Consider the following 109,387-nt stretch of genomic DNA (forward strand, 5'->3'; position numbering starts at 1 on the left):
GGCGACAAGCTGGCGCGCGGTGCGGCCTTTGCCAAAGTGCGCGGCGCAGCCCAGCCTTTCCTGCATTTCGAGGTGCGCAAGGGCATGGATGCCGTCGATCCGATGGCCTATTTGCAGTAACGCATGTAGGGTGGGTGAAACCCACCATTGCGGGGCGATGCGGTGGGTTTGCACCCACCCTACCCCTGCTAAAATAAAGCGCGAAGGGCCGCATGCGCTGCGGGTGGGCGCGCGACGGCTGTTTCCCTTGATTTATGGTTCAACCCCGAAAAACGTCACGCTTCTGTGCAACGTTGCAAACGCGCACGCCCGGGGGGCGGCGTGCGCGGCCCGGCTGGTCGCCGGGCGGGACGGGTGATCGACCTATCCCGCTCAATCATAGTGCAATTCCGAAGCCTTCCCCCGAAAAACCCAATAACTCAGCACCGTATAGCCAATAATCATCGGCAGCACGAAAACGGCCCCCATCAGGATGATCCACAGGCTTTCGGGCGCGGATGCCGCCTCCCAGATGGTCAGCCTTTCCGGCACGACATAGGGCCAGAACGAATAGGCCAGCCCGAAAAAGCCCAACACGAACAGGCTCGATGCCCCCAGAAACGGCACGATATCCAAGCTATGATCCGCCCTCGGCATCCGCCGCAGAAAGACCCACAGCGAAAGGAACAGTGCCGCTGTCATCAGCGGAATAGGCAGCAACCCGATGATGTTTGGAAAGCTGAACCAGCGCACAAAGATGCGGTCCGACACCATGGGCGTCACAGCTGAAATGAACACCATCCCCAGCCCCGTAAACACCAACGCCCGTTTCGCCCAAGCCACCGCCCGCGCCTGCAAATCCCCTTCTGTCTTGGCAATCAGCCAGCAGGCCCCCACCAAGACATAAGCCGCGGCCAGCCCCAGCGCCGACAGCAGGGCAAAACCCTGCGCCTCCCACGCGGTGCGGAAACCCAGGACATAGCGCCCCAGCATGTAACCTTGGGTCAGCGCGGAAAGGGTTGACCCAAAGATGAACGCCCGGTCCCACCATTTCTGATGCGGCGGCCGCGCCTTGACCCGGAATTCAAACGCCACGCCACGCAGCGTCAGCCCCAGCAACATCAGCGCGACGGGCAGATAAAGCGCCGTCAGAACCATGCCATGCGCCATCGGAAAGGCCACCAGCAAAAGCCCAATCCCCAGCACTAGCCAGGTCTCATTCGCATCCCAGAACGGCCCGATGCTGGCGACCATCCGGTCGCGGTCGGGCCGTTCAACCCGCGCCATCAGCATCCCCACGCCCAGATCATAACCGTCAAGGATCACATACAGCAGGATCGCCAAGCCCATCAGCCCGGCAAAGATCACGGGCAGGGTTGCTGCGTCAAACATGGGTCACCTCCTGTGCCACATCGGCATTCGGCCGCGTCGCTTGGCTAACAGGGTCATCAATCACCTGCGCCGCCTTGTCGCCCTTGCCCGCCAGATGGAACAACACCGTTACATAGGCCACGATCAGCGCCACATAGGTCGCCAGATACAGCGCAAGGGTCGTCCCGATCATGCCCGCCGCGACATCCGACGCCGCCTGTTTTGTCGTCAGAATGCCCGTCACTAGCCAAGGTTGGCGTCCAATCTCTGTCACATACCAACCCGCCAGCGTTGCCACCCAACCGGAAAAGGTCATCCCCACCAGCCCCCGCGTCAGCCAGACCCCCGGCATCCCCCGCCGCCAGATCATAAAAGCCGTGGCCCAAGACACGGCCAGCATCAGCATGCCCATGCCCACCATCACGCGGAACCCATAGAACACCGGCTTCACCGGCGGATGCAGCACCGTCTCATCCGCCGCCACAAAATCGTTCAACCCCGGCACCACCCCATCCGCATGATGCGTCAGGATCAGGCTCGCCCCATTCGGCACCGCGATTTCATAGTCATTCCGACGCTCCGCCTCATTCGGCACGGCGAACAAAACCAAGGGCACATTCCCCTGCGTCTCCCAATTCGCCTCCATCGCGGCCACTTTCGCGGGCTGATGCTCCAGCGTGTTCAACCCGTGCATATCCCCCACGAAAATCTGCACCGGGATCAGCCCCGTCGCCAGAAACACCCCGGTTCGCAAGGCGTGGCGCACATCATCCCCCCGCTGCCCCTTCAGCCAGCGATAGGCCGACAGCCCCGCCACCAGAAAGGCCGCCGTCAGGCCCGAGGCGAGCAGCATATGTATCAGCCGGTACGGCATCGACGGGTTGAACAGAATCGCCGCCCAATCGGTCGCATGGGCCACGCCATCCCGCATCTCGAACCCCACAGGCGTATGCATCCAGGAATTCAACGCAATGATCCAAAAGGCCGACATCGTCGTCCCAAACGCCACCAGAAATGTTGCCCCCGTATGCACCCATCCCGGCACACGGCGAAAGCCGAACAGCATGATCCCCAGAAACGTCGCCTCCAGGAAAAACGCCGTCAGCACCTCATAGGCCAGCAGCGGCCCCGCGATATTGCCCACGGTTTCCATGAACCCCGGCCAGTTCGTCCCGAACTGAAAGCTCATCGTGATGCCCGACACGACCCCCAGCGCAAAGGACAGCGCAAAGACCTTCACGAAAAAGAAATAGGCCTTCATCCAGGCCGCATCCCCCGTCCGCAAAAACCGCCATTTGAAAAACAGCAGCACCCAGCCCAGGGCGATGGTGATCGTCGGGAACAGGATGTGAAAAGAGATATTGGCCCCGAACTGAATCCGGGCCAGCGTCAGCGCGTCCATCTATTTACCCTTCATCAGACTGCCCGGAAGGCTCACGATCTTGTCCTTGAAATCCAAGACCTTCACCACCTTGGACCCCAGCGAAAGCAGCTGGATCAGTCGTTCGGTTTCCAGCTTTTGCACATCCGCATACCAACCCGTCATCAGCTCGATCAGCTCATGCATCTCGCGCATCCGGTCTTGCGCATGCCGCTCCGGTTCCGATTCCGGCGATTGCATCAGCAATTCCCGCAGCATCGTCAGCGTCGGATCAATTTCCCGCTTTTTCCGCTCATCCACCAAGGTCCGCACGATCGCATAAATGTCATCCGGCGTACCGTAGAACTCGCGCCTGTCGCCTTGAATGTTATGCGGGCGCAAAAGGTTCCAGGAATGCAGTTCCTTTAACCCCATCGAGACATTCGACCGCGAAATCCCTAGCCGTTCCACGATATCGTCTGCACAAAGCGGGCGGTCTGACACGAACAAAACGGCATAGATTTGCCCCACCGTTCGGTTGATGCCCCAGCGGCTGCCCATTTCACCGAAATGAAGAACGAAGGATTCGCAAAGCGGCGGCAGGTTCATGGTCTTTTCCGATTCTTGAATTTTCAGTATTTGTTGAAAATTCGGAACAGGAAGTCAAAACACAGACCTGTGACCCGAGGCGCGTTCCCCTCCCCCCTGTGGGGAGGGGGTAGGGGTGGGGGGCGTTTACGGATGGGGGGCGTCCGAGGAAACTCGCGCCAAATAGTCCCTCAACCCCCGCCCCGGTTCATCCGGAAAGGTTTCGCCCGTTTCCACCAGAGTCAAAATCCGATCCACCCGAAACGCCCGAAAATCCCCTCGCGCCTCGCAGAACGCCGCCAAGGTCCAGACCTTTCCCCAGAACTCCAACTGCAAGGGCCGCACATCCCGATGGGTTTCGCGCCCTTCCATATCCAGATAGCGGATCGACAGACGTTCTTTCACCCTTATCGCCCGCCGCAGCAGCGGCAGATGTGGCGCGGCCCGCTGGCTTTCGCCGGGGCTAAAGACGAACAATTCGTCCATCGCCGGATCACCCGTGACAGGCGCAGGCATCACCGCCGTGATCTTGGCCGCCAAACCCCGCGCCCCCCGTGCCAGCGAAGGGTCCGCCCCCTCGGCCACCAGCCGCACCCCCAGACGCAAAGCCTCCATCTCATCCGGTGTCAGGATCATCGGCGGCAGCGTGATCGGCGCGCGCAGGATATAGCCCACACCCCGCTCCCCCTCCACTGGCATGCCCGAGGCCATCAGCGTCGCCATATCCCGCCAGACGGTGCGCACCGACACCTCCAGCCGCTCCGCCAGTTCGGTCGCCCGGTGCAGACGCCCGTCCCGCAGGATCTGGATCAGTTCAAAAAGGCGGTCAGTGCGGCGCATGGGCAAACCCTGCCCCTGCGCCGCAACGCCGTCAATCGCCCATCTGCCAGCGGATGGGCAGATGCTCCATCTGCACGCTGGCTGGGTCAATCATCGCCATAAAGGGCGCAAAGGCGGCTTCCGCCATCACCTGCTCGGCCCCCCTCTGCGCGGCGTCCAGCGAGGACCATTCCACCATGTCCAGCCAGCCGCCCTTGCCATCGCTGACCAAACGCCGCGACACAAAGCCCGCTTGCGCGGCAAGCAGCCCCTCGGTCCCCTTCGCGGCCGCCAGAAACACGCCCTCGTCATGGCCCGCCACCAGTCGGAACCGCACCAGCTCCAGCACGCCGCCCGGGGCACCGCCCCCGTTCCCCGCCATGGCATCGGCCGGGGCCATCAACAGCATCGACCCCAGAATCGCTTTCAATATCGTCATCTCGTGTCCTTTCCATGATGAACACGGCGGCGAATAGCACCCCACAACTGACAACAGTCTGTCAGTAGCCTTCAATCCTCCTCGCTTTTCCCCCGGCAGGCCATTGGCCCCAACCCACCCTGCCCCTACACTCCACCCCAAGGGGCCAATCCGGCCCAAACTGGCAAAGGGGAATGAAAATGCAGATGGGTCCGTGGCAAATTCTGCTGATCGCCGTCGTTGTGCTGGTCCTGTTCGGACGCGGCAAGATCAGCAATATGATGGGCGAAATGGGCAAAGGCATCAGCGCCTTCAAAAAGGGCATCAAGGACAGCACGGACGAGGCCGAGGCGGCCAAGATCGAAACGGCGCGCGACGTGACGCCCACGACCGAGAACAAAGACAAAGTCTGAAACCCGGAAGGCTGGGCCCATGTTTGATATCGGCTGGACCGAACTGGTCCTGATCGGGATTGTCGCGCTGATCGTGATCGGCCCGAAAGACCTGCCCGACCTGTTCCGCACCCTTGGCCGTTTTACGGGCAAGATGCGTGGTATGGCGCGCGACTTTCAACGTGCGATGGATACCGCCGCGGATGAGGCGGGCGTCAAAGATGTGGCCAAAGACCTGAAAGCCGCTGCCAATCCGGCATCGACCGGCTTGAACAAGCTGAAAGATGCAGCGACCAAGTTTGAAAACTGGGATCCGCTGAAACCGGGGCCAGGGCCGACAAAAACGCCTGCCCCCGCAACCTCCGCCCCCGTGGCCGCCGCCGACATTCCGGTGCCCGAGGTGCCAGCTCCGCCAGCCGCCCCCACGATCCACCGTCAAGGCATCGCCGCTGCCGCCGCCGAAAAGCAGCGCGCCGAAAAAGCCGCCGCTGAGGCCAAGCCTGCGCCGAAACCGCGCAAGCCCAAGGCGGAAACGCCTGCCACACCCAGCGCCGATGTCAAACCCAAGGCCCCGCGAAAACCCCGAACCCCCAAAACACCCGAGGGTGAGGCATGAAAATCGAAGACATCGACGACAGCTCGGCCCCCCTGATCGAACATCTGGCCGAACTGCGCACCCGCATCATCTATGCCGTGCTGGCCTTCATGGCCTGTTTCGTCATTGGCTATATCTACGCCACGCCTATCTTTGACATCCTGTCGAAACCCATGTGCGAGGCTTTGGCGAAACGTGATCAGGCCTGCCAGCTGGTGCTGATCAAGCCGCAAGAGGGTTTCTTCGTCGCCATCCGCATTTCGATGTGGGGCGGCTTTATGCTCGCCTTCCCGATCATCGCCTTCCAACTCTGGCGCTTTGTCGCCCCCGGTCTTTACCGTTCGGAAAAAGCCGCCTTCCTGCCCTTCCTTTTGGCCTCGCCGATCATGTTCATCGCGGGGGCCGCCTTTGCCTATTTCGTGATCCTGCCCTTCGCCTTTGACTTCTTCCTGTCCTTCCAGTCGGTGGCCGACGGCAGCGAAACCGCCCCGGCAGGCGTCGTCTTCCAAGGTTCGATGGAGGAATATCTTTCCGTCACCATGCAATTCGTGCTGGCCTTCGGCCTGTGCTTCCAGATGCCTGTCCTCCTGACCCTCATGGGTCGCGCCGGGATCATTTCGGCCGCAGGCCTGCGTTCGGTGCGCAAATATGCAGTGGTCGCCATCCTGACCATTGCGGCCATTGTGACGCCACCCGACATCATGTCGCAGATGATCCTGTTTGCCGCCATCTATCCGCTGTTCGAAATCTCGATCCTCCTCATCGCCCGGTTTGAACGCCAACGCGGCGATGTCGAAGACGAAGAAGAGCTTGAGGCATGACCGACCCCTTGGAACGGATCGCGGCGGCGCTGGAACGGATCAGCCCGCCCCCCGCGCCCGCCCCCGATTTTTCGGGGGCTTCGGCCTTTGTCTGGCAGACAAACCCCGACCATCTGCAACCCGTGCCCGGCGTGGCGCGGGTCGATCTGTCGCTGCTCATCGGCATCAACCGCGCCCGTGACACGCTTTTGGACAACACCCGCCACTTTGCCCAAGGCCTGCCTGCCAACAACGCCCTGCTTTGGGGCGCGCGCGGCATGGGGAAATCTTCGCTGGTCAAGGCCATCCATGCCCAGATCCTGTCCGAAGGCCTGCCGCTGAAAATCGTCGAGCTTTCACGCGAAGACCTGCCCACCGTCCACCGCCTGCTCGCCCATCTCCGCGACGCCCCGGCGCGCTTCATCCTGTTCTGCGATGACCTGTCCTTTTCCCATGATGATCAGCATTATAAATCGCTGAAAGCCGTCTTGGACGGCGGCATCGAAGGCCGCCCCGACAATGTCATCCTCTACGCCACGTCGAACCGCCGGCATCTCATGCCCCGCGACATGATCGAGAATGAACGCCAGACCGCCATCAGCCCTTCGGAAGCGACCGAGGAAAAGGTGTCGCTGTCCGACCGTTTCGGCCTATGGCTCGGCTTCCATCCCTGCACCCAGGACGAATATCTCGACATGATCCGCGGCTATTGCGCTGCCCATGGCCTTCGCATCGCCGAAGACCAACTTCGCGCTGAGGCCATCGAATGGCAGGCCACCCGTGGCTCTCGTTCCGGCCGCGTCGCTTGGCAGTTCTTCTGCGATCTTGCCGCCCGCCACGGCGTCAGGCTTTAGCCCGCCGGAAACTCAGCCAGGAAACACGAAACAGCGGTCCCGACGCATCATCAGCCAAAGCACCGTTCCCGGCTTTGGCAGAAACACCCCCGGCACGCTGGCCGTCAGATGCTGCCCTTCAAAATCCATCGCGAATTCCACCAGGCTCTCCCGCCCCAGATAGCGCGACCGCACCACCGTGCCCCGCGCGGGTGTCCCCTCCAGCGGAGTCGGCGCAGGGCCCCGCCCCCCCCGGTCTAGGTCGATCTTCAGATGCTGGGGCCGGATCACAATCTCTACCCCCGCCCCATCCGCATGGCCCGGCGTCAGAAAGCTGCCAAAGGGCGTTTCCGTCAAAGCCCCCCGCGACACGCCTTTGATCACATTGATATCGCTGAAAAACGCCGCCGCCGCGCGGTCCACCGGCGCGTTATAGACGTTGTAGGGCGCCCCCTGCTGCACGATCCGACCCGCCCGCATCAGCGCAATCTCGTCGCCCACGCGCATCGCCTCTTCCGGCTCATGCGTCACCAACAGAACCGCCGTCCCCTCGGCCCGCAAAAGCGCAATCGTCTCGTCCCTGATCCCGTCCCGCAGCCGGTTGTCCAAGCCCGAGAAAGGCTCGTCCATCAGCATCACCCGCGGCTTCGGGGCCAAGGCCCGCGCCAAGGCCACCCGCTGCTGCTCCCCGCCGCTCAACTGATGCGGCCGCTTTTCGCCATAGCCCGACAGGTTCACCCGCTCCAGCAGGCTGCCGACCCGCGAGGCCACCACCGCCTTATCGCCTTTCAGCCCAAAGCCCACGTTCTGCGCCACCGACAAATGCGGAAACAGCGCGAAATCCTGAAACATCAGACCAATGCTGCGCCGCTCGGGCGCCAGGCCCGCAGGCCCATCCTGCACCAGCGCCCCATCCAGCCAGATCTGCCCCGCATCGGCGCTCTCGATCCCGGCGATCATCCGCAAGGTCGTTGACTTGCCGCAACCGGACGGCCCCAGCAGGCAAGTCACCTGGCCCGCTGCAATCTGCAACGCCACATCATCCACCACCGGCCTGCCGCCGAAGGCACGCGTCAGACCGTTTACACGCAAAAGGGGTTCGGGTGTTTCAGGCAAGGTCGGTTCCGTTGAATGCACCTGCGCATGGCCCTAACAGCGCCGCCCAGGTATCACAAGGCTCAGAGCAGAAAGTCATCTGCCGTCAAGGCCCCTTTGCCGTTCAGCACGATCCGCATCTCGGCGGTCTGATCCGCATCCAGATTCAACTCTACCCAGCGTTCCCCGGACTTGTTCACCACCCGCACCTGGCCTGCGGCCGTAAAGGCCTTGGCGCCAATAAAGCGAAAAGCGTCATCCGCCCCTCCAGCCCGCGCATCCAGCGACGACAGATCGATCAGATCCAAACCCGCCCGAAAATCGGTGATCCGGTCGCGTGCCGTCTTGCCCGTCCCTGTGCTTCCGGCCTCGAACAGGAACACATCCACCCCAGCACCGCCCGTCAATAGGTCTGCGCCCGCCCCGCCGCGAATCTCGTCACCCGACGCTGTTGCCCGGATGGTGTCATTCCCAGCGCCACCGTCAATCAGTCCGGTGATGCGCCCGGTCCGGCTGTCCAACCAATCATCGCCCCCGGCCAACCGGACCTGACCCGACAAGAGCCCGCTGTTGGTCACCCGATCCGCCCCCTCTGAAAGATGAAGTGCCGCCGTCGCCCCCCGGATCGTGCCGCTGTTTTGTAAGATCAGCCCCGCCATCGGAAAGCTATCAGCAAAGATCCCGGCAAATTCGGCCGACACGATCAGACCACGATTGATCACGGTATTCTCGGCCCCTTGAACGGCCGAATGGGTCACGCCAGCATTGGCCTGTGCATAGATCGTGCCGTCATTCTCCAGTCGGTTGCCGCCCTGATCCAGCGCAATCGCGCCACCGTTGGTGGCCCCATCGTTCGACGTTGTGATCACCACCGCGCCTTTGGCGATGGCGATTTCATTCGACTGGCCGTTGACCACAATCGCCCGCGCACTGACGCTGCGCACAGCACCCTCGATCTGCACAAAGACATTGCTGACCGTGGTGGAAGAGCTCCCCAAGGAAAGCGCGACTTCTGAAAATTGCGGGGTGTTGTTTTCAATCACACCCGTGGGCGCCAAGATCAAAGCCTGACCGCCCACCGTAACCGTGACAGCCGTATTCACACCATCCAGCCACATGATCTACCATTCCTTTGCCTGTTTAATGTTCCTGACAATTCAAAGTGTCGCGTTCGTGGCCCCGCCGTCCAGCAGGATGTTCTGGCCCACAATGAACCCGCCATGCTGGCTACACAAAAAGGCGCACATCGCCCCGAACTCTGCCGCCGTGCCATAGCGGCGCGCCGGAATCCCCGCCGCCCGCCGTGCGCGGGCCTCGTCCATCGTGATTCCTTCCGCCCGGATCACCCCTTGATCCAGCGCCGTGGCGCGGTCGGTGTCATGAATGCCCGGCAGAAGGTTGTTGATCGTCACCCCAAACGGCGCCACCTGCCGCGACGTGCCCGCGACATAGCCCGTCAGCCCCGCCCGCGCCGTGTTCGACAGGCCCAGTTGCGGGATGGGCGCCTTCACCGCCTGACTGGTGATGTTGATCACCCGCCCCCAGCCCCGATCACACATCCCCGGCAACAGCGCCGTCATCAGCGCAATCGGCGTCAGCATATTCGCCTTGATTGCCCCCATGAAGTCCGCCTCGCCCCAGTCCTTCCAATGCCCCGGCGGGGGCCCCCCCGCATTCGTCACCAAAATATCGAACGGCCCCAAGGCCAGCACCGCTGCCCGCCCCTCGTCGCTGGTGATGTCCGCCGCCACCTCCTCGACCGTCACCCCGAACTCCGCCCGAATAGCCTCCGCCGCCAGGCCCAAGGCCCCCGCCCCCCGCGCGTTCAGCACCAGATCCACCCCCGCCTCCGCCAAGGCCCTTGCACAGCCCAGCCCCAACCCCTTTGACGCCCCACAAACCAGCGCCCTTTTGCCACGAATACCCAGATCCATCCGTCTCTCCTATGTTGCCCCCAACCTAACGGCACGGCCGAGGTTGACCAATCCCCTCGCCGCACCGTAAATCATCCCAGATGCTGAGATTTTTCCGATGACCGAACCACTGCCCCCACTCCAATCCTGCCAAGTCTTTCTGGCCGAGGATATTTTCGTCACTCAAGGCGTCAATGCTGGTGATGGCCTGGGCCTACCCCATCAGATCTGTCTCGGCGATCAGTATGAGATCGACACCGCCAGCAAACCCCACACTCTCACCCTTCGCTCAGGCCAAAACCAACCCACGGTCGAAAAAGATTCCATGTTGGGCGTTTTTGGGGAACCAATTACAATCCTTGCGTGTTACACACTTATGGATGACGAAGCCTATCAACTTGAACTCCTCCTCCTCACGGTGGGCGGCAAGCTCTGTGCCTTGCCGCTTTCGCCGATGACCATTGCAACCCCCTACACCCTTCTCCGCAGCGAAGAAGCTCCAGCCACCAAACGTCTCTCGGATGCCCTCTGCCTCTCGTTCGGCCGTGGCACCCGCATTCTGCTGGCCTCTGGCGATCAGCGCCCCATCGAATCCCTCGAACCCGGCGACCTTGTCCTGACCCGCGACCACGGCCCCCAACCCCTCCGCTGGAGGGGCCAGACCACCACCCGCGCCATTGGGGCCTTCGCCCCCGTCATCATCGCCGCCGAAACCCTTGGCAATGCCGGCGACCTGATCGTCAGCCAACAGCACCGCATGTTTGTCTACCACCGCGAAGGCCGCTTTGATCAGGCTGAACTTCTGGTCCAGGCCCGCCATCTGGTGAACGGCGACACCATCTTTCTGCGCGAAGGCGGCTTTGTCGATTATTTCGCCCTCGTCTTCGACGCCCATGAAATCATCTATGCCGAAGGCATCCCCGTCGAATCCCTTCTGGTTACCGAGGCGACCCCGTCCCGCCTTCCCCCCGAACTGCAAGACCGCTTTCCTGCCCTTCGCCAATCCCCCCACACCGGCCTTGAAATCACCGCCGAAGCCGCTCTGCGCCTGCGCCGCCGAAACCGGCAATAGACGCCGCGTTCCGCATCGGCTAAACGCCCCCCATGCTGGACAATCGCCCCACCCTCCCGCCCGAAATCGCCCGCCGCCGGACCTTTGCGATCATCTCGCACCCCGACGCCGGCAAGACCACGCTCACCGAAAAATTCCTCCTGTTCGGCGGCGCGATCCAGATGGCCGGTCAGGTCCGCGCCAAGGGCGAGGCCCGCCGCACCCGATCCGACTTTATGAAGATGGAACAGGAACGCGGCATTTCCGTCTCCGCCTCGGCCATGTCCTTCGACTTCCGCCATTACCGCTTTAACCTTGTCGATACCCCCGGCCACAGCGACTTTTCCGAGGATACCTACCGCACCCTCACCGCCGTCGATGCCGCCATCATGGTCATCGACGGCGCCAAGGGCGTTGAATCCCAGACCCAGAAACTGTTCGAGGTCTGCCGCCTGCGCGATCTGCCCATCCTGACCTTCTGCAACAAGATGGACCGCGAATCCCGCGACACTTTTGATATTATTGACGAGATCCAGCAGAACCTTGCCATCGACGTGACCCCCGCAAGCTGGCCCATCGGCATGGGCCGCGATTTCATCGGCGCTTATGACCTGTTGCACGACCGCCTTGAAATCATGGACCGCGCCGACCGCAACAAGGTGGCGGAATCGATCAAAATCGACGGTCTGGATGACCCACGTCTTGCCGACCATGTGCCCGCCGACCTCCTCGCCAAATTCCGCGAAGAGATTGAAATGGCCCGCGAACTCCTTCCCGCCTTCAACCGCCAGTCGGTGCTAGAGGGGCATATGACCCCCATCTGGTTCGGCTCCGCCATCAATTCCTTTGGCGTCAAAGAGTTGATGGACGGCATGGGTGAATACGGCCCCGAACCGCAGATCCAGAAATCCGCCGATCGTGGCATTTCGCCAGAAGAACCCGCCGTAACCGGCTTTGTCTTCAAGGTTCAGGCCAATATGGACCCGAAACACCGCGACCGCGTGGCCTTTGTGCGCCTTGCGTCCGGCCATTTTGAACGCGGCATGAAACTGCTGCATGTGCGTTCGAAAAAGATCATGGCCGTCGCCAACCCGGTGATGTTCCTCGCCGCCGACCGCGAACTGGCCGAAGAGGCTTGGGCCGGCGACATCATCGGCATCCCGAACCACGGCCAGTTGCGCATTGGCGACGCCCTGACCGAAGGCGAAGCTTTGCGCTTTACCGGCATCCCCTCCTTTGCGCCGGAACTGTTGAATGGCGTCCGCGCGCTGGACCCGATGAAGGCGAAACATCTGGAAAAAGCCCTGATGCAATTCGCCGAAGAAGGGGCGGCCAAGGTCTTTAAACCCATGATCGGCTCGGGGTTTATCGTCGGCGTCGTCGGCCAGTTGCAGTTTGAGGTTCTGGCCAGCCGCATCGAACAGGAATACTCGTTACCCGTCCGCTTCGAACCCTCCCAATTCACCTCCGCCCGCTGGGTGTCGGGCCCCAAGGCCGAGGTGGAGCGGTTTGTGAACGTGAACAAGGGCCATGTGGCGACCGACAACGACGGCGACATGGTTTTCCTGACGCGCCTGAAATGGGACATCGACCGGGTGGAACGGGATTACCCGGAGCTGAAGCTGACGGCGACGAAGGAGATGATGGTGTGAGGGTCGGGCGGATCATCCTGACGCTGATCAGCCTCTATCTGATCAGCTTCCTTGTGATCCGCATGGCTTGGGCCGAGGTCTGGGCGCAGGATGGCAAAATCTATGTGATCCTTCCCGAAAGCCCACTGGCCCTATATTATGCCTTTCGGCCACTCTCCATGCTGGATGAAAGCCTGACCGGTATGGGCACGCATATCGGCCCGCACCAATAATCAATGTAGGGTGGGTGAAAACCCACCATTTTTACAACAGCAATGATATGCGCGACGGTGGGTTACCACCCACCCTACAAAAATTTCACCTGTAGGGTGCGCATTCATGGCGCACCTTTTTGCCTAGAAGGTGCGCCATAAATGCACACCCTACGCCGATTCACTCTGCTTTCGGCAAGATCGAACTTAAAAAGCCGTCCCAGTCATTCGGTTCTGGATGCCCCTTGGCGTAAATTTGTTGTTGCTCAACCGACAAAGCCCGGTACCAGTTCAGAAAATCCATTATATAATCCTCGCCGGGTCCCATGCGCCATCCCATACTGGCACGGGGGATGTCGGGCCGATATTGCCAAGGCGGCAACATCGGGTCGCTGTAGGACGCTCTTCGCTTCCTATTTTCCTCGTCGAGCCACTTGCCTAGATCTTCCTTGATATCGTCGGGGATAGGTTCAGTTCTATTGCGTCCACTTTTAACGAAATCCGCAAGACGATCCATAGGGTTGCTCTTTTCAGTCAACTCGGTCTCCAAAGCGATCGCGCTTGCCGCCGTCAAAAATCCGAAAAGCACCCATCCGCATAGTTTTACCAGTCTTATCATTTAACCGTTCCGCGTCTTACTGTCGGACGTTGCTTAGGATGCGTCAATGCTCCACACAAACCCCACTCTCATCGCATTCCACCAAACCCATATCCTGATACCCTTTCTCCGCCTGACATCCCGCCAGCAGCATCAGAACAACCATCCATTTCTTCATGACAAGGCTCCTTGTCCGCAAATGACCGGGCCAGCCTAACATGCCTGCCCCTCAAAACAACCTTGACGCGCAGCGCACCACAAACCCCTTGCGCCCCACTGCGTTTCCCGCCACAAACCCTGAACGCAACAAGAACAAACGCGGTCGGCCGGATGCTCGCACACACTGTTTATCCCACCGAACGCCCCACACCAAAACCGCGCAACACTTCGCAATAAACCACCAAAATCAAATCCTTACACCACTTTTCACGCGTGAAATCCGAAAAATGACCCTCCCCCTCCACGAACTCGCAGCCCTTGGAACCGCCACTTGCTGGGCCACCACGGGCCTGATCGCGGCCGAGGGGATCCGCGTCCTTGGGGCCTTTCGATTCAACCTGATCCGCCAGCTTTTCGTGGCCCTCCTCCTCGCGGCTGCCGTCACCCTGACCGACGGCTGGTCGGGCCTGACCCTCTCTCAAACCGCCATCCTCTCCCTCTCCGGAATCCTCGGGATCCTCCTCGGCGACACCCTGAATTTCGCCGCCGTCGCCCGCATCGGCCCGCGCCGGACGGGGGCAATTTTTGCCCTGAACGCCCCCATGGCCGCCATCCTTGGCTGGGCCTTTCTGGGCGAGAAATTGCCACTGCAAGCCAGCCTCGGCATCGCCGTGACCGCCCTCGGCGTGGCCGTCGCCATCCTCGGCCGCCCCCGCGCCAACGCCCATCGATTGGAGGCGATGAACGGCACCCTTCTGACCGGCCTCGCCCTCGGCCTCGGCGCCGCCCTCGGCCAAGCGGCAGGCACCCTGATCGCCCGCCCTGTGATGACGACCGGGATGGACCCCTACCTTGCGTCCCTGTTCCGGGTCGGGGCCTCGGGCGCGCTGATGGCCGTCCTCACCGCCACCCCCTTCGCCCCGAAACCACCCCTGCCCATGACCCGCGCGGCCCTCGGTTTCACCTTGCTGACGGCCTTCATCGGGCTGGGGCTGGGCATGACCCTGTTTCTTTACGCGCTGAAAGGCAGCCAGACCGGCATCATCGCCACCCTTTCGGCGACCTCGCCGGTGATCATCCTGCCGCTCCTCTGGCTCCGCACCGGCCAACGCCCAACGGCCACAAGCGCCCTTGGCGGGGCGCTGGCGGTTGCGGGGTTGGCCCTGATTTTCCTGCGTTAAATCTTCTGCGCCGTCGTCGCGCTGCGGACCTGCGCCAACCCATCGCGCAGGCCAGCCTTCCAGCCCTCAGCCGCGCCTATCCGGGCGGTCTTGCGAAATTCGTCGCGGGCCAGCATCCCGCCCGCCAGCAAGATCAGCCCAGCCCCGACAACGACATTCAGCCCCGTCGCCTCATGAAAGACGACATAGCCCAGAATGACCATCCAGACGAATTGCAGGTTCAGGATCTGCAACGACAGCCAGGTCGGGATCAGCCGCGCCACGATGACCATGATCCACCGCCCGGCAAAGACCAGCAGGGCATAAAGCGCGACCAGAGCGAAATCTGCGCCCCCCATCGTCTGCCATTCAAAGGGCAGCCACAGGCCCATGACCACCGCCATCGCCGACTGGGGCAGAAAGACCTGCGCCAAGGAATGGGTCTGATGCCGCCCGATGTGCCGCGACAGAACGACCGACAGCGTGCCCGCAAAAGCCCCCAGCAGGGCAAAGGCATGGCCCGCGAGATCGGGCGTCGTGCCATGGGCGAACAGGAATCCCATGCCCAGCAGCCCCAGCCCCAAGATCGCCCAGACCCGCAGCCCAACCTTTTCCCCCAAGATCGGCCCGGACAGCGCCGCAGCCAGCAGGGGCATGATGCCGATGAACAGGAATACCTCAGAAAACGGGAGCCGCACGAAGGCATTGTAGAAACCGATCGCCGCCAGAACCGTCGCCAGCGCCCGCAGCGCCATCGCCCAAGGCGCGCCTGTCCGGCTGACCCGATCAAACCCGCCGCGCCCATTGGCCAGCAGCGTCAACCCCATCGACATCAGCGCCGCGATGAACAGAATCTGCGGGGCGGCATAGCCAGTCGCCACTGCCTTGAGCGCCGCATCGGCCCCGGAGGCCGAAAGCGTGGCCAGAACCATCAAGGCCACCCCGGCGACAACCGCCCGATCCTTCCGCTGCTCTGACTTCATCCTGCCATCACCCTGCCCGCCCGCGCGAAAGCGGCAAAAAATGCCTCAAACCCCTGATCCGCCGCCTCGGCTTGCAGGACGATATCGCGCGAAGGCGCGGTCAGCGCCCCCGTGACGATATCCCGCATCCTGTCCCAGTCGGCAGCACGGGTGTCGCCCAAGCCCAAAAGGCAGGTCGACAATTCGCGCAACGGCAAAGCCGCAGGTCGTTCACCCCGAACGGTCAGCGTCTTGCCCGGCCCCAGATCGGGCAGACGGTCACGAAAAGCCGGATGCCCGGCCCGCCCAAGGAACCAATTGCAAACAAGAAGGCAGTGTAGATCATCTGATGCAACCATACCGTGTTTCGCCTCAAAAGCGAATCCTTTCGCAGCGTCAACGATAAAGTTCAGCCAGATTTCCGGGGGATTCTGCCCTGCATGGGCCAGACATAGGCAGATTTCCGCCAACAGGTCGGCATTCTGCTCCAACCAAGCCAAGGTTCCGGCATGGCGCAGACTTGCCACCGCCGCCTTAGACAGGTGGGGATTCTGCCGCCCCTGGTCCGACAGATAGAACACCAGATGGGTCAGCTCATAGGCCGCCTTGCGGTTCGGAATGGCAAAGGTCGCGCCGCGTTCCATGAACCGACGCAGGCGATCATTCATCGCCGGATCGGCGGGCAATTCCAGCCCCGCACGCTGCATGAGCCAACCCGCCTCGGCCCGGTTGGCATCGGACAGCTCCGATTGCGGCCAGCCCTGATCCAGAACCCATTCCGCCATGCGCACAGCCCGCGCCCGCGGCATCAGGTCCAAGGCCGCCGCCGAGAGGGCAATGGCCAGAAAGAACCGATAGTATTGCGGAAAGAACGCCAGCCTGCGCGGCAAATCGTCCAGCACGGGGGCCAGTGCCGCCTGCAAGGCGGGCGAGGCCTTGGCCCCGGTTTCCTCCATCACGGACAGGATTTCAGCGCATTCCTTCAGCCAATAGACCGAATCCTGCGGCCAGCGGTTGTTGACGATGGCGAGAACCAAAGCCTCATCGGGCCGGGGACGGGCCAGACGACCCGCCGGAAAGGCGATAACCTGCGACATGGGGGAAAACCGGGAATAAGAGGTCAGGCAGGGCGCGGGTCATCCCCGCGCCCCCGCTTGGATCAGGCGACCTTGCGCGCCGCTTCGGTAACGGCCCCCAGATCGGCACCCTGCACGGCGCAGGAGGGCGACAGGGCAACGCCCAAGCCGAGCGACAGGTCATCGCCCAGATCAATGCCGCAGGACGGCGACAGGGCCACATCGGTGCCATCGAACATCGAGGTCACGGCGCAAGACGGCGACAGAGCCACACCTTCACCGGTGATCAGCGCATCGCCCATGGTGACAGCGCAAGACGGCGACAAAGCCACGTCTTCACCCGTAACCGCACAGGAGGGCGACAGCGCAACACCTTCGCCGGTGATCAACGCGTCGCCGGCCTTGATGCCGACCGAGGGCGACAGGGCGACATCTTCGCCCGTCACGGCGCAGGACGGCGACAGGGCCAGACCTTCGCCCGACGACATCACATCCCCCGCGCTGACACCGCACGACGGCGACAGAGCAAGACCTTCACCGGACTCGATTTGCTTTGCGAACATTCAGGAACACTCCTTTGCAAGAACCATGTCCTGACGCTAGCAGGGTCGAATTGCCCTTCAACGCTAGTAATTTACCATATCCACAACTAAAGCGTGTTATCCCCACCAGCACAACTTATACGCTCATACCCTCAAACTTATGCCTGCAAGTTGTTAACCATCTGTGGATTGATGTGGCGGGCGATGCCGCCTAGTTTGCTGCGAAAGCGGGAGAGATGCCGATGAAAGTGGCGACGTTCAACATCAATGGCATCAAGGCGCGAATCGAGGTGCTGCGGCGCTGGCTGGAAAAGGCGCAGCCGGACGTGGTGGTCTTGCAGGAAATCAAATCGGTCGACGAAGGCTTTCCCCGAGAGTTATTCGAGGAGATGGGCTTTCATGTGGAAACGCATGGGCAGAAAGGGTTCAACGGCGTGGCGATCCTGTCGCGCGTGGCGCTGGAGGATGTGACGCGGGGCCTGCCGGGGGACGCAGGCGACGAACAGGCGCGGTGGATCGAGGCGACAGTGATGGGGGCAAAGCGGGCGGTGCGGGTCTGCGGCTTGTATCTGCCGAACGGCAATCCGGCCCCGGGGCCCAAGTTCGACTATAAACTGGCCTGGATGGAACGGATGGAAGCGCGGGCGCGGGAATTGCTGGCGGGCGAAGAGCCAGTGGTGATGGCAGGGGACTATAACGTGATCCCGATGGCGGAGGACGCGGCCAAGCCAGAGGCATGGCGCGAGGATGCGCTGTTCCGGCCGGAAAGCCGGGCCGCCTTCCGGCGGATCGTCAATCTGGGCTTCACCGAAGCGTTCCGGGCGCGGGTGCAGGGGTCGGGGCATTATTCGTTCTGGGATTTTCAGGCGGGCGCATGGGAGCGGAACAACGGCATCCGGATCGACCATTTGCTGCTGTCACCGCAGGCGGCAGATCTTTTGTCGGACGTTGTGATCGACAAAGAGGAACGGGGCCGCGAAAAACCGTCGGATCATGTGCCGGTCTGGGTGGAACTGGATGCTTGATGCGGATGGGTTGATCGCAAGGCTGGGCTTGCAGCCACATCCCGAAGGGGGCTGGTATCGGCAGACTTGGGTGGATGACACGGCCAACGGGCGGCCGCATGGCACCTGCATCTATTTCTTGCTGAAGGCCGGGGAACGCAGCCACTGGCACCGGGTCGATGCGGCAGAGATCTGGCATTTCTATGCAGGGGCGCCTTTGGTGCTGTCGATAGCCGCCAGTGACAAAGGGCCAAGGGTCGATCATCGGCTGGGGGCCGACCTTTCGACTGGCGCGATTCCGCAGATCATCGTGCCAAAGGGCTATTGGCAGGCGGCGCGGACGACGGGGGACTACACGCTGGCCGGCTGCACCGTCAGCCCCGGTTTTCGGTTCGAGGGGTTTGAGCTGGCGGCACCGGGGTTTGATATTCCGGGATAAGGCCGCCTTAGGCCTATCGACAAAGCACGCCATGGTTGTTAGCGCTGCGCTTTGTGCTGTTCATGGGACATTCGTGCAGATGCGTCTCTTTGCCACCTCTTTTGCCGCAGTCCTTGTGCTTCTCGCCGCCTTGAGGATCATGGGCGAGGTTATGCAAGTCTTTCCGGCCACCCCCTTGCCGACCTATGAACACATCGAATTCCGTTGGGCCATTGTCGCGCCGGATCAGGCGACGGACGACAGTATTTTGACGGTCGTCCTGTCCAACCGAAAGCGCCACGACTTGGAAAATGTCAAACCACCGCCAGCATATCAGGCTTTGGACGTGCTTTGCGTATCTTTGGCAAAGTTGGTTCCTAACCCGAAGATACCAAAGGGGATGTATCCGGACATCTCGGTCGCCATCAGTCCCGATGAGCTATGCCCTCGCGTCGGACGGACCTCGGTCAGTTCGCTTTATCATCCGTAAGATTGACGCGGAATTGTAGCCCGCACATTACACCTCTGGTCCCTTTTCGCTGGGCACGCTACCATCTCCCCATGACCCGAAGCACCCAAAACCGTGACACCCCGCAGGGCTTTGCCTATGCGCTGACCGCCTATCTGCTGTGGGGGTTCCTGCCCTTCTATATGAAGGCCATGGCGCATTTGCCGACGCTCGAGGTGCTGGCCCATCGCGTGATTTGGTCGGTGCCCATCGCGGGGCTGGTCCTGTGGTGGACAGGGCGAACGCGCGATCTACGGGCGGCGCTGACGACGCCGCGGATGCTGGCTATGGGCATGGTCACGGCTGGGCTGATCTCGGTCAACTGGGGGATCTATGTCTGGGCGGTGCAGTCGGGGCATGCCTTGGACGCCGCCTTGGGCTATTACATCAACCCCTTGTTCAGCGTCTTTCTGGGGGCGGTCCTGCTGGGTGAAAAGCTGGATCGCTGGCAATTGGCGGCGATTGCCCTGGCCGTGGCGGCGGTGGGGGTGCTGACATGGGAGGCAGGGCGTCTGCCGCTGGTGGCGCTGGGACTGACCTTGACCTGGGGCGCCTACGCCTATTTCAAGAAGATGCTGCCCATCGGGCCGAACCAGGGCTTTATGTTAGAGGTGACAATCCTGCTGCCCTTTGCCTTGGGCTTTGTCGCATGGCAGGTTTCGCGTGGGGAAAGCCATTTTGCGGGGGGTTGGGCCGATACGGCGCTGCTTCTGGGCTGCGGACTGGTGACGGCGGTGCCCTTGATGGTCTATGCCAACGGCGCAAAGCTGCTGCGACTGTCAACGATCGGCATCCTGCAATATATCGCGCCGACGATGATCTTCCTGACCGCCGTCTTCCTGTTCGGCGAACCCTTCGGTCGGGCGCAGGCCATTGCCTTTCCGATGATCTGGGCGGCGCTGGCGATCTATACCTTTGCCCTGATCCGCCAGTCGCGCGGGCGCTAGGCTCAGGCCAGTCCCGCCAGCCCCGCCACCAGCGCGTCGAACACGGCGCGACAGGCGGCGTTTTGGCGCAAGTCTTCGTGCATGACGGCCCAGACCGGTAAGTCGATACGGATGGTGTCGGGCAGGACTTGTTCCAGCCCAAAGGCGAGTTGCACCTGACAGATGCCAAGGCCGAAACCGGCCCGCAGCGCGGCCAGTTGCACCAAGGGATGATCCACCCGCAGGGCAAAGCTTTCGCGCGTCAGGGCGGGGATTTCGGCCAGCATCCGCCGCAGGGCCGGGGTCCAGCGGTCATAGCCGATCAGGTCATGGTCGGCCAAATCCTTTGGCGTCTGAGGATGCCCCCGCCGCGCCAGATAATCGGGATGGGCGAACAGACCCAGCCGCACCGAACCCAAACGCCGCGCGATCAGGGCCTGTTGTTCCGGTGCTGTCATGCGCAGGGCGATGTCTGAATCGCGGCGCAACAGGTCTTCGACATGATCCGTGGCCACAATTTCCAGCGTGATCTGGGGATATTGCTGGCGAATGTCCCGCAGCAGCGCTGGCAGGCGTTCGGCGGCGAAAACCTCGCTGGCACTGATCCGCACCACCCCCGCCGCGCCCTTTTGCCCCGCGCCTTCGGCGGCGCGTTCAAAGGCCAAGGCGGCGGCTTCGATGGCTTGGGCGGCGGGCCGTAGGGCAAGGCCTGCCTCGGTGGGCGAAAGGCCGGAAGGGCCGCGCAAGAAAAGGCCCAGACCCAGCACCTGTTCCAACTGGTCGATGTGGCGGGCCAGGGTTGGTTGCGTCAGGCCCAGATCACGTGCGGCCCCAGAAAGCGAGCCATGGGTCATGACCGCCAGATAGCTGCGATAAAGGTTCCAGTCTTGGTTCATCTATTTCTGTATAGCAGACAAACGAACTATCGCAATTTCCTTGATGTCTGCCCTACCCCATCTTGCGGGCATAGGCAGAAGGAGATGGCGATGGAAAAGACAGCCTTGGTTTTGGGCGCCACCGGCGGGATCGGTGGCGAAGTGGCACGGGGATTGTTGTCACGCGACTGGCAGGTGCGGGCTTTGCACCGTCAGGCGGATCAGATGCAGGGCCGGGACGGTTTGGATTGGCATCGCGGCGATGCAATGAATGCCGGGGATGTGGCAAGGGCCGCGCGCGGGGTGGCGCTGATCGTTCATGCGGTGAACCCGCCGGGATACAAGAACTGGGCGGGAACGGTTCTGCCGATGCTGGACAACACGATGGCCGCAGCACGGGAAAACGGTGCGCAGATTCTGTTGCCGGGGACGGTCTATAACTATGCACCGCAAGCGGGTCTGGTGACGGAAACGACGCCCCAGCGCCCGATCAGCCGCAAGGGGGCGATCCGCGTGTCGCTGGAACAGCGGTTGAAGGATTCGGGCCTTCCGGTTCTGGTGGTGCGGGCGGGAGACTACTTTGGCCCAAAGGCGGGCAACACTTGGTTCGCCCAAGGGCTGATCAAACCCGGCGCGCCCCTGAAATCGGTGACGCGTTTGGCGGCAAAAGGCGTCGGGCATCAATGGGCCTATCTGCCGGATGTGGCCGAAACGATGATCCGGCTGGTGGAGATGGGGCCAAAGGCGGGGTTTCACAGCTATCACATGGAGGGGCATTGGGACGCTGACGGGATGCAGATGATCGGGTCGATCCGCCGCGCGATGGGCCACCCCTTGCCAATGAAAGCCTTTCCTTGGTGGGCGATCCGGCTGGGTCAGCCCTTTGTGGGCATGTTCCGGGAATTGGCGGAGATGCGTTACCTTTGGCAAGGGGCACTGCGGATGGACAATGCGAAACTGCGCGGAGCCTTGGGGGAAGAACCCCATACGCCGCTGGATCAGGCGATTTTCACGACGCTGAAAAGCCTAGGTTGCCTTGGGCAAACTGATCTGACCGCCTGAAAGGGGCCGGATCACCCCGGTCGTGGTGGGGCCAGATGTCGCCATCCCGCGCGCAACGCGGACGGCGAGATAGGCAAAAGCCTGTGCTTCCAGCATGTCGCCATTCAGCCCCTCGCTTTCGACGGGGGCGACGGCAAAGGGCAAAGCTTGTTCCAAGGCGGCCATCATCGTCGCATTGTGCCTTCCCCCGCCCGCGACCAGCAGGCGCGTGATCGCAACGGGGAAACTCTCGGCCCCCCGGCGGACCGCAGCGGCGGCAGCGGCGGTCAAGGTGGCAGCGGCATCGGCATCGTTCAGATGGGCCACGGCGGAGAGGAGCCCGTGAAAATCGTTGCGGTCCAAGGATTTCGGTGGCGGTTTGAAGAAATAGGGATGGTCCAGATAGCGGGCCAGAACGCCGCCATCCACCTGCCCCTTCGCCGCCAAGGCCCCTCCGGCGTCCTGCGCCTGACCCTGCCGTTCCATCATCAGATCATTGATCGGCGCATTCGCGGGGCCGGTATCGAAAGCCAGACAGGCCTTCTCGGGGTCTACTATCCTTGGATCAACCCAAGTAACATTGCCCACACCGCCCAGGTTCAGAAAGGCCAAAGGTTGATCCGCCTCCATCCAGCGGGCGCAGGCGTGATGGAAGAAAGGCACCAAGGGCGCGCCCTGCCCCCCGGCCGCCACATCCGCCGTCCTGAAATCCCAGACCACGGGCAGTCCCAAATCACGGGCCAAGGCCGCGCCATCGCCAGCCTGATGCGTGCCGCGCCCACCCGGATCATGGGCCAGGGTTTGCCCATGAAAGCCCACAAGTTCGACACCCCGAAAGCGTTCCAGCAATTCCAGATGCGCGGTTTCCACCACGCGGGCGGCGGCGCGCACCGCATCACTGCCCGGCCAATGACCCAAGGCGGCTCGCAGGGTCGCCTGCTCCGCCGCCGCATAGGGCCGATAGGCGGTATCGCCGAATTCCAGCACATCCCGCCCGTCGGTCAGCAGCATGGCGGCATCGACTCCGTCCAACGAGGTGCCCGACATCGCCCCCAAAGCCCAAACTGGCCCGTCTTTCATGCCCTTCCCCTGCCCTGCCCTTGCCGCTATATCGTTGCCCGGTAACGAAAGGCGCTGCAATGACCTATCATCCCAAATCCGATTTCCTGAATGTCGTGATGGAACGCGGCTTTCTGGCCGATTGCACCGATCTGCAATCGCTGGATGCCGCCTTGGTCAAGGGGGTCGTGCCCGCCTATATCGGCTATGACGCGACAGCGGCGTCCCTGCATGTCGGCCATCTGCTGAACATCATGCTGCTGCGCTGGCTGCAAAAGACCGGGCACAAGCCGATCACCCTAATGGGCGGCGGGACGACCAAGGTCGGCGATCCGTCCTTCCGCGCCGATGAGCGCCCCTTGCTGTCGGGCGATCAGATCAACGCGAATATCGCGGGGATGAAGCAGGTTTTCGGGCGGTACTTGTCCTATGGCGATGCTCCGGGCGCTGCGCTGATGCTGAACAATGCCGAATGGCTGGACAGCCTGAATTACCTCGATTTCCTGCGCGACATCGGGCGGCATTTTTCGATCAACCGGATGTTAAGCTTTGAAAGCGTCAAGTCGCGGCTGGATCGGGAACAATCGCTGTCGTTCCTAGAATTCAACTATATGATCTTGCAAGCCTATGATTTCCTTGAAATCCATCGCCGTCATGGCTGCCTGTTGCAGATGGGCGGGTCGGATCAGTGGGGGAACATCATCAACGGGATCGACCTGACCCGCCGCATTGCGGATCATGAGATTTTCGGGCTGACCACCCCGCTGCTGACCACCAGCGACGGGCGAAAGATGGGCAAATCGCAGGGAGGGGCCGTCTGGCTGCGCGGCGACATGCTGTCACCCTATGAATTCTGGCAGTTCTGGCGGAACACGACCGATGCCGATGTGGGGCGGTTCCTGAAACTTTATACCGACCTGCCGGTCGAGGAATGCGAACGGCTGGGGGCTTTGGGAGGATCCGAGATCAACGCCGCGAAAATCGTACTGGCGAACGCGGTGACCGGGCTTTTGCACGGGGCCGACGCGGCTGCGGCAGCGGAAGCCACAGCGCGGGAGGTGTTCGAAAAGGGCGGCGTGGGCGAGGATCTGCCGCGCGTGACCCTGACGGTCGCCGATGTCGCCGATGGCATCAGCCTTGCACAGCTTTTCGTGCGGGCAGGACTGACGGCGTCTGGGAAAGAGGCGAAACGCCTGATCACCGAAGGCGGGGCGCGGGTGAACGATGAGGTGGCGACGGATGCGGGTCAAGTGATCCGCGCCAGCGCGTTGGCCGAACCGATGAAACTGACGGCGGGCCGGAAACGCCACGCGTTGGTGGTGTTGGGCTAAGCGATCAGGCTTGCGGCCTGTGTTTCAGGCCGCAAGCCCCGGCACGCCCGCTGGCTGCGGTTTTGGGAAGGGGCGGAAAGTCATCGCCACCAGGAAAGCCGCCAGACCGAACACCGCGCAGGTGATATACATCGCGCCATAGCCCCCGGTCTGGTCAAAGATCCAGCCGCCCATGATCGGCCCGGTGGCCATGCCCAAACTGCCCGCCATGCCGATGCCGCCCATGATCGTGCCCATCATCTTCATCGGGAAATTCTCGCGCGCCAGAACGTTATAAAGCGGCATGATGCCGGCGTAGATAAAGCCAAAGATGGCCGCGACGATGTAAAAGGTCATCAGGTCGCGCGCAAAGTAATAGCCCATGACGCCAATGGCCTGTGCCAGCAGACCCAGTGACAGGATACGCTTGGCCCCGAAACGGTCGCCCAGCAGGCCAAAGCCCAAGCGCCCGCCCATGCCAGCGATGCCTTCGACGGAATAGATCGACACGGCGGCCAGAGTGGTCAGGCCGCAGATCTCGGCATAGCTGACGGTGTGAAAGATCGGCCCCGAATGGGTGGCGCAACAGAAGAAATTGGTCAGAACCAGAACAAGGAAGGGGGCCGAGGTGACCGCTTGCCGCAGGGTCATGCGGGCGTCGGGTTCGTCGGGCATCGCGCCAGAGGCGGGGCCATCCGCCGCAATCGGCGGCGGGCGCAGAAAGGCGGTGGTGGGGATGGTGCAGACGGCGACGATCACCGCCAATATGGTCAGCACCATCCGCCAGTCGTAATATTCGGTCAAAGTCGCGGCGAGGGGCGACATGGTGACCGGGGCCAGACCGATCCCGGCCGAGACGAGCGAGACCGCCAAGGCGCGCCGGGTGATAAACCAGCCGGTGACATTGGCCATCATCGGCGCAAAGAAGGCCGGCATCGTGCCGCCGACCAACAGGCCAAAAACCAGTTGAAACAGGGCCAGCGAAGGGGCAAGGCTGACCAGCCAAAGGCTGGCCGAAAACAGGCAGGCCCCCGCCAACACGACCCGACGCGCCCCAAAGCGGTCGGAAAGCGCGCCCCACAGCATCGAAGTTCCGGCCATTGCCAGAAAAGCCAAAGTCATCGCCGCCGATACCCCAGCGCGTGACCAGCCGGTGGCTTCGGTGATGGGGGTCAGCAGGACAGGCAGCGAAAACATGGCCCCCATGGCGACGCAGCCCATAAAGCCGCCCGCCGCGACCACGACCCAGCGATAGGTTGGTTCCTTGACCATGATCCGCCTCCCGTGCCCGCGTCAGGCCGTGCCCGCATCGTCCTGTCAGAAGCAATTGATATCGATCCGCGCGGGGCAAGCAACATTTACCTCCGTCGGCTTGGTGATGGGAAAGACGGCCCAGCCATGGAGGCCAGGTGGACGAGGCCGACCCCGCTGATGTCCGTCCGTGACCGAGGCATCCCCAAAAGAAAACGGGGGCCAAAGCCCCCGCCGTTTATTCCTGAACCGTGACCTTAGACATCACATCGGGCCCCTCGACCTCGCCATCGGGACCTGCGCCGCGTTTCACCTGATCCAGCACATCCATGCCCGAGATCACCCGGCCAACCACCGTATATTGGCCGTCAAGAAACGTGCCCGGCGCAAACATGATGAAAAATTGACTGTTGGCGCTGTTGGGATCGGCGGAACGGGCCATACCGACCACACCCCGGTCAAAACTGACCGACGAAAATTCCGCCGGAAGGTCTGGCTTGTCAGAGCCGCCCGTTCCCGCCCGCGCCATATCGGCGTTGCCGACCTTGCCATATTGCACGTCGCCCGTCTGCGCCATGAACCCGTCGATCACGCGATGGAACACCACATTGTCATAGGCACCTTCCTTGGCCAGGGTGGTGATCTGCGACACATGCGCCGGGGCGACATCAGGCAAAAGGTCAATGACGATCTGGCCATTGGCGGTGCCTGCCACATCAATGATCAGGTTCGGGCCGGGGCCATCCTCGGCCTCTTGCGCGAAAACGGGCGTGGCGGTCAGGGCGATGCTGAGGGCCAGTTTGCGGATCATGGTCAGTCCTTTCAGACGAAAATTTCTGGCGCTGTTGTTCCGCGCTTTTGGGCCAAGGTCAACGCCTTGGGCTTCACTTGCGCGGGATCATGCCCCGCGCTTGGTTCCCGACCAACGATAGCCATTTTGGGGGTCATCATGCGGATCTGGCAGACTATAGTCATACCAGCTTCCCTCAAAACCCTTGAAATCGTCAGAAAATCGCAGGACCAGCGCCCCGCTGCCATAGGCATCTTGCCAAGTGCAGCGCAGAATGGGGGCGGCCAAGGCGCAATCGGTCAGCTTGCCACGCGCCGGGCTGCCCATATCGTCGTAGACATAATTGCCGTTGATCGCCCCGTTGGGCCGCACCTTGAGAACCGTCTTGCCAGGGGAATCGCTGCCCGCCGACCAGATGATCCCCTGATATTCGCCGGCCAAACGCGGATCGGCCAAGGCCGTCCCTGTTGAAATGGCCAAAACCAAAAGTGCAAGCCGCATGGTATCCCCCCAAATTGAAACAGGCGGCAGGCTATCATGACCTGCCGCCCGGTAAAGTCGGGTATCCCAGACCTGTCAGGCCAGGTCCGCCGCAACGCGGACGGTGATCATCCGGTCAGGGTTGGCCGGCGGCTCGCCCCGGGTGATCTTGTCGACGAATTCCATGCCCGAGATGACCTGACCGTAAACTGTGTACTGGCCATTCAGGAAGTCATTGTCCTTGAAGTTGATGAAGAACTGGCTGTTGGCGCTGTTCGGGTTCGACGAACGCGCGGCCCCCAGCGAGCCACGGGCATGGGGCGTGCGGCTGAATTCGGCCGGCAGATCGGGCATGTCGGAACCACCCGTGCCCGCGCGGCGCAGGTTGAAATCCTTTTCCATATTGCCGTTTTCCACATCGCCGGTCTGGGCCATAAAGCCGTCGATCACGCGGTGAAAACACACGTTGTCATACGCCTTGGCGCGGGCCAGGGCCTTCATGCGTTCCACATGTTTGGGGGCGATGTCTGCCAGCAAAGCGATGACCACTTCGCCGTCTTTCAGCGTCATGATGATGGTGTTTTCCGGGTCTTTGATATCGGCCATGGGCTGATCCTTTCCTTGATTGGCGGTGAACCTAGTCTGCAAGGGACGCAAGGGAAAGGCCAAAGGTTGACGGAGGCTTCCGAACGGGCCAGAACCCAAGCGAAACCGACATCGCGCAGCGGAGGCGAATATGGGCTGGAAGACACTGGACGACATCGACCTGAAGGGAAAGACGGTCCTGCTGCGTGTGGACATCAACGTGCCGATGGAAGGCGGCGTGGTGACGGATGCCACGCGGATCGAAAAGATCGTGCCGACGGTGAAGGATGTTCTGGCGAAAGGTGGCAAGCCGGTGCTGCTGGCGCATTTCGATCGGCCCAAGGGCAAGGTGGTGCCAGAAATGAGCCTTGGGCATGTTCGGGGCGCGGTAGAGGCGGCTTTGGGTTGCAAGGTGGTGTTCGGGGCTGATTGCGTGGGCGACGTGGCTGCGGCGGCGATTGCTTCGGCGGGGCCGGGGGATGTTGTGCTGTTGGAAAACACGCGGTTCCAGCCGGGTGAGGAAAAGAATGATGTTGAGTTGGCCAAGGCTATGGCGGCCTTGGGTGATGTGTTCGTGAACGACGCCTTTTCGGCGGCGCACCGGGCGCATGCCTCGACCGAGGGTCTGGCGCATCTGCTGCCCGCTGCGGCGGGGCGGTTGATGGAGGCCGAGCTGAAGGCGCTGGAAGCGGCGCTTGGAAATCCGGTGCGGCCCGTGGTTGCGGTGGTCGGCGGGGCGAAGGTTTCGACCAAGCTGGATCTGCTGGGGAACCTTGTGGGCAAGGTGGATCATCTGGTGATCGGGGGGGGGATGGCGAACACCTTCCTTGTGGCGCAAGGGGTTGAGGTTGGCAAATCCCTAGCCGAACGCGATATGGCGGCGACGGCGCTGGACATTCTGGCCAAGGCGAAAGCGGCGGGCTGTGTGATCCATCTGCCGGTGGATGTGGTGGTGGCGCGGGAATTCAAGGCGGGGGCGGCGAATGAAACCGTGGCCGCGGGCGATTGCCCGGCGGATGCGATGATCCTGGATGCGGGGCTTGCCACCGTGGCGGAACTGACGAAGGTGTTTGAAGGGGCGAAGACGCTGATCTGGAACGGGCCTTTGGGCGCGTTTGAGATTGAGCCCTTCAATGCCGCGACGAATGCGGCGGCACGGGCGGCGGCTGGTCTGACGAAGGCCGGAAAGCTGGTGTCGGTGGCGGGTGGTGGCGATACCGTCGCGGCGCTTAATCAAGCGGGGGCAGCCGAGGATTTCACCTTTATCTCGACCGCTGGGGGGGCCTTCCTGGAATGGATGGAGGGCAAGGAATTGCCCGGCGTCGCGGCGCTGCATCAGGCCTGATAGCACTATTTTCGCAGGCCAAGGCCCGGGCAGGATTGAAACCCTGCCCGGGCCTTTCCATGTCTGGCGGAAGTATATCAACCAAGGAAAGCGCCGATGATCATCACGACGACCAACACTGTCGAAGGCAAAACCATCACCGCCTATCATGGGCTGGTGGCGGGCGAGACGATCATGGGGGCGAATGTGTTCAAGGATCTGTTCGCCGGCATCCGCAACATCGTGGGCGGGCGGTCGGGCACCTATGAACAGGTGTTCAAGGATGCGCGGGCGCAGGCCTTGTCGGAAATGGAATCGGGGGCGCGGGCCTTGGGGGCCAATGCGGTGGTGGGTGTGTCGATCAACTATGGGGCCATCGGGGCCAGCGACGGGATGCTGATGGTTTCGGCCACCGGCACCGCGGTGACTTTGGGATAATTTTCGAAGACCACAAAGGCCGGGCGTGAACCCGGCCTTTGTGATGCGGTCACACAAAGGGCCATTCGAAATGGTCCGCCGTCAATTCGGCTTTGGACACATCCAACAGCCGGATCGCGCTGATCACACCATTCGCGCCTTTCAGGCGGATCAACGTATCACTGCCCTGCGCCACGATCTCGAATCCATCGTCCAGCCCCTTGTCGCGATGGGCCCATGTGATGCCCGAGAACATCGTCAGTTCTACCTTGTCGTGCTTGGCCCCATCCGTCTGGAAATCCCGCACAACACAGACCCCGGGATCGGCGACCTCGGGCTGCATCCCCGCGTTCCACAGGATGAAATAGTCGGCCCCGCTGCCACCTGTGGCGGTATCGCCGCCCGAGACATAAAGCCGATCACTGCCCGCCCCGCCAAAGACGACATCGGCCCCCTTGCCACCACGCAGGTTGTCGTTGCCATCCATGCCTTTCAACGTGTCGTTGCCACCTTTGCCGTCGAAGAAATCGGCCTTGGCTGTGCCGGTTTTGCTTTCGGCCTTGGCCGTGCCAGTCCAGTTCGCGGATTCGGCCCGGCTGGCGCTTTCCGCAGCCTTGGAAGGGAACACAAAGACGAAATGATCAGACTTCAATTCACCAATCTTAGTGTCCTCCAGAACGACTTTGATGATGGTGCCTTCTTCGCATTCCAATCGAAGGACAACATCCGAGCCATTGGCAAACATTTCAAAGCCGTCTTCCATGCCCTTGTCGCGGTGCTGCCAGCGCACCCCCCGAAAACCAAAGGCCCCCATCTCCAGATGGTCCTGCGCTGGGCCGGTGGTCGCGAAGTCCCGCACCGTCAACACACCCTTGTCAAGAAACTCGGGTGAACCCAGATCCACGTCGGTCACGACGAAATCATCGACACCGCCGCCGCCGACCCCAACGTCGCCACCGGACAGATAAATCCGGTCATTGCCACCGCCGCCGAAAAGCGTATCGGCCCCCTTGTCGCCCATCAGATAATCACGGGCGGCCCCGCCAAAGAGTTTGTCATTGCCGGTTCCGCCGCGCAAATTATCCTGACCGCCATTGCCGTAGAGCGTGTCGCTGCCACCCTTCCCGTCAAAGCTGTCGCCATCGACGCCGCCTGATTTTTTCTCGGATTTCGCCGTCCCGGTCCAATTCGCGGACTCAAAGGCACTCCGCTGCTTTTCGGTGACGAAAAAGAAGTGATCTTCGGTCAACTGCCCCGGCAGCACATCCTCGATCACCACCGTTACAATGGTCCCCGTCTCGCCCTTCAGCCGCAGGATGGTGTCATCACCTTGGCGGACAATCTCAAAATTATCGTCCAGCCCTTTGTCGCGCTGCTGCCAGCGCACGCCGCTGTTGTAGCCGAAAACCCCTAGATCCAGCAGATCCTTATCCGCGCCAACAGCATCAAAATCGCGGATGATCACGGTGCCCAGATCGGATTTATCCCCGCCGCCATTGCCGGGATCGAGGATCACAAACTGATCCGCGCCAGCGCCCCCGGTCGCCGTATCAAGGCCCGAAACGTAAATCCGGTCAGAACCCGTGCCACCAAACAGACGATCACCGCCCTTGTCGCCGCCGATGAAATCATCCCCAGCGCCGCCATAAAGGACATCGCGCCCGTTCCCGCCATAAAGGTCGTCGCCCCCCGCCAGACCTTTCAGCGTATCCGCCCCGCCCATGCCGTTCAGCGTATCGGCATCGGTATTGCCACTATACGCTTCGGACTTGGCCGTGCCTGTCCAAGCCACCCTTTTGAATACGCTCATCGCTTTACCCTTTCATCTATACGCAAACTGTTGTGCGGGCCGCAGCCCCCCTGTTCTATCAAGACCATCAAACCGCCGATCATGGCGGCTTTCGGGCATCCTTCGGGCGCAAATCTGATGAACAGGCTTGCCCAAGGGCATGACGCCCTTTAACCCAAGGATCGACATGATTGCGGAGGGCTGTCGATGCGCACGACCAAGACGGTGCAGAATATTCTGCGCAACTACGAAGGCGAAAATCCGGGGGTAAAGACGAACCTTGCCCGGATGCTGAGCGAGGGCAAGCTGGGCGGGACGGGCAAGATGATCATCCTGCCGGTGGATCAGGGCTTTGAGCATGGCCCCGCACGCAGCTTTTCGGTGAACGCGCCGTCTTATGACCCGCACTATCATTATCAGATGGCCGTCGATGCCGGGCTTTCGGCCTATGCCGCGCCGCTTGGCCCGTTGGAGGCCGGGGCGGATACTTTCGCGGGCCAAATCCCGACGATCCTGAAAGTGAACAGCGCCAATTCGCTGCTGCCCAAGGTCGCACCGAAAACCCAGGCCATCACGGCATCGGTGGATGATGCGCTGCGGTTGGGCTGCTCGGCCATCGGTTTCACCATCTATCCGGGGTCTTCGCAGAGCCTCGATATGTTCAGCGACATCGCTGAAATGCGGCGCGAGGCGGCGGCCAAGGGGATTGCGACAATCATCTGGTCCTATCCGCGCGGCGAAGATCTGGACAAGGACGGCGAAACCGCCGCCGACGTGACCGCCTATGCCGCCCATATTGCGGCGCTTTTGGGCGCGCATATCATCAAGGTTAAACTGTCGACGGATCACCTGAGCCAGCCCGAAGCGAAAAAGGCCTTCGAGGCAGGGCAGATCGCGGTGAAAACCCAGGCGGACCGGGTGCGCGAATGCGTGCGTTCGGTGTTGAACGGACGGCGGCTGATCGTATTCTCGGGTGGGGCATCCAAAGGGGCCAACGACGTGCTGGACGATACGCGGGCGATCCGCGACGGCGGCGGCAACGGATCGATCATCGGGCGGAACTGTTTCCAGCGGCCGCGCGCCGAGGCGATGAAGATGCTGCAAGACATGATCGACATCTATAAGGGCAAAGCCTGATTTCAGGCGAAAGCGGGCGGCAAGTGCTTTGCCGCCCGCATTTTTCTGCGGATTTGTGCATTTTCAGGATTCACAACGAATCATCCCTGTGGCATGGTTTGTCCACAGTCTCCGAACAAGAGAGACGGATGAGGCGTGGATGAGCGGTAAGCGGAAACGGTTGGCTTTGGGTGGGGTGGTGACACTCAGCCTCGCATTTCTGGCGGGCATGTATTTCGTCTTTGCCGCTGTGCAGGGCGATTACGGCGTGTTCCGTCAAGTGCAGATCAAGGCCGAGGCCGAGGCTTTGCGGTTGGAGCGCGACAAACTGTCCGCCGAACTGGCCGAAATGCAGAACCTGACGCTGCGGCTGTCGGATGGCTATCTGGACATCGACCTTTTGGACCAACAGGCCCGCGATGTGCTGGGCTATGTGCGCAGCGATGAGATCGTGATCCAGTAGGGCGGGGTTAACCCCCGCCCCGGCCGGTTTCAGTGCCGCGCGCCGTTCAGCATGGCAAAGACATCGGCATGTTTCCCGGTGGTTTCGGCAAAACGCAGGGGTTTCACCCGTTCTACCAGAATTTCATCCGGCACCTCGGGCGCGGTCAGCATCGCCATCACCTCGCTGATGAAATCGGCCAGTGGCATCATCGCCGGGTTCGTCGCATGGCCGGGCATCAGATCAGTCTGCACACCGGGCGGGGCGAGTTCCGTGACCCTGACGCTGGTGTTGCGCAGTTGGTAACGCAAGGACTGGCTCCAGCTATGGATCGCGGCCTTGGTCGCGGAATAGGTGGGGGTCATGGCCAAGGGCACGAAGGCCAGGCCGGAACTGACGGTGACAATCCGCGCCTTGGGCTGTGCTGTCAGATGCGGCAGCAGGGCGTGGGTCAAGCGGATGGGGGCGGTCAGATTGATGTCGATCACCTGTTCCGAGGTGGTCAGGTCGGACGGGTTGGCTGACAGGGTTTCGGCAGGCATGATGCCTGCGTTCAGGATGATCATGTTCAGGGCCGGGTGGTCCTTGGTCACTTGCGCCACAAAGCCGGGGATGGCACCGGCATCGGCCACGTCTTGGGCATAGGTTGCAATGCCGGGGAAATCGGCGGCAATCTGCGCCAAAAGCGCCTGACGGCGGCCGGTGATGATGACCTTATGGCCTTGGCCATGCAGGGCTTTCGCCAGTTCAAGCCCGATGCCCGAAGTGCCGCCGGTGATAAGAATGGTGTCGGTTGTCATGGGAATTTTCCTTCTGTCAAACAGGTGACAGGGGGGAAAATAGCGATATACTCTCTGACAGGAAGAAGGCACCCAAAAGATTTATACTTACCAAAAAGAGAGTGTAAGATGCGCCCCGGACTGATGCCCAAGGACGAACCCCTGCTGAAAGATGTCGATCCGCGCCTGAATGCGCTGGTGATGGATCTGATCGGGCGGGTGGCCGACAAATGGACGATGACCATTCTGGAGGTGCTGGTCGAAGGCGGCGAGATGCGCTTTTCGCGGATTGCGGACGGGGTTCCGGGGATCAGCCAGAAGATGCTGACCCAAACGCTGCGGGCGATGGAGCGGGATGGTCTGTTGGTGCGGACGGTGCATCCGGTCGTGCCGCCACGGGTGGAATACCGGCTGACCGATCTGGGCTATTCCTTGGGTGGGGCCTTTTGCGGGGTCTGGACCTGGGCCGAGGAAAACCTGACGCGGATCGAGGCATCGCGGGCCGATTATGATGGGCGTGAATAGGCCTGCAACCGCTGCATGACCCCAAGGCAAATTTGCTCTCGCCCTTATTTCTCCGATGTTGTAGAGATAGTTTAGTATTGAACGAACTTCCGGCCAGAGGGGGAGGATACCACAATGGCAACGAAGAAGCCTGAGGCGAAACCGAATGTTTCGCGCGACGATCTGCTGAAATATTACCGCGACATGCTGCTGATCCGGCGGTTCGAGGAAAAGGCCGGCCAGTTGTATGGCATGGGTCTGATCGGGGGCTTTTGCCACCTGTATATCGGGCAGGAAGCCGTGGTTGTGGGTCTGGAAGCGGCGGCCAAGGATGGCGACAAGCGGCTGACCAGCTATCGCGACCATGGCCATATGCTGGCCTGCGGGATGGATGCCAAGGGCGTGATGGCCGAACTGACAGGCCGCATCGGGGGCTATTCCAAGGGCAAGGGTGGCTCCATGCACATGTTCTCGAAGGAAAAGCATTTCTACGGCGGGCACGGGATTGTGGGCGCGCAGGTGCCGCTGGGGGCGGGTCTGGCCTTTGCCGACAAATACAACGGCAATGACAATGTGACCTTCACCTATTTCGGCGACGGGGCGGCGAACCAGGGGCAGGTCTATGAGACCTACAACATGGCGCAGCTTTGGGATCTGCCGGTGATTTTCGTGATCGAAAACAACCAGTATGCGATGGGCACCAGCGTGAAGCGTTCCACCAAGTCGCCCAGCCTGTGGGAACGCGGTGCCGCCTATGGCATCAAGGGCGAAGCGGTCGATGGGATGGACGTTCTGGCAGTGAAAGCGGCGGGCGAAAAGGCCGTGGCGCATTGCCGGGCGGGCTTGGGCCCGTACATTCTGGAAGTGAACACCTACCGCTATCGGGGCCATTCGATGTCGGACCCGGCGAAATACCGCAGCCGGGACGAGGTGGAAAAGATGAAATCGGAACGCGATCCGATTGAAAACGTTCGGGAATTGCTGCTGCAGGGCGGACATGCGACGGATGATGACCTGAAGGCGATCGACAAAGAGATCAAGGCCATCGTGAACGAGTCGGCGGAATTCGCCAAGGAAAGCCCCGAGCCGGACCTGTCCGAGCTTTGGACCGATATTTACGCGTAAGGGGGGGAAGACCATGGCAACCGAGATTTTGATGCCGGCGCTTTCGCCGACGATGGAAGAAGGCACACTGGCGAGATGGCTGGTGAAAGAGGGCGATGTGGTCAAATCGGGCCAGATCATCGCCGAGATTGAGACCGACAAGGCGACGATGGAGTTTGAGGCGGTGGACGAAGGCACCGTGGGCAAGCTGCTGGTGGCCGAAGGGACGGCCGGGGTCAAGGTGAACACCGCGATTGCCGTGCTGGTGGGCGAAGGCGAAAGTGCGGATGTGGCACCCAAAGCCGCAGCACCTGTGGCCGAAGCCGCGCCTGTGGCGGTGGCGGCTGTTGTCGCAGCGCCTGTGGCTGTTCCCACGCTTTCCACAGCCTGGCCGCACCGGGATATCCCCGAAGGGGCACAGACCAAGACCATGACCGTGCGGGAAGCTCTGCGCGAAGCGATGGCCGAAGAAATGCGTTCCGATCCGAATGTCTTCCTGATGGGGGAAGAGGTTGGGGAATACCAAGGGGCCTATAAGATTTCCCAAGGCCTGCTGGATGAATTCGGGCCGAAGCGCGTGGTCGATACGCCGATCACCGAACATGGCTTTGCAGGGATTGCGGTCGGTGCGTCCTGGGGTGGGCTGCGGCCCATCGTCGAATTCATGACCTTCAACTTTGCGATGCAGGCGATTGACCATCTGATCAATTCGGCTGCGAAAACCCTGTACATGTCCGGCGGCCAGATGGGCAGCCCGATGGTCTTCCGTGGCCCGAATGGGGCAGCGGCACGGGTTGGGGCGCAGCATAGTCAGGACTATGCGGCCTGGTATGCCGCCATTCCGGGGATGCGGGTCTGCATGCCCTATTCGGCGGCGGACGCGAAAGGCCTGCTGAAATCGGCGATCCGCGATCCGAACCCGGTGATCTTCCTTGAAAATGAAATCCTTTATGGGAAATCGTTTGAGGTTCCGGTGGATCCCGACTTTACCGTGCCCTTCGGCAAGGCCAGCATCTGGCGCGAAGGCAAGGATGTCACCATCGTCAGCTTTGGCATCGGCATGACCTATGCGCTTGCGGCGGCTGAGGAACTGGCGGCAGAAGGCATCAGCGCCGAGGTGATCGACCTGCGCACCCTGCGGCCCATCGACTATGACACGGTGCTGGCTTCGGTGATGAAGACCAACCGCTGTGTGACGGTCGAAGAAGGCTTCCCCGTGGGGTCGATCGGCAACCACCTGTCGGCGACGATCATGGAAAAGGCCTTCGATTATCTGGACGCGCCGGTGATCAACTGCACGGGCAAGGATGTGCCAATGCCCTATGCGGCGAACCTTGAAAAACACGCGCTGATCACGACGGCCGAAGTGGTCGCTGCGGTCAAATCCGTTTGCTATCGTTAAGGGGGATATCATGGCTGTTGAAATCTTGATGCCCGCGCTTTCCCCCACGATGGAGGAAGGGACGCTGGCGAAATGGCTGGTGAAAGAGGGCGATGTGGTGAAATCCGGTCAGGTGATGGCCGAGATTGAAACCGACAAGGCGACGATGGAATTCGAGGCGGTGGATGAAGGCATCGTCGGGAAAATCCTGATCGCCGAGGGGACGGCAGGGGTGAAGGTGAACACCCCCATCGCCATTCTGGTGGAAGAGGGCGAAAGCGCCGATGCAGCGCCTGCGCCTGCCAAAGCGGCAGCGCCAGTCGCCGCCGCAGCCGCCCCGGTGGCGGCGGTTGCAGCAGCCCCTGCTCCGGCGGCACCCAAGGCCGATGGCGCGCGGGTCTTTGCCTCGCCTCTGGCCCGGCGGATTGCGCATGAAAAGGGTCTGGACCTGACCAAGGTCACCGGTTCCGGCCCGCATGGCCGCATCGTGCGCGCCGATGTCGAAGGTGCGAAACCTGTGGCAGCGGCTCCGGTCGCGGCAGCAGCGGCAGCCCCGGCGAAAGCGGCTCCTGCGGCCATGCCGACGGGTCCGGCGACGGAAACCGTGCTGAAGATGTATGCCGACCGCAAATACGAAGAGGTCCCGCTGGACGGTATGCGCCGCACCATCGCGGCGCGCCTGACCGAAGCGAAACAGACCATCCCGCATTTCTATCTGCGGCGTGAGGTGCGTCTGGATGCGCTGATGGCCTTCCGCGAGCAGTTGAACAAGGGGCTGGAAAGCCGTGGTGTGAAACTGTCGGTGAACGACTTCATCATCAAGGCCTGCGCGATGGCCTTGCAGGCGGTGCCGAATGCCAATGCCGTCTGGGCAGGCGACCGGATGCTGAAATTGAAACCGTCCGACGTGGCTGTGGCTGTGGCGGTTGAAGGTGGGCTGTTCACCCCGGTTCTGCGCGATGCGGATCAGAAATCTTTGTCGGCCCTGTCGGCAGAAATGAAGGATCTAGCGGCGCGGGCAAAATCTAAGAAGCTGGCCCCGCATGAATATCAAGGCGGGAGTTTCGCGATTTCCAACCTGGGGATGATGGGGGTCGAGAATTTCGACGCCGTGATCAACCCGCCGCATGGGGCCATTCTGGCGGTCGGCGCGGGCTTGAAAAAGCCCGTCGTGCTAAAGGATGGCACCTTGGGCGTGGCCACCGTCATGTCGATGACCCTGTCGGTGGATCACCGGGTGATCGACGGGGCGCTGGGGGCGGAACTTCTGAAGGTGATCGTCGAATATCTGGAAAACCCGATGGCGATGCTGGCGTAAAGGATGGGCCAATGGCCCATCCTACGCGTCAAAGGCCCCGGCAGAAATGTCGGGGCTTTTTCGTATCATCCCAATTCCATGGCCCAAAGCAAAACGCCCCGGAATGATCCGGGGCGTTTTGCTTTCTGCGAACTCGGCCTAAGCCTCGTCTGGAATAACCTGATTCATGCTGACCGAAGGCTGGGCGCAGCCCGCCTCACCCACCACCCTCGCCGGCACCCCGGCCACCGTCTTGCAGGGCGGCACGTCATGCAAGACCACTGAACCCGCCGCAATCCGCGTGCAATGGCCGATCTGGATATTGCCCAGAACCTTGGCCCCCGCCCCAATCAGCACGCCATCGCCGATTTTCGGATGCCGGTCGCCATCCTCTTTGCCGGTCCCGCCCAAGGTCACCGAATGCAGCATCGACACATTGTCGCCCACCACCGCCGTTTCACCAATGACGATGGAATGCGCATGGTCAATCATAATGCCCTTGCCGATCCGGGCATTGGGGTGAATGTCCACGCCAAAAACCTCGGACACACGCATCTGGATGAAATAGGCCATGTCGCGGCGGCCTTGCGTCCACAGCCAGTGACCCACGCGATAGGCCTGAACCGCCTGAAAGCCCTTGAAGAACAGCACCGGCTGGATGAACCGATGGCAGGCGGGATCGCGGTCATAGATCGCCATGATGTCGGCCCGCGCCGCACCGCCCAGTTCCGGGTCGGCCAGATAGGCCTCATCCGCGATTTCCCGCAGGATCTGTTCGCTCATCTCGCTCGACGCCAGCTTTTCCGACATGCGGTAAGACAGCGCCCGTTCCAGCGACGGGTGATGCAGCAGCCCGGTATGAATCAGCCCGCCCAGCAGCGGTTCGGCACGGATCGCCTCATGCGCCTCGTCACAGATGCGTGCCCAGACAGGATCGACGGTGGCAAGCTTCGGTTTCAGATCGGCCATGATGTTCTCCATCCTTCAGACCTGCGATATAGCACGAAAAAAGGGCGCGCAAAAGGTGATGCGCGCCCTTCTGCTAAACCGTGATCGCCCGATAAAGCCCCGGCCCATAGCGGTCGGAGATCTGCGCCACCTCCATCCGATAGGGGCCCGCGATGCCGTCCACGCTGCGCATCGCGGCGGTATAGGTCCATTGCCGCCCGCCCTGTTCCAACTCGCGCACCACATCGCCCCCATCAATCACCCGGATCGACCATTGCTCGCTGGCCTCGCCCATGGGCACATCCCCCCGCCCCCAAGCATCGCCGTCGATCCGCGTCCGGCGCACCCAGTGAAAGGTATGATCCCCGCCCGCCAGTTCCACCGTCAGATGCACCGGCGCATAGGGCCGCAGCCCCACCCCCTCGAAGGTCCGCACCTGATGGTTCACGCTGTCATCGGCATAGCCCAAACCCGCCTGCCCCGCCCGCAGATGCCGCGGCTGGCCCAGCGCCTGCGTCGCCAGCCGCAATTGGGTCAGGCTGCCGTCCAGCAGCACCACCCGGCTGCCCACCGGCCAGTTGCCCGGCATCAGCGCATCGCTGCCAAATTGCCCCCGCAGACGCAGCGACAGGTCGTAGGTCCGCGTGTCGACCAGAACGGCATTCGCAAACTGGAAAATCTCCCAATTCCCCGGCGTGCCGTCCCCAATGGCCATTACATTCGCCCCGTCCAGCACGGCATCGGCATCGGCGCTGGAAAGCAGACCATCGCTCAACCGCACCCGCAGCGCGGGCCCCCTGTCCCACAACCCCACCGGCCCACGCGGCAAGGCGGTCAGCGTCCGCCCGATGATCGAGGCCGCATCGACCCGCCGGTTCAAGCCATAGCCTTCGTCCCGGGCCGAGGTCCAGCAGGCCACCGCCCCGGGCCAAGGCCGCGCTGTCACCGCCACCCAAGGCGCATGGGGCTGTTCATCCCCCGTCAGCACGGGCAGGTCCAGATAGACCGGATGCACCGGCAGTGGCCGCAGAAAGGCGCGCGGGCGGCTGCGCGGATGGGCGGCATCGGCGCCTTCATAGACGGCCTTTTCCACCCGCACCGCTTCGATCAATTGCTGTTCGCCCAGTTCCACTCGGTCGATCCGATAGTCCTGCCCCCTCAGCCTGACCACCTGCCCTGCCCCCACCGCCCGCTGCGACGGCGGCAGCGCAAAGCGTGCCGTATCCCGCGCTACCCGCGATTCCGCCAGCCAGCGTTCGGCCATCACCCGCGCTTCGGCCCGGGTCATCACCAAGGGCAGCTCGGTTTCCGACACACCCAGCGACACATCATCCGGGAAACGCGCCTCGGCCTGTCGGATTTCATAATCGCCCTCGGCCTCGGGAAAGACCACCCGCAGCCTGCCCGCCAGTTCCGCCTCGGGCGCGCGGACCGTCACCAGATCGCCGTCAAGACTGCTGTCCACCGCCAGATGCCCATCTTCCAAAGGCAAGGCCACAGTCCCTTCACGCATCGAAAAGACCAGCTTTCCCTCGCGCTCCACCGCGTCAAAGCCATAGGCCAGCATCAAGGGCTGCAAGGCCGCCCGCCCGCTTTCCGCCCCTTCGCGCCAATAGCCCCGCACCAGGCCGGACAGCCGCGACACGTCATAGTCGGAAACGCCTGCCGTCTCGCAAATCTCGGCCACAACCGCCGCCAAGGGCTGGTTCGTCGCCCGACCGTTCAGCCAATGGCCCTTGGGATAGTTCTCGCCATCCCCCCATTGGTCGACATCGTTCGGAAACCACGGGAAGGGCCGTGCATCCCAAGTCCAGACATGCGCGCGCGCCATGTCGACCATCCGGCCCCCATAAAGTCCAAGGGGGTTGTTGGCCGGATCGGCCCAGTATTCATCCATCGCCCGCAGATACTGCATCTGGATCAGATCGTCCCGCCGCCCGTTGGAATACCGCGGCAAGGATGATTCCGAAGATTTCGGATCGACGAATTTGTTCGGCTCATTCGTTCCGCGGTCTACCGCCGCACAGCCGTATTCGGTGAACCAGATGGGCTTTGATCCCGGCACCCAAGCCGTCGGCAGGGCCTCACGCGCGCCGCCGATGCGGTTGTGGTGTTCGTTCCCCCACCAACCCCGAATGTCCTTGTAGCGAAACACCCAAGGCTCCCCATATGCGCCGTCGGTGATCGGCGTTCGTCGCTGTGCCGCCTGCGCCTCGGGGCTGTCGTAATACCAGTCGTAACCTTCACCCCCGGCGATGTTGGCCTTGAGATAGTCGAGGTTGTAGATCGACCCATAACCCGCATCGGCCTGATTGTCGCCTTCGCGCCAATCGGAAAGGGGCATGTAATTGTCGATGCCGACAAAGTCGATGTCCGGGTCGGCCCACAGCGGATCAAGGTGGAAATAGTGGTTGTCCCCCGCCTGATAGCCGGAATATTCCGACCAGTCGGCGGCATAGCCGATCTTGGCCCCCGGCCCCAGAATGCCCCGCACCTCGCCCGCCAATTGGCGCAGTTTCTGCACCGTGGGGAAAGAATGGTTGTCGCCCCGGATCTGTGTCAGCCCGCGCAATTCGCTGCCGATGCAAAAACTGTCCACACCGCCAGCCTGCGCACAAAGATGGGCATAATGCAGGATAAAGCGGCGATAGCGCCACTCATCCGGCCCGGAATAGCTGATCTGCCCGCCCGTCACGACAAAATCGCCGGGGGCGGCACTGCCAAAGAAATCATCCACCTGCCCCGCCGCCGTCATCGTCCCATCCGGCGATCCGGGCTGACCTGGGGCTTTCGATGTGGTGATCCGCCCGCGCCAGGGCAGTACCGGCTGATCCGGTGCATCTGACCACGGATCGGCCTGCCCGTTCCCTGCAAGCTGGGTCATCAGCACAAAGGGATAGAACATCACCGCCTTGCCCTGATCCTTCAACCTTTGAATGGCCTGCATGACCGAAGCATCGGCAGGCGTGCCACCATAAACCGGCTTGCCCCCGTCGCGCGGCACTTCCAGCGCCGCAGACCGCGCGATCCCCCCCGCGTGCCAAGGCATCCCCTGCCCGTCCTGCCCCTTCTGTTCGACCAAGGGCCGCACCGTGCATTGCCCGCAGCGCAGATCATTGCCAAACCACGATACCACCAAGGAAACCGCCTCTGCGCCCGGCAAATCCTCGTTCAACTGCCGCAAGGACGCGACGAAATCCGTACCCCCCAGCGGCGAATTGACGTTCGCCGAACGGTTCACCCCCGGATCATCCTCAAAATGCACGCGGGCTGTCGCCAGTGCATATTCCCCGGTGCCGGGGATCAGCGCCACACCCCTGACCGACTGGCGCAGCGTCTGCACCTGATCGGCAAAGGGTCCTTGCGCCGAACGCACCACTTCAAAACTGAACTGCGGTACCCGGTTGCCGAAAGGCGTCAGATCCAGATCCTCGATCATCACATAGGCCAGACCGCGATAGGCCGGCGCATTTCCCGCCCCTTCGACCGCCTCGATCTTGGGGTCCGGCATCTGCGCCTAGCCACCCTTATAGACCCGCAGGTTCAGGCTGTCGGGGTTGATCTCTTGCCCATCGGCCCAGACCCGCCCCACTTTCTGCACAATGCCTTCGCACAGCCCCACTGCAAGGCTGACGGTATAGGAATAGCGCGTCGTCTTCGGTTCCGGCGGGGCCCCCTTGCCGCCCCCGCTCGTCGTCGCCACCTCTTTAAAGCGGCTGGCCCAGATCACCTGACCCGAGATTCGCGCCCGCCCCCAGACATGCGCCACCCCCGCGCCTTCGCTGGCCCCCATCACCCGGAAACGGTCCACCCGGCCCATTTCCACCGCATCCGACCCCGCCCCCATGATCTTTTGGTCGATCACCCGGCCCAGCGTCGCCCCGACCGCCCGCCCGATGACCGCGCCTGAAAGGCCCAGAACGGTGCCGCCAAAGCTGCCGCCTATGGCCGCACCAGCGGCCGAAAGTAGGATCGTTGCCATCTCTTAACCCTTCAAAGGGAACGCAAAGCGCCCCACGATCTTGCGCGCCCAGGGGTCCGACAGCGGGCTTTCCACCACCGCATGACCCGCATAGGCATGGATGAAACGTGGCTCGTCCCCCGTTTCGCTTTGGATCCCCAGATGCTTGGCCACCGCCCCCTCCCGCATCCGGAACAGCAGCACATCGCCCGCCGCAGGCGCATCCAGCGGCTTCAACACCAACCAACGCAGCGCCGCCCCCAGCAATTCCTCACGGCCTGATGCTTCGGACCAATCCGCCGTATAGCCCGGCACCGCCTCCGGCTCCGCTCCGATCAGCCCGCGCCAGACACCCCGGATCAGCCCCAGACAATCCGTCCCCGCCCCAAGAACCGAAGCCTGATGCACATAGGGCGTCCCCAGCCAGGCCCGCGCCTCGACCACCACCTGCCTGTCAATCGCCAAGCCTGCCCCCATCGTTCAACCGATTTTGTGACGGAAAGGCCTGAAGCCAATCCTCGCCCGGAATATGTGGAAAACCGCGAAAATTATTGAAATTGCTAAATTTCGCCTTGCAGGTCGCCGCCCGCTTGTCACAACCCGCCTCAATCCGAACCGTATCTCCCGCCCTGGGCGCAATTCCCAAAGCCTGCCACAACTCCACCTCGTGCAGCCCGCTTTCCTTTCGGTCGTTCTTGATCAAACCGATCAACCCCGCCGCCGCCCCCGTCTGCACCACGACCCGACCCCGTTCGAACCAACGGTTCGCATAGGCCCCCAGCCCCGCAAAACGCAGCACGCGCCCGCCGTCGACGCTCACCACAGCCGCGCTTGTCCCAAAGGCCGCGTTCTCCAGATCAACCTTGCACTGCCCATCCCCCAGAACCGCCGAGCATTCCTTCTGATAGGCCCGCCCGCGCGGTTGGTTCATCAGTTCCGACAACCCCCGCAACTCCGCCCGAAAGGCCCCGCCCGAACGGCTGATCTCGCCAAAGCTGCCCCGAAATTGCAAAACCCGCTGCGACACATCCGCCCAGTTCACCAGCCAGCTTTTCACCCTTGCCCCATCAAACCGCCCTGCCAGCAAATCGCCTTCGCTGATCGACGCATCTGACAAGGCCCCCACCGCTTCGGAATTGTTCTCCGACAGACCCGTTGTCTGCTGCAAGACCTGCGCCGTCATCCCCGTGCTGGCCTTGAAGGCGATCCCCCCAAAGGCCAGATCACGGTCATGATCCGTGAACCCTAGAACGACACCGTCGCCCCGCGTCACAGACCAAGCCCGACACACCGTCGTCGCCCCCGTGCCCAGATGGGCATACAGTTCCTGAGCCCCCATCAGATCCGCACCTCGATCACCGGCACATTCGGTACTTCGCCCGCCCGGAAACTTTCCACCGACACCAGCAACCGGTCGGTATCAAACCGCACCGGCACGTCGAACTCGAACCCTGCCCGCACCTCCACGTCCAAATCCGGCGCATCCGTGAACGTCACCAAACCGTTTTCCAGATCAACGCTGAATTCCAACGACTCGATCTTGGGGTCGCCTGCCACACTCGCCAGAACCGTCCCCGCTACCGGCTTACGGACCGTCCGCCACTGCCGCTGCCCGCCCGAGGCATAGGCCTTGCGCAATTGGAACACCCGGCGCACCCCATCGCCCAGCCCCAGCAACTGATCCTCTGCCGCGACCAGATCATTCGGCGCGCAAGATTTGAAATCCGCCCAATCCTTCCAACGGAATCCGTAAAGCTGGCCCTGCCGCGCCTCAAAAAACGCGATCACTTCGGCCACATCGTCCAGCGACCGCAGCCCTACCCCAGCATCATAGCGCCGCCGCGATTCGGCCCATGGCGAGTTCCGCTCCTCGAACCCATTCGCCAGCGTCACAATCTCCACCCGCCGCTCCGGCCCCCCGACCGAGCCAAAGCTGATCGCGGCCGGGAAACGCACCTCATGAAAAGCCATCTTGCCCTACCTGTTCCGTTGCCCACGTGAGATTGCCCGCGATGCCTCGGCCGCGACCTGCGACTGTGACCGTCGAAAGCCTTCCACATCCGGCGTCTGAATGTTCATCACCACGCTGACCGAACGCCCACCGCCGCCCTGCACGCCCAGCCGCCCATCCGGCCCCCGTGCAAGCGGCATGATCGCCTCTGGCCCCGCCTCGCCCATCAGCCCCCGCCCACCGCGCATGGCAAAGCCTGTGGGTTCCGCCACGACGCCCCCCTTGGCAAAGGCCGTCACCCGGCCCTGCGACAGAACGCCGCCCTTGGCAAAGGGCATCATCCCCCCCAGCAAGCCGTTCAGCCCGTTGCCCAGCAACCCGCCCAGCGCGCCCTGCACCGGCTTCATCGCCACGTCATAGACCGTGTCCAGAATATCCTGCGCCACTTCGGTCAGCGCATCCGACAGCTTCATCCCTTCGAAGACCAACCCATCAAAGGCGTTGCGCAGACTGCCCCCGATGCTGGTCGACAAAGTCCCCGCCTCGCGGCTGGTGAACACCATGCTTTCCTGCATCCGCGCCAATTCGCCCTCGAAGGCCGTCACACTGCCCGTCGCCCCCGCCAGAGTCGCCTCCAAGGCCGCGATCTGGTCTTTCAACTCCTCGACATCATCCATGATCCGCTTCCCCTTTTCGATCCGGAAAGGCCGCCGCCAATTCCTCCAGCCGTGCCCTTCCCATCGGCGCCTGCCCCGCCTCGCCCAGCATCAGCCGCAGTTCCGCTGGCGTCAGCGCCCAAAATTCCCAAGGCTTCAGCCCCAGCACCTGCAATCCCGTCCGCAAAAGCCCCGGCCAATGCAGCCCCGCCTTCATGCTTCCGGCACCACAAAGGCCCGCGCCAGCAATTCGCCCGCTGCCCGCGCTGCCCCCATCATGCCCCCGTCAATTGAGACGGAACGCAGGTCAGCGGCCCGCCCCTGCCAACCGCCCCCCCGCAGCCCCGCCACGATCACCGCCAGCACGTCCCGTGTCGTAAACGACCGCCCCTCGAACCGCCGCACCAGCCCCATCAGGTCACCGTCCTCCAGCGCCCCTTCCAGTTCCGCCAGCGCCCCCAGCGTCAGCTTGGCGCTGTGCAAGGCCCCGTTCAGCCCGATCTCCACCTCGCCCGCCCAAGGGTTCGCCATGGCTTACAGCGCCGTAAAGGTCAGCACCCCGGCGCTGGCCATCGACATCTCATAAGTGGCCTCGCCATTGTGGCTGCCGGCATATTCCAGCGCCGAGATCTGGAACGCCCCTTCGATGATGCCGAAACTCGGGATCACGACCTGAAAACGCGGCGTTTCCCCATCGAAAAAGATCTGCCGCGCCCGCCCATCGGTATTCGCATCCCGGAACACACCCGACCCGCTCAACGCCGCCGATTTCACACCGGCCCCGCCCAGAAGTTCGCGCCACCCGCCTTCGCTTTCCAGCGATGTCACATCCACCGTTTCCGCGTTGAAACTGATCCGCGTCGCCCGCAGGCCCGCCACCGTTTCAAACAGCCCCGTTCCGTTCATATCGACCTTGATCAAAAGGTCGCGCCCGCTTTGCACTGCCATCTGCCGCTCCTGTTCCTAAATGCTGTCCTGCACCCGCGCCCGAAAGCTCAGGTCGATCCGCCGCGCCTCGCCCGCCCGCAGCCGCCGCGCCACACCCCGCGTGAACCACAGGCTGACCAACTGCCCCCGAGCCAACGTCAGCGCCGCCCCGCCCAGCGCGTCCGACACCTGAACCGCCACCTGTTTCGCCTCCAGAAATCCCGCCTTGTCGCTGATCACGCTGATCACCAGCCGATGTTCAGCCCCCGCGCCCGTCTTGTCCGATTGATCCAACGCCTCTTCCGGCCCGATCAGAACGAACGTCCCCTTGCCGCCCCCCGTCTGCGGTGCGTCAAACACCGCCACGCCGGGCAGAACCGAGGTCAGCCGCTGATAGATCGCCCCTTGCAGGGCCGCTGCCACGCCATAGCTCATACCGGCTCCTCCTCGCGCGCCATGCAGATCAGGAACCGCCCGCTCGCATCCCGTTCCGTCACCGACAGAATGCGAAAGACCCTTGCGCCGTCGCGGAACCTTTGCCCCGCCACGGGACGCGAAGGCGCACCGCTCGCCGCCCCCCGCACCGTGATCTTAAAGGGCACCGCCGAGGTGCGGATTTCCTCATCCGTCGCCCCCGCCCCATTGCCGGGGGACACCTCGCCCCAGATCGTGCCCAAGGCCACCCAGGTCTCGCTGAAACCCCCAGCCCCATCGGCCACCCTTTGCAAGCCTTCCAGCACCAGCGCCCGGTTCAGATGCGGCACCGCCATCACGCCGCCCCCCCGCCCAGAACCCGCACCGTCCGCCAGCGGTCAATCAGGCTCGTCACCCCAAAGGGCAGGCCCACAGGTTCCACCCCCGCCTCATGCCGCCGCTCATAGAATTCCGCCGCCAGCAGCAGCACCGCCTGTTGCAGATCGGCGGGCAAAGCCCCGAAAGTCGCCCCAAAGCCCGCATCAAACACCACCTCAGCCCAACCCATCGACCCGATGCTCGGCAGGGCCCCTACCGCCCCCACCAGACGCGGCCGGTGCATATCTGGCACCAGACGGTAACGGTCGGCCGTGATCAGCACGCTGCCCCCCAAACCGTCGAACAGCGTCACCGAGACGATCCCCGAAATCGGCGCCACCGGCAAAGGCTGATCCCCCCCATGCCGCCAGCCCTCCACCCGCAGCATCATCCGCCGCGTGATCAGCGCCTTGCCAATCCGCCCCTCAATCGCCGCCAATGCCGCCCGCAAATGGCTTTCCACCAGCCCATCCTGAAACCCGTCATCCGCGAAACCTGTCCCCATCCGCAGATGCTCTTTCAGCGTCTGGATCGGCAGGGCCATCGTCGCCACCTGCGCAAGCTCTGTCAGCATCATCCCGAAATCTCCTGCATTTCCATGGGTCTGGACGCGCACCCCGCGCCGCTCGGACGGAGGGGAAGCAGCTAGACGGCGCGGCGGCCGTCGGCCAAGCGCGCGCCCAGGGCCATGGGGGCGAACCCCCATGGCTTGGCAAAGCGCCTTACGAAACGGCGATCTTCAGCAGCTTGATCGCCGCATAATCCGTGATGTCCCCGCCCACGCGTTTCGTCGCATAGAACAAGACGTTCGGTTTCGCACTGAACGGGTCGCGCAAGATCCGCAGGTCAGGCCGTTCCGCAATCGTATAGCCCGCCGCGAAATCACCGAACGCGATCGCATAGGCGTTCGCCGCGATGTCCGGCATGTCCTCGGCAATCAGCACCGGATAGCCCATCAGCCGCGCCGGTTCCCCCGCCGCCAGACCGTCACTCCACAGGAAGCGCCCGTCGGCATCCTTCATCTTGCGCACCGCCCCGGCCGTTTTCGAATTCATCAGGAACGTGCCGTTCGCCCGGTAATCCGCTGCCAAAGCATAGACCAGGTTCACAATGCAATCCGCCGCATTCGTCGGCGCGAAATCGGCGGCAGCCCCGGTCGGCACATAGCCCAAGGAACCCCAGGTCCAGCTGGCATTCGCCACCTTTGCGGGCAGCAGAATCCCCTTCGGCTTATCCACACCGTCACCGTTGATGAACGCCGCCGCTTCCGCCCGGATGAACCGCGTCGCGATCTTGCCCGCCAGCCAACCTTCCACATCGAACGCGCTGTCATCCAACAAACGCTGGCTCACCTTCGGCATCGCCGACAGCTCATGCAGCTTGATCGAAATCCGCTCGATCGCCGGGGTCGAGCTTTCGGTCGTCGCCGCCGCTTCCGTCGCCCAGCCCGAACCCACCTCACTGCGATCGATCAGCACGTCATAAGACGTCGCATCAATGCTGACCACGCCCGCCACCGCCCGCAGCGACGAGGTCGCCAGCAGCATCGAACGAATGCTGTCCGATGTCTGCGGATCCACCAGATAGCCCCCATCGGCGGCCACAGCCGTCGACATCGCCTTGCCTTCCAGATGCAGGCCCCGCAGCCCGTCATCATCCCCGTTCCGCACATAGGCCGCGAAAGCCTTGCTATGCGGCACTTCGGTTTCCGCCGCCGCCGACAAAGGCGGGCGGCCATAGGTTTGTGTCTTGCGATCCAGCATCTTCAGCCTCTCGTCCTGATGTTTCAGCGTTTTGGTCATGTCGTCCTGAAAGCCTTTGAATTCCTGCAAGAAATCCTGCATCGCAGCTTCCGCCCCTTGGGCCGCAGACAAATCTGCCCCGGCCCGAGCCTTCGTCTCGGTCATCATTCGCCTACCCTCGCTTGGTTCCGTTTCAGCCGCCCGAATGCCCCGGCGTCGGGATCAAGGCGCGCCGCGCATCCCGCACCGCCTGCGCCAATTCCGTCCAAAGCGCCTGGCCCTTTGTCGCCACCCGCGCCTCGGCCAGCATCGGGAAGGTCACCAGCGACACTTCCCAAAGCTCTACCTCTTGCAGCAGCCGCTGCCCCTTGGCGTTCTTCTCGGCCTTCACTGTCCGATAGCCGATCGACAGCCCGTCAATCGCCCCCGCCGCCAGCAAAGCCCCGGCCTCGCGCCCCTTGTCCACATCCGGCAAGATACGCCCCTTGACCCAAAGGCCCTTCGCATCCTCTCGCACCTCATCCCACACACCAATCGGCTGCGTCGGATCGTGTTGCCACAGCATTTTCACCCGCCGCCCCGCCGCCGCCAGCCGCGCAAGACTGGCCCCATAGGCCCCGGCAACGACCACATCGCCCCCTTGGTCCGCCTGCCCGAACAGGCTGGCATAGCCTTCGATCAGGCTCCCCTCGGTCACGCTCAGCGCCGTCTCACTTGCCAGAAACTTCCGTTCTGGCGCTCCATAGTCCCTGTCCATCCGCCGCCCCCTCATTTCAAAGCCGTCGCCAGAACCACATCCGCCCCCTGCGCCAGCAGAAAAGCCGCGATCCCGTAAACCCCCAGCCAGACCCGCTTTTCCAGCCGCTCCAGCGTTCCCTCGATCTGGCCCAAGCGGTATTCCAGCCCGTTCCAACGTTCTTCGGCCACCCGCTCATTCGCCTCGATCCGCGCATGGGCCGCATCGAAACTGTCATACAGAAACCGAGAACCCGTCCCTTCCACCCGCCGCGTCCCGCTCATTCAGCGACCACCGGCAGACCCAGAACCCGACGCTTTTCCGCCTCAGACAGGAAAGACGCCGCCCCCACCCGCGCCCATTGCTGATCGCGTTCAATCGCCAGCGCCGGCACCTGATCCAGATCGGGCCGCAACTCCACGGCTTCCCCCGTGAACCCCGCCAGCCAATGCGACAAAGCCCCCACCACCTTGCCCACCAAGGGCAGCACCGTCAGACGATAAAACGCCCGGTTCGCCTCTTGATAATTCGCATAGGTCGCGTCCCCCGGAATCCCCATCAGCATCGGCGGCACCCCAAAGGCGATGGCAATCTCCCGCGCCGCCGCTTCCTTGGTCTGCTGGAACTCCATATCGCTGGGGGAAAAACCCATCGGCTTCCAATCAAGGCCCCCCTCCAACAGCATCGGACGCCCCGCGTTCCGCGCCCCCTGATGGTGGCTTTCCATCTCGCTCACCAAGCGCTCATACTGATCGCTCGACAAAGCCCCCTGCCCATCAGACCCCCGATAGACAATCGCCCCACTGGGCCGCGCCGCATTGTCCAGCAAAGCCTTGCTCCAGCGGCTCGCCGCCACATGCACGTCAATCGCCACCGCCGCCGCCTGCAAGGGGCTGAACCCGTAATGGTCGTCCTGCGGATGAAAGGTCTTGATATGGCAAATGGGCTGCACCGCCCCCGTCATGTCAAAACGGTGCTTCTTCGCTCCCACCACATAGTCATAGGCCACAGGCCAACCATCCGAACCCGGCACCAGCGCCATCCGGTCGCTCCGCAGCACATGCAGCTCGGCAGGCAGCCCCATCTCGCCCACCGCCTCCACATAGGCATTCCCCGACACCAAAAGCTGCGCATAAAGCGCCTCAAGGAACTCCCCGCGCCCCTGCATCGCATTCGGGCGGCTCATCAAAGCCAACAGCGGATGCATGTCATAGCGCCGCTCGGCATCCTGCAAAACCAAAGGCAAAGCCCCCGCCGCCTCGGAAATCAGCCGCACCGCCCGGAACCCGATCGGATTGCCCAGAAACCCCGCCTTCGTCAGCGACACCACATCGCGCGGGCTCCAAGCCACCCGCCCCGCACCCGCCCCCCCAAAGGCCACCACCCGCCCCGTCGCCGAGGCCTTCTGTTCGACCACATCCCCCGTCTTGCGCCGCAGAAAATCGAACATGCCCGCCTCCGTACCCTTGCTCACTGAGGCAGACCCTAGCCTCCCCCCCCTACCATCTCGTAACCCCACCGCCCGCAGGTCCCCGCAACACGTCCAAAACAAAAAAGAGGGCCAAAGCCCCCATTCATCTTGCCAAAAATACCTCGGGGGGAGGCCGCAGGCCGGGGGGGGCAGATGCCCCCCCCCGCCGGAGCGTCAGCGAAGGCCACGCAAAGGCTTATGGCCAAAGGCCATTCCGATGGATCACCGCGATCAAAGGCTCCGCACCTGCGGTTTCCGCGCCGCATCCCCCGGCTCGATGATCAGCGCTGTCAGCGCCCAGACCAAGGCATCCACCCGGTCCGGGCTCCCCTTCCCCTCAAAACCTGTCGCCGTCATCTGGCACATCTGGTCCTCCAGCCGCCCCAGACCCCGCACATGATGCACCCGACCCTGTTCATACAATGCCGCCACTGGCTCCGCCCGCGCCACCTTGCCCCGGCTCGCCCGCACCCCCCGATAGGCCACGTTCCCGCGCACCTGCCGCACCACCGCCTCCACCAGATCGCCACCCTGGTTCACCTCCGCCACCAGCCGGTCCGCCCCATGCCGCTCCATCGCCGAAACCGCCGCCCTGGCCCAGCCGTCCGGCGTCGCCCCCTGCACCGACGCATCCTCCAGCACATAGGCCTTCCAGCCCTGCACTGGCCCCTCCGCCACCACCCCCGCCACCACGATCCCGCATTCGTCTGACGCCCCATGCCCCGTCACCGGCGGGTCCACCGCCACCACGATCCGCGTTAGCGCCGGCACATCCTCCACACGGGCTGCCTCCAGCCCCCTCGCGGTCCACAAAGCCCCCTCCGCGTCCTCCAGCAGCAACCCTTCCAATTCCTGCCGCCCCAACCGCGTTCCCCCATACCGCCCCTTCACCTCTTCTAGGAACGACGCCGCCAGATAGGCCCGGTTCGCCTCGGTCGGCGCATGGGTCACCACCGTTGACGGGTTCCGCAAAATCCCCTTCAGCACCGCCACATTCTGCGGCGTCGTCGTCACCACCTGCCGCGGATGATCCCCCAGCCGCAAAGCGAATTGCAGCATGTCCCACACCTCCGCCCCCTTCTTCCACTTCGCCAGCTCATCCACCCAGGCCGCATCGAACTGCGGCCCACGCAAGCTCTCCGGCTCATGCGCCGAAAACACCTGCCCCACCGCCCCATTCGGCCAGACCAACTGCTTTCGCCCCGCCTGCCATTCCGGTCGCCGGTCCGGCGGAGAACACGCCAAGATCCCCGACTCCCCGAAAATCATCACCTCCCGCGCCTGATCCACCGTCTCCCCCACCAAGGCCACCCGCCGCGACCGCCCCGCATCCAAAGGCCCAGCCCCCTCCACCTCCGCCCGCACCCATTCCGCCCCCGCCCGCGTCTTCCCCGCCCCGCGCCCCCCCATGATCACCCAGGTTTTCCACGCCCCCTCCGGCGGCAGTTGATGCGGCAAGGCCCAGAACTCGAACAGCCAGGGCAGCGCCAAAAGCGCCCCCTCGCTGAGGCCCCCCAGAAACTCATCCACCACCTCCGGCGTCGCGGAGGCGAGCCAATCTGCGCCCGATCTCATCCCGCGCGGCGTCAAAGTCGAGCGTTCCCCCAGAAACGCTCCCGGCAACCTGCTTGCGAAGCTTTTCAACCCTTGTCCTTTCATCCATCACCATCTGCAACGCCGCCTTCAGCTCTTTCACCGCCTGCACCGCTGCCTTCACCTCATCCCCCTGCCCCTGCCGCAAACCCTTCAGCGCCAGAACCAGGTCTTCCGCCGTCTCCCGATACAAAGCCTCGGTTTCCGCCAGCAGATCCAACCGGGGCGCCTCGCCCCCGGTGCCTTCCATACTTGCCACTTACGATTGACCTTTCCTGTCAGCCCCGTCCGACCGAAAAGAACGCGCCCCAAAGCGCCGTGCTGTTCAACCAGCAGGAACAACCCTGCCTCAAATATCTTGAAAAGTCAATATTTTCAAATTATAACAAAGACTTGCAGATCTACGTGATAATTTTTCATTCACCATACTTCAGGGAATAAATCCCCGACCTGCCGCGTTACACGTCCAGAACAAAGGAGTTTTCGATGACCCGCACCCTTCGCCTGACCGCTGGCAATGACCAATTCACCCAAGGCCTTTCGCCCAGCAACGTTGAAATCCGCATCTTCGCACTGGCGGGCAATGACGAAATCCATCTCAACCGCAGCGACGATTTTGGCGGCGGGAACTTTGTCGACGCCGGCACGGGCAAGGATTTTGTTCAGTCCTTTGCCGAAAATGGCAGCCTGATCAAACTCGGCGACGGCAATGATACCTATGTCGGCCGCGGCTTTGGCAGTTTCAGCACCGAGATTGGCGATCGCGTTCTGGGCGGCGGCGGGAACGACACCTTTGCCTTTGAAACCTTCAAATCGACCTATGAAGGCGGCGCTGGCAACGACATCTTTCATTCGGTCGGCTGGCAGAATTTCATCAGCGGCGGGGCGGGCAATGACACGGTCAGCTATGCCCCCCGGATCGACGACAGCGCCCAAGGCAACAGCGCGGTGACGATCAACCTGACAACGCAACAGGTGCAGACCGGTGGCGCGCGCATCGAAAGCCTCTCCTCCATCGAAAACGCCATTGGCTCGGGCCGGGGCGATATCCTCATCGGCAGCGCGGGGGCCAATCGGCTGACCGGGGCCGGAGGGTTAGACGCGCTAGAGGGCGGCGCGGGGGCAGATCATTTCGTCTATGTCAAAGCCAGCGATGCCACGATTGGCAATGTCGCCGAACAGATCGTCGATTTTTCCCGCGCCCAAGGCGACAAGATCGACCTTGCCCAAATGGATGCCAAAGCGGGCGTTTCCGGCAATCAGGCCTTTGCCTTCATCGGAACGGCAGCGTTCAACGGCACAAAGGGGCAGTTGCGCTTTGAAACCAACGCGACGAACCAAATGCTGGTCCAAGGCGACATCGACGGTGACGGCAATGCCGATTTTCAGTTTCTGGTCGATGGTGTGAGTGCGATGCAGCGCGGGGATTTTGTTTTGTAATCCGCCCCCTTTTCACTTCGCGCGCCCTGACGCCACGGGCAAAACACGGGTGCAGGCGGCCCAGCTTCCGGCAAGATGCCGTGCTCGCACGCACCACTCCGCGCCAACGCATCCAAGCGGGGCCAGCGCCTGTCCGTGGGATGGCGCTGCAACGGCTGAACGAGGCGCTTTATGCTGCCCAGTGCATCCTCGATCTGATCAAGGCACTGACCGCACCCAAGCGCCAGCCCGCAGGGACGGGCAGGCGCTGGCCCCTGCGCCTGCGGCGCGTACCGGGGCCGGAAGATGCGCGGCCTTGGAAATAGCAAATTGCCCACACCAACGCCCGCTCGCCCGATCAGCGCACGCACCCTCCCCTTCGTTGGGAGGGGTTAGAGTGGCGGGAACTACCGCCTACACATCGGCGCCGTCGGATAAGGACGTTTAAATAAAACCTCGTCCCCGCATTCGCTTCTATCGCCCAGCAATCCAACGTCCGATTACCGCATGCCCTCTCATCTCGGAGAGAGATGGCAATCAGCAAGGCCATCCGAATCTAGAACTTACTCTCAAAAGCAGTACCCATGATCAATATCCCCCTGCATTTAGTTCTTTAATTACTCTAAATCCGACATATTTCACCCTTGAGTCTGCGTCTGTTGGTGCTCGCCAAGCAACCCGCAGGATGTCTACTGGGGATGCGAAGTCACCACCACGCAAAGTGCGACGACATGACTTCTCAATAGTTGTCAGCCACTCGCTGCTTAGTTTCAGGTTGAGTAAACGCTCTGTGTAGCACGACATTGTAACTTCCATCACGTTGCCAGACATATGCCGCAGGCCCCAGTTATTTGCAGCATCCAATTCACCAACAGGCACAGGCATTCCACGCTCCAACAAATCGGGCCGATCCTCTAGCATCACGACCTGAGTAAGCTGTTTGGAAAAGTTGGCTTGTTGCGGCGTAACCGTTTCACCTTGTGCGAAGGGCGTGGTTGTTCTTGCCCTCGCCGCGTATTCCCACTCTGCCTCGGTCGGGAGGCGATAACCGTTGGACCCTGTTTTTTTATTCAGCCATTCCACGTAGGTCAGTGCGTCATCATAGGACACACGGATCACCGGAAAACTGCCACCCAATTCAACTTCGATTGGGTTGGGCCCACTTTGGAGCATGATTTTTGACGGCGCATAGCCATTGCAGCCACCATCCGCGACACACACCATCCATTCATCATAAGTGACCTCATTTCTTCCCATAGCGATGGGTATGTCGATGATCACTTTGTGCTGGGGGCCTTCGTCTTCCTTCTTGTATGGATTTTCGGGATTGCCCGAGTAGTAGGTGCCATCCCCAGCCAAGCGTCGCCGAAACTCACCATCCGGCGCACCCATCATGAATTCGCCCAAGGGCAATTCCACCATTTCCGGGCAAACATCGCAGTCGCGGAAAACGTCCAGCGGTTCAGCAAAACTCTGCGGCGCGCAGAAAAGAAAAATGCTCCCTAGGATGGCGACCTTGGTCTTCGACATGGATACCACTTCCCCTCCGGCGATGCCGACAAACCACCTGTAGGGTGTGTGCTTGCACGCACCACTTTTCATCGCAAAACATTCAAAAAGTAAAATATAAACTCAAAATCAAACGCTTACCACGCATTTCACGCGTGAAAAACCTCACTCCCCCTGAACGCCACCCTCGTCCACCTGCCCCGCCGCAGCCTCAATGGCCCGCCATTTTTCGACGTTCCGATTGTGGTCTTCCAAGGTCGTCGCAAAGGCGTGCCCCCCGGTCCCATCGGCCACGAAGTACAGGAAATCGGTCGTGTCCGGGTTCAGCGCGGCCATGATCGATTCCCGCCCCGGGTTCGCAATCGGGGTCGGCGGCAACCCGTCGATCACATAGGTATTATAGGGCGTTTCCCGCCGCAGCTCGCTCTGCCGCAGCCCCCGCCCCAGCGATCCCTCGCCCTTGGTGACCCCATAAATCACCGTCGGGTCCGTCTGCAACCGCATCCCTTGCCGCAGCCGGTTCACGAAAACGCTGGCCACCTGCGGCCGCTCGCTGGCGACCCCAGTTTCCTTTTCCACGATCGAGGCCATGATCAGCGCCTCTTCCGGCGTTTCATAGGGCAGATCCCCCGCTCGGGCCTCCCAAAGCTCCGCCAAGGTCGCCGCCTGCTTGGCGGTCATTTCGGCCAGCAACGCCGCCCTGTCACCGCCCCGGTCCACCTCATAGCTCCCCGGCGAAAGGCTGCCCTCGGGCGGCACATCCGCCACCTCGCCCGCCATGAAGCTGGCCTGCGACAGGGCATTCACAACCTGCCAGCTGGTCACCCCCTCGGCCAGCGTCACCCGGAACCGCAGATCCGGCGCATCGGCCACCTCGGTATATTCCGTCGGAACCTCGCCCGCCGGATCAAAGGCCACCACTTCGACAAAATTCTCCGTCGCCGGGTCCAGCTCGCGCAGTTGAACTTCCGCGGCGACCACCCCGATCCGCAGGTTCACCTCGCGCCCACAGGTCGAAGCCCCGCCCTGCGTCATCGCCCCCAGAACCTCGCCCATCGAGGCACCAGGCTGTACCAGATAGCTGCCGAATTTCAGCGCCTCGGCCTGACCGGAATAATCCGCCCCGATCCGGAAAATCCGCGCGTCGGAGATCACCCCTTGCTCGGCCAGCCTTGCACTGACCTTGCTCAGGCTATCCCCCCGCTCCACCCGCACACAGACCGCATCGGCCAATGGCCCCGGCCCGCGAAATTCCTGCCGCCCCCAGGCGATGATCCCCGCGACCACCACCAGCACGATGATGAACATCGTCAGCGCATTCGAGGCGACAGAACGCCACATCAGTCTTTCACCCGCCCGAGAACGACGCTCGCATTCGTGCCGCCAAAGCCGAACGAGTTCGACAGCGCGATGTCGATTTTCCGCTTCACCGCTTTGTTCGGCGCCAGGTCCAAACGCGGCGCGACTGCCGGATTGTCCAGATTGATCGTCGGCGGCGCCACCTGATCGCGGATCGCCAGAATGCAGAAGATCGCCTCGACAGCCCCTGCCGCCCCCAACAAGTGCCCAATCGACGACTTCGTCGAGGACATCGTGGCTTTGTCTGCCGCATCGCCCATCAGTCGCTCCACCGCGCCCAGTTCGATCGTATCGGCCATCGTGCTGGTGCCGTGGGCGTTGATGTAATCGATCTGGTCCGGCGTCACGCCCGCCCGCGCCAGGGCGGCCTGCATAGACCGATAGCCGCCATCCCCATCCTCGGAGGGGGCCGTGATGTGATAGGCATCGCCTGACAGGCCATAGCCCAGCACCTCGGCATAGATCTTGGCCCCCCGTGCTTTCGCGTGTTCGTATTCCTCCAGCACCACCACGCCCGCGCCTTCGCCCATGACAAAGCCATCGCGGTCGGCGTCATAGGGCCGACTGGCCTTGGTCGGATCATCCGCCCGTTTCGTCGACAACGCCTTGCAGGCGTTGAAACCCGCAATCCCGATTTCGCTGATCGGCGCCTCAGCCCCACCGGCCACCATCACATCGGCATCGCCCCATTGGATCAGCCGCGCCGCATCGCCAATGGCATGGGCGCCTGTTGAACAGGCCGTCACCACCGCATGGTTCGGCCCCTTGAACCCGAAACGAATGCCCACCTGACCGGAAATCAGGTTGATCAGACTGCCCGGAATAAAGAACGGTGAAACCCGTTTCGGCCCCTTCTCCTTGATCAGCACCGCCGTTTCAGCAATCGAGGTCAGCCCCCCGATGCCCGAGCCAATCATCACGCCCGTCCGCAGCTTTTCTTCGTCCGAAGGATTGTCCCAACCCGCATCCCGCACCGCCTGAATGGCGGCGGCCATGCCATAAAGGATAAAGTCATCCACCTTGCGGCGGTCCTTTGGCTCCATCCAGTCGTCCGGGTTAAAGGTGCCGTTGCTGCCATCGCCAAAGGGAATCTCGCAGGCGTATTGCGTCACCACGTTCGTCGTATCGAACCGCGTGATCGGCCCAGCCCCCGATTGGCCCGCCAACAGGCGCGACCAGGTTTCCTCGACCCCCGAGGCCAAAGGCGTAACCATTCCCAGACCCGTGACAACAACCCGACGCATGCAGACAGCCCCTTCAGACGTTAGACCGTTGGACTGATACACGCCCCAAAGCCGCCGCGCAACCAAGCGGCAGCGGCGCGGGCCATATCCTGCTAGGGGCCCTTTGCAGCAAAGGCGTCGATCACCGCCAGATCCAGATGATCCCCCGCATCCTTGCCATAAAAGCAATGGGCCAGCCGCCCGGTTTCATCCAACAGGAAATCGGCCGGCACCCGATGCACCGGCCCGTTCGTCCGTCCCGGCAGGAACCCTTTCGCCATCGCCTGACCCACGACTGACAGCCGCGCACCGCCCCGCAGGAACCCCAGCCAACTGGTTTCCACACCATAGCTTTTGTAAAACGCCATGCGCGCATCCGGCACCATCGGAAACGGCGCATCCTGTCGCCCGACATAGCGCCGCATTTCACGCGGTGGGGACTGGAAGACCGCAATCACCTCCAACCCCTTGCCCTGCCATTCCGCATGACGCCGAATGACCGCGTTGATCCGCATGTTGCACAAGGGGCATGAGGCATAGCGGTAAAACGACAGCAACACCTTTCGTCCCCGCAAGGCCGTCACGGAAACCGGCTGGTCGAAAAGATCCATCGTTTCAAAGGCGGGGGCCATCTGCCCCACAACAAGTCTGGTCATTTTGTTTGCTTTCAGTTCGCTGTGGCCGGGATTGCCTGATTCAAGGCAGGCCAACGGAAGCCGTCCTTCCGCCGTTCCGCCACCGATTCCGCCACCGCCTGACGCCAATCCCCCTTGGGCGCATAGCCCAAAGCATCGCGCGCATGGTCAATCGGGCAGTTCCAATCCTCGCTGACATGAACAATGGACCGTGTCAGGAACGGGGTGGGTGTCGGCAAAGCCTCCATCAATCGGCCAAAGACATAGCCCGACCAATAGGGCGCATGCAGCAAGGGGGCCGGAACACGCGCTTCCCGGGCAATATGGCTGATGACCTGGCGGATGGTCGGCAAAGCGCCCGAATGGATGTTGAAACTTTCATAGGGCTGCAACCCTTCAACCGTTGCCGCCAAGGCGAAAGCCTGCCCCATGTCTTCGGCCGTCACCAAGGGCATCCGCGCCCGGGCCATCCCCAGCCAAGGCACCAACCGTGTTTTCAGGCGGGGGATGATCGCCGGAACCAGACCCAGGCTGTTGCCCTGCCCCACGAAATGGCCAAGCCGCATGTTGAAGGTCCGGAACGACGGGCTGGCCATCTCTTGCATGCGCCGATCCACATCAATCAGCGCATCGACATGCGGCCAGAAACCCGTCTTGCGCGAGGGTGCAAAATCATCAATCGCCGATCCCTTCGACCCCCGATCCGCCACAGCGACGGTCGAGGCCAAAAGGAACCGCCCTACGCCCGCCTTCTGGCCTTGTTCCAGCAGGTCAAGGGCCGGGGTCAGGAACAATTCGCGTTCCTGTTTGGCATGACCCCAAAAGGCCCCCCAGGTCCCCGCATGGCAAACCGCGTCAACGCCCTGCACCACCGCCGCGCGATAGCCCGCATCGGTCAGATCCCCCAAACGCACCTCACCGTGAAAGCCGTCAGGCAGCTTGCTGCGGTCACGGCAGGCGGCCACGGCTTCAACCCCCTGATCGCGCAAAGCCCCAAGTATCCGACGCCCCAGAAAACCTGTCGCCCCCGTCACCAAAACCCGTGTCACCGCAGGATCGCGCTGTTTCATCCTTGAACTCCCTGTTGGGCTTGGCTTGCAGCCAGCCGATCAATCTGCGCCAACACCTCGGCCACGACTTCGTCGATGAAACCGGCCTCGCCGGTCGCATGCGCCATCATCGCCGCACCTTCCAGTTTCACCAGAAGCATCCGCCCTTGCGCCCCGGCTTGGCCCGGCTCCAGCCCCAGCGCTTCGAACTGCTGCCCCGCCCAGGCCGACATGCCCCCCAGCACCGCCCCCATCCGCAGCCCCAGGGAACCCGGCTCTTTGCGCAGTTGTGCGGAAAGCGTTCCAATCGGGCAGCCAAAGCGCATCAACCCTTCCCGATTGCCCAGCACAAAGCCAACAAAAGCCCGCAGCGCCGCTTGCGGCCCGCCTGCAGCTTCGAACCCGACCACGCAGACCGCCATCTGGTCCTCCATCCGTTCCACGATCGAGGCCACCATGTCGTCCCGCGTCTTGTAATAGTAATAGAGCCCCCCCAACGGCATTCCCGCCGCTTCGGCCACATGCGCCAAGGTCAGGCCCGACAGCCCGGATTGATAGGCCACCCGCACCGCCGCATCCTGCAATTCGCCCCGTCTGTCTGACCTTGCCATTTTCGCCTCCATTTATAAGTAAGAAAACTTACTTAATTCTGAAAGTCAAGCCTGCCTTTGGAAATCCTTCCGCGGCCGCCGGTTCAAGCGAAGGCCCCAAAGGGGCCCGAGCGCGAACCGCCCCCCGTTTCAAATGCGCAAAAGAAAACGGCGCCGGCCTAAGGGGCCGACGCCGTTTCAAATTCAAACCGAAAGACGGATCAGGCGGCTTTCGAGATAAAGCCCACTGCATCGCCGAAGGTCTGGATGGTTTCGGCGGCATCATCCGGAATCTCGATCCCGAATTCTTCTTCAAACGCCATCACCAGTTCCACGGTGTCCAGGCTGTCTGCGCCCAGATCGTCGATGAACGATGCGTTCTCGGTCACTTTCTCGGCTTCGACGCCCAGATGCTCGACGACGATTTTCTTCACGCGCTCTGCGATGTCGCTCATGTCCGTTCCTCGCTTTGTGCCGGGCTTATGCTCGGCCTTTGAATACCATCCCCAAGGCACACACCCCAAGGCCGCTGCTGCGCCATGTTAGCGCCCCAGCAGGATCGCGCCGCCTATAGCACAGTCTTGACCGCAGACAAGCCATTTCACAAGCCTGTTGTCGCATCCTCGCCTATTCCAGCGGCAGGGCATTGGCTACCCAGGCCTCTTCCCCACCCCGATACCACAGCACCGAAGCATAACGCCCCAGCGCCGCGGCGCGCAGCGCACCATTGTAAGATGATCGGTCATTCGGCCCATTGCCGAAAAAGATCAGATGAACGCCGGTGTTGCCGCCCGTCACCTCGTTCAGCCAGCCGTCGATGTTTGCTTGGAACGTATCCGTCAGACTGCCGTCCCGCCCGGCCAAAGGTTCGATCAAGGCGCCCGGCAGGCTTTGCCCTTCGCCCCGCGTGTCGATCAAGACCCACTGCTGCCCGTCGTCGGTCAACAGCGTCGCCACGTCCTCGGTCGTCACGATCCGGGCGGTCGCATGGCCGTTCGGCGTCGGCCCCCGGCCCGGCGCTGGAAACAGAACCCGCGTCACCGGAACGCCCATATCGGCCAGTTCGTCAAAGGGTTGCGCGCCGGTAGCGCCCCCTGTTTGCCCCCCCGCCTGCCCTTCCACGAATGGCGCGGTGCTGGCCCCTAGATTGCCCTGGCCGCTGACCGTGCCGCCTGTGCCCGTCGCCTGTTGCGCCGTCCCTGCCGCATAGCCGCCTTGCGTGCCCATCTCGATATCTGAAATCATCACGATCAGATATTCGATCAGGTCATAGCACATGGTGACCGAGCCTTCGCTGGGGCTATACCAAGCGTTCAACTCGCCGCAATCCTTGAAGATCACCGGAATGTCGCGCGGCAGAGCATAATCGGCGGACAAGCCGTCAAGATAGCCTTGGAAGGTCCCCGAATCCCCGATGATGGTCTTGACGAAATTGCCCACCTGACGGCTGGAGGGCTCAAACTGCGCCACCAGCTTGGCCCCCGGCGCGTCGCGCCCCAACATTCCCTCGGGATAATACTCACTGACCCGCGTATGCGGCGCCAGAATTGTCCGCCAGGCACGGTTCTGCTTGGTGAACTCCTCGCCACAGCGCGACAGCGTGCGTTCATCCATATTGACCGCCTCGGCAATGCCGCCGAACAGGCCCGGATTGCCGCCATAGATCACGCAATAGGTATTGCGGAACCGCTTTAGATCCGCCGTATGCTCATCCTGCCACGGCACGCCCGACTGACCCTGCTGCTCGGCCATCATCCCGCTGTAATACCATTGCAGGGCCGCATACAAAGCCATGTCTTGGTTGATCTTGTTCGCCTCGGCGCTGCCGCCGTCCAAGGCCCCCGGCGAGGAAATCCTGAGCGCCGAGAAAATATCCACCGCATCCTCTTCTGGCCCGGTCGAGGGCAATTGCAACTCGCCGATCAGCGCGTGGCCGAACTCATGCAGGAAAATGCCCGTCAGAACCCCCAGATAGGTCGAGGTGATCCGCCCCGATTCGCCGTCAAACATCGGCAGGGGCCCACCGCCATCACCCGAGGCCGCCGCCACCTCGCCCGTGCCAGTCTGCTGCTGGATGTTCGACACATGAAAGCCCGAAACAAAGAACCGCCCCGGATTATAGGCGACGACACCGATTTCCGTGCCCTGGGCGGGATGCCCGTCAATCTGGCCCAGAACCTGCCCGTTCACCTGAAACTGCACCGAACCTGGGAATTCCGAAAGTGAGACGATGTCGGAACCGTCCATTTTGGCCACACCATTCAGGCGTCCGATTTCCTGCACATCGCTGCCAACAAAGCAGGTCAGCACAGCGTTCGCCTGCGCCGTGATTTCGCCCAGACAGGAATTGCCGTTGTCGCGGTTCTGGATCATCAGCCCAAAGGTCGAACTGGCGATGTCTTCCGCGCTCATCTGTTCGGTCGGGTAAAACGCCCCCTGCACGGAACTGACCCGCCCGTTCTGGTCGGCCCAGCCGACATCGACCACATAGCCAAAGGTATCGTTCTGGGCGCCCGCGTTTTCCAGCACGAACCAGCCGTCTTGGGTATAGGCCGACCAGCCTTCACGGACGGGCTTTGTCGCCACCACATCGGCAAAGGGCTGACCCATAATCCGCGCCACTTCGGGATCACCCGCCCCGGTGGCTTGCCCCCCCGTTCCCAGCCCGCCCCCTTCGGCAGGCACGTCAAAGATGGCAAAATCGGCCACCGCAAACTGCCCCCGGTCATAGGTCATGAGGCCGATGTCGGCGCCCAAGGCGGCAGAGCCCGCGATTTCGCCGATCACCTGCCCGTTCACACTGAACTGGGCCGCGCCCGGAATTTCCAGCACTTCCAGAACGTCCGAACCATCCATCCGGGCGACGCCTGTCACATTCGCGATGGTGTTCGACTGACCATTCTCGTTGCAGAACAGCACGGCGCTGCCGCCCACCGTCACCTCGGCCACGCAGATCGCCCCGGCCTGCGGGTTTTCAAAGACGATGCCCGTGGCCGCTGTGCCCTCATCGGCCTGCATTGCCACATTGACCTGCGTCACGCGCCCCGAGTCTGGCGCTTGGCCCGCATTCACCGAAAGGACCAGTTCCGCCCCATCCTGATCATTGCGCAGGATGAACCATTCCCCTTCGACCGAACCCGACCAAGACCCCGTGATTCCGGTCTCGGCCACCCCGGCCAAGGGGCCCAGCATGGTTTCATGATCGGCAAGGGCCGGGCCACCCAGGGCCAGCAAAGAGACGGCAAAAAAGAATCGGGTCATCGAAAAGCCTCCACAACAATGAAGGGCCGTCCCCACGGCCCGCCGCCGCCGTCACACCCCTACATCATGGCCATACCGCCGTTCACGTGCAAGACTGTTCCGGTGACATAACCCGCCTCAAGACTGGCAAGATACAGCACCGCCGCCGCGATTTCTTCGGATGTGCCCATCCGGCCTGCGGGAACCTGCCCCAAAATCTTGCCTTTCTGTTCGTCGTTCAGCTTGTCGGTCATCGCCGTGGTGATGAAACCCGGGGCAACGCAGTTCACGGTGATTCCCCGGCTTGCGACCTCGGCCGCCAAGGATTTCGACATACCGACCATCCCGGCCTTGCTGGCCGCATAGTTGCCCTGCCCGGCATTCCCCGTCGCCCCCACGACGGACGAAATGTTTACAATCCGCCCCCAGCGCGCTTTCATCATGCCGCGGATCACCCCCCGGCACAGCCGGAAGGTTGAGGTCAGGTTCACGTCGATCACCGACTGCCATTCCTCATCCGACATACGCATGAACAGATTGTCCTTGGTGATGCCCGCATTGTTCACCAGCACATCCACCGACCCCATCACCTCGGCCGCTTGTTTCGGCAAAGCCTCCACCGCCGCCGCATCCGACAGGTTGCAGGTCAGCACATGCGCCCGCGAACCCAGTTCCGCCGCCAGTTCCTCCAAAGGCCCCAACCGCGTGCCCGAAAGCGTCACCGTCGCCCCCGCCTGATGCAGCCCCCGCGCAATCGCCGCCCCGATCCCGCCCGAAGCCCCGGTCACCAGCGCATTCTTACCCGTCAGATCAAACATCTTGCCGTCCTTCTGTCTCATTCATCTTGCCAAAAATACCTCGGGGGGCGCGGGGGGCTGGCCCCCCGCCTTGGCCCGATTAAAGCGCCTTCGCCGCCGCCACATCCTCCGGCGTTCCGACCGCCCGCAAGGTTGCCGCTTCCACCGTCCGCTTGATCATGCCCGAAAGCGCCTTTCCGGCCCCCACTTCCCAGTATTCCGTCACCCCGGCACGCTCCATCCACATAACCGATTCCCGCCAGCGCACCGAACCTGTCACCTGCGCCACCAACAGCGCCCGGATCCGGTCCGGTTCTGTCACGGCTTCGGCCCGCACATTGGCCACCACGGGCACGCGCGGCGCAGAGATCACCACCCCCGCCAGCGCCTCGGCCATCACATGGGCGGCGGGCTGCATCAGCGCGCAATGGAAAGGTGCGCTGACCGGCAGCAAGAGCGCCCGCTTGGCCCCCTTGGCCTTTGCAATCTCCAAAGCCCGCTCCACTGCGCCCTTATGCCCCGAAACCACCACCTGCGCGGGGTCGTTGTCATTCGCCGCTTGGCACACCTCGCCCTGCGCCGCTTCTTCGGCCACCGCCGTCGCCCCGGCGAAATCCAGCCCCAGCAGCGCCGCCATGGCCCCCACGCCCACCGGCACCGCCTCTTGCATGGCCTTGCCACGAATGCGCAGCAGACGCGCCGTATCGGCCAAACCGATCGCCCCCGCCGCACAAAGCGCCGAATATTCCCCCAAGGAATGCCCCGCCACAAAGGAGGCCATTTCCAGCCCCATCCCTTCGGCCTCCAAAGCCGCCAGCGCCGCCATCGACGTAGCCATCAGCGCGGGCTGTGCGTTCTGCGTCAGCGTCAGTTCGGCAATATCGCCTTCCCAGATCAGGCTGGACAGCTTTTCATCCAAAGCCTCATCGACCGCCTCAAAAACCGCCCGCGCGGCCGGATAAGCCTCGGCCAGCGCGCGCCCCATGCCGATGGTCTGCGCCCCTTGCCCCGGAAATACGAATGCACGGCTCATCGCGCGCCCCCCTTTTGCTCTTGTTCACCCGGAATAAGCGCAAGCCCCGCCTCTTGGCAATCATCCCCCGCACAACAAATGTGCGCCGACCCCGCGAAGGTTTTACCTGCCCCGCGCGTAACAGCATGGTAATCCGCCCTCAAACAACCACCCGAAGGTTCCCATGCCCACGCAAAACACCACACAAAGTTATGGCAGCGTTGCCCGCACCTTTCACTGGCTGACGGCCCTTTTGATCCTGTCCGCCATCGGTCTTGGCCTTTATGCCGAAAGCCTGCCCTATGACACGGGCGAGGCTTTGGCCGCCAAGGCCCAAGTCTTTTCCCTGCATAAAACGGTCGGTATCGCCGCCTTTTTCGTGGCTCTGGCCCGCATTCTGTGGGCTTTCACCCAACCCCGCCCCACCACCTTGCACCCCGACCGCAAACTGGAAACGCTGGCCGCCGAATTCGTGCATTGGTCGCTTTATGCCGCCATGCTGATCGTGCCCCTGTCGGGCTGGATCACCCATGCCGCCACCACCGGCTTTGCGCCGATCTATTGGCCCTTGGGGCAGGATCTGCCCTTGGTTCCCAAATCTGAATCCGTCGAACATGCCGCAGGCTTTGCCCATTGGCTGTTCGGCAAAGTGCTGATCGTCAGCCTGATCCTGCATGTGGCCGGTGCCATAAAGCATGTGGTCATTGACCGCGATGCCACCCTTTCCCGCATGGTCACAGGCCGCAGCGCCGGGCCGGAACACCCCGCCCACCACCACCGCGCGCCCATGTTTGCCGCCTTGGCACTTTACGCCGCAGGAACCGCCGCCGCGCTGTCGATGACGGGCGAGGCCCCCGCCCCGCAGGCCGAACAGGCCGCAGCACCCGCCGCCACCACCGGCAACTGGCAGGTCGCTGAGGGGACTTTGGACTTTTCGATCCGCCAGATGGGGTCCGATGTGACCGGCAACTTTGCCAACTGGCAGGCCGAAATCCGTTTTGACGATGCCGCCACCACCGAAAGCCGGGGCAAGGTTGTCGTCACCATCGACACCACCTCGTTGACGCTTGGTTCTGTCAGCGATCAGGCCAAGGGGCCCGAATTCTTTGATGTCGCCACCCATCCCAAGGCCATCTTTACCGCCGATCTTTTGGCACAGGCCGATGGAACTTATCTCGCCAAGGGCGAACTTGATCTCCATGGGATCAAAGCCCCGCTCGACCTGCCCTTTGCCCTGACGATTGACGGCGACAAGGCCATGATGACCGCCACCACCACGCTGGACCGCCGCGATTACCAGATGGGGGCCGCCTACCCCGACGAATCCTCGGTCGGTTTTGTGGCGACGGTCACGGTCAACCTCACCGCCAACCGCGTGAAGTAAAAAAAGGGGCCGCCTGGAACATCCGGGCGGCCCGACACTCGTTACACTGGGAAAGTCTTATTCGGCCTTTTGCGCCTCGACCGAGATTTCCACCTGCACTTCATCGCTTATGAAGGGGGTGAACATGCCCAGATTGTATTCCGAACGCAGCAGGGTCGTCGTCGCGCTGAAACCAGCCCACGGCAGTTTCGCCATCGGATGCTCGCCCGCTTGGTTCAGCGTCGCATCCAGAACCACCGATTTCGTCACGCCATTCAGCGTCAGGTCGCCGGTGATTTTCGCGGTCTTTTCGCCGGTCACTTCGATGCCGGTCGAGGTGAAGGTCACCATCTCATCGTCCGTTGCATCGAAAAAGTCTTTCGACATCAGGTGATCGAAACGTTCCTGCCAGCCGGTCAGCATGGTTTTCACCGGGAAGGACACCGTCACCGAGGACGCCGCCGGATCGGCCTGATCAAACTGGATTTCGCCCGCAAAGCCCGAGAACATGCCATAGCCGGTCGAATAGCCGAGGTGATTATAGCTGAACACAATCTGGCTGTGGCTGCTGTCCAGCGTGTATTTTTCCGGTGCGGCAAAGGCCGGCAGGGCAATCAGGCTGGCCAGCAGGGCCGAGGTCGCAAGGGTTTTCATTCGTCTCTCCTAGGGTTTCGGGACTTGTGCCCGTCTCAGACCCTTGGCAAATCAACATAAAACGCGATTCCCGCAATTCTGCACCTGCGAACAGAACCTGTTTGCCAGCGAACGCCCCTCACGCATATGTCAGGGAATAGGAAATCCGCTTGATCCCCCAGCCCCCATCTGTATAAGGCCCCATCCCGCCGTTCATCTTTTTGACCGGCGCACTCCCTCGTGGACAGACCTGGCGGGGTTGGTTTGTCCGGTGAAAGGCGCCTTGAACAAGGAATGCTACATGCCGCTTTACGAGCATGTCTTCATTGCGCGTCAGGATCTGTCCAACGCGCAGGCCGAAGGGCTGATCGAACATTTCTCCACGGTGATCGCGGACAACGGTGGCAAAATCGTTGAAAACGAATACTGGGGCGTCAAGACGATGGCCTACAAGATCAACAAGAACCGCAAGGGCCACTATGCCTTCCTGAAATCGGATGCGCCTGCCGCTGCCGTTCAGGAAATGGAACGCCTGATGCGCCTGCATGACGATGTCATGCGCGTTCTGACCATCAAGGTTGACACGCATGCCGAGGGCCCTTCGGTCCAGATGCAAAAGCGTGACGAGCGTGAGCGTGGCGATCGTGGTGACCGCGACGGGGGTGGATTCGGTGGCGGTGAACGCCGCGAACGTCCGTCCTTCGGCGGCGACCGTCGTTGATAGCTGGCATCAGGAAAGGCTTGTAAAAACATGGCTACCAAACCGTTTTTCCGTCGCCGCAAAGTTTGCCCCTTCTCGGGCGACAATGCTCCGGCGATCGACTACAAAGACACCCGCCTGCTGCAACGCTATATCAGCGAACGCGGCAAGATCGTGCCGTCGCGGATCACCGCCGTCTCGGCCAAAAAGCAGCGCGAACTGGCAACGGCGATCAAACGCGCCCGTTTCCTGGCGCTTCTGCCCTACGCCGTGAAGTGAGGGGGATGAACCAATGCAAGTGATTCTTCTTCAGCGCGTGGCCAAACTGGGTCAGATGGGCGATGTCGTCAAAGTGAAGGACGGCTATGGCCGGAACTTCCTTTTGCCGCAAGGCAAGGCGCTGCGCGCCAACGAGGCGAACATCAAATCGTTCGAGGCCCGCAAAGCCCAGCTTGAGGCGCAAAACCTTGAGACCAAAAAAGAGGCCGATGCCGTTGCAGCCAAGCTGGACGGCACGACCTATGTCATCATCCGTTCCGCTTCGGATTCGGGCGCGCTTTATGGTTCGGTGACGGGCCGTGACGCAGCCGAGGCCGCGGATGCCGCCGGCTTTACCTTTGATCGCGGCCAGGTCGTTCTGGACCGTCCGATCAAAGAACTGGGCCTGCACACCGTGACCGTGGTGCTGCACCCGGAAGTCTCGGCCAAGATCGTGCTGAACGTCGCCCGTTCGAACGAAGAAGCCGAACTGCAAGCGTCGGGCAAATCGATCCAAGAACTGGCCGCCGAAGCAGAAGCTGCGGCCGAGTTCGAGATCGCCGAACTGTTCGACGAAATGGGCGCAGCCCAGGACGGCGAAGACCTTTAAGCCTTTTCAAAGGCTTGACAAGAAACCGTGCTGGGCAACCGGCGCGGTTTTTTGTTGTGCAATCTTGGGCTACAAATTTATTTATTGTGGTCCAAGATTTGTGTACTACAAAATTAATTTCTGTAGTACATACTTGAGCCAAACACAGGCAGCCTCATGATCCCCATCAAACTCAGCACCACGGCACAAAACGCCTACCATGATCTGGTCCGCAGCCTGTATCGGACAGAGTTTGCAGGAACCGGGGGGCCAGCCTTTCTGGAAACACGTGGGACGCGCCGTTATTGGTATGAACGGCAACGTGTCGGAAGCAGCGTCAAAAAGCGCTATCTGGGCGAAGACAATGCCGAAACCGCCGCCTTTCTGGCCGAACGCGATAGCCTGCGCCAAAACGCCGAAGAAGCGCGCAGCCACCAGTCGCGGCTTGTGCGGCTGTTGCGCGCCGAAGGCATGACGCCGACAGACACTGTCAGCGGCCCCATTCTGTTCGCCATGGCCAAACTGGGGGTCTTCCGCTTGGGCGGCACCATTGTCGGAACCCAAGCCTTTCGCCTGTACGAGGGCGAATTGGGCCTGCAATTTGCCTTTGATCAGACCACCCAGACGGGCGACATCGACATCGCACAATTTGAAACCCTGTCTTTGGCCTTGGGCGACCAGGTCGAGGAATCCCTTGCCAAGACTTTTCAGGATTTGGAGTTCGCGCCCGTCCCTTCCCTGAAAAAGTCCGCCACTTGGCGCTGGCGGCAGACGAAATCCGACACGCTGGTCGAATTCCTCACCCCCTCTTTCCGCCCGGAAGAAGACATCCGCCCCCTGCCCGCCTTGGGCGTCTCGGCCCAGTCGCTGCATTTCCTGAACTACCTGATCGCTGAACCGATCAAGGCGGCCGCCCTTTATCGTTCAGGCGTTCTGGTGCAAATACCGCGCCCCGAACGCTATGCTATCCACAAGTTGATCGTCGCAAGCCGCCGCCAAGGCGGGCCAGATGCCATAAAATCCCGCAAGGATCGTCTACAGGCTGATTTTCTTATCCGCGCCTTGGCAATAGATCGACCTGAAGATCTTAGGGATGCGTATCAAGACGCTCTCTCTCGTGGCACGAAATGGCAGGAACATATTCATGCCAGCCTGAACCTGCTGGCAGGTGCGAAAAAGACCTTAGACAACCTATAAAAAAGCCGCCCCAAAGGGCGGCTTTTCCAAAACACGTCTCAACGAACCTTACAGCTCGTCAAGCTTTTCGACGGCCGCTTGCAGGTCTTCCTTGCTCACGTCCTTCTCCGTCACCTTGGCCCCAGCCACGATGAAATCGACAACCTTGTCTTCAAAGATCGGCGCCCGCAGCTGTTGCTGCATCTGTGCGTTCTTCTGGATGAATTCAAAGAACGCCCGCTCTTGGCCCGGATACTGCCGCGCCGCTTGCAGAACGGCTTGCGTCATTTCCTGATCCGTCACCTGCACGTCAGCCTTCCGACCGATTTCGGCCAGCAGCAGGCCCAGACGCACCCGGCGCTCGGCCAGTTTCTTGTGCTCTTCCGTCGGCTCCATATGGCCATGGTTGTGGTCATGCACATCCGGGTTTTCTTCGTGCCACAGTTGGTGCGCGATCTGCCCCGCTTCGGCATCCACCAAAGCCTGCGGCAGGTCGAACGACACCATCCCATCCAACTGATCCAGCAGCGCCCGCTTCATCACGGCCCGCGATGCGCCCTTGTATTCGCTCTCAAGGCTGGTCGCCACTTGTGCTTTCAGCGCGGCCAGATCTTCGGCCCCGAATTTCTTCGCCAGCTCGTCGTCAATTTCCGCCGCTTTCGGCTCTTTCACGGCTTTCACCGTACAAGCGAAAACCGCCGCTTTGCCGGCCAGATGCTTGGCACCATAGTTTTCCGGGAAGGTCACGTTCACCGTCACCTCATCCCCAGCCTTGGCCCCCACCAACTGCGCCTCGAATCCCGGGATAAAGCTGTTCGACCCCAGAACCAGCGGATAATCCTCGGCCGAACCGCCGGGGAACTCTTCGCCGTCCACACTGCCTTTAAAGTCGATCACGATCTGATCGCCGTCTTTCGCCTTCGAACCTTTTTTCCGGTCTTCGAACGACTGGCTTGAGGCCGCCAGATTTTTCACCGCTTCTTCAATCGCCGCATCGTCCGCTTTCACGATCAGCTTTTCCAGCGTGATTTTCGACGCATCCACTTCCGGGATCGGCGGCAGCACGTCATAGCTGATGTCCACAACGACATCCTGACCTTCTTTCCAGGACTCGCCGTTCTGCATCTTCACTTCCGGCTGAAGCGCCGGACGGTCGCCCGTTGCGTCGAAATGCGCCTTCATCTTGGCGTCGATCGCGTCCTGCATTGCCTCGCCCAGCATCCGCTGACCGAATTGCTTGCGCAGCATTGCCAAAGGCACTTTGCCCTTGCGGAAACCTTTGATTTCCACATCGGGCTGCGCTTCCAGCAGCTTGTCCGTAACCGTTTTGTCAAGCTCGGCCGCCGACACGGTGATCGTATAGCCGCGTTTCAGGCCTTCGTTCAGGGTCTGGGTGACCGTCATGCTTTATCCGTCCTTCACATCTCTCTGGTGCGGGTGGAGGGACTTGAACCCCCACGCCTCGCGGCGCCAGAACCTAAATCTGGTGCGTCTGCCAATTTCGCCACACCCGCATTTCTTGCAAAAAAGAACCGTCCGCCCCGCTGCCGGGCCGGAACCGCCGCCTTTTGCAAATTCGCTGCCTTCTAGCAAAGCGGATGGGCGGATGCGAGAGGAAAATTTGACCGCAACTTTGGCCCGCTGTCGCAACAAAGGCGCTGAAATTTCCCTTGCGAAAATTGCCCGTCAGGGTGATCTATAAAGCAAGCGTCTTGGGGGAAGACATGGAAGAACGGTCGCGCCAGCGGCAAGAAAACGGCGGGTCAGGCACACAGGGTGCCCGGGCTGTCTTGGCGGGTGAACTGGTGCTGGACACGCCGGTTCTGACGCTGCAAGGCCCTGTCAAGGTTCAGGATTTGCGTTTGGGTGACCGGGTCGTTACGCGCAACGGCGCGCGGCAGATCATGGCCATCGCGGCGCGGACCGTGGCCTTGGCCAGTGTCGTGCGGCTGGGCGAAAGCACCCTTGGGGTTGATTTGCCATCGCAAGATCTGCTGCTGTCGCCCGAACAGCCGGTTCTTGTGCGTGATTGGCGGGCGCGGGCGCTTGCGGGGGCCGGTCAGGCGCTCGTTCCGGCGGGGCGATTGGCGGATGATGCTTTCATCCGCCCCGAATCTGCCGTCAGCCTTCAGGTCTTTCGCCTGACCTTTGACGCGCCGACCGTGTTTTTCGCGGCGAACCTAGAGTTGGCAGGCTAAAGCCCCAGCTTGCGAAAGACCTTGGGCAGTTCTTCGGGCAGATCCTCGGCAATCAGGCCGGGGCCAAAGGACAGGGCACATTCGACATGCAGCCAAGCCGCGGTTTGTGCGGCGCTGAAAGGGTCAAGGCCCCGCGCCAACAGGCCCGTGATAAAGCCCGCCAGCACATCGCCCGACCCGGCAGTCGCCAGCCAAGGGGCAGCCCGTTCATACACCGCCGCGCTGATGGCACAGCGGCCTTCGGGGTTGGCGATGACTGTGTCGGGGCCTTTGAACAGCACAACACATCCGGCCCGCTTCGCGGCCTCACGCGTGGCATCGACCTTGGAATAAGCGGGGCCTATGGTGGCGGGGGCGTTCAGTTTCTCGGCGATGTCGGGGAACAGGCGGGCAAACTCGCCAGCATGGGGCGTCAGGACGCAATCCTTGTGGAGCGCGGCGAACAGCGCCGGATCAGCGGCAACAAGGGTCAGGGCGTCAGCGTCCAGAACCGTCGATCTGGGCTCGCCCCGACTCTGATCCAACGCCGCCCCCACCAACGCCTTGCCCCGCGCATCCAGCCCCAAGCCCGGCCCCAGACACAGCGCATTGATCCGCTTGTCCTGCAAAGCCCCCGCCAAATCCGCCCCATCCCCCACCGCGCGCAACATAATGGCATCCAAACGCGCCGCATGTTCCGCCATGGCCTCCCCCGAGGCCCCCACCGAAACCACCCCCGCCCCAACCCGCAAAGCCCCCCGCGCCGCAAGCCGCGCGGCCCCGCCGTGATGTGGAGGGCCAGAGAGGATGAGGGCGTGGCCGTGGTTGTATTTGTGGCCCTCCGCCTTTCCCAAGACTTCAAGCTGTATGACCGCAGGACCAAGAAATTGAGGTTCAGTCATTGGCCAACCCAATATCCACAACAACGATCTTGCCGCAATGACGTGCACAGTTGAGTACTCTGTGTGCCCGCTTCATGCGGTGAAATGTGACTGTCATGTCGAAAAAGGCGATCCTTTGTGGGTCAATGTAGGACACAGTTTTTGCAAGATCCTCTGGCGGATGGTCTACAACTTCACCGGTGTCGCTGTTGAACCCGGAAGGGATGTCGATGGCAATCGCTTTGGCCACGTCCTTGTGCCAATGAATCCGGTCAAAGGCCTCGCGCCAATAGGCGTCTATTGGTCGCGATAGCCCAATGCCGAAAAGTGCATCGATTATCAGCTCCCGTCCTTCAAACCCACCACTAGATGCAGCAATAAGTGCCAAATAGTCGAGAACCTCGCCACCAACTTCGCGCCACCGCTCATAATTCACCCGTGCGTCCGCTGGCAGCCGCGCCGCCTCCCCATACAGGAACACCTCCACCGCCCAGCCCCGTTCCCGCAGCAGCCGCGCCACCACGAAACCGTCGCCCCCGTTGTTCCCCGGCCCGCACAGCACCACCGCCCGCCGTTCCCCTGTGGCAAGTTCCGGCCATTCCTCCAGAATCGCGGAAACCACCCCGGCCCCGGCCCGCTCCATCAACTCCAGCCCCGTCACCGTGCCGCTGGCGATCGCCGCCGCCTCGATCGCCCGCATCTGCGCTGCCGTCAAAAGCTCCATTCCGCCCCCAAAGTTTTCAAACCGCCCAGACAATCATCACATCGCACAATATTTCATCACATGCCCAGATTTCCACCGCAACCGCCCAGCCCCTGATCCGCCCCCGATTGTCGCCCCCAGCCGAACATGATCAGACGACTAACACATGTTGCGGGGGAGTCGGCCCATGAAGAAGATCGAGGCGATCATCAAGCCGTTCAAGCTGGATGAGGTCAAGGAAGCGCTGCAAGAGGCGGGCGTGCAAGGCCTGTCGGTGACCGAGGTCAAAGGCTTTGGCCGTCAAAAGGGCCATACGGAACTGTATCGCGGTGCCGAATATGTCGTCGATTTCCTGCCCAAAGTGAAGATCGAGGTTGTCCTGTCGGATGACATGGTGGAAACCGCCGTCGATGCAATCATCGCGGCCGCCCGCACCGATAAGATCGGCGATGGCAAGATCTTTGTCAGCCCCGTGGAACAGGTGATCCGCATCCGCACCGGCGAAACCGGCGACGACGCGATCTGATGAATTCGGGCAGGGCCAAGGCCCGCCCGTCGTGACGAATCCAAGGTAGAGGAAACCCTGATGAGCAAGGTCAAAGCAGCTCTGAAGTTGATGAAGGACGAGGAAGTCGAATACGTCGACATTCGCTTCACCGATCCGAAAGGCAAGCTTCAGCACGTCACCCTGGTCGCCGATCTGGTCGACGAGGACTTTTTCGAAGAAGGCTTCATGTTCGATGGCTCGTCCATCGCGGGCTGGAAATCGATCGATCAGTCCGACATGAAGCTGATCCCGGATGCCGGTTCGGTCTATATCGACCCCTTCTATGCCGAGAAAACCCTCTGCGTGCATTGTGATGTGGTCGAACCCGACACGGGCGAGGCCTATTCTCGCTGCCCACGCCAGACGGCGATCAAGGCCGAGGCCTACCTGAAAGCCAGCGGCATCGGCGATGCCGCCTATTTCGGGCCGGAAGCCGAATTCTTCCTGTTCGACGACGTGCGCTATTCGGTCACGCCGCGCAAAGTGGCCTATGAGATCGACGCCGAAGCGGCAGCTTGGAACACCGACACGGTGCGCGAAGGCGGCAACTATGGCCATATCGCGGGCCACAAGGGCGGCTACTTCCCGGTGAACCCGGTGGACGAGGCGCAGGACATCCGCGGCGAAATGCTGTCGACGATGAAACGCATGGGCATCCGCGTTGACAAGCATCACCACGAAGTGGCGACCTGCCAGCACGAGCTGGGGATGATCTTCGGTGGTCTGGTCGAACAGGCCGACAACATCCAGAAATACAAATACGTGATCCACAACGTGGCCCACGCCTATGGCAAGACCGTGACCTTCATGCCGAAGCCCATGAAGGGCGACAACGGCTCGGGGATGCATGTGAACATGTCGATCTGGAAAGACGGCAAGCCCTTGTTCGCAGGCGACAAATACGCCGATCTTTCGCAGGAAGCCCTGTATTTCATCGGCGGGATCCTGAAACACGCGAAAGCGCTGAACGCGATCACCAACCCTTCGACCAACAGCTACAAGCGTCTGATCCCCGGCTTTGAAGCCCCGGTTCTGCGCGCCTATTCGGCCCGCAACCGGTCGGGCTGCGTCCGGATTCCGTGGACCGAATCGCCGAAAGCGAAACGCGTCGAAGCCCGCTTCCCCGATCCGTCGGCAAACCCCTATCTGGCCTTTGCCGCGCTGATGATGGCCGGTCTCGACGGGATCAAAAACAAGATCGATCCGGGCCCGGCTTCGGACAAAGACCTGTATGACCTGCCGCCGGAAGAACTGGCCGCCATCCCGACCGTCTGCGGCTCGCTGCGCGAAGCGCTGCTGGAGTTGGAAAAGGACATGGACTTCCTGCTTGTCGGCGACGTGTTCACCCGCGACCAGCTGGAAGGCTATATGGCGCTGAAGTGGGAAGAAGTGTACGCCTACGAGCATACGCCCCACCCGGTGGAATACCAGATGTACTATTCCTGCTAAGTCGCGGGTATTGAACGGAAAGGGCGGCCTTCGGGCCGCCCTTTTGCTTTGCAATCCGCACCGCCACCACGCATCGCGCCCCCCCTCCCCCTTGTGGGGAGGGGATGGGGGTGGGGGCTTTCGCGCTACCTCTGCCCGGCCCGCGTCAGGCTTTCCCGCGCATCCTCGGGCAGCCCCGCCACATCCCAGACATAGGTATGGATCGAAAACACCATCACCCCGGTCTCGGGCAACCGCAAAATCGTCTGCCTTTCACTGCGCAAATACCCCGTCCCCGGCGCAGGTCTTGCGCGCGGCGCAGCCCCCGGTTCCAAAGGCGCCTGCCACAGACGCGCATTGTCATAGGTCAGCCAATTCGCCCGCCAGACCGGCATTTCCGGGCGGATCAGATCAAACATCCGCTGCACCCTTTTGCCCAAGTCGGGCGTGTATTCATGCACCGGCGCATGAATGGCCATCATCGGCTGCATGAATTTGTCTACCAGCCGCCAAAACGCCGGGAACAGCAGTACCGCGCCCACCAGGACATGCTCATCCCCCCGCTTGTCCAGCAAACAAAGGTCTTCCTGCACTAAAAGCGCCAGCGTCCCCATCGGATCATCCCGATCCAAGGACACCGTCACCCCATCGGGCCGCAGCACCTTGTCCGGCCCGACGCGATAGCCCGCATCCTGCCCAATCTCGGCCAGAACCAGATCCAGCAATTCCACCGCCGCAGGCCGCGCCGCCTCATCCAGCATCACCCCCGCCGCGCGGCGCTCGGCCAGATACACCGCTCGCGCCGCCATCTGCCCCGCAAAGGCCTCATCCCGCACCAACCACGGCCCCTTCAGGGGCTGAGTCCCCGGCAAACGCGACAAAACGGGATCATCCCAAGCCCGAAAGGGCAGCTCACTCTGCAAGATCATCGGTTCCATGCCACAGGTCTAAGACTGCCTTTCCGTCCTGCCAAGTCCTGAACGACCGCCCCATAAGGGTAGGGTTTCCATCACTTGCCCAAGCCCCGCGCTTGACTTCACTCTGCGAACAGTCAGGCGAGTGCTTCATGACAAAGATACAACCGATGCCACATCCAAGGCAAAACCCGCGCGCCGCGATTGGGATGATCGGGTTAAGCCTTGGCATCTTGGGCTTGTTGGTTGGTCTCCTATGGGGGTTACCCAGCCAGGACGAAGCCCACATCTACAGATATGGAGATCGACTCTATCCTTCTCTCGTATTCCTCCCAATCTTCGCTTTTATCTCGGGCTTCGGTCTTGCCATTCCGCTGGCTTGCTTTTGGGTCAATCGCCGCAATCTTCGCGCCGTCCTTCGTTTTACTTGGGGGCGCGGCCTTTCTGCGCTCATCATGGCCGCGCTGATGCCCGCAGGGTTCGTTGGGATCATTCCGGTCTGGCTTTGGATAGTGCTGGGCTTCAACGGGCTTCAACTCAAACATCCAGATGATTTGTCTAACTTCTTTCTATCGTCGCCTTCATCCGTCCAAAGCTTCATCTACGCCCTAGCCGCCCTTGGACTGATCACAGTCGCTACATTTTCCATGATTTATGGCCTGCGCAAACGATGGCGTATTCCAGCCCTCATCTTCCTTTGGCTGGGCATTTCAGCAACGTTGGTTCTGAGCGGTTTCTGGTTTGCCTTTGTGCTTTGATGTCGCGAACAAGAAATTCGCAAGTCATTGATGAACAATGCTTAAATTTTTAGGCCGGTGCGCTGCGCTTGCCCGTACCCGTCCTAAAGTCTAACGGCCACTAACCCTTTGCTTCGGCCCGGGCCTACACTGATTCCCCGCGCCCGGCCATCTGCCCGCAAACGCTTCATCCCGCAGCAGCCAAGGCCCGCTTAGGGGCTGCGTCCCCGGCATGCGGGACAAAACGGGATCATCTCAGGCCCGAAACGGCAGTTCTGTCTGTAATATCATCGGTTCCATGCCCCAACCCAAACCACGCTGCCTGGCCCCGTCAAAGCGGCAGATCGGCCAGCAGTCCCAGATGATCCGACCCAAGGGCGGGTCTCGCTGTGACAAAGCCCCCCTTTGGCCCCAGCACATGATCAATCCCAATGGGCACCCAGCCCCCGAAAAGCGGATAGGTCATCCGCACTGGCCCCGCCTGCTCCACCCCAACAGCATCGCGCACCATGGACAATGCGGACGACCATCGCACCATATTGAAATCTCCTGCCATGATCACCGGCCCTTCCAGCCCTTCCAGAACAGGCAACAATTCATGGACATGCGCGGCCTGCCCATAGGGCCAGGGCCAATGAAGATGGATCGACACCAACCAGACCGGTCCTTTGCCCGGAACATCGACCTGCATCGCGGCCATCCCTTTTGCACAAATCCTTTGATTGGGCACGGGCTCAAACGCGGACAGCACGGCGACGCCGCCCACGGCGGCAAAAGGGCAGAAGTGCTGATGGGGCAGCACATCTTTCAGATCGGACAGCAAAATCAGGTTCGGTTCAGAAACCTCTTGCAGGGTCACCACATGCGCGCCCGAGGCCCGGATATCCGCCACCAACCCCGCCAAATCATCGTTCCGAAACAACATGTTCTTTTGATACAGCCGTAGATCGCCCCCTTGATGGGGCACATTCGCCATCTGCCAAACCAAGGGGCCGCCGAAACCCAAGGCCGCCAGCAAAGCCATCAAAGCGCCCTTTCGATCCCCGATCAGCATGACCACCCCAAGGATCGCCAGCGCACCGGCCAAATACAGCCGGAACACCGCCAAAGAATCCCCGATAGGATGCCACGTGCCCAACAAGCCACCGACCAATCCCAGCAAGGTCAAAATTGCAAAAAATCGAATGATCATTCCGTCCTCCATCAATCTGGCCCGTCTACCCCCGCATTCTCGTAGTCTTTCCCCAGAAATCCCCCAGCTTTGCTTGCACCCAGCCCCCCATCCCACTATGCCCGCCTCAACCCAATCCAGCACAGGTCACGCGCATGATCCCCCGCTATTCCCGCCCCGAGATGGTCGCCCTCTGGTCGCCCGAAACCAAATTCCGCATCTGGTTTGAGATTGAGGCCCATGCCTGCGACGCCCAAGCCGCCCTTGGCGTCATCCCCAAGGCCAATGCCGAGGCGGTTTGGAAAGCGAAAGACGTGGAATTCAACGTCGCCCGCATTGACGAGATCGAAGCCGTCACCAAACATGACGTCATCGCCTTCCTCACCCATCTGGCCGAAATCATCGGCTCGGACGATGCCCGCTTTGTGCATCAGGGCATGACCTCCTCCGACGTTTTGGACACCACGCTGAACATCCAGCTTGTCCGCGCCGCCGATCTGTTGCTCGCGGGGATGGACCGCGTTCTGGCCGCGCTGAAAACCCGGGCGATGGAACACAAAGACACCGTTCGCATCGGCCGCAGCCATGGCATCCATGCCGAACCCACCACCATGGGCCTGACCTTTGCCCGCTTTTACGCCGAAATGGCGCGGGGCCGGCAGCGTCTGGTCAATGCCCGCGCCGAAATCGCCACCGGCGCCATTTCCGGCGCGGTCGGCACCTTCGCCAACATCGACCCGGCGGTCGAGGAACATGTCTGCAAGATGCTGGGCCTGACGCCCGAACCGATCAGCACGCAAGTCATTCCCCGCGACCGCCATGCCATGTTCTTTGCGACTCTGGGCGTCATCGCCTCCTCCATCGAAAACATCGCCATCGAAATCCGCCACATGCAGCGGACTGAGGTGCTGGAGGCGGAGGAATTCTTCAGCCCCGGCCAAAAGGGTTCATCGGCCATGCCGCACAAGCGCAACCCGGTGCTGACCGAAAACCTGACCGGGCTGGCACGATTGGTGCGTATGTCCGTGATCCCGGCCATGGAAAACGTGGCGCTTTGGCATGAACGCGACATCAGCCATTCCTCGGTCGAACGCGCCATCGGCCCCGATACAACGATCACGCTGGATTTCGCTTTGCACCGCCTTGCGGGCGTTGTCGAAAAGCTGGTGATCTATCCCGACAACATGTTGGCCAACATGAACAAGTTCCGCGGTCTGGTGATGAGCCAGCGCGTCCTGCTGGCCCTGACCCAAGCCGGCGTGTCGCGCGAGGACAGCTATCGTCTGGTGCAGCGCAACGCGATGAAGGTCTGGGAACAGGGCGCCGATTTCAAGACCGAGCTTCTGGCCGATGCCGAGGTCACCGCGGCACTTTCCCCGGCGGAAATTGAAGAGAAATTCGATCTGGCCTATCACACCAAACATGTCGACACGATTTTCCGCCGCGTTTTCGGGGCCTGATCAAAAAATCGTGCAAAAATGCACAAAAAGGCCCCGCCTTTCGGCGTGGGCCTTTATTTTTACCAATCCAATCCGAGACTTGCGGGCGGCTGGGGAGAAACAGCCGCCCGTATTTTCTCAGTCATCCGCGATTATTGGGCGCGCAGGATGGTTTGGACTTTGCCAGCCGGGTTGCTGCCAGCTTTCAGTTCTTCCGAGCTGTCGAACAGGTTTTCCAGCTTCAGGACTTGGCTTGCCGACAGGCCCGACAGGTCAGCCGACGGCACCAATTGCAGAACTTGCAGACGGGTCGAGTTCGACAGATCAGCGTAACCTTGGGCCGAAGCAGCACCAACGCCAGCAGCGGCAACCAGAGCGGCGAGAACGATATGTTTCATGATCTTTCCTTTACTTTCTTGTGTTTGAACCACTGTGTTTCGGTTCGTGAAAGACAGATAGGCGCTGAACTGGAAAGTTTGAAATCACGATGAACACACGTTCACTCGCGCTTTCGTGATGAAAAGTGAGCCTTGAATTTGCCTTGTTTACACCACTGTCACAGAAAGCCTTGCCGCATTGAAAAACTGAACCCAAAAGTTCACTTTCTGCACTCGCAAAGTGGTGAGGCTGATCACGGCGCCACTCCAAAGAAACCTGCGCACCACTCAATGTTTATTTTTGCACAGACGGAATCTTGACCATTCTCGGGAATATTCCCTGCCCTTGCCGCGTCAGACCTGTGTTATTGTCACTTTAACCAGATGAGGGATACCATGCGCCTTTCTGCCATTCTTCTGCTGACCGCCCTGCCCTTTGCTGCCAATGCCGCAGGCAGCGATGATTCCAACCCACCGACCCCGACCGAGACGACCACGGAATGCAAAGAGGGTTTGGTCTGGGATGAAAAGACCAAGGCCTGTGTCGCGCCCGAAGACGCGCGGCTGGACAATGACACCCGGTTCAAGGCCGTGCGTGAACTGGCCTATGCCGGTCAGCCCGAGGCCGCCCTGCGCGTTCTCGCCGCTATGACCGAGGGTGAGACGGACCGCGTGCTCACCTACAAAGGCTTTGCCCATCGCAAGGCGGGCCGGATCGAGGAAGGCATGGCCTATTACAATGCCGCCCTGACGCAGAACCCCGACAACCTTCTGGCCCGCAGCTATATGGGTCAAGGTCTGGTCGAAATGGGCGAGATGGATCTGGCCCGCCTGCAACGCGACGAAATCCGCGCGCGCGGGGGCGAGGCGACTTGGGCCTTTGCATCGCTGGATCGCGCCCTGCGCAGCGGTCAGACTTGGAGTTACTAACCCAAGGAGAAAGACATGACGACACGTCTCGTTCTGATCTCTCTTTTTCTGGCCCTGCCCGCGCAGGGCCAAGAACGCGACTGCAACAAGGCGCAGATGACCTGTGCCGAGGGCACGACCTATGATCAGGTGACCAAGACCTGCATCAAGGTCACCAGCTAAGACCGCGTTAACCCCGGCCTGCCATCGTTCCCCTATCGCAAGAATCGGGGTCAGAATGGCGCAGGCATTGGCACAGATCACACCCGCCACACGGGCCGTCCGCGTGGCCGGACCTTCGCCGCGCGAAAAGGCGGCGATTATCGTGCGTGTCTTGCTGGCGCAGGGGGCCGCCCTGCCCCTGTCGGGCCTGCCCGAACATCTGCAAGCGGCCTTGGCCGAACAGATCGGCCATATGCGGCTGGTGGATCGAGCAACACTCGACACGGTCGTCGATGAATTCATGGCCGAACTCGATGCCGTGGGCATCGCCTTTCCCGGCGGCATCGAAGGGGCCTTGGCCATGATGGATGGCCATATCAGCGCCACCGCCGCCAGCCGCCTGCGCCGTCTGGCTGGTGCATCGCTGAAAGCCGACCCTTGGGATCATCTGACCAACCTGCCACCGGAAAGGCTGATTGAGGTGCTGGAACAGGAAAGCGTCGAGGTGGGGGCCGTGATGCTGTCAAAACTGCCGGTGGGCAAGGCCGCCGATCTGCTGGGCCGCCTGCCCGGCGAAAAGGCGCGGCGCGTGGCCTATGCCGTGTCGCAAACCGGCAATGTTGACCCCGAAACGGTGCGCAAGATTGGCATCGCGCTGCATCAGCAAATGGAACACCAACCGCCCAAGGCGTTTGACTCCGGGCCGGTGGAACGTGTCGGCGCGATCCTGAACATCTCGCCGCCCGAAACACGCGAACAGGTGCTGCGTGGTCTGGATGAAACCGACCGCGATTTCGCCGAAAAGGTGCGGCGCGCGATCTTTACCTTTGTGCATATCCCCGCCCGCCTGTCGCGCAGCGACGTGCCCAAGGTGCTGCGCGGCCTGTCCCAGCCCCAACTTGTGACCGCCTTGGTGGCCGCCAGTGCCAACCCCGACTTGGCCGCCGCCGCCGAATATCTGCTGGGCAACATGTCACAACGCATGGCCCAAACCCTGCGTGAGGAAATGGTGGCCCGCGGCCGGGTCAAGACAAGGGAAGGGGATGAGGCGATGTCAGCCATCATCTCGGCCATCCGCGATCTGGAACTGGCGGGGGAATTGGTGCTGATCGTCGAAGACGACGAATAGGCCTTTCGCGCAGGCGGCAGATCAGGCAGACCGGGGGCCTGACCCAAGGATATCCCCGTGGCCCCGAAAACCGACATGTCGCGCGGCATCGCTTTGATGCTGCTCTCCATCCTCATCTTCACCGCGATGGATGCCGTCGCCAAGGGATTGGTGGCCCGCTATCCGACCAATCAGGTGGTCTTTGCCCGCTTTGCCGGGCAATTCGTGCTGGTCATGATCCTGCTGAACGCCCGCGCCCCGCAGTATTTCCGCACCAAACATCCGGCCTTGCATGTCTGGCGTTCCGCCTTTCAACTGGGTTCCGCCGCCTTTTTCTTTGCCAGCCTGAACTACATCGGTCTGGCCGAGGCCACGGCCCTGACCGACATCAACCCTGTCCTGATCACCTTGGGCGCGGCACTGTTTCTGGGTGAAAAGCTGGGCCCACGCCGTATTGCCGCTGTCGTCTGCGCCATGGTGGGCGCGTTGATCGTCATCCGCCCCGGCGCGGGCATCTTTACCCCTGCCGCGCTGCTGCCCATCGGCTGCGCCCTGTCCTTTGCCGCCAATGCCCTGATCACCCGCTATGTTGGTGCGCGCGAACCCGTCTGGACGCCGCTGCTGCTGGCCGCCCTGTTCGGCACCGTGGTCACGGGTCTGACGCTGCCGTGGTCCTTTGTCGCCCCGGCCTGGTCCGACATGCCGCTTTTTCTGGGCATGGCCGTCCTGGGCACATTGGGTCAGCTTTGCCTGATCCGCGCCTTTTCTTTGGCCGAGGCCTCGGTCATCGCCCCTTTCGCCTATTCCGGCATTGTCTTTGCCACGCTGTGGGGGGTTCTCTTCTACAATGAATACCCCGACCGCTATACCATCCTCGGTGCGCTTGTGATCGTGTCTTCCGGCCTTTATGTCTGGCATCGTGAAACACAGGCGGCCCGCCGAAAGACTGTATGACCTTTCGCCTTGACCATTGGTTGCAGGATCGCCTGCTGCGCGGCCTGATTTGGGGCCTCTTGCGCCTGCCCTATAAGGCGCGGCTGGCCGTCAGCGGCTGGGTCTCGGCGCGCCTCATCGGCCCCATCGCTGGCTACAACGCCCGTTCCCGCGACAATCTGGCGCGGGTCTGGCCCGACATGCCCACGGCGGAACGCAACCGCCTGGCCCGCGCCGTGTCCGACAATGTCGGCCGCAGCTTTATCGAGCTTTACTCAAAGACCGAATTCCTCGAAGCCGCCCGCGCCCTGCCCCCCCAAGGCGCAGGGCTGGCCGCACTGGCCGAGGCCGCCAAACAAAACCGCCCCGTCCTCTTGATCACCGGCCATTTCGGCAATTACGAGGCCAGCCGCGAGGCCTTGACCGCCCTCGGCTATCAGATCGGTGGCCTCTACCGCCCGATGAAGAACCAGCATTTCAACGGCCATTACGTCGCGGCCATGGGCCGCTTTGGCACCCCCCTCTTCCCCCGTGGGCGCGAAGGGCTGGCCGACATGATCCGCTTTCTGAAATCCGGCGGAATGCTGGGCATGGTCATTGACCAGCACATGAACAGCGGCGAGATCCTTGATTTTCTGGGTCTGCCCGCCCGCACCGCCCTTTCCGCCGCCGAACTCGCGCTGAAATACAATGCCCTTCTGATCCCCGCCTATGCCATCCGTCAGCCCGACGGCGTGACCTTTCAGACCCTCGTCGAAGCCCCCATTCCCCACACCGACGCGCGGCAGATGACACAAGCGCTGAACGACAGCCTTGCCGCACAGGTCCGCGCCCATCCTGAACAATGGTTCTGGATTCACCGCCGCTGGAAATAGCCTGCCGCTATTCCACCCGCGCCGCGGCCAGAATTTCACCCGGCCCTGCCCTTTGCACGATGATCACCGCCGGGGCATCGCCCGCAATCGCTGCTGAAATTTCCAGCGGCGCTTGGCCATCCCATTCTGCCAAACGCTCCCAACTGGTCACCACATTGTGGTAGGTGATCGTTTGCCCCGCATTCTCACCCCGCTCGATGGTCACCACCTGCTCCGGCGTATAGCGCACCAACTGCACCGCCAAGGGATGATCCTGCGCCACCAGTGCCTCGGCCCGCACCGTCAGTGTCTCGCCCGCCCGCTCTACCGACAGCCCTACGGCCGGGGCGCTTTCCGCCTTGGCCTTGATCTGCTGCCAGATCCCTTCGACACCGTGATCCTGGTCCGCCACCTGACCCGCAATGATCAGCTGCGGCGTATAGACCATCTTGCTGCCTGTCGCCTTGGCATAGGCGTGCTGACGCCGCGTGAACCCCGGCTGCGCAAAAACATCCGCCCAGCCAATGTAATCCCAATAGTCCACGTGCAAGGCCAACGGAATCACCCCGGCATCCTTGGTCAACTCACCCAGAAACGCGTCCGCAGGCGGACAGGACGAACAACCCTGCGAGGTATAAAGTTCCACCACCACGGCCTGTTGGGCCACGGAGGCAAGGGGCAGGCTGGCCAGCCAAAGCCCAATGGCCCCGGCCGCGAAAGATCGTGGCATGTTATCCCCGACGAATGACTGACTACCCCCGCAGCCGTCTTAGCCCCCCATCGCCCCCCGTGCCAATCAAGGATTTGCGATTGGGGCGTGACTGATGCAGCGCCGCCTCTGGACAGGATCGGCATACATTGGTATACAATCCAGCATTCGCTTGCATGGTCATCAATTCTTAGCCAAATGACCGCAAGAAGACGCAACGCAGCCCAAGCCATGCCAACAGCAGGAGGCCCCGATGACCGTCACCGTCGGACATGACAGTGCAAAGACCCGCAAGACCATCAGCGCGGGGGGCAAGTCGATCGACTTTTATTCCATCCCCGCCGCACAGGCCGCAGGGCTTGGCGATTTTGAAAACCTTCCGGCCAGCCTCAAGGTCGTGCTGGAAAACATGCTGCGGTTTGAAGACGGCAAGACGGTCACCGTCGATGACATCCGCGCCTTTGCCGAATGGGGCGCCAAGGGCGGCAAGAACCCGCGTGAGATTGCCTATCGCCCGGCGCGCGTGCTGATGCAGGACTTTACCGGCGTTCCGGCCGTGGTCGATCTGGCCGCGATGCGCGATGGCATCCTTGGCCTTGGCGGCGATGCGCAAAAGATCAACCCGCTGGCCCCCGTCGATCTGGTGATCGACCATTCGGTGATGATCGACGAATTCGGCCATCCCCGCGCCTTCCAGATGAACGTGGACCGCGAATATGAACGGAACATGGAACGCTATGTTTTCCTGAAATGGGGACAAAAGGCGTTCAACAACTTCCGCGTCGTGCCGCCCGGCACAGGCATCTGCCATCAGGTGAACCTCGAATATCTGGCGCAAACCGTCTGGACCGACAAAGACCAGAACGGGGTAGAGGTCGCCTATCCGGATACCCTTGTCGGCACCGACAGCCACACGACCATGGTGAACGGCATGGCCGTTCTGGGCTGGGGCGTGGGGGGCATTGAGGCTGAGGCCGCGATGCTGGGCCAGCCCGTGTCGATGCTGATCCCCGAAGTCGTGGGCTTCAAACTGACCGGCCAAATGGTCGAAGGCACAACCGCCACCGATCTGGTGCTGAAAGTCGTGCAGATGCTGCGCAAACATGGCGTGGTGAACAAATTCGTCGAATTCTATGGTGAGGGGCTGGACAACCTGCCGCTGGCCGACCGGGCGACGATTGCCAACATGGCCCCGGAATACGGCGCCACCTGCGGTTTCTTCCCGATCGACAACGAAACCCTGCGCTACCTGCGCAACACCGGCCGGGATGAGGCACGGATTGCGCTGGTTGAGGCTTATGCCAAAGAAAACGGCATGTGGCGCGGCGCGAACTACAGCCCGATCTACACCAGCACGCTGGAACTCGACATGGGCAGCATCGTTCCGGCCATTTCCGGACCGAAACGCCCGCAGGACTATCTGCCTTTGACGGATGCCGCCTCGGGCTTTGCCAAGGAAATGGAAACCAGCTTCAAACGCCCGATGGGTGTGGAAGTGGCCGTGGATGGGCAGGATTACAAACTGTCCTCAGGCAAGGTCGTCATTGCGGCGATCACCTCCTGCACCAACACCTCAAACCCCTATGTGCTGATCGGCGCGGGGCTTGTCGCCCGCAAGGCGCGGGCGCTGGGTCTGACCCGCAAGCCTTGGGTGAAAACCTCGCTCGCCCCCGGAAGCCAGGTCGTATCGGAATATCTGAACGCGGCGGGCCTGCAAGAAGACCTCGATTTCGTGGGCTTCAACCTCGCGGGCTATGGCTGCACCACCTGCATCGGCAACTCGGGCCCCTTGCAGCCCGAAATCTCCAAGGCAATTGCCGAGGGTGATCTGGTGGCAACGGCTGTCCTGTCGGGCAACCGCAACTTTGAAGGCCGGATTTCGCCGGACGTGCGCGCCAACTATCTGGCTTCGCCCCCCCTCTGCGTGGCCTATGCCATCGCAGGCGATATGAACATCGACATCACCAAAGACCCCATCGGCACCGGGCCGGAGGGTCAGGCGATCTACCTCAAGGACATCTGGCCCACCAACAAGGAAATCGCCGACATCGTGCATCAGGTCGTCACGCGTGAGGCGTTCCTGAAGAAATACGCCGATGTCTTCAAAGGCGACGAAAAGTGGCAGGCGGTGCAGGTCACGGAACGCGAAACCTATGACTGGCCCGCGTCTTCGACCTATATTCAGAACCCGCCCTATTTCCAGGGCATGTCGAAAACCCCGGGCGTGATCAACAACATCACCGGGGCGCGGGTGCTGGCGGTGCTGGGCGACATGATCACCACCGACCACATCTCGCCTGCCGGTTCGTTCAAGGCGGGCACGCCTGCGGGCAAATATCTGGTGGAACGTCAGGTTCCGGTTTCCGAGTTCAACTCCTATGGGGCCCGTCGCGGCAACCATGAGGTGATGATGCGCGGCACCTTCGCCAACATCCGCATCAAGAACGAGATGCTGGATGGCGTTGAAGGCGGCTACACCATCGGGCCGGATGGGGTGCAGACCTCAATCTATGACGCCTCGATGGCCTATCAGGCGGCGGGCACGCCCTTGGTGATCTTTGGCGGCATTGAATATGGCGCGGGCTCTAGCCGTGACTGGGCGGCCAAGGGCACGGCCCTGCTGGGCGTCAAGGCGGTGATCGCGGAATCCTTTGAACGCATCCACCGTTCGAACCTGGTGGGCATGGGCGTCATCCCGTTCGAATTCACCGGCGGCGACACGCGCAAGACGCTGGGCCTGAAAGGCGATGAGGTTGTCAGCATCAGTGGGCTTTCGGGCGACCTGAAGCCGCTGTCGTTGGTGCCCTGCACCATCCGCTATGCCGATGGCACGGAAAAGACGATCCAGATCAAATGCCGCATCGATACGGAAATCGAGGTGGAATATGTCGAACACGGCGGCGTGCTGCACTATGTGCTGCGCGATCTCGCCTCGGCCTGATCTTTCAAAGGCCCCGGAAACCACGCGTTTCCGGGGCCTTTCTCTTCCTTAAAACACGAAATCCCCGGCGCGCAGATCATCCTTGTCGATGCCCACCAGCACGATGATCGTCCCGTTCGCCTCAATCACGGCATCCGCCCCGACCTGCCGCAGATGGTTCGCCTTCAAATCTGCAAACCCGGTGATCTGCGTCAGTTTGTGCAGGTTCACCACATCGGCCTCTGGCCCTGACAGGGTGAAATCAACAATCCGATCCTGACCACCCGCCTTGGCAAAGATGAACGCATCCTGCCCCGCGCCGCCCTCCAGCCGGTCAAACCCCTCGCCCCCGGCAATCTGGTCATCGCCATCGCCGCCATAAAGGCTGTCGCGCCCGCCAAGCCCCTGCAACCGGTCATTCCCCGCCTCACCCGCCATCCGGTCGCGGGTCGCGGCATGGCCGGTGATGCGGTTGTTCAGCGTGTTACCGAGGAAATCGACCAGATCCATCGTGCCGACAATCGTCATGCCCGCCAGTGTCACATGCTGATCTATCCGCAATTCGACCCTCAGAGTGCCCAGATTGGTCCTGATCGTGCCAACCGGGGAAATCTGGTTCTTGGCGAAAGCGCCGGAATCGATCATCACAAGCGCCCCGTCTCGGATATCCAGCGTTTCGACCGAGGCGAAACTGCTGTCCGTCAGATCAAGGAAGCCGTGACCCAAAAAGATGTTGCGGATGATCACCGTATCCTGGCCTTCACCCAGATTCAGCAGATGCGCCCGGCTATAACCCGGTTCGGTGGCACGGTTGTCCGTCATCAGGATCACCCGATCCGCCCCACCCCCGGCCTGAACCTGATCCGCCCCCCAGTCCTGCATGTTCTCCACCCCGCCGCCCAACGTGAAGACATCCGCCTTGGCCCCGCCCATCAACACATCGGAACCCACACTGTCCTGCATCGTCACCGGCGTTGCCGCCAACAGCTGCGCAATTCGGTTGTCCACATCGGCGAAATTCCAGCCCGTCAGACCCGAATAGCGGGCCACCGTCTGATAGGTTCCATCCGTTGCTTGCAGATCGAACCCCGTCACCTTCCCGCCCGTCGGCGTGTTGCCCGAAAAACTCAGGTTGCTGCCGTGAAAGATCACAACCAGACCGTTTTCATATGCGGCCCGCACCGACCCGCCGTCAGCGGACAGATTGACGATGGCCCCCGCCATCATCACCCGCAAATCGCGCAGGTTCACCCCACCAAACACCGGAAACAAAGCGACATTGGCCATGATGTTCCCCATTAGAAATGCCGGGCGCGACTCTACGCCCCGCATGAGGTTTCACCTAATGGCAAATCCCGCCGCTAAAACAGAAAGAAATCCGCCTTCAACTCGGCCTTGCTGACCCCCTCCAGCACCAGCTGATCCCCCTGACCAAAGCGCAGCACCACGTCTTCGCCCACATTCCGCGCATGGTTCTTTTTCAGATCGGCCAAGCCCGTCACCCCATCCATCCCCCGCAGGTCGATCACATCGCCCGCAAAGTCGGTGATCACATCCATCCCCCCCGCGCGGGCAAAGACAAAGACATCGCGCCCCTCACCCCCGGTCAGCCTGTCATTCCCCGTGCCGCCGTTCAGCGTACCCGCCCCGCCCAAGCCCGACAGCACATCCCTATCCCCACCGCCCAGCAGCAAATCGCGTGAGGCGGCGTTGCCCGTCAGAATATCCTCGCTCGCCTTGCCCACCACCTGCACCCGCCCCGGCCCGGCGATGGTCTGCCCTTGCAAATCAATCTCGGGCGCACCGCTGGACACAATGGTCAAGGTCGCCCCCTTGGCCAGTTGAAACGACGCATCCTCCCCCAGGCGCGAGGATTCAAAGCTATCCGCCCCCAACCGCAATTCCGCCTTGGCTGCCAGCACAAACCGCTCAAATCCGGTCATAAAGATCTTGCCCAGATCCAGCACCCCCTGCGCCCCCAGACCGTTCGTCACCCGCAGCGTGTCGCGCCCCTCATCCCCGAACAGCATGATCTCTGGCCCCGCCACCCCCCGCTTCAGCGTGTGCATGATCAGCAGATCATCCCCCCCGCCGACATTGATCGACCCGCCACCCGCCTTCCAAGTCACCGTATCGGCCAGATCGCTGGCGATGATCCGGTCATCCCCCGCCCCATCTTGAATGGTCATCGCTGTCGCCGCCAAAGTGTCGCGAAAGCTGGCGCTGTAAAACTCGCTGAAATCCCACGCCCCGCCCGACAGCGTCACCGTGCCCCGAACCTGCATCCCCTGATCGCTATCCTGCACCAGCTCGATCTTGCGGATCGTGCCCCCCGTCGGCTGAACGCCCGTCATCACCAGACCCGAGCCGATCACCCGGACGTATTCCGTGGCCCCCACTTTGATCAGCCGCGCGTTTTCATCGCCCGACACGATCACCGGGATAAAGCCAAAGGTCGAACTGATCAGATCGTTCATATCTGCCACCTGCCCGGTCTTGGTCAGAAGCGTCACGGTTGCTGTTGTCATCTTGGTCCCCCTGTTTCGGGGCACAGAGACCGGCACAGGCTTTGGCATGCAACCCGTCCAAAGGTCGCGTGGCGTAAACGTTACAGTTGCGCCCCCACCGCTTACCCCGCGCTAACCCTTTGTGGATTTATTGCTGGCCCAAGGCGCGCGATTTGCCGCCTGTAAAGGATTGCCCGCCAGAATAGTGCTGCAAGGAAACCCAACTGTAACAGGTATTTACGATGTATTACTCCACTCTTCCCGACCATCTGAAACCCCGCCTGCCCCAGCGCCAGCCGACGCTGATCGAATGCTTTGCCGGGGTCATTCCCTGGGGCGAATTGACGCTCGCAGGCATCTTGCTGACCGGCTGGTGGATCGTCGGCTGACCTCAGATCAGAAAGTCAGACTTTCCCAGATCCGCAGGGGCGGTGTTTTCGATCACGATCACCGTCCCGTTGGCCCGGATCACCGTATCATCCCCGCTGACCGTCATATGGTTCGCCTTCAGATCCGCAAAGGACAGAATGTCCGACAGCGCACGGATGTCGATGATGTCTGACTCCGCCCCGCTGGCCACAAAACCTTCAATCGTGTCACGCCCCTGATTGCGGCCAAAGACATAGGTATCGCGCCCCGCCTGCCCGATCAGCGCATCATTGCCCGCCCCGCCCAGCAGCCGGTCCTCTCCCTCGCCACCATCCAACGTATCGCGCCCGCCCATGCCGTGGATCGTGTCGTTGCCCCCTAGGCCCCAGACAAAATCCCGCATGGCGGCATTGCCCTTGATCAGGTTCACCTCATTGCTGCCTTGCAAGATGCTGGACAGCGGTCCCGTCACTTTCATCGCCGAAAGATCAATGTCCTCGGGCTGGTCCCAAAGCGTCGAAACCCGGAAAGAGGCCCCCACGGCCCCCACAATCTCAGCATCGGCGGCCAGCCCATTGCCAATGCTGGCAGCTTTAAAGCTCGCGGGCAGGTTCTCGGCAAACACAACCTTCTCAATGCTGACCAGCGTCGCATTGGTCAAAAGCGCAATGCCATTCACCCCATGCGCATTCAGCAGAACCAAGGTATCCAGACCCGCCCCGCCATGGATGCTGAACATATGCGGAATCACCGGACTGCCATTGCTGAACTGCGCGTTCAGGCGAATACGGTCATTGCCCGCCAGCGCCGTCACGGTGTCAAACGTGTTGCCGTCAAATGTGATCGTGTCGTTGCCGGTCGTGCCGGGATAATCGGCCATGATAAAACTCCTGCTGAAAACAGGTCCAATCTATCATAGCCGCGCAAAAGCCCAAAGCCTATTCACCCAACGCCGCCTTCAGCGCCGGGACAAAGCGTTGCTCATAATCGCTGCCGACCAGCGGCCCGGCAAAGCGCAAGATCACCTTGCCCTCACCATCCAGAATAAAGGTCTCGGGCACGCCATACAGCCCCCAATCCAACCCCATCCGGCCGTTGTCGGCCCCAATTGCGGTAAAGGGATCGCCCAGTTCCGCCAGAAACGCCGCCGCCTTGGCAGGCTCATCCTTGTAATTCACGCCGTAAACCGGAATACCCTGCGCCTGCAAATCCATCAGCACCGGATGTTCCACGCGGCAAGGCGCGCACCAACTGGCCCAGAAATTCACCAGCTTGATGCCCGGCGCCCGCAGATCGGCATCGCCAAACCCTGCATCCGCCAAAGTCACCGGCGGGGCAAGCTTCCCCTCAGCGACCGAAGGCAGCATATCGGGATTGTCCCGCTGCATCCCCAACCAGAACACCAGTGCCAGCCCCGCGAACAGCAGCGGCGGCAGGATCATGAACAGCCTATTCACCGCGCGTCACCCGCGCCTCGGCCCGGTTCAGCGCCTGTTTCATCCGCCGCGCCTGCCAGATCGACAGGGCCACGACCAAAGCGATCAGGGCCAGCGACGCCGCATAAGAACCCAGCACCGCAAAAGCATATTTCCCCAGATCAGGCATCGGCCATCCTTTCGCGGGCTTGCAAGGCTTGCAGGCGACGGGCGCGAATTTCCGTGCGCGTGCGCAGCAGGACAAGCGCCACGAACATCAGCACGAAACCCGCAATGCACAGCAGCAGAGGCAGCCAGAACACATCGGAAATATTCTCTTCCTTATCAAGGCTCAGGCTCGCGCCCTGATGCAGCCCCTGATTCCAAAAATTCACCGCATAGCGCGACAGGACAGCAAAGACCGATCCCACGATGCACAAAACCCCGGTCAAATCGGCGGCCACATCGGCTTGCTCAATCGCCGACCAAAGCGCGATATAGCCCAGATAAAACAGCCCCAACACCAGAAACGCCGTCAGCCGCGGATCCCAGGCCCACCAGGTGCCCCACATCGGCTGGCCCCAAAGCGCACCAGTGATCAACGCGATCAGCGTGAACACCAGTCCAACGGGGGCAGCGGCACGGGCGGCCAAGGCGGAAACATGGTGACGGCGGATCAGCCAGATCAGCGACGCGACCAGCATCATCACCCAAGCATTGATCGCCATCATCGCGGCGGGCACATGCAGATAGATGATCTTGACCGTCGCCCCCTGCTTGTAATCATCGGGCGTCCAGAAAAACCCCCAGATCAGCCCCGTGGTCAAGGTGGCTAGGGCCAAAAGGCTGACCCAAGGCAGCAAGGCCCCAGACAGGCCCATGAACCGTTTCGGATTGGCGAATTCCCAAAGTGACATGATCTGTCGCTAATGCCTTCCAAGGGCGGGGGCAAGCCACCTCACCGCAGATTGACCCGCAGCGCAAAGGCCGCCGCAAAGGGCAGCAGCGCCGCCACCCCCAGCGAAATCCCCGCCAGCAACAACAGGGGCGTGTCCAACGCCTGCCCCATCGCCCCTCGCCGCGCGACCTCCGCCCCAAAAATCAGCGTCGGCACATAGAGCGGCAGCACCAGCAGCGACAGCAGCAACCCGCCCCGCTTGATCCCCACCGTCAGCGCCGCACCAAAGGCCCCGATCACCGACAGTGCCGGCGTTCCAAGGGCCAGCGAGGCGACAAGCCAGACATAGCCCGCCCCCGGCAGATTCAGCAGCAGCGCCAGCACGGGCGAGGCCAGCGTCAGCGGCAACCCCGTCACCAGCCAATGCGCCAAGGCTTTCATCGCCACCACCCCCTCCATCGGCAGGGGGGCCGTCGCCAGCAGATCCAGCGACCCGTCCTCATAATCCAGCGCATACATCCGGTCCAGCGTCAAAAGGCTGGCGAGGGCGGCACCCACCCACAAAACCCCCGGCGCAATCCGCGCCAAAGTGGCCGGGTCCGGCCCCACGCCCAAGGGCACCAGCACCGCCACCAGCAGAAAGAACGCCAGCCCCAACCCGAACCCGCCGCCCGAACGAAAGGCCAAGGCCAGATCCCGGATCAAAAGCGCCCTCATGCCGCCCGCGCCTTGTAAGGGGTCAGGTCCAGCAGATCCGCCTTGATCCCCAGATCAATATGCGTCGCCAGCAGCGCCGCCCCGCCCTTGGCCAGATGCTCCGCGATCATCGCCGCAAACAGACCGACCGAGGCCGCATCCAGCGACACCGTCGGCTCATCCAGCATCCAGACCTTCCGCCCCGTCAGCAGCAACCGCGCCAGCCCCAGCCGCCGCTTTTGCCCCGCCGAAAGACTGCCGCCGGGGCGGTCGGCCAACGCCACCAGACGCATCGCCACCATCACATCCTCTGTCAAAGACGTGCCGTAAACATCAGCCCAGAAACGCAAATTCTCCGATACCGTCAGCGTCGCCTTCACCCCGTCGCTATGCCCCGCATAGGCCACATCGCCCGGATCAATGCTGCTTGAACCACCCAACGCCGGCTGCAATCCCGCCAGCGTGCGCAGCAGCGTCGTCTTGCCCACCCCATTCGGCCCGCGCAAAATCAGCGCCTGACCGGGCGCAAGGCTGAACCCCACCCCCGTCAGCACAGGCATCCCGCCCCGCGTCACACCCAGATTTTCCACAGTCCAGACCATGCCTTGGCCTAGCCGATCTCGCCCCGCCGCGAAAGGGCTGGAAATCGCCGGGAAATGTGCCATCTAACCGATAATACCAAACAGGAGCCCGCCATGACCCTTCCCGCCCGCCCCCTTGGCCGCATCGGCCGCAACGTGAACCCCATCGGCTTTGGTGCCTGGGCCATCGGCGGTACCTGGGGTGAGGTGTCCGAGGCTGACGCCAAAGCCGCCCTCCACGCCGCCCTCGATTCCGGCACCGATTTTCTTGATACCGCCGATGTTTACGGCGATGGCCGCTCCGAACGCATCATCGCCCAAGTGCTGGCCGAACGCGGCGGCGACCGTCCCTTTGTGGCCACCAAGGCCGGGCGGCGGCTGAACCCCCATACCGCCAGCGGCTACAATCTGGCCAACTTGGAAGGCTTCATCGACCGCTCGCGCCAGAATTTGCAGATGGACACGCTCGACCTCGTGCAACTCCACTGCCCGCCGACCGAATCCTATGACGATGCCGCCCTTTTCGACGCACTGGAAACGCTCAAAGCCAAGGGCAAGATCGCCCATTACGGCGTCTCGGTCGAAAAAATCGCCGAGGCGGAACGCGCCATCCAATGGCCCGGTGTGCAGTCGGTGCAGATCATCTGGAACATGTTCCGCCAGCGCCCCGCCGAATCCTTCTTCCGCAAGGCGCGGGCGGCACAGGTCGCGGTCATTGCCCGCGTGCCCCTCGCCTCGGGCCTTCTGACCGGCAAGATGAGCGCGCAAAGCCAATTCGCCGCCGATGACCACCGCAGTTTCAACCGGAATGGTGAGGCTTTTGACAAAGGCGAAACCTTCTCGGGCGTGCCCTATGACGTGGCCTTGGCCGCAGTCGAAGAACTCCGCCCGCTGGTGCCGGGCGGCACGACGATGGCGGCCTTTGCCCTGCGCTGGTGCCTGATGGATCCGGCCGTGACCGTGGTCATTCCGGGGGCCAAGAACGCCGCTCAGGCGAATGGCAACGCCAGCGCAGGCGATCTGGCCGCCCTCGATGCAACCACAATGGCGGCGGCGAAGTCAGTCTACGACCGCCTCATCGCCCCGCATGTGCATCATCTGTGGTGAGCCCCCACCCCCATCCCCTCCCCACAGGGGGGAGGGGCGAGGCAAAGAACCAAGCGACCACATCTGAAACAAAGCGCATTCCCCTCCCCACTGTGGGGAGGGGCTAGGGGTGGGGGGCCAAACGGCCTAAACCAACACCCCATCCGCCGAAACGCGCGTCTTGCCGCCCAGATAGGGATGCAGCACCGCCGGCAGATCGACCGAACCATCCGCCTGCTGCCCGTTTTCCAGCACCGCAATCAGCGTGCGCCCGACAGCCAGACCCGAGCCGTTCAGCGTATGCACGAACTCGGGTTTCCCCCTCGCAGGACGATAGCGCGCATTCATCCGCCGCGCCTGAAAATCACCGCAGACCGAGACCGAGCTGATCTCGCGATATTTGTTCTGCCCCGGCAACCAGACCTCCAGATCATGCGTCTTGATCGCGCCAAAGCCGATGTCGCCACCACACAGCACAATCACACGATAAGGCAGGCCCAGCTTTTGCAGCACCGCCTCGGCACATCTGGTCATGCGTTCATGTTCCGCCAAGCTGGTTTCCGGCGTCGTGATCGACACCATTTCCACCTTTTCAAACTGGTGCTGGCGCAGCATCCCCGAGGTATCCTTGCCCGCCGAACCCGCCTCAGACCGGAAGCATTGGGTATGCGCCGTCATGCGGATCGGCAGCAGGCTTTCATCCAGAATCTCGCCCGCCACCGTGTTGGTCAGCGTGACTTCCGATGTCGGGATCAGCCACCAACCGTTCGTCGTCTGATAGCTGTCCTCGGCGAATTTCGGCAGTTGGTTGGTGCCATACATCGCGTCTTCTTTCACCAGAACCGGGGTCCAGGTTTCTTCCAGCCCATGTTCGTTCACATGCAGGTCCAGCATGAACTGCGCCAAGGCGCGGTGAATGCGGATCATCGCCCCGCGCAGAACCACAAAGCGGCTGCCCGACAGTTTGGCCGCCGTCGCAAAGTCCAACCCCGGCTTGGCCGCCGGAATGTCGAAATGTTCAACGGGCGTGAAGTCAAAGTTGCGGGGCGAACCCCAGCGGCGGATTTCCACATTGGCATCCTCATCCGCGCCTTTCGGCACGTCGGCATGCACCACATTCGGAATCCGCATCAGCGCATCGCGCAATTCCGCGTCCAGACGATCCGCCTCGGCCTTCAGCCGCGCTACCTCGTCCTTCTTTTCCGCTACCAGCGCCCGCAGCCGCTCAAACTCGGCATTGTCGCCGCGCGCCTTGGCCGCGCCCACATCCTTGCTGGCCGCGTTCTGCGCGGCTTGGGCGGTTTCGCCCGCCAGAATGGCCTCACGCCGGGCCTGATCCATCGACAACAGCCGCGACGATTCCCCGGGCAGGTTCCGGACCGCCAGGGCGGCGTCGAAAGCGGCAGGGTTTTCGCGGATGGCGCGGATGTCGTGCATGGCGTCCTCTCTGGGTTAAATCCATGCCCCCTATGCCCCATTCGCGCCGCTTGGAAAACGACAAAACGCATTTCGGCCCCCCGCCTTGCCATTGCCCCCTGTCATGATTAGGTTCCGCCCAACCAAAATCCGGGGTTTGCCCGGCCCAGAACAGACGAGGACGCCATGTTCGTGACCCCCGCCTTTGCGCAAGCCGCCCCCGGTGCTGCTGCCGCCCCTTCGGCCTTCCTGCAATTGATGCCGCTGATCCTGATCTTCTTCATCATGTATTTCCTGCTGATCCGCCCGCAGCAAAAGCGCGCCAAGGAACATGCCGCGATGATCGAAGCGGTGCGCCGTGGTGATCAGGTCGTGACCCAGGGTGGCATCATCGGCAAAGTCACCAAGGTCATGGACGATGGCCAAGTCGAGGTGGAAATCGCCGATGGCGTCAAGGTCAAGGTGGTCAAGCGCACGCTGGCCAATATCCTGAACAAGACCGAACCGGCACAAGGCTGATCGAACCATGCAACAGATGGCCCTGTGGAAACGCCTTCTTATCTGGGCCACCATTGCCCTTGGCGTGGTCTATGCCGCGCCGAACGCCTTTTACGCCCGTGTCGAAGGCCACAATGACGCAGCCAAACTTTTCGCCGAGGGCGCAGGGCTGACCGCGGAACAGCAGGCCGCCTATGACGCTTGGCCGGAATTCCTGCCCTCCACCCTGATGAACCTCGGCCTCGATCTGCGCGGCGGGGCGCATCTTCTGGCCGAAGTGCAGGTCAAGGATGTCTACAAAACCCGCATGGACGGGCTTTGGCCCGGCGTCCGCGATGCCCTGCGCGATATCCGCGATCAGGTGGGCAATGTCCGCCGCGAACCCTCGGCCCCTGACGAACTCCGCATCGCCATTTCCAATCCCGAAGGGATGCAGGCGGCCATTACGGCTGTCGCCGGGCTGGCCCAACCCATCAGCAGCCTGACCGGCATGGGCGAAAAGGATATCACCGTTTCCCAGGACAAGGGCCAGATCCTTGTCCGCCTGTCGGAGGCCGAACAGGCAGCAACCGACTCCCGCACCGTCCAGCAAAGCCTTGAAATCGTGCGGCGGCGAATTGACGAGGCCGGGACCCGCGAGCCCTCCATCCAGCGGCAGGGCACCGACCGCATTCTCATTCAGGTGCCGGGCATCGGCTCGGCGGCCGAATTGAAGGAATTCATCGGCAAAACCGCGAAACTCGGTTTCTACCCAGTTGTCCGCATCACCCAGAACGAAAACGACACCCCCGGCCCCCGCAACTTCCTCGCCCCATCGCTGGACGAAAAGGGTCTCTTCTACGTGCTGGAAGAAACCCCCGTCGTGACGGGCGAGGAATTGACCAACGCCGCCCCCTCCTTTGATGATAACGGCACCCCCTCTGTGAACTTTCAGTTCAATGTGACGGGCGCCCGCGCCTTTGGCGAATACACCGCCAACAACGTCGGCAAACCCTTTGCCATTGTCCTCGACAATGAGGTGATTTCCGCCCCCACCATCAACCAAGCGATCCCCGGCGGCAGCGGTCGCATCACCGGCAACTTCACCATCGAGGAATCGACCAATCTCGCCGTCCTGCTGCGCGCCGGGGCCCTTCCTGCCGAACTCACCTATCTTGAAGAACGCACCGTCGGCCCGGAACTCGGGCAAGACAGCATCGACGCCGGCATGCGCGCCGCCGTCATCGGCATGATCGCCGTCGTCGCCTATATGGTCGCCAGCTACGGCTTCTTCGGCGCCATGGCCAGCATGGCCCTGGCTATCAACATCGTCCTGATGATTGCCCTGCTGAACCTCATCGGCGCCACCCTCACCCTGCCCGGCATCGCGGGCATCGTTCTGACCATGGGCATGGCCGTCGACGCCAACGTCCTCATCTACGAACGCATCCGCGAGGAATTGCGCCAAGGCGTCAACCCGGCCCGTGCCATCGAACTCGGCTTTGAAAAGGCCCTCTCGGCCATCACCGATTCCAACGTCACGGCTATCCTCACGGCCATCATCATGTATTGGATCGGCTCTGGCCCCGTCCGCGGTTTTGCCGTCACCCTGGGCTTGGGCATCATCACCTCGATGTTCACCGCCGTCTATGTCACCCGCCTCATCATCCAGACCTGGATGGCTTGGCGTCGTCCCAAAACAATCGTGGTGTAGGAGGCGACGATGCGGCTCAAACTCGTTCCCGAAAAGACCAATATCGACTTTTTCCGTGCCCAGTTCGTCACCTTTGGCGTCTCGGTCGTCATGGTCATCGCCTCGATCCTTCTGGTCTTCACCATGGGCCTCAACCTTGGCATCGACTTTCGCGGCGGCACCACAATCCGCACGGAATCGACCAGCCCTGTCGATGTCGCCACCTACCGTGCGGCGCTGGCGGGCCTTGATATGGGCGATATCAGCATCACCGAGGTTTTCGATCCCTCTTTCCGCCCCGACCAGCATGTAACGCAAATCCGGATCGAGGCCGCACAGGGCGCCGAAGCCGTCTCGCCCGAGGGCATCGCCACGGTCGAGGCCGCGATGGAAGCGGTGGACCCCGCCATCAAATTCACCTCGGTCGAATCGGTGGGGCCAAAAGTCTCGTCCGAACTGATCACCCAAGCCCTTCTCGCCATCGCCGCCGGTTCGCTGGGCATCCTGCTTTACGTCTGGATGCGCTTTGAATGGCAATTCGCTGTCGGCACTGTCGCGGCCCTGCTGCATGACGTGATCGTCACCGTCGGCATCTTCTCGCTCTTGCAGCTCAAATTCGACCTCACGATCGTCGCGGCCCTGCTCACCATCCTTGGCTATTCGGTCAACGACACCGTCGTCATCTTTGACCGGCTGCGCGAAAATCTGGCGAAATACAAACAGATGCCCCTGCGCGAGATGATGAACCTGACCGCCAACGAAACGCTGTCGCGCACCATCATGACCGCGACGACCACCTTCATCGCGCTGATGGTGCTGTTCATCTGGGGCGGCGACGTCATCCGCGGCTTCGTCTTTGCCATGCTTTTCGGCGTCGTGATCGGCACCTATTCCACGCTCTATGTCGCCAAGAACATCGTGCTGTTCTTGGGCGTCGACCGCAGCGAAAAGCCGAAAAAGGAACGCGGCACACCTTCCGAATACGCCCATCTGGACAACTGATGCGCCTGACCGAGATCAGCTATGACAAGGCCCTGCCCGTTGACAGTTACGGGCCGGGCTTTTTCCGTCTGAACGGCCAGGTTTTTCGCGGCGCGATGCTGATCACGCCTTGGGATGCCGGCCTATGGGGCGGCTATACCGACACCGCCGCACCACTGACGCTGACAGGCCGGATCGACGTTCTGCTGCTCGGCACCGGGCCAGAGATCACCCATCCCCCTGCCGCCTTTGTGCAAACCATGGAAGCGGCGGGCATCGGGGTCGAGCCGATGAACTCCCCCGCCGCCTGCCGCACCTACAATGTGCTTCTGGGCGAAGGGCGTCGCATCGCCTTGGCCGTGTTGCCCGTTTGACCCTCTGATCCAGCGGCATGGCCTTTGGCCATAGGCCTAGACGTTCGAGGGGGCTTTGCCCCCTGTTCGCTGACGCTCACACCCCCAGGTATTTAGGGCAAGATGAAACCCCATTCATCTTGCCCTAAATACCTCGGGGGGAGTCCGAAGGACGGGGGGCGGCTGCCCCCCGCCGCAGCGCAGCGGAGGCCACTTTAAAACCCCGCAGCGCAGCGGAGGCCATGCAAAGGCTTATGGCCAAAGGCCATGCCGCTGCATCAAAAAGGCCGTCTGATCACTCGCCCAGAATCGCCACGACGTAATTCTGGGTTTCCGCATAGGGCGGAATGCCATCGTGCTTTTCGACGGCCAAGGGCCCCGCGTTATAGGCCGCCAGCGCCAGCCGCCATGACCCGAACTTGTCATGCATCATCGACAAATAGCGCGCGCCGCCTTCGATGTTCTGCGTCGGATCGTCGATGTCGACCCCCAGCAGATCGGCGGTTCCCGGCATCAACTGCGCCAGCCCCGTCGCCCCCTTGGGCGACACCGCCCCGGCGTTCCAACCGGATTCCTGCTGGATCAGCCGCAGGAACAGATCTTCCGGAATGCCATGTTTGGCCGCTGCTGCCTTGGCAACCTCCAGATACTCGCCCTTGTATTTGCCCTTAAAGGCCGCGACCTTGACATCGCCTTCCTCTTCCGGCGCGTCGGGGCGCAGCCGGGTCGATCCTTCGTATTGCTTGGCCAGACGGCCATCCAATAGCTTGGATTGCAGGGCAAAACGCGAAGAACGGCTTTCCGAAGCTCCAGACAGGCTCAACCCCTGCGCCGCTGCGGCAGAGGCCAAGGACAACCCTGTCACCATCGCCAGACCCAACAGTCTGAACTGCATTCGACACCCCGGAACCATACGTTGCCGGGCACTATACGGATTTCAGCCCTTTGCGCCAGCCCCTTCGGCCAAGGCCCCCTGCCCCATGGGCTTTTCCCCGCTGACCAAGGGCGCGCGCATCAGGTCTTCGATCAGCACGCTGACCAATTGCCCCCGCCCCTGCGCCCCCGATTTGCGATAGATCGCGTTCAGATGGGTTTTCACGGTGGCCTCGGCGCTGCCCCGCAGCCCCGCAATCTCGGTGATGGAATAGCCTTTGATGGTAAAGGCCGCCACATCCGCCTCGGCCGCCGTCAGGCCCCATTTGCGAAAGTAATCCTCCATCAGCGTGGCCAATTCGCCTGCGGCCACGCCCAAGCCCCGCTCCATATGCGCCTGTTTGCGCAAAAGCCGGATCAGATAGCGGGTTTCGAACGCAAGGCCGATGGCCATGCCCAAGGTCGCCCCCGCCTCGGGCAGGAAATGGCCATAGGGCACGCTGGCATCGTAAAGGCCTGCGAAATCCTCGATCACGTCGAACAGGAAAAAGGCCAGACAAAAGGCCTGAAACAGGATCAGCCCGAAAAGGGTCAGGCTTTTGCGGTCAGGGCGGGTCATAGGGGCTCCGGATCAGGGCAGTGTCTTATAGCCCGTCACCATCGACTTCGGAAGGTTCACCCGCAGACGGCGCGATTCAAAGATCACGGCGGCAATATGCAGCACCGCACAAAGCTGCACCCAAGTGACAAAGGCCTTGTGTAGGTCTTCGACCCACTCCACACCGAACCATGTCAGCGTCGTCAACATCCAGCCGGTCAGCCCGATGATCAGACAACTGGCCAGCAGATTATAAACCATCAGCGCACCCAAGGGCGAATGCCCCTCATGCGGATGCACCCGCCCCGTCACGATTTCGCGCGCATGATCTAGTGCGGCGGCAGGGTCAGGGGGAAAGCTGCGAAAGCGGGCGAATTTCGGGCCGATCAAGCCCCAGACCAACCGCAGGGCGATCAGCGTCAGGACGCCATAACCCAGCCAGCGATGGGCGGTCTTGCCGGGGTTGGTCACGAACATGTTCAAGATCAGCCCCGCCACCAGCGCCCAGTGAAAGGCCCGGACCAAGGGATCCCAGACATAAAGTTTGCGCATTGCTTCGGCCTTTCCGAAAAGGGCCGGGGTCTCCCCCGGCCAGAACCATCCACGTCACGAAGGATCAGGATCACTCGTCGGCTTCTTCCATCTCGGTCACTTTGTATTCGGCATCCAGCTTCAGCTCCCACATCTTGCCGTCCTTCACCGCATAGACCTCGATCAGCCCGTCTTCCATTTCGACCTTGCGGACCTCATAGCCTTCCGCCGTCACCACTTCGGTCGCTTTCGCCACCGTCGCCGCATCAGCCTCATCGCCATCGGCCAGGGCCGCGCCCACCGACATCATCGAAAGGCCCAGAACGGCCACAGCGCGGATCATCGTTTTCATGCTCGTCTTCCTTGCTTGCCCCCGGCCCCTTGCCGGTGGGTGTAAGCCCGACTTGCCCCGCCTTTCGCCGCGCCACTATTCACCACCGGTTGCGTTTCGCCGCTCTGAAACCAAAGTTGCAGGCAGGCCGGGGGCGGTTTAAGGACTGTTAACCAATGTGGGCCAGTCTGGCCCAAGCCAAGAATCGGGGGAGTGCGTCCATGGCGGGATCGGTCAACAAGGTCATCATTCTGGGCAATCTGGGGCGCGACCCCGAGGTGCGCTCGTTCCAGAACGGTGGCAAGGTGGTGAACCTGCGGATCGCCACGTCGGAAACCTGGCGCGACAAGAATTCGGGCGAACGCAAGGAACGCACCGAATGGCATTCCGTCGCGATCTTCAGCGAACCGCTTTGCAAGATTGCCGAACAATACCTGCGCAAGGGCAGTAAGGTGTATATCGAAGGCCAGCTTGAAACCCGCAAATGGCAGGATCAGTCCGGCCAAGACCGCTATACGACCGAGGTGGTGCTGCGCCCCTTTACCGGCAATATGACCCTGCTGGATGGCCGCGGCGAAGGTGGTGGTGGTGGTCAAAGCGGCGGCGGTTATGATGATCGCGGCGGCTATGACGATTATCAGGGCGGCAATGGCGGTGGCTCCTCGCAAGGCGGTGGCCGTTCCTCCGGTGGCAATCAAGGCGGCAATCAGGGGGGCGGCTATGGCGGCGGCCGCAGCGATCTGGACGACGAAATCCCCTTCTGATTTGGCCAAAGCGGCGGGCTTTACCTTGGCCCGCCCAATCCCTATATATTTGCTCAACTAACCCAAGGGCAAACCGCCATGCAGATGCAGGATCAGATCGAGGGTGCCCCCTTGATCAAACCATCCACCACCGACCATCCCCTCTATGAGGCGGTCACCGATGCCTGCCGCACGGTCTTTGACCCCGAAATCCCGGTGAACATCTTTGATCTGGGTCTGATCTACACCATCGACATTTCCCCCGAAAACGCGGTCGAGGTCATCATGACCCTCACCGCCCCCGGCTGCCCCGTCGCCGGCGAAATGCCCGATTGGGTCGGTTCCGCCGTCGAATCCATCCCCGGCGTGAAACAGGTGCAGGTCAACATGACCTTCGACCCGCCTTGGGGCATGGAAATGATGTCAGACGAGGCCCGTCTGGAACTGGGCTTTATGTGACGTCAAGCCTGAGGGCTTGATTTGCCAAAAGCAAGCCCTCAGGCTTGATTTCACAAAAGCAAACCAAAAGACTTGCTTTTCAAAAAGCAAGCTGCAACACTTGCCACCTAGGCAAAGTGAGTCCGCATGCCCGCCCACAGCCCCATCATTGCCGTCCTAACAGGCGATCTTGTCCTCTCGCGCAAGGCCGGAACCGCTGCGACAGAACTTGCGATGCAAGCCTTGGCGCAATCCGCGCGCGATCTGTCCGACATCGCGGATGCAGACACCCGTTTCACCCGATTTCGCGGCGATGGTTGGCAGTTGGTTCTAGGCCGCCCCGGATGGGCCTTACGGGCCTGTCTGATCCTTCTCGCCGATTTGCGCGCCTCAGGGGCTGGCATCGAAACGCGGATCTCGGTCGGAATTGGGCGCCATGACAGTCTTGGAACAAAAGATCTTTCCGACGCATCCGGCCCCGCATTCTTTGTAGCCGGTGAGAATTTGGAAAGAATTTCAAAGTATCGACGTCTGATGCTGGCAGAGACACAGACCAAAGACGAAACCGGCAAAAATCTTAGAAAAGCGATCTTTGACCTTGTCGACGGGCAAACCTCGCAATGGACAAAAGCCCAGGCAGAAGCGGTGGCCATCTGGTTGCGGCAAGGACAAATGACCGACGCACGCCATGAGCCGACAACCCAAAAGGACATTGCCAAGCAGATTGGCATCACCAGACAAGCGGCGCAAACTCGCTTGGCCGGGGCAAAAAGCTGGACTTTTGAATCCGCTCTTACATGCTTTGAACATCTCGACTGGGAAGCGACATCATGATCGAAACCTTCGCCGTCCTCCTTTTCGCCCATGTCCTTGCCGATTTCGCTTTTCAGACCAATTGGATGGTCGCCCACAAACGCCATCCCCTCACCCTCGCCCTGCATGGCGCCATCGTCTGGGCCACCGCCGCCTTGGCCTTGGGCAGCCTTCACCCCGCCCTGCTCCTATTGGCTCTCCTCCACATCGCCATCGACGCGGCCAAGGCCTATGCCCCGTGGAAGGGTCTCGCCCCCTTTCTCACCGACCAAGCCCTGCATCTGGCAACCCTCGTCGCCCTCACCCTCTATCTTCCAACCCTCTGGGCCACCGGCCTTTGGGCCGCCCCCGGCCCCGAGGGCTGGGTTCTGAACGGCGAAAGCCCCCTCACCGCCACCACCCTGCCCCCCATCATGACCCTGATCGCCGGGTTCCTGCTGGCCACCCGCGCCGGCGGCTTTGTCATCGGCCTTTACATGGCCCGCTGGCAGAACGACTGGCCCGAAGGCCTGCCGGGCGGTGGCCGCGCCATTGGTCATCTGGAACGTGCGATGATCTTCCTGCTGATCCTCACAGGTCAGGCGGGCGGCATCGGTTTCCTCATCGCCGCCAAATCCGTGCTGCGCTTTGGGGCCGTCAGCGATGACCGCAAGTTCAGCGAATATGTCATCATGGGCACGCTCGCCTCGTTCGGCTGGGCGATTGCGGTGGCGGGGGGCACGGTTTGGTTGTTGGCAGCCCTCCCCCCCTTGGGCCTGCCCGACCTTTCCCCCTGAACATCAATGCCACCGCCCGCCAGAACCGCGCGCGGCGCAAAAGCGCCCGCCGCCGCCGCAGGCTGGCCCGAACACGCCGCACACGCGCCATCTCGGCCTCAAAAGAACTGTGGGGCATCGCATCCTCATGCGAACGCAGGGGCGGAATGACCATCATCATGGACTTATCCTTTCATTTCTGAAAACATGATCTGAAATACAGCTAAAAATTCGCACCCCATACGGCCAACATCGGAAATCACCTTTCACAAATGCAAGGCAACATCAGCCTCGACGACCTGTCCCTCTTCCTTGCCGTGGCCTCCTCCGGCGGGCTGTCCGGCGCTGTCGCCAGCACAGGCACCTCGGCCCCCACCCTGTCGCGCCGCATGGCGGAACTGGAACGCGCCACCGGACAACATCTGTTTGAACGCGGTCGCAACGGCTATGCCCTGACCGCGCGGGGCCGCGAGTTGCTGGCCGAGGCCAGCGCCCTGCGCCCACTGCAACAGCGCATCGCCCAATGGGCCAGCGGCCCCGGCACCACCCCCCGCGTCCGCATCACCGCAGGCAGTTGGACGGCCCGCCTCATCGCCCGCAACATCGGGCGCTATTGGCAACCCGGTGCGCCTTGGGTGCCCGAATTCATCAGCGCCAACGCCAATCTTGATCTGGCCCGGCGTGAGGCGGATATCGGCATCCGCGCCCGCCGCCCCGAACAACCTTGGCTCGCCGCACAAAAGGCGCAGGATGTGCGCTATGCCGTCTATGGGCTGGCCAGCGCACCCAAGGGCTTTATCGCGCTGGACGCCCAAGCCCTGACCCCCGCCGAACGCTGGATCCGCGAACATCACGCCGCCCAGATCATCACCACCGTCAACACCGAACGTGTCGCATTGGACCTTGCCCGTGCTGGCATGGGCCGGATCGTCCTGCCCACCTTTGCGGGCGATGACGGCACCGGGCTGCAACGCCTGTCGGACGACATCCCCGAAATCGCGCATGAGGCTTGGCTCGTCAGCCATCACGAGGCACGGCACGACCCGCCGATCCGCCGCGCCCTGGCCGCCCTGATCCGGCTTTTGCGCGGGGCCACTTGATGCAGGGCGGCCAAGGGATTACCTTGGCCGCATCGAAGGAGAACAGATATGTTCGGCATTCCCGGCAAAGCCGCCGTCACAATGACCCCAATGGCCGCAAAACAGATCGCGCGGCTGATGGCGAAACAGGACAGTCAGGGCCTGCGCATCGGCGTGAAAAAGGGCGGCTGCGCGGGGATGGAATACACGATGGACTATGTCTCCAGCGTGAATCCCTTGGACGAGGTGGTGGAACAAGACGGCGCCCGCGTGATGATCGCACCGATGGCGCAGATGTTCCTGATCGGCACGGAAATCGACTACGAAATGGGCATCGTCGAGTCGGGCTTCAAATTCCGCAACCCGAACGTGGCCGAGGCCTGCGGCTGCGGGGAATCGATCAAGTTCAAGGATCAGTAGGGTGGGTGAAACCCACCGATCCATTCAAAATCTTGAATAAGATATCAAAACCATCCACTTACACGCCATTTCACGCGTGAAATCCGCCCACGCGCCCCAACCCACTGGCGCACCGACCCAGCAGGCGGTATCTCTCAAAAGAACCCATATTTGGCCCGGATTCGGGAGGAGATCAGACATGCGCAAGCTGGCGGCGGGAAACTGGAAGATGAACGGGCTGGCAGCCGATCTGGCCGAGCTGAAAGCCCTGGCCGAGGTTCCGGCCTCCTGTGAGGTGCTGATCTGCCCCCCCACCCCCCTGATCGCGCAGGCAAACTGGCAGATGCAGGGCAAACCGGTGATGATCGGCGGGCAGGATTGCCACGCGAACGCCAAGGGGGCGCATACGGGCGATGTTTCGGCGGCGATGCTGAAGGATGCCGGGGCAGGCCATGTCATTCTGGGCCATTCGGAACGCCGGGCGGATCACGGCGAGACGGATGCCTTGGTCGCCGCGAAAACCCAGGCCGCCTGGGCCGCCGGTCTGGTCGCCATCGTCTGCGTGGGGGAAACCGAGGCGCAGCGGGATGCAGGCCAGACCCTCGACGTGGTGGCGACCCAGCTTGCCGGCTCAGTCCCGGATGGGGCGACCGCGGCCAACCTCGTGATCGCCTATGAACCCGTCTGGGCCATCGGAACAGGCCGCACGCCGACCTTGGCCGAGATTGCGGAAGTCCACGCCTTCATGCGGGCACGGCTGACCGAACGGCTGGGGGCCGAGGCGGCGGGCGTGCGGCTGCTCTACGGCGGCTCGGTGAAGCCGTCGAATGCGGTGGAAATCTTTGCCCTGGCGAATGTGGACGGGGCCTTGGTCGGCGGGGCGAGCCTGAAGGCCGCCGATTTCGGGGCCATTGTCACCGCCCTGTCTGCCGCGTGACATTTCAGGTCGGGAACCGGCAAACGCGCCGCTTCCCGACCTGCTAGACGACCATCATGACAACCCTCATCGCCCCCGCCCGCCAAAGCCTGCTTTGGGCCAACCTTGTTTGTGCCCTGTCGATGATCATCTGGGCGGCGGGGCTTCCTGCTGCCGATCTGGTCATTCCAATCATCCCACCCTTTGCCCTGACGGCCCTGCGCTGCGGCTTGGCGGGGCTGGTTCTGCTGGCCGTCTGGGCGGCATTTGAGGGGATCACCCCCATCCGCCGCGCCGATTGGGGCAAGGGCATCGCGGTGGGCAGCCTTGGCATCGGCCTCGCCGCCGTCTGTCTGGTGGTGGGCCAAGCCTATACCGACCCGGTGACGGTGGGGATCATCACGGCCAGCATGCCGCTGATCGGCATGGGGCTGGAGGTCGCGCTGGACGGGCGGCGGATCACGCGGCCCTTGATCATCGGCATGGCGCTGTCGCTGGTCGGCGGCATGGTCGCGCTGGCGCATGGAAAATTCACGCTGGATCTGGGGCTGGGGGCGCTGGCGACCTTTGGTTCCTGCCTGTTCTACACTTGGGGGTCGCGGGCGACCGTCACCGCCTTTCCGGCGCTCACCGACCTTGGCCGCACCACGATCACCATCTGCGGCGGGGCCATTGCCGCCGCCGTCGCCGCCGTTCTGGCACAGGCGACGGGGTTCAGCCCGGCGGTGGACTGGTCGCTGATGGGCTTGCGCGAATGGGGGGCCTTGGCCGTGTTCAGCCTGCTGTCGCTGGCCTTGATGCAGGTGCTTTGGATCATCTCGGTCGCGCGCATCGGCATCGGGGCCTCCAGCCTGCATATGAACGCGGTGCCCTTCTATGTCATGGCCATCTTCTTTTTGATGGGCGGGGCCTGGAGCAACTTGCAACTGGGCGGGGCCGCTTTGGTCGTGCTGGGGGTGATGATCGCCCAAGGCTTTATCGGGGGAAAACGCGCATGATACATCTGGACCAATCGCCGAAAGATGCGGCTTTCGTGCAGAACCCCTATCCTTTCTATGACCGGGCGCGGGCGGGTGGGTCGTTCTTTTTCTGGAACGACTACAAGATGGTCTGCACAGGCAGCGCCACCGTCACCAACGCCATCTTCCGTGATCGCCGTTTTGGCCGCGAGGTTCCGCCAGAAATCG

122 protein-coding genes, 1 tRNA gene and 2 pseudogenes (2 of these 125 running past the window's edge) are annotated in these 109,387 nt (G+C 62.0%); 56 read left to right on the forward strand and 69 right to left on the reverse strand.

The annotated features are described in order from the left end of the window. Positions 1–120, forward strand: the final stretch of a protein-coding gene (locus IE095_RS02225) for a LysM peptidoglycan-binding domain-containing protein (protein ID WP_373295387.1). Its footprint begins 1,095 nt before the window's first position; only the last 120 of its 1,215 coding nucleotides appear in the window; its start codon lies beyond the left edge, outside the window; the stop codon is at positions 118–120. 252 nt (positions 121–372) lie between these two features. Here the strand turns inward: IE095_RS02225 and IE095_RS02230 are convergent, their stop codons facing one another. The 5 genes from IE095_RS02230 to IE095_RS02250 form a co-directional block, all read right to left on the reverse strand. Next, on the reverse strand, positions 373–1,371 hold the full coding sequence (locus IE095_RS02230; protein WP_189409915.1) for a cytochrome d ubiquinol oxidase subunit II: 999 nt from the start codon (positions 1,369–1,371) through the stop codon (positions 373–375). Then, positions 1,364–2,752 carry a cytochrome ubiquinol oxidase subunit I gene (locus IE095_RS02235; protein WP_189409916.1) on the reverse strand — a complete coding sequence of 463 codons (1,389 nt, stop codon included), beginning with the start codon at positions 2,750–2,752 and terminating at the stop codon, positions 1,364–1,366. The genes IE095_RS02230 and IE095_RS02235 overlap by 8 nt, the downstream gene beginning before the upstream one ends. Further along, positions 2,753–3,319 (reverse strand): GbsR/MarR family transcriptional regulator, encoded by a 567-nt coding sequence (locus IE095_RS02240; protein WP_189409917.1) that lies wholly within the window; start codon positions 3,317–3,319, stop codon positions 2,753–2,755. Between the two features lie 126 nt (positions 3,320–3,445). Further along, on the reverse strand, positions 3,446–4,138 hold the full coding sequence (locus IE095_RS02245; protein WP_189409918.1) for a helix-turn-helix transcriptional regulator: 693 nt from the start codon (positions 4,136–4,138) through the stop codon (positions 3,446–3,448). 31 nt (positions 4,139–4,169) lie between these two features. Further along, positions 4,170–4,556, reverse strand: a complete 387-nt coding sequence (locus IE095_RS02250) for a hypothetical protein (protein ID WP_189409919.1) — start codon at positions 4,554–4,556, stop codon at positions 4,170–4,172. Positions 4,557–4,729: 173 nt separating this feature from the next. On the opposite strand from IE095_RS02250, the gene tatA reads away from it, so the two are divergent. The 4 genes from tatA to IE095_RS02270 are packed head-to-tail and all read left to right on the forward strand — an operon-like array spanning position 4,730 to position 7,176. Further along, complete coding sequence (gene tatA, locus IE095_RS02255) at positions 4,730–4,948, forward strand: twin-arginine translocase TatA/TatE family subunit (RefSeq protein WP_189409920.1); 219 nt, start codon at positions 4,730–4,732, stop codon at positions 4,946–4,948. 19 nt (positions 4,949–4,967) lie between these two features. Beyond that, on the forward strand, positions 4,968–5,543 hold the full coding sequence (gene tatB / locus IE095_RS02260) for a Sec-independent protein translocase protein TatB (protein ID WP_189409922.1): 576 nt from the start codon (positions 4,968–4,970) through the stop codon (positions 5,541–5,543). Beyond that, on the forward strand, positions 5,540–6,343 hold the full coding sequence (gene tatC, locus IE095_RS02265; protein ID WP_189409924.1) for a twin-arginine translocase subunit TatC: 804 nt from the start codon (positions 5,540–5,542) through the stop codon (positions 6,341–6,343). Before tatB ends, tatC begins: the two co-directional genes overlap by 4 nt. Beyond that, positions 6,340–7,176 (forward strand): ATP-binding protein, encoded by an 837-nt coding sequence (locus IE095_RS02270; RefSeq protein WP_189409926.1) that lies wholly within the window; start codon positions 6,340–6,342, stop codon positions 7,174–7,176. The genes tatC and IE095_RS02270 overlap by 4 nt, the downstream gene beginning before the upstream one ends. 12 nt (positions 7,177–7,188) lie before the next feature. Here IE095_RS02270 and IE095_RS02275 read toward each other — a convergent pair whose 3' ends face one another. The 3 genes from IE095_RS02275 to IE095_RS02285 all read right to left on the reverse strand — a co-directional run bounded on the left by IE095_RS02275 (position 7,189) and on the right by IE095_RS02285 (position 10,184). After that, positions 7,189–8,271 (reverse strand): ABC transporter ATP-binding protein, encoded by a 1,083-nt coding sequence (locus IE095_RS02275; protein ID WP_189409928.1) that lies wholly within the window; start codon positions 8,269–8,271, stop codon positions 7,189–7,191. Between the two features lie 62 nt (positions 8,272–8,333). Next, entirely contained in the window at positions 8,334–9,368 is a 1,035-nt protein-coding gene (locus IE095_RS02280; RefSeq protein ID WP_189409930.1) for a calcium-binding protein, read from the reverse strand. Between the two features lie 39 nt (positions 9,369–9,407). Further along, positions 9,408–10,184, reverse strand: a complete 777-nt coding sequence (locus IE095_RS02285; protein ID WP_189409932.1) for an SDR family oxidoreductase — start codon at positions 10,182–10,184, stop codon at positions 9,408–9,410. A gap of 355 nt (positions 10,185–10,539) precedes the next feature. Between IE095_RS02285 and IE095_RS02290 the strand changes: the two genes are divergently transcribed. The 3 genes from IE095_RS02290 to IE095_RS02300 are packed head-to-tail and all read left to right on the forward strand — an operon-like array spanning position 10,540 to position 13,078. Beyond that, positions 10,540–11,235, forward strand: coding sequence for a Hint domain-containing protein (locus tag IE095_RS02290; protein ID WP_189409934.1), 696 nt, complete (start codon positions 10,540–10,542; stop codon positions 11,233–11,235). Between the two features lie 32 nt (positions 11,236–11,267). Further along, the gene (locus IE095_RS02295; protein WP_189409936.1) at positions 11,268–12,866 is read left to right on the forward strand and encodes a peptide chain release factor 3; all 1,599 of its coding nucleotides are present in this window, start codon (positions 11,268–11,270) and stop codon (positions 12,864–12,866) included. Continuing rightward, the gene (locus tag IE095_RS02300) at positions 12,863–13,078 is read left to right on the forward strand and encodes a hypothetical protein (protein WP_189409938.1); all 216 of its coding nucleotides are present in this window, start codon (positions 12,863–12,865) and stop codon (positions 13,076–13,078) included. Before IE095_RS02295 ends, IE095_RS02300 begins: the two co-directional genes overlap by 4 nt. A gap of 160 nt (positions 13,079–13,238) precedes the next feature. Here the strand turns inward: IE095_RS02300 and IE095_RS02305 are convergent, their stop codons facing one another. Continuing rightward, entirely contained in the window at positions 13,239–13,676 is a 438-nt protein-coding gene (locus IE095_RS02305) for a CZB domain-containing protein (RefSeq protein ID WP_189409940.1), read from the reverse strand. Positions 13,677–14,101: 425 nt separating this feature from the next. On the opposite strand from IE095_RS02305, the gene IE095_RS02310 reads away from it, so the two are divergent. After that, entirely contained in the window at positions 14,102–14,995 is an 894-nt protein-coding gene (locus tag IE095_RS02310) for a DMT family transporter (protein WP_189409942.1), read from the forward strand. Here IE095_RS02310 and IE095_RS02315 read toward each other — a convergent pair. The 3 genes from IE095_RS02315 to IE095_RS02325 all read right to left on the reverse strand — a co-directional run bounded on the left by IE095_RS02315 (position 14,992) and on the right by IE095_RS02325 (position 17,575). Next, positions 14,992–15,957, reverse strand: coding sequence for a DMT family transporter (locus tag IE095_RS02315; protein WP_189409944.1), 966 nt, complete (start codon positions 15,955–15,957; stop codon positions 14,992–14,994). The genes IE095_RS02310 and IE095_RS02315 overlap by 4 nt on opposite strands. Beyond that, positions 15,954–17,033 (reverse strand): DUF6902 family protein, encoded by a 1,080-nt coding sequence (locus IE095_RS02320; protein ID WP_189409946.1) that lies wholly within the window; start codon positions 17,031–17,033, stop codon positions 15,954–15,956. Before IE095_RS02320 ends, IE095_RS02315 begins: the two co-directional genes overlap by 4 nt. A gap of 62 nt (positions 17,034–17,095) precedes the next feature. Further along, positions 17,096–17,575 (reverse strand): hypothetical protein, encoded by a 480-nt coding sequence (locus IE095_RS02325; protein ID WP_189409947.1) that lies wholly within the window; start codon positions 17,573–17,575, stop codon positions 17,096–17,098. 221 nt (positions 17,576–17,796) lie between these two features. Here IE095_RS02325 and xth point away from each other — a divergent pair, with 221 nt between their 5' ends. The 4 genes from xth (at position 17,797) to rarD (ending at position 20,431) form a co-directional block, all read left to right on the forward strand. Continuing rightward, positions 17,797–18,579, forward strand: coding sequence for an exodeoxyribonuclease III (gene xth / locus IE095_RS02330; RefSeq protein ID WP_189410137.1), 783 nt, complete (start codon positions 17,797–17,799; stop codon positions 18,577–18,579). Continuing rightward, complete coding sequence (locus tag IE095_RS02335) at positions 18,572–18,997, forward strand: cupin domain-containing protein (protein WP_189409949.1); 426 nt, start codon at positions 18,572–18,574, stop codon at positions 18,995–18,997. Before xth ends, IE095_RS02335 begins: the two co-directional genes overlap by 8 nt. A 73-nt stretch (positions 18,998–19,070) precedes the next feature. Beyond that, positions 19,071–19,466: a hypothetical protein gene (locus IE095_RS02340; RefSeq protein ID WP_189409950.1), complete on the forward strand. Its 396-nt coding sequence runs from the start codon at positions 19,071–19,073 to the stop codon at positions 19,464–19,466. A gap of 71 nt (positions 19,467–19,537) precedes the next feature. Next, positions 19,538–20,431 carry an EamA family transporter RarD gene (gene rarD, locus IE095_RS02345; protein ID WP_189409952.1) on the forward strand — a complete coding sequence of 298 codons (894 nt, stop codon included), beginning with the start codon at positions 19,538–19,540 and terminating at the stop codon, positions 20,429–20,431. Positions 20,432–20,433: 2 nt separating this feature from the next. Here rarD and IE095_RS02350 read toward each other — a convergent pair whose 3' ends face one another. Further along, positions 20,434–21,306 carry a LysR family transcriptional regulator gene (locus IE095_RS02350; RefSeq protein ID WP_189409954.1) on the reverse strand — a complete coding sequence of 291 codons (873 nt, stop codon included), beginning with the start codon at positions 21,304–21,306 and terminating at the stop codon, positions 20,434–20,436. 90 nt (positions 21,307–21,396) lie between these two features. Here IE095_RS02350 and IE095_RS02355 point away from each other — a divergent pair, with 90 nt between their 5' ends. Beyond that, complete coding sequence (locus tag IE095_RS02355) at positions 21,397–22,347, forward strand: NAD(P)H-binding protein (protein WP_189409956.1); 951 nt, start codon at positions 21,397–21,399, stop codon at positions 22,345–22,347. Here the strand turns inward: IE095_RS02355 and IE095_RS02360 are convergent. Further along, a complete protein-coding gene (locus tag IE095_RS02360; RefSeq protein WP_189409958.1) occupies positions 22,312–23,406 on the reverse strand; it encodes an anhydro-N-acetylmuramic acid kinase in 1,095 nt (364 codons plus the stop codon). The genes IE095_RS02355 and IE095_RS02360 overlap by 36 nt on opposite strands. Positions 23,407–23,465: 59 nt before the next feature. Here IE095_RS02360 and tyrS point away from each other — a divergent pair, with 59 nt between their 5' ends. After that, positions 23,466–24,716, forward strand: coding sequence for a tyrosine--tRNA ligase (gene tyrS, locus IE095_RS02365; RefSeq protein ID WP_189409959.1), 1,251 nt, complete (start codon positions 23,466–23,468; stop codon positions 24,714–24,716). Positions 24,717–24,740: 24 nt separating this feature from the next. Here tyrS and IE095_RS02370 read toward each other — a convergent pair whose 3' ends face one another. From IE095_RS02370 to IE095_RS02385, 4 genes are all read right to left on the reverse strand, one after another. Continuing rightward, entirely contained in the window at positions 24,741–25,967 is a 1,227-nt protein-coding gene (locus IE095_RS02370; RefSeq protein ID WP_189409960.1) for an MFS transporter, read from the reverse strand. A gap of 217 nt (positions 25,968–26,184) precedes the next feature. Next, positions 26,185–26,757 carry a peptidylprolyl isomerase gene (locus IE095_RS02375; protein ID WP_189409961.1) on the reverse strand — a complete coding sequence of 191 codons (573 nt, stop codon included), beginning with the start codon at positions 26,755–26,757 and terminating at the stop codon, positions 26,185–26,187. A gap of 87 nt (positions 26,758–26,844) precedes the next feature. Beyond that, positions 26,845–27,237, reverse strand: coding sequence for a hypothetical protein (locus IE095_RS02380; protein ID WP_189409962.1), 393 nt, complete (start codon positions 27,235–27,237; stop codon positions 26,845–26,847). Between the two features lie 75 nt (positions 27,238–27,312). After that, the gene (locus IE095_RS02385) at positions 27,313–27,822 is read right to left on the reverse strand and encodes a peptidylprolyl isomerase (protein WP_189409963.1); all 510 of its coding nucleotides are present in this window, start codon (positions 27,820–27,822) and stop codon (positions 27,313–27,315) included. Between the two features lie 130 nt (positions 27,823–27,952). On the opposite strand from IE095_RS02385, the gene IE095_RS02390 reads away from it, so the two are divergent. Both IE095_RS02390 and IE095_RS02395 read left to right on the forward strand, forming a co-directional pair. Then, positions 27,953–29,146, forward strand: a complete 1,194-nt coding sequence (locus IE095_RS02390; protein ID WP_189409964.1) for a phosphoglycerate kinase — start codon at positions 27,953–27,955, stop codon at positions 29,144–29,146. Positions 29,147–29,242: 96 nt separating this feature from the next. After that, the gene (locus tag IE095_RS02395) at positions 29,243–29,563 is read left to right on the forward strand and encodes a heavy metal-binding domain-containing protein (RefSeq protein ID WP_189409966.1); all 321 of its coding nucleotides are present in this window, start codon (positions 29,243–29,245) and stop codon (positions 29,561–29,563) included. Between the two features lie 49 nt (positions 29,564–29,612). Here IE095_RS02395 and IE095_RS18545 read toward each other — a convergent pair whose 3' ends face one another. Next, on the reverse strand, positions 29,613–31,352 hold the full coding sequence (locus IE095_RS18545) for a calcium-binding protein (RefSeq protein WP_189409968.1): 1,740 nt from the start codon (positions 31,350–31,352) through the stop codon (positions 29,613–29,615). 186 nt (positions 31,353–31,538) lie between these two features. Between IE095_RS18545 and IE095_RS02405 the strand changes: the two genes are divergently transcribed. Then, positions 31,539–32,468, forward strand: coding sequence for a class I fructose-bisphosphate aldolase (locus tag IE095_RS02405; RefSeq protein WP_189409970.1), 930 nt, complete (start codon positions 31,539–31,541; stop codon positions 32,466–32,468). A gap of 139 nt (positions 32,469–32,607) precedes the next feature. After that, entirely contained in the window at positions 32,608–32,910 is a 303-nt protein-coding gene (locus IE095_RS02410; RefSeq protein ID WP_189409972.1) for an FtsB family cell division protein, read from the forward strand. 29 nt (positions 32,911–32,939) lie between these two features. Here IE095_RS02410 and IE095_RS02415 read toward each other — a convergent pair whose 3' ends face one another. Next, positions 32,940–33,689 (reverse strand): SDR family oxidoreductase, encoded by a 750-nt coding sequence (locus tag IE095_RS02415; RefSeq protein ID WP_229804409.1) that lies wholly within the window; start codon positions 33,687–33,689, stop codon positions 32,940–32,942. A 108-nt stretch (positions 33,690–33,797) separates the two neighbouring features. Here IE095_RS02415 and IE095_RS02420 point away from each other — a divergent pair, with 108 nt between their 5' ends. From IE095_RS02420 to IE095_RS02435, 4 genes are all read left to right on the forward strand, one after another. After that, a complete protein-coding gene (locus IE095_RS02420; protein WP_189409974.1) occupies positions 33,798–34,193 on the forward strand; it encodes a winged helix-turn-helix transcriptional regulator in 396 nt (131 codons plus the stop codon). A 114-nt stretch (positions 34,194–34,307) separates the two neighbouring features. Beyond that, positions 34,308–35,297, forward strand: coding sequence for a pyruvate dehydrogenase (acetyl-transferring) E1 component subunit alpha (pdhA, locus tag IE095_RS02425; protein ID WP_189409976.1), 990 nt, complete (start codon positions 34,308–34,310; stop codon positions 35,295–35,297). 13 nt (positions 35,298–35,310) lie between these two features. Further along, complete coding sequence (locus tag IE095_RS02430; RefSeq protein ID WP_189409978.1) at positions 35,311–36,678, forward strand: pyruvate dehydrogenase complex E1 component subunit beta; 1,368 nt, start codon at positions 35,311–35,313, stop codon at positions 36,676–36,678. A gap of 10 nt (positions 36,679–36,688) precedes the next feature. Next, complete coding sequence (locus tag IE095_RS02435; RefSeq protein ID WP_189409980.1) at positions 36,689–37,975, forward strand: pyruvate dehydrogenase complex dihydrolipoamide acetyltransferase; 1,287 nt, start codon at positions 36,689–36,691, stop codon at positions 37,973–37,975. Between the two features lie 138 nt (positions 37,976–38,113). Here the strand turns inward: IE095_RS02435 and cysE are convergent, their stop codons facing one another. The 18 genes and pseudogenes from cysE to IE095_RS02525 all read right to left on the reverse strand — a co-directional run bounded on the left by cysE (position 38,114) and on the right by IE095_RS02525 (position 52,981). After that, a complete protein-coding gene (gene cysE / locus IE095_RS02440; RefSeq protein ID WP_189409982.1) occupies positions 38,114–38,923 on the reverse strand; it encodes a serine O-acetyltransferase in 810 nt (269 codons plus the stop codon). Between the two features lie 73 nt (positions 38,924–38,996). Beyond that, positions 38,997–42,884: pseudogene (locus IE095_RS02445) on the reverse strand (baseplate multidomain protein megatron). A 3-nt stretch (positions 42,885–42,887) separates the two neighbouring features. Next, positions 42,888–43,322: an NlpC/P60 family protein gene (locus tag IE095_RS02450; protein WP_373295390.1), complete on the reverse strand. Its 435-nt coding sequence runs from the start codon at positions 43,320–43,322 to the stop codon at positions 42,888–42,890. Beyond that, a complete protein-coding gene (locus IE095_RS02455) occupies positions 43,318–44,202 on the reverse strand; it encodes a phage/gene transfer agent baseplate hub protein (RefSeq protein WP_189409985.1) in 885 nt (294 codons plus the stop codon). The genes IE095_RS02450 and IE095_RS02455 overlap by 5 nt, the downstream gene beginning before the upstream one ends. Next, complete coding sequence (locus IE095_RS02460; RefSeq protein WP_189409987.1) at positions 44,202–44,834, reverse strand: DUF2460 domain-containing protein; 633 nt, start codon at positions 44,832–44,834, stop codon at positions 44,202–44,204. Before IE095_RS02460 ends, IE095_RS02455 begins: the two co-directional genes overlap by 1 nt. A gap of 6 nt (positions 44,835–44,840) precedes the next feature. Further along, positions 44,841–45,491 (reverse strand): RcGTA-type gene transfer agent tail tape measure protein, encoded by a 651-nt coding sequence (locus tag IE095_RS02465; RefSeq protein WP_189409988.1) that lies wholly within the window; start codon positions 45,489–45,491, stop codon positions 44,841–44,843. Then, on the reverse strand, positions 45,484–45,687 hold the full coding sequence (locus IE095_RS02470; RefSeq protein WP_189409990.1) for a rcc01693 family protein: 204 nt from the start codon (positions 45,685–45,687) through the stop codon (positions 45,484–45,486). The genes IE095_RS02465 and IE095_RS02470 overlap by 8 nt, the downstream gene beginning before the upstream one ends. Further along, the gene (locus tag IE095_RS02475; protein WP_189409992.1) at positions 45,684–46,001 is read right to left on the reverse strand and encodes a gene transfer agent family protein; all 318 of its coding nucleotides are present in this window, start codon (positions 45,999–46,001) and stop codon (positions 45,684–45,686) included. The genes IE095_RS02470 and IE095_RS02475 overlap by 4 nt, the downstream gene beginning before the upstream one ends. 3 nt (positions 46,002–46,004) lie before the next feature. Then, positions 46,005–46,418: a phage major tail protein, TP901-1 family gene (locus IE095_RS02480; RefSeq protein WP_189409994.1), complete on the reverse strand. Its 414-nt coding sequence runs from the start codon at positions 46,416–46,418 to the stop codon at positions 46,005–46,007. Between the two features lie 15 nt (positions 46,419–46,433). Beyond that, entirely contained in the window at positions 46,434–46,832 is a 399-nt protein-coding gene (locus IE095_RS02485) for a DUF3168 domain-containing protein (protein WP_189409996.1), read from the reverse strand. Next, positions 46,829–47,167 carry a head-tail adaptor protein gene (locus tag IE095_RS02490; protein WP_189409998.1) on the reverse strand — a complete coding sequence of 113 codons (339 nt, stop codon included), beginning with the start codon at positions 47,165–47,167 and terminating at the stop codon, positions 46,829–46,831. The genes IE095_RS02485 and IE095_RS02490 overlap by 4 nt, the downstream gene beginning before the upstream one ends. Beyond that, entirely contained in the window at positions 47,167–47,766 is a 600-nt protein-coding gene (locus tag IE095_RS02495) for a head-tail connector protein (protein WP_189410000.1), read from the reverse strand. The genes IE095_RS02490 and IE095_RS02495 overlap by 1 nt, the downstream gene beginning before the upstream one ends. Before the next feature lie 145 nt (positions 47,767–47,911). Beyond that, positions 47,912–49,096, reverse strand: coding sequence for a phage major capsid protein (locus IE095_RS02500; RefSeq protein ID WP_189410139.1), 1,185 nt, complete (start codon positions 49,094–49,096; stop codon positions 47,912–47,914). A 28-nt stretch (positions 49,097–49,124) separates the two neighbouring features. Then, positions 49,125–49,688 carry an HK97 family phage prohead protease gene (locus IE095_RS02505; protein ID WP_189410002.1) on the reverse strand — a complete coding sequence of 188 codons (564 nt, stop codon included), beginning with the start codon at positions 49,686–49,688 and terminating at the stop codon, positions 49,125–49,127. Between the two features lie 11 nt (positions 49,689–49,699). Next, positions 49,700–49,951, reverse strand: coding sequence for a GTA head formation protein, RCAP_rcc01685 family (locus tag IE095_RS02510; RefSeq protein WP_229804414.1), 252 nt, complete (start codon positions 49,949–49,951; stop codon positions 49,700–49,702). Continuing rightward, on the reverse strand, positions 49,948–51,117 hold the full coding sequence (locus IE095_RS02515; RefSeq protein WP_189410004.1) for a phage portal protein: 1,170 nt from the start codon (positions 51,115–51,117) through the stop codon (positions 49,948–49,950). The genes IE095_RS02510 and IE095_RS02515 overlap by 4 nt, the downstream gene beginning before the upstream one ends. 252 nt (positions 51,118–51,369) lie before the next feature. Then, positions 51,370–52,713, reverse strand: coding sequence for a DNA-packaging protein (locus IE095_RS02520; protein ID WP_189410006.1), 1,344 nt, complete (start codon positions 52,711–52,713; stop codon positions 51,370–51,372). After that, a complete protein-coding gene (locus IE095_RS02525; RefSeq protein ID WP_189410141.1) occupies positions 52,661–52,981 on the reverse strand; it encodes a hypothetical protein in 321 nt (106 codons plus the stop codon). Before IE095_RS02525 ends, IE095_RS02520 begins: the two co-directional genes overlap by 53 nt. A gap of 236 nt (positions 52,982–53,217) precedes the next feature. Here IE095_RS02525 and IE095_RS02530 point away from each other — a divergent pair, with 236 nt between their 5' ends. Together IE095_RS02530 and IE095_RS02535 are read left to right on the forward strand one after the other, a co-directional pair. Next, positions 53,218–54,171, forward strand: coding sequence for a calcium-binding protein (locus tag IE095_RS02530; RefSeq protein WP_189410008.1), 954 nt, complete (start codon positions 53,218–53,220; stop codon positions 54,169–54,171). A gap of 80 nt (positions 54,172–54,251) precedes the next feature. Then, positions 54,252–54,476 carry a hypothetical protein gene (locus IE095_RS02535; RefSeq protein ID WP_189410009.1) on the forward strand — a complete coding sequence of 75 codons (225 nt, stop codon included), beginning with the start codon at positions 54,252–54,254 and terminating at the stop codon, positions 54,474–54,476. Positions 54,477–54,738: 262 nt separating this feature from the next. On the opposite strand, the gene IE095_RS02540 is transcribed toward IE095_RS02535, so the two are convergent. From IE095_RS02540 to fabD, 10 genes are all read right to left on the reverse strand, one after another. Beyond that, a complete protein-coding gene (locus IE095_RS02540; RefSeq protein WP_189410011.1) occupies positions 54,739–55,680 on the reverse strand; it encodes a formylglycine-generating enzyme family protein in 942 nt (313 codons plus the stop codon). A 144-nt stretch (positions 55,681–55,824) separates the two neighbouring features. After that, complete coding sequence (gene mltG / locus IE095_RS02545; RefSeq protein WP_189410013.1) at positions 55,825–57,000, reverse strand: endolytic transglycosylase MltG; 1,176 nt, start codon at positions 56,998–57,000, stop codon at positions 55,825–55,827. Further along, entirely contained in the window at positions 57,000–58,262 is a 1,263-nt protein-coding gene (gene fabF, locus IE095_RS02550; RefSeq protein ID WP_189410015.1) for a beta-ketoacyl-ACP synthase II, read from the reverse strand. The genes mltG and fabF overlap by 1 nt, the downstream gene beginning before the upstream one ends. Positions 58,263–58,354: 92 nt before the next feature. Next, entirely contained in the window at positions 58,355–58,897 is a 543-nt protein-coding gene (locus IE095_RS02555; RefSeq protein ID WP_189410017.1) for a peroxiredoxin family protein, read from the reverse strand. Between the two features lie 11 nt (positions 58,898–58,908). After that, on the reverse strand, positions 58,909–59,946 hold the full coding sequence (locus IE095_RS02560; RefSeq protein ID WP_189410019.1) for an NAD-dependent epimerase/dehydratase family protein: 1,038 nt from the start codon (positions 59,944–59,946) through the stop codon (positions 58,909–58,911). Next, positions 59,943–60,536, reverse strand: coding sequence for a TetR/AcrR family transcriptional regulator (locus IE095_RS02565; protein WP_189410021.1), 594 nt, complete (start codon positions 60,534–60,536; stop codon positions 59,943–59,945). Before IE095_RS02565 ends, IE095_RS02560 begins: the two co-directional genes overlap by 4 nt. 200 nt (positions 60,537–60,736) lie before the next feature. Further along, the gene (locus IE095_RS02570; RefSeq protein ID WP_189410023.1) at positions 60,737–60,970 is read right to left on the reverse strand and encodes an acyl carrier protein; all 234 of its coding nucleotides are present in this window, start codon (positions 60,968–60,970) and stop codon (positions 60,737–60,739) included. Positions 60,971–61,142: 172 nt separating this feature from the next. Then, the gene (locus IE095_RS02575) at positions 61,143–63,776 is read right to left on the reverse strand and encodes a DUF4344 domain-containing metallopeptidase (RefSeq protein ID WP_189410025.1); all 2,634 of its coding nucleotides are present in this window, start codon (positions 63,774–63,776) and stop codon (positions 61,143–61,145) included. Positions 63,777–63,835: 59 nt separating this feature from the next. Continuing rightward, complete coding sequence (gene fabG / locus IE095_RS02580) at positions 63,836–64,573, reverse strand: 3-oxoacyl-[acyl-carrier-protein] reductase (protein ID WP_189410142.1); 738 nt, start codon at positions 64,571–64,573, stop codon at positions 63,836–63,838. A gap of 79 nt (positions 64,574–64,652) precedes the next feature. Further along, the gene (fabD, locus tag IE095_RS02585; RefSeq protein ID WP_189410027.1) at positions 64,653–65,585 is read right to left on the reverse strand and encodes an ACP S-malonyltransferase; all 933 of its coding nucleotides are present in this window, start codon (positions 65,583–65,585) and stop codon (positions 64,653–64,655) included. A gap of 163 nt (positions 65,586–65,748) precedes the next feature. On the opposite strand from fabD, the gene IE095_RS02590 reads away from it, so the two are divergent. After that, a complete protein-coding gene (locus IE095_RS02590; protein ID WP_189410029.1) occupies positions 65,749–66,948 on the forward strand; it encodes a cytochrome b/b6 domain-containing protein in 1,200 nt (399 codons plus the stop codon). A 57-nt stretch (positions 66,949–67,005) separates the two neighbouring features. Here the strand turns inward: IE095_RS02590 and IE095_RS02595 are convergent, their stop codons facing one another. Further along, the gene (locus tag IE095_RS02595; RefSeq protein WP_189410031.1) at positions 67,006–67,581 is read right to left on the reverse strand and encodes a YceI family protein; all 576 of its coding nucleotides are present in this window, start codon (positions 67,579–67,581) and stop codon (positions 67,006–67,008) included. Between the two features lie 280 nt (positions 67,582–67,861). On the opposite strand from IE095_RS02595, the gene rpsF reads away from it, so the two are divergent. The 4 genes from rpsF to IE095_RS02615 all read left to right on the forward strand — a co-directional run bounded on the left by rpsF (position 67,862) and on the right by IE095_RS02615 (position 70,304). Beyond that, complete coding sequence (gene rpsF / locus IE095_RS02600) at positions 67,862–68,281, forward strand: 30S ribosomal protein S6 (protein WP_189410143.1); 420 nt, start codon at positions 67,862–67,864, stop codon at positions 68,279–68,281. A 30-nt stretch (positions 68,282–68,311) separates the two neighbouring features. Then, positions 68,312–68,539, forward strand: coding sequence for a 30S ribosomal protein S18 (gene rpsR, locus IE095_RS02605; protein ID WP_189410033.1), 228 nt, complete (start codon positions 68,312–68,314; stop codon positions 68,537–68,539). 13 nt (positions 68,540–68,552) lie between these two features. Then, positions 68,553–69,128 (forward strand): 50S ribosomal protein L9, encoded by a 576-nt coding sequence (gene rplI, locus IE095_RS02610; protein ID WP_189410034.1) that lies wholly within the window; start codon positions 68,553–68,555, stop codon positions 69,126–69,128. A 156-nt stretch (positions 69,129–69,284) separates the two neighbouring features. Continuing rightward, positions 69,285–70,304, forward strand: a complete 1,020-nt coding sequence (locus IE095_RS02615; protein ID WP_189410035.1) for a nucleotidyltransferase family protein — start codon at positions 69,285–69,287, stop codon at positions 70,302–70,304. A 48-nt stretch (positions 70,305–70,352) separates the two neighbouring features. On the opposite strand, the gene tig is transcribed toward IE095_RS02615, so the two are convergent. Next, on the reverse strand, positions 70,353–71,687 hold the full coding sequence (gene tig, locus IE095_RS02620; RefSeq protein ID WP_189410036.1) for a trigger factor: 1,335 nt from the start codon (positions 71,685–71,687) through the stop codon (positions 70,353–70,355). Positions 71,688–71,712: 25 nt separating this feature from the next. Next, positions 71,713–71,797, reverse strand: a tRNA-Leu gene (locus IE095_RS02625). Between the two features lie 177 nt (positions 71,798–71,974). Here IE095_RS02625 and IE095_RS02630 point away from each other — a divergent pair. Then, positions 71,975–72,481 carry a Hint domain-containing protein gene (locus IE095_RS02630; RefSeq protein WP_189410037.1) on the forward strand — a complete coding sequence of 169 codons (507 nt, stop codon included), beginning with the start codon at positions 71,975–71,977 and terminating at the stop codon, positions 72,479–72,481. Here the strand turns inward: IE095_RS02630 and IE095_RS18705 are convergent. Continuing rightward, a pseudogene (locus tag IE095_RS18705) lies at positions 72,478–74,065 on the reverse strand (NAD(P)H-hydrate dehydratase). The gene IE095_RS02630 and the pseudogene IE095_RS18705 overlap by 4 nt on opposite strands. A 166-nt stretch (positions 74,066–74,231) precedes the next feature. Here IE095_RS18705 and IE095_RS02640 point away from each other — a divergent pair. Together IE095_RS02640 and glnA are read left to right on the forward strand one after the other, a co-directional pair. Further along, positions 74,232–74,570, forward strand: a complete 339-nt coding sequence (locus tag IE095_RS02640; RefSeq protein ID WP_189410038.1) for a P-II family nitrogen regulator — start codon at positions 74,232–74,234, stop codon at positions 74,568–74,570. A 60-nt stretch (positions 74,571–74,630) separates the two neighbouring features. Next, the gene (glnA, locus tag IE095_RS02645) at positions 74,631–76,040 is read left to right on the forward strand and encodes a type I glutamate--ammonia ligase (protein ID WP_189410039.1); all 1,410 of its coding nucleotides are present in this window, start codon (positions 74,631–74,633) and stop codon (positions 76,038–76,040) included. Between the two features lie 125 nt (positions 76,041–76,165). On the opposite strand, the gene IE095_RS02650 is transcribed toward glnA, so the two are convergent. Beyond that, positions 76,166–76,957, reverse strand: coding sequence for a heme-dependent oxidative N-demethylase family protein (locus tag IE095_RS02650; protein ID WP_229804416.1), 792 nt, complete (start codon positions 76,955–76,957; stop codon positions 76,166–76,168). 128 nt (positions 76,958–77,085) lie between these two features. Between IE095_RS02650 and IE095_RS02655 the strand changes: the two genes are divergently transcribed. Beyond that, positions 77,086–77,691 (forward strand): hypothetical protein, encoded by a 606-nt coding sequence (locus IE095_RS02655; RefSeq protein WP_189410040.1) that lies wholly within the window; start codon positions 77,086–77,088, stop codon positions 77,689–77,691. 310 nt (positions 77,692–78,001) lie between these two features. Here the strand turns inward: IE095_RS02655 and IE095_RS02660 are convergent, their stop codons facing one another. Next, the gene (locus IE095_RS02660) at positions 78,002–78,862 is read right to left on the reverse strand and encodes an endonuclease/exonuclease/phosphatase family protein (protein WP_229804420.1); all 861 of its coding nucleotides are present in this window, start codon (positions 78,860–78,862) and stop codon (positions 78,002–78,004) included. A gap of 134 nt (positions 78,863–78,996) precedes the next feature. Here IE095_RS02660 and purB point away from each other — a divergent pair, with 134 nt between their 5' ends. Next, complete coding sequence (gene purB / locus IE095_RS02665) at positions 78,997–80,301, forward strand: adenylosuccinate lyase (protein WP_189410042.1); 1,305 nt, start codon at positions 78,997–78,999, stop codon at positions 80,299–80,301. Positions 80,302–80,432: 131 nt separating this feature from the next. On the opposite strand, the gene IE095_RS02670 is transcribed toward purB, so the two are convergent. Further along, entirely contained in the window at positions 80,433–80,678 is a 246-nt protein-coding gene (locus tag IE095_RS02670; protein WP_189410043.1) for a hypothetical protein, read from the reverse strand. A gap of 363 nt (positions 80,679–81,041) precedes the next feature. Between IE095_RS02670 and IE095_RS02675 the strand changes: the two genes are divergently transcribed. Genes IE095_RS02675 through IE095_RS02695 form a run of 5 tightly spaced genes read left to right on the forward strand, consistent with a single transcriptional unit; the run spans position 81,042 to position 84,644 of the window. Further along, the gene (locus IE095_RS02675; protein WP_229804422.1) at positions 81,042–81,587 is read left to right on the forward strand and encodes a tetratricopeptide repeat protein; all 546 of its coding nucleotides are present in this window, start codon (positions 81,042–81,044) and stop codon (positions 81,585–81,587) included. Between the two features lie 15 nt (positions 81,588–81,602). Beyond that, a complete protein-coding gene (locus IE095_RS02680; protein ID WP_189410044.1) occupies positions 81,603–81,749 on the forward strand; it encodes a hypothetical protein in 147 nt (48 codons plus the stop codon). Between the two features lie 55 nt (positions 81,750–81,804). Then, a complete protein-coding gene (locus IE095_RS02685; protein ID WP_189410045.1) occupies positions 81,805–82,857 on the forward strand; it encodes a flagellar motor switch protein FliG in 1,053 nt (350 codons plus the stop codon). 57 nt (positions 82,858–82,914) lie between these two features. Then, the gene (locus IE095_RS02690) at positions 82,915–83,790 is read left to right on the forward strand and encodes a DMT family transporter (RefSeq protein ID WP_229804425.1); all 876 of its coding nucleotides are present in this window, start codon (positions 82,915–82,917) and stop codon (positions 83,788–83,790) included. Continuing rightward, a complete protein-coding gene (locus IE095_RS02695) occupies positions 83,787–84,644 on the forward strand; it encodes a lysophospholipid acyltransferase family protein (RefSeq protein WP_189410046.1) in 858 nt (285 codons plus the stop codon). Before IE095_RS02690 ends, IE095_RS02695 begins: the two co-directional genes overlap by 4 nt. 7 nt (positions 84,645–84,651) lie before the next feature. On the opposite strand, the gene IE095_RS02700 is transcribed toward IE095_RS02695, so the two are convergent. Further along, entirely contained in the window at positions 84,652–85,353 is a 702-nt protein-coding gene (locus IE095_RS02700) for a DUF1223 domain-containing protein (protein ID WP_229804426.1), read from the reverse strand. 232 nt (positions 85,354–85,585) lie between these two features. Between IE095_RS02700 and acnA the strand changes: the two genes are divergently transcribed. Beyond that, entirely contained in the window at positions 85,586–88,273 is a 2,688-nt protein-coding gene (gene acnA, locus IE095_RS02705) for an aconitate hydratase AcnA (protein WP_189410047.1), read from the forward strand. A 48-nt stretch (positions 88,274–88,321) separates the two neighbouring features. On the opposite strand, the gene IE095_RS18550 is transcribed toward acnA, so the two are convergent. Both IE095_RS18550 and IE095_RS02715 read right to left on the reverse strand, forming a co-directional pair. Beyond that, positions 88,322–89,539, reverse strand: coding sequence for a calcium-binding protein (locus IE095_RS18550; RefSeq protein WP_268247705.1), 1,218 nt, complete (start codon positions 89,537–89,539; stop codon positions 88,322–88,324). A 74-nt stretch (positions 89,540–89,613) separates the two neighbouring features. Continuing rightward, entirely contained in the window at positions 89,614–90,780 is a 1,167-nt protein-coding gene (locus tag IE095_RS02715; RefSeq protein ID WP_189410048.1) for a calcium-binding protein, read from the reverse strand. 221 nt (positions 90,781–91,001) lie between these two features. Between IE095_RS02715 and IE095_RS02720 the strand changes: the two genes are divergently transcribed. Beyond that, entirely contained in the window at positions 91,002–91,148 is a 147-nt protein-coding gene (locus IE095_RS02720) for a hypothetical protein (protein WP_189410049.1), read from the forward strand. Positions 91,149–91,150: 2 nt separating this feature from the next. Here the strand turns inward: IE095_RS02720 and IE095_RS02725 are convergent, their stop codons facing one another. Genes IE095_RS02725 through ccmA form a run of 6 tightly spaced genes read right to left on the reverse strand, consistent with a single transcriptional unit; the run spans position 91,151 to position 94,739 of the window. Next, on the reverse strand, positions 91,151–92,008 hold the full coding sequence (locus IE095_RS02725) for a calcium-binding protein (protein WP_189410050.1): 858 nt from the start codon (positions 92,006–92,008) through the stop codon (positions 91,151–91,153). 58 nt (positions 92,009–92,066) lie between these two features. Next, positions 92,067–92,570, reverse strand: a complete 504-nt coding sequence (locus IE095_RS02730; RefSeq protein ID WP_189410149.1) for a DsbE family thiol:disulfide interchange protein — start codon at positions 92,568–92,570, stop codon at positions 92,067–92,069. A 7-nt stretch (positions 92,571–92,577) separates the two neighbouring features. Next, positions 92,578–92,733 carry a heme exporter protein CcmD gene (gene ccmD / locus IE095_RS02735; RefSeq protein WP_189410051.1) on the reverse strand — a complete coding sequence of 52 codons (156 nt, stop codon included), beginning with the start codon at positions 92,731–92,733 and terminating at the stop codon, positions 92,578–92,580. Then, positions 92,726–93,460 carry a heme ABC transporter permease gene (locus IE095_RS02740; RefSeq protein WP_189410052.1) on the reverse strand — a complete coding sequence of 245 codons (735 nt, stop codon included), beginning with the start codon at positions 93,458–93,460 and terminating at the stop codon, positions 92,726–92,728. Before IE095_RS02740 ends, ccmD begins: the two co-directional genes overlap by 8 nt. A gap of 41 nt (positions 93,461–93,501) precedes the next feature. Further along, positions 93,502–94,158: a heme exporter protein CcmB gene (gene ccmB, locus IE095_RS02745; RefSeq protein ID WP_189410053.1), complete on the reverse strand. Its 657-nt coding sequence runs from the start codon at positions 94,156–94,158 to the stop codon at positions 93,502–93,504. Beyond that, a complete protein-coding gene (ccmA, locus tag IE095_RS02750; protein ID WP_189410150.1) occupies positions 94,155–94,739 on the reverse strand; it encodes a heme ABC exporter ATP-binding protein CcmA in 585 nt (194 codons plus the stop codon). The genes ccmB and ccmA overlap by 4 nt, the downstream gene beginning before the upstream one ends. Before the next feature lie 93 nt (positions 94,740–94,832). Here ccmA and IE095_RS02755 point away from each other — a divergent pair, with 93 nt between their 5' ends. Continuing rightward, entirely contained in the window at positions 94,833–95,825 is a 993-nt protein-coding gene (locus IE095_RS02755; protein WP_189410054.1) for an aldo/keto reductase, read from the forward strand. A gap of 126 nt (positions 95,826–95,951) precedes the next feature. Here IE095_RS02755 and serS read toward each other — a convergent pair whose 3' ends face one another. Next, the gene (gene serS, locus IE095_RS02760) at positions 95,952–97,241 is read right to left on the reverse strand and encodes a serine--tRNA ligase (RefSeq protein WP_189410055.1); all 1,290 of its coding nucleotides are present in this window, start codon (positions 97,239–97,241) and stop codon (positions 95,952–95,954) included. 165 nt (positions 97,242–97,406) lie between these two features. Between serS and yajC the strand changes: the two genes are divergently transcribed. The 4 genes from yajC to IE095_RS02780 are packed head-to-tail and all read left to right on the forward strand — an operon-like array spanning position 97,407 to position 100,745. After that, positions 97,407–97,739 (forward strand): preprotein translocase subunit YajC, encoded by a 333-nt coding sequence (gene yajC / locus IE095_RS02765; protein WP_189410056.1) that lies wholly within the window; start codon positions 97,407–97,409, stop codon positions 97,737–97,739. Positions 97,740–97,746: 7 nt separating this feature from the next. Beyond that, positions 97,747–99,411: a protein translocase subunit SecD gene (gene secD, locus IE095_RS02770; protein ID WP_189410057.1), complete on the forward strand. Its 1,665-nt coding sequence runs from the start codon at positions 97,747–97,749 to the stop codon at positions 99,409–99,411. 9 nt (positions 99,412–99,420) lie between these two features. Then, positions 99,421–100,392: a protein translocase subunit SecF gene (secF, locus tag IE095_RS02775; RefSeq protein ID WP_189410058.1), complete on the forward strand. Its 972-nt coding sequence runs from the start codon at positions 99,421–99,423 to the stop codon at positions 100,390–100,392. After that, a complete protein-coding gene (locus IE095_RS02780; protein ID WP_189410059.1) occupies positions 100,392–100,745 on the forward strand; it encodes an Mth938-like domain-containing protein in 354 nt (117 codons plus the stop codon). Before secF ends, IE095_RS02780 begins: the two co-directional genes overlap by 1 nt. A gap of 274 nt (positions 100,746–101,019) precedes the next feature. Here IE095_RS02780 and IE095_RS02785 read toward each other — a convergent pair whose 3' ends face one another. The 4 genes from IE095_RS02785 to IE095_RS02800 form a co-directional block, all read right to left on the reverse strand. After that, a complete protein-coding gene (locus IE095_RS02785) occupies positions 101,020–101,619 on the reverse strand; it encodes a lytic transglycosylase domain-containing protein (RefSeq protein WP_229804428.1) in 600 nt (199 codons plus the stop codon). A 42-nt stretch (positions 101,620–101,661) separates the two neighbouring features. Next, positions 101,662–102,216: a helix-turn-helix transcriptional regulator gene (locus IE095_RS02790; RefSeq protein ID WP_189410061.1), complete on the reverse strand. Its 555-nt coding sequence runs from the start codon at positions 102,214–102,216 to the stop codon at positions 101,662–101,664. A gap of 12 nt (positions 102,217–102,228) precedes the next feature. Continuing rightward, positions 102,229–102,747, reverse strand: a complete 519-nt coding sequence (locus IE095_RS02795) for a cytochrome b/b6 domain-containing protein (RefSeq protein ID WP_189410062.1) — start codon at positions 102,745–102,747, stop codon at positions 102,229–102,231. Positions 102,748–102,817: 70 nt separating this feature from the next. Next, a complete protein-coding gene (locus IE095_RS02800; protein ID WP_189410063.1) occupies positions 102,818–103,078 on the reverse strand; it encodes a PepSY domain-containing protein in 261 nt (86 codons plus the stop codon). Positions 103,079–103,278: 200 nt separating this feature from the next. On the opposite strand from IE095_RS02800, the gene ssb reads away from it, so the two are divergent. From ssb to IE095_RS02845, 9 genes are all read left to right on the forward strand, one after another. Next, positions 103,279–103,821 carry a single-stranded DNA-binding protein gene (ssb, locus tag IE095_RS02805; RefSeq protein WP_189410064.1) on the forward strand — a complete coding sequence of 181 codons (543 nt, stop codon included), beginning with the start codon at positions 103,279–103,281 and terminating at the stop codon, positions 103,819–103,821. Positions 103,822–103,899: 78 nt separating this feature from the next. Further along, the gene (locus IE095_RS02810; RefSeq protein ID WP_373295388.1) at positions 103,900–104,259 is read left to right on the forward strand and encodes an SUF system Fe-S cluster assembly protein; all 360 of its coding nucleotides are present in this window, start codon (positions 103,900–103,902) and stop codon (positions 104,257–104,259) included. A gap of 213 nt (positions 104,260–104,472) precedes the next feature. Beyond that, a complete protein-coding gene (locus tag IE095_RS02815; RefSeq protein ID WP_189410066.1) occupies positions 104,473–105,072 on the forward strand; it encodes a hypothetical protein in 600 nt (199 codons plus the stop codon). Continuing rightward, the gene (locus IE095_RS02820) at positions 105,069–105,827 is read left to right on the forward strand and encodes a DUF3307 domain-containing protein (protein ID WP_189410067.1); all 759 of its coding nucleotides are present in this window, start codon (positions 105,069–105,071) and stop codon (positions 105,825–105,827) included. Before IE095_RS02815 ends, IE095_RS02820 begins: the two co-directional genes overlap by 4 nt. A gap of 251 nt (positions 105,828–106,078) precedes the next feature. Beyond that, positions 106,079–106,906: a LysR family transcriptional regulator gene (locus IE095_RS02825; RefSeq protein WP_189410068.1), complete on the forward strand. Its 828-nt coding sequence runs from the start codon at positions 106,079–106,081 to the stop codon at positions 106,904–106,906. A gap of 48 nt (positions 106,907–106,954) precedes the next feature. Beyond that, positions 106,955–107,305, forward strand: coding sequence for a HesB/IscA family protein (locus tag IE095_RS02830; RefSeq protein WP_189410069.1), 351 nt, complete (start codon positions 106,955–106,957; stop codon positions 107,303–107,305). A gap of 178 nt (positions 107,306–107,483) precedes the next feature. Then, a complete protein-coding gene (tpiA, locus tag IE095_RS02835; RefSeq protein ID WP_189410070.1) occupies positions 107,484–108,221 on the forward strand; it encodes a triose-phosphate isomerase in 738 nt (245 codons plus the stop codon). Between the two features lie 56 nt (positions 108,222–108,277). Further along, the gene (locus tag IE095_RS02840; protein WP_189410071.1) at positions 108,278–109,198 is read left to right on the forward strand and encodes a DMT family transporter; all 921 of its coding nucleotides are present in this window, start codon (positions 108,278–108,280) and stop codon (positions 109,196–109,198) included. Then, on the forward strand, positions 109,195–109,387 hold the beginning of the coding sequence (locus IE095_RS02845; protein ID WP_189410072.1) for a cytochrome P450. The gene runs 989 nt beyond the window's last position; only the first 193 of its 1,182 coding nucleotides appear in the window; its start codon is at positions 109,195–109,197; the stop codon falls past the right edge of the window. Before IE095_RS02840 ends, IE095_RS02845 begins: the two co-directional genes overlap by 4 nt.

It is taken from the genome of Neogemmobacter tilapiae (assembly GCF_014652215.1).
Lineage (GTDB): Bacteria > Pseudomonadota > Alphaproteobacteria > Rhodobacterales > Rhodobacteraceae > Neogemmobacter > Neogemmobacter tilapiae.

Excerpts from the sequence above, each read along its gene's own strand:
- IE095_RS02230 (WP_189409915.1), bottom strand. The coding sequence starts at position 1,371 with ATGTTTGACGCAGCAACCCTGCCCGTGATCTTTGCCGGGCTGATGGGC.
- IE095_RS02235 (WP_189409916.1), bottom strand. The coding sequence starts at position 2,752 with ATGGACGCGCTGACGCTGGCCCGGATTCAGTTCGGGGCCAATATCTCT.
- IE095_RS02240 (WP_189409917.1), bottom strand. The coding sequence starts at position 3,319 with ATGAACCTGCCGCCGCTTTGCGAATCCTTCGTTCTTCATTTCGGTGAA.
- IE095_RS02245 (WP_189409918.1), bottom strand. The coding sequence starts at position 4,138 with ATGCGCCGCACTGACCGCCTTTTTGAACTGATCCAGATCCTGCGGGAC.
- IE095_RS02250 (WP_189409919.1), bottom strand. The coding sequence starts at position 4,556 with ATGACGATATTGAAAGCGATTCTGGGGTCGATGCTGTTGATGGCCCCG.
- tatA (WP_189409920.1), top strand. The coding sequence starts at position 4,730 with ATGAAAATGCAGATGGGTCCGTGGCAAATTCTGCTGATCGCCGTCGTT.
- tatB (WP_189409922.1), top strand. The coding sequence starts at position 4,968 with ATGTTTGATATCGGCTGGACCGAACTGGTCCTGATCGGGATTGTCGCG.
- tatC (WP_189409924.1), top strand. The coding sequence starts at position 5,540 with ATGAAAATCGAAGACATCGACGACAGCTCGGCCCCCCTGATCGAACAT.
- IE095_RS02270 (WP_189409926.1), top strand. The coding sequence starts at position 6,340 with ATGACCGACCCCTTGGAACGGATCGCGGCGGCGCTGGAACGGATCAGC.
- IE095_RS02280 (WP_189409930.1), bottom strand. The coding sequence starts at position 9,368 with ATGTGGCTGGATGGTGTGAATACGGCTGTCACGGTTACGGTGGGCGGT.
- IE095_RS02285 (WP_189409932.1), bottom strand. The coding sequence starts at position 10,184 with ATGGATCTGGGTATTCGTGGCAAAAGGGCGCTGGTTTGTGGGGCGTCA.
- IE095_RS02290 (WP_189409934.1), top strand. The coding sequence starts at position 10,540 with ATGGATGACGAAGCCTATCAACTTGAACTCCTCCTCCTCACGGTGGGC.
- IE095_RS02295 (WP_189409936.1), top strand. The coding sequence starts at position 11,268 with ATGCTGGACAATCGCCCCACCCTCCCGCCCGAAATCGCCCGCCGCCGG.
- IE095_RS02305 (WP_189409940.1), bottom strand. The coding sequence starts at position 13,676 with ATGATAAGACTGGTAAAACTATGCGGATGGGTGCTTTTCGGATTTTTG.
- IE095_RS02310 (WP_189409942.1), top strand. The coding sequence starts at position 14,102 with ATGACCCTCCCCCTCCACGAACTCGCAGCCCTTGGAACCGCCACTTGC.
- IE095_RS02315 (WP_189409944.1), bottom strand. The coding sequence starts at position 15,957 with ATGAAGTCAGAGCAGCGGAAGGATCGGGCGGTTGTCGCCGGGGTGGCC.
- IE095_RS02320 (WP_189409946.1), bottom strand. The coding sequence starts at position 17,033 with ATGTCGCAGGTTATCGCCTTTCCGGCGGGTCGTCTGGCCCGTCCCCGG.
- IE095_RS02325 (WP_189409947.1), bottom strand. The coding sequence starts at position 17,575 with ATGTTCGCAAAGCAAATCGAGTCCGGTGAAGGTCTTGCTCTGTCGCCG.
- xth (WP_189410137.1), top strand. The coding sequence starts at position 17,797 with ATGAAAGTGGCGACGTTCAACATCAATGGCATCAAGGCGCGAATCGAG.
- IE095_RS02335 (WP_189409949.1), top strand. The coding sequence starts at position 18,572 with ATGCTTGATGCGGATGGGTTGATCGCAAGGCTGGGCTTGCAGCCACAT.
- rarD (WP_189409952.1), top strand. The coding sequence starts at position 19,538 with ATGACCCGAAGCACCCAAAACCGTGACACCCCGCAGGGCTTTGCCTAT.
- IE095_RS02350 (WP_189409954.1), bottom strand. The coding sequence starts at position 21,306 with ATGAACCAAGACTGGAACCTTTATCGCAGCTATCTGGCGGTCATGACC.
- IE095_RS02355 (WP_189409956.1), top strand. The coding sequence starts at position 21,397 with ATGGAAAAGACAGCCTTGGTTTTGGGCGCCACCGGCGGGATCGGTGGC.
- IE095_RS02360 (WP_189409958.1), bottom strand. The coding sequence starts at position 23,406 with ATGAAAGACGGGCCAGTTTGGGCTTTGGGGGCGATGTCGGGCACCTCG.
- tyrS (WP_189409959.1), top strand. The coding sequence starts at position 23,466 with ATGACCTATCATCCCAAATCCGATTTCCTGAATGTCGTGATGGAACGC.
- IE095_RS02370 (WP_189409960.1), bottom strand. The coding sequence starts at position 25,967 with ATGGTCAAGGAACCAACCTATCGCTGGGTCGTGGTCGCGGCGGGCGGC.
- IE095_RS02375 (WP_189409961.1), bottom strand. The coding sequence starts at position 26,757 with ATGATCCGCAAACTGGCCCTCAGCATCGCCCTGACCGCCACGCCCGTT.
- IE095_RS02380 (WP_189409962.1), bottom strand. The coding sequence starts at position 27,237 with ATGCGGCTTGCACTTTTGGTTTTGGCCATTTCAACAGGGACGGCCTTG.
- IE095_RS02385 (WP_189409963.1), bottom strand. The coding sequence starts at position 27,822 with ATGGCCGATATCAAAGACCCGGAAAACACCATCATCATGACGCTGAAA.
- IE095_RS02390 (WP_189409964.1), top strand. The coding sequence starts at position 27,953 with ATGGGCTGGAAGACACTGGACGACATCGACCTGAAGGGAAAGACGGTC.
- IE095_RS02395 (WP_189409966.1), top strand. The coding sequence starts at position 29,243 with ATGATCATCACGACGACCAACACTGTCGAAGGCAAAACCATCACCGCC.
- IE095_RS18545 (WP_189409968.1), bottom strand. The coding sequence starts at position 31,352 with ATGAGCGTATTCAAAAGGGTGGCTTGGACAGGCACGGCCAAGTCCGAA.
- IE095_RS02405 (WP_189409970.1), top strand. The coding sequence starts at position 31,539 with ATGCGCACGACCAAGACGGTGCAGAATATTCTGCGCAACTACGAAGGC.
- IE095_RS02410 (WP_189409972.1), top strand. The coding sequence starts at position 32,608 with ATGAGCGGTAAGCGGAAACGGTTGGCTTTGGGTGGGGTGGTGACACTC.
- IE095_RS02415 (WP_229804409.1), bottom strand. The coding sequence starts at position 33,689 with ATGACAACCGACACCATTCTTATCACCGGCGGCACTTCGGGCATCGGG.
- IE095_RS02420 (WP_189409974.1), top strand. The coding sequence starts at position 33,798 with ATGCGCCCCGGACTGATGCCCAAGGACGAACCCCTGCTGAAAGATGTC.
- pdhA (WP_189409976.1), top strand. The coding sequence starts at position 34,308 with ATGGCAACGAAGAAGCCTGAGGCGAAACCGAATGTTTCGCGCGACGAT.
- IE095_RS02430 (WP_189409978.1), top strand. The coding sequence starts at position 35,311 with ATGGCAACCGAGATTTTGATGCCGGCGCTTTCGCCGACGATGGAAGAA.
- IE095_RS02435 (WP_189409980.1), top strand. The coding sequence starts at position 36,689 with ATGGCTGTTGAAATCTTGATGCCCGCGCTTTCCCCCACGATGGAGGAA.
- cysE (WP_189409982.1), bottom strand. The coding sequence starts at position 38,923 with ATGGCCGATCTGAAACCGAAGCTTGCCACCGTCGATCCTGTCTGGGCA.
- IE095_RS02455 (WP_189409985.1), bottom strand. The coding sequence starts at position 44,202 with ATGGGGGCTCAGGAACTGTATGCCCATCTGGGCACGGGGGCGACGACG.
- IE095_RS02460 (WP_189409987.1), bottom strand. The coding sequence starts at position 44,834 with ATGGCTTTTCATGAGGTGCGTTTCCCGGCCGCGATCAGCTTTGGCTCG.
- IE095_RS02465 (WP_189409988.1), bottom strand. The coding sequence starts at position 45,491 with ATGGATGATGTCGAGGAGTTGAAAGACCAGATCGCGGCCTTGGAGGCG.
- IE095_RS02470 (WP_189409990.1), bottom strand. The coding sequence starts at position 45,687 with ATGAAGGCGGGGCTGCATTGGCCGGGGCTTTTGCGGACGGGATTGCAG.
- IE095_RS02475 (WP_189409992.1), bottom strand. The coding sequence starts at position 46,001 with ATGGCGAACCCTTGGGCGGGCGAGGTGGAGATCGGGCTGAACGGGGCC.
- IE095_RS02480 (WP_189409994.1), bottom strand. The coding sequence starts at position 46,418 with ATGGCAGTGCAAAGCGGGCGCGACCTTTTGATCAAGGTCGATATGAAC.
- IE095_RS02485 (WP_189409996.1), bottom strand. The coding sequence starts at position 46,832 with ATGAGCTATGGCGTGGCAGCGGCCCTGCAAGGGGCGATCTATCAGCGG.
- IE095_RS02490 (WP_189409998.1), bottom strand. The coding sequence starts at position 47,167 with ATGGCGGTGCCGCATCTGAACCGGGCGCTGGTGCTGGAAGGCTTGCAA.
- IE095_RS02495 (WP_189410000.1), bottom strand. The coding sequence starts at position 47,766 with ATGATGCTGACAGAGCTTGCGCAGGTGGCGACGATGGCCCTGCCGATC.
- IE095_RS02500 (WP_189410139.1), bottom strand. The coding sequence starts at position 49,096 with ATGACCGAGACGAAGGCTCGGGCCGGGGCAGATTTGTCTGCGGCCCAA.
- IE095_RS02505 (WP_189410002.1), bottom strand. The coding sequence starts at position 49,688 with ATGGACAGGGACTATGGAGCGCCAGAACGGAAGTTTCTGGCAAGTGAG.
- IE095_RS02510 (WP_229804414.1), bottom strand. The coding sequence starts at position 49,951 with ATGAGCGGGACGCGGCGGGTGGAAGGGACGGGTTCTCGGTTTCTGTAT.
- IE095_RS02515 (WP_189410004.1), bottom strand. The coding sequence starts at position 51,117 with ATGTTCGATTTTCTGCGGCGCAAGACGGGGGATGTGGTCGAACAGAAG.
- IE095_RS02520 (WP_189410006.1), bottom strand. The coding sequence starts at position 52,713 with ATGAGATCGGGCGCAGATTGGCTCGCCTCCGCGACGCCGGAGGTGGTG.
- IE095_RS02525 (WP_189410141.1), bottom strand. The coding sequence starts at position 52,981 with ATGGAAGGCACCGGGGGCGAGGCGCCCCGGTTGGATCTGCTGGCGGAA.
- IE095_RS02530 (WP_189410008.1), top strand. The coding sequence starts at position 53,218 with ATGACCCGCACCCTTCGCCTGACCGCTGGCAATGACCAATTCACCCAA.
- IE095_RS02540 (WP_189410011.1), bottom strand. The coding sequence starts at position 55,680 with ATGTCGAAGACCAAGGTCGCCATCCTAGGGAGCATTTTTCTTTTCTGC.
- mltG (WP_189410013.1), bottom strand. The coding sequence starts at position 57,000 with ATGTGGCGTTCTGTCGCCTCGAATGCGCTGACGATGTTCATCATCGTG.
- fabF (WP_189410015.1), bottom strand. The coding sequence starts at position 58,262 with ATGCGTCGGGTTGTTGTCACGGGTCTGGGAATGGTTACGCCTTTGGCC.
- IE095_RS02555 (WP_189410017.1), bottom strand. The coding sequence starts at position 58,897 with ATGACCAGACTTGTTGTGGGGCAGATGGCCCCCGCCTTTGAAACGATG.
- IE095_RS02560 (WP_189410019.1), bottom strand. The coding sequence starts at position 59,946 with ATGAAACAGCGCGATCCTGCGGTGACACGGGTTTTGGTGACGGGGGCG.
- IE095_RS02565 (WP_189410021.1), bottom strand. The coding sequence starts at position 60,536 with ATGGCAAGGTCAGACAGACGGGGCGAATTGCAGGATGCGGCGGTGCGG.
- IE095_RS02570 (WP_189410023.1), bottom strand. The coding sequence starts at position 60,970 with ATGAGCGACATCGCAGAGCGCGTGAAGAAAATCGTCGTCGAGCATCTG.
- IE095_RS02575 (WP_189410025.1), bottom strand. The coding sequence starts at position 63,776 with ATGACCCGATTCTTTTTTGCCGTCTCTTTGCTGGCCCTGGGTGGCCCG.
- fabG (WP_189410142.1), bottom strand. The coding sequence starts at position 64,573 with ATGTTTGATCTGACGGGTAAGAATGCGCTGGTGACCGGGGCTTCGGGC.
- fabD (WP_189410027.1), bottom strand. The coding sequence starts at position 65,585 with ATGAGCCGTGCATTCGTATTTCCGGGGCAAGGGGCGCAGACCATCGGC.
- IE095_RS02590 (WP_189410029.1), top strand. The coding sequence starts at position 65,749 with ATGCCCACGCAAAACACCACACAAAGTTATGGCAGCGTTGCCCGCACC.
- IE095_RS02595 (WP_189410031.1), bottom strand. The coding sequence starts at position 67,581 with ATGAAAACCCTTGCGACCTCGGCCCTGCTGGCCAGCCTGATTGCCCTG.
- rpsF (WP_189410143.1), top strand. The coding sequence starts at position 67,862 with ATGCCGCTTTACGAGCATGTCTTCATTGCGCGTCAGGATCTGTCCAAC.
- rpsR (WP_189410033.1), top strand. The coding sequence starts at position 68,312 with ATGGCTACCAAACCGTTTTTCCGTCGCCGCAAAGTTTGCCCCTTCTCG.
- rplI (WP_189410034.1), top strand. The coding sequence starts at position 68,553 with ATGCAAGTGATTCTTCTTCAGCGCGTGGCCAAACTGGGTCAGATGGGC.
- IE095_RS02615 (WP_189410035.1), top strand. The coding sequence starts at position 69,285 with ATGATCCCCATCAAACTCAGCACCACGGCACAAAACGCCTACCATGAT.
- tig (WP_189410036.1), bottom strand. The coding sequence starts at position 71,687 with ATGACGGTCACCCAGACCCTGAACGAAGGCCTGAAACGCGGCTATACG.
- IE095_RS02640 (WP_189410038.1), top strand. The coding sequence starts at position 74,232 with ATGAAGAAGATCGAGGCGATCATCAAGCCGTTCAAGCTGGATGAGGTC.
- glnA (WP_189410039.1), top strand. The coding sequence starts at position 74,631 with ATGAGCAAGGTCAAAGCAGCTCTGAAGTTGATGAAGGACGAGGAAGTC.
- IE095_RS02650 (WP_229804416.1), bottom strand. The coding sequence starts at position 76,957 with ATGGAACCGATGATCTTGCAGAGTGAGCTGCCCTTTCGGGCTTGGGAT.
- IE095_RS02655 (WP_189410040.1), top strand. The coding sequence starts at position 77,086 with ATGACAAAGATACAACCGATGCCACATCCAAGGCAAAACCCGCGCGCC.
- IE095_RS02660 (WP_229804420.1), bottom strand. The coding sequence starts at position 78,862 with ATGATCATTCGATTTTTTGCAATTTTGACCTTGCTGGGATTGGTCGGT.
- purB (WP_189410042.1), top strand. The coding sequence starts at position 78,997 with ATGATCCCCCGCTATTCCCGCCCCGAGATGGTCGCCCTCTGGTCGCCC.
- IE095_RS02670 (WP_189410043.1), bottom strand. The coding sequence starts at position 80,678 with ATGAAACATATCGTTCTCGCCGCTCTGGTTGCCGCTGCTGGCGTTGGT.
- IE095_RS02675 (WP_229804422.1), top strand. The coding sequence starts at position 81,042 with ATGAGGGATACCATGCGCCTTTCTGCCATTCTTCTGCTGACCGCCCTG.
- IE095_RS02680 (WP_189410044.1), top strand. The coding sequence starts at position 81,603 with ATGACGACACGTCTCGTTCTGATCTCTCTTTTTCTGGCCCTGCCCGCG.
- IE095_RS02685 (WP_189410045.1), top strand. The coding sequence starts at position 81,805 with ATGGCGCAGGCATTGGCACAGATCACACCCGCCACACGGGCCGTCCGC.
- IE095_RS02695 (WP_189410046.1), top strand. The coding sequence starts at position 83,787 with ATGACCTTTCGCCTTGACCATTGGTTGCAGGATCGCCTGCTGCGCGGC.
- IE095_RS02700 (WP_229804426.1), bottom strand. The coding sequence starts at position 85,353 with ATGCCACGATCTTTCGCGGCCGGGGCCATTGGGCTTTGGCTGGCCAGC.
- acnA (WP_189410047.1), top strand. The coding sequence starts at position 85,586 with ATGACCGTCACCGTCGGACATGACAGTGCAAAGACCCGCAAGACCATC.
- IE095_RS18550 (WP_268247705.1), bottom strand. The coding sequence starts at position 89,539 with ATGGCCAATGTCGCTTTGTTTCCGGTGTTTGGTGGGGTGAACCTGCGC.
- IE095_RS02715 (WP_189410048.1), bottom strand. The coding sequence starts at position 90,780 with ATGACAACAGCAACCGTGACGCTTCTGACCAAGACCGGGCAGGTGGCA.
- IE095_RS02720 (WP_189410049.1), top strand. The coding sequence starts at position 91,002 with ATGTATTACTCCACTCTTCCCGACCATCTGAAACCCCGCCTGCCCCAG.
- IE095_RS02725 (WP_189410050.1), bottom strand. The coding sequence starts at position 92,008 with ATGGCCGATTATCCCGGCACGACCGGCAACGACACGATCACATTTGAC.
- IE095_RS02730 (WP_189410149.1), bottom strand. The coding sequence starts at position 92,570 with ATGATCCTGCCGCCGCTGCTGTTCGCGGGGCTGGCACTGGTGTTCTGG.
- ccmD (WP_189410051.1), bottom strand. The coding sequence starts at position 92,733 with ATGCCTGATCTGGGGAAATATGCTTTTGCGGTGCTGGGTTCTTATGCG.
- IE095_RS02740 (WP_189410052.1), bottom strand. The coding sequence starts at position 93,460 with ATGTCACTTTGGGAATTCGCCAATCCGAAACGGTTCATGGGCCTGTCT.
- ccmB (WP_189410053.1), bottom strand. The coding sequence starts at position 94,158 with ATGAGGGCGCTTTTGATCCGGGATCTGGCCTTGGCCTTTCGTTCGGGC.
- ccmA (WP_189410150.1), bottom strand. The coding sequence starts at position 94,739 with ATGGTCTGGACTGTGGAAAATCTGGGTGTGACGCGGGGCGGGATGCCT.
- IE095_RS02755 (WP_189410054.1), top strand. The coding sequence starts at position 94,833 with ATGACCCTTCCCGCCCGCCCCCTTGGCCGCATCGGCCGCAACGTGAAC.
- serS (WP_189410055.1), bottom strand. The coding sequence starts at position 97,241 with ATGCACGACATCCGCGCCATCCGCGAAAACCCTGCCGCTTTCGACGCC.
- yajC (WP_189410056.1), top strand. The coding sequence starts at position 97,407 with ATGTTCGTGACCCCCGCCTTTGCGCAAGCCGCCCCCGGTGCTGCTGCC.
- secD (WP_189410057.1), top strand. The coding sequence starts at position 97,747 with ATGCAACAGATGGCCCTGTGGAAACGCCTTCTTATCTGGGCCACCATT.
- secF (WP_189410058.1), top strand. The coding sequence starts at position 99,421 with ATGCGGCTCAAACTCGTTCCCGAAAAGACCAATATCGACTTTTTCCGT.
- IE095_RS02780 (WP_189410059.1), top strand. The coding sequence starts at position 100,392 with ATGCGCCTGACCGAGATCAGCTATGACAAGGCCCTGCCCGTTGACAGT.
- IE095_RS02785 (WP_229804428.1), bottom strand. The coding sequence starts at position 101,619 with ATGCAGTTCAGACTGTTGGGTCTGGCGATGGTGACAGGGTTGTCCTTG.
- IE095_RS02790 (WP_189410061.1), bottom strand. The coding sequence starts at position 102,216 with ATGACCCGCCCTGACCGCAAAAGCCTGACCCTTTTCGGGCTGATCCTG.
- IE095_RS02795 (WP_189410062.1), bottom strand. The coding sequence starts at position 102,747 with ATGCGCAAACTTTATGTCTGGGATCCCTTGGTCCGGGCCTTTCACTGG.
- IE095_RS02800 (WP_189410063.1), bottom strand. The coding sequence starts at position 103,078 with ATGAAAACGATGATCCGCGCTGTGGCCGTTCTGGGCCTTTCGATGATG.
- ssb (WP_189410064.1), top strand. The coding sequence starts at position 103,279 with ATGGCGGGATCGGTCAACAAGGTCATCATTCTGGGCAATCTGGGGCGC.
- IE095_RS02810 (WP_373295388.1), top strand. The coding sequence starts at position 103,900 with ATGCAGATGCAGGATCAGATCGAGGGTGCCCCCTTGATCAAACCATCC.
- IE095_RS02815 (WP_189410066.1), top strand. The coding sequence starts at position 104,473 with ATGCAAGCCTTGGCGCAATCCGCGCGCGATCTGTCCGACATCGCGGAT.
- IE095_RS02820 (WP_189410067.1), top strand. The coding sequence starts at position 105,069 with ATGATCGAAACCTTCGCCGTCCTCCTTTTCGCCCATGTCCTTGCCGAT.
- IE095_RS02825 (WP_189410068.1), top strand. The coding sequence starts at position 106,079 with ATGCAAGGCAACATCAGCCTCGACGACCTGTCCCTCTTCCTTGCCGTG.
- IE095_RS02830 (WP_189410069.1), top strand. The coding sequence starts at position 106,955 with ATGTTCGGCATTCCCGGCAAAGCCGCCGTCACAATGACCCCAATGGCC.
- tpiA (WP_189410070.1), top strand. The coding sequence starts at position 107,484 with ATGCGCAAGCTGGCGGCGGGAAACTGGAAGATGAACGGGCTGGCAGCC.
- IE095_RS02840 (WP_189410071.1), top strand. The coding sequence starts at position 108,278 with ATGACAACCCTCATCGCCCCCGCCCGCCAAAGCCTGCTTTGGGCCAAC.